Genomic DNA, 114880 nt, shown 5'->3' on the forward strand with positions numbered 1-114880 from the left:
GCAGTTCGGCCAGCGCGCACACCACCAGGAACGCCGCCCACACCGCGAGCACCCCCGTCCGGATCGCGCGCCCCACGCGGACGCGGCTCACCCGCGCACCGGTCTCCCGCACGCGGGCGTCCCGCACGCCGGTCTCCTGCACGCAGCTCGCGGTCACGCGGCCGGCGGATGCGGCGGACTCCCCCGGTACCGCCGCTGCCGTCGCCGGCCGCGCCACGAGCACCCCGACCAGGAGGCAGCACAGCAGGGCCGTCGCCGGCACGGTGAACGAGGTCATCAGCGCCGCCGCCGTACCGAGCAGCGCCGCGAGCGCGCCCGACAGCAGGAGCGCCCGCTCGGCGACCGACGTACGAATCGCCGCGGCCCAGCGGCGGCAGCCCACCATCACGATCGCGATGCTCACCGCCGCCAGCAGCGCCGCCAGCGGCCAGCCGCCCGCCATCCCGGCCTGCATCAGCACGTTGTGCGGCGAGTCCAGCGTGGTCGAGGTGCCCACGCTCGCGTACCACTCGGCGCTCTGGAAGGCGGGCGCCGCATCCACGAACCCACTCGGTCCCACCCCGGTGAACGGCCGGCCCGCCAGGATGGCGAGCGACTCCTGCCAGATCAGCACCCGGTCCGACACCGTCGTCATCGACAGCGGACTCAGGCCGAGCAGCCGGCTTCGCGTCAGCGGCACCGCCAGGGCGACGCCGACCAGCAGCACCAGGCTCCCGGCGGCGATCAGCACGCCGCGCACCAGCCGCCGGCGGTGCGCCACCGCATCCGCGCCCGCTCCACGCGGACGGCGCAGCCCCAGCGAGGTCACCTGCAGGGCGGCCAGCACGAGCACCACCAGCACGGCGCCGAGGAACGCCCCGCGCGAGGCCGACACGGCCACCGTCACGAGCCCGAAGCCCGCCCCGGCCACCAGCAGCAGCGCCCAGGCGATCTGCCGGCGCCTACGGCCGGCCCAGGCATCTCGCACCGCACTCGCCGCCGGCAGCACCAGCACGGCCAGGAAGATCAGGCCCAGGATGCCCTGGTCGGTCGCATTGCCGGCCAGCGAGCCGGGCCGCTCCCAGGGCGTCGGGATCGGATCGATGCCGAACGACTCGAGCACCCCGATCACGCCGAGGGCCGCACTGGCCACGGCCGAAGCCGACCAGAACGTGCGGATGCCCCGGCCTGCGCCGGGCCCGAGCAGTCGCGCTCCCGCCCACACCGCCACGAGGTACGCCGAGAGCCCGACGGCGCCCTCGTATCGCGGCCAGCGCCCCCAGAACGCCGCCCACGGGCTGACCGAGAACGCGACCCCCACGAGCAGCAGCAGGATGCCGGCGGCCATCGCCACGAGCACCCAGCGTGGGAGCCGGCCTCGGGGCAGGGTCAGGCTCGCGGCCACCGCGGCGATCGCGAACAGCGCGTCTTTCGGCAGCAGCCAGCGGGTGAAGGCCTCGGGCAGGAAGACGATGCTCGCGAGCACCGCCAGCCAGATCGCGGCCGTCGCCCCGGAGCGCAGGGCGCGGCCGTTCGCGCTCAGGGCGCGCCTACTCGGAGGCGATCAGCGTCTGCAGGTAGGCGCCGTACCCGCTCTTCACCAGCGGCGCCGCGAGCTTCGCGAGCTGAGCGGTGTCGATCCAGCCGGCACGCCAGGCGATCTCCTCGATGCAGCCGATCTTGAAGCCCTGACGGTCTTCGATCACGCGCACGTACTCGGAGGCCTGCATCATCGACTCGAAGGTTCCGGTGTCCAGCCAGGCCGTGCCGCGGTCGAGCACCTGCACGTGCAGGTCGCCGCGCTCGAGGTAGCGCTCGTTCACGGTCGAGATCTCGAGCTCGCCGCGGGCCGAGGGCTCGATCGACTTGGCGATCTCCACCACCGAGTTGTCGTAGAAGTACAGGCCGGGAACGGCGTAGTTCGACTTGGGCTCGATCGGCTTCTCCTCGATCGACACGGCCACGTTGTTCTCGTCGAACTCGACCACGCCGTAGGCGCGGGGCTCGGCCACGTGGTACGCGAAGATGCGCGCGCCCTCGATCTCGCCGTTGGTGCGCAGCGACGAGCCGAGACCCACACCGTGGAAGATGTTGTCGCCGAGCACCAGCGCCACGCTCTCGTCTCCGATGAACTCCTCACCGATGATGAAGGCCTGCGCCAGCCCGTCGGGCGAGGGCTGCACGGCGTACTCCAGGCGGATGCCGAGGTCGCTGCCGTCGCCCAGCAGGGAGCGGAACTGCTCGTTGTACTCCGGCGTGGTGATGATCAGGATCTCGTTGATCCCCGCCATCATCAGCGTCGACAAGGGGTAGTACACCATCGGCTTGTCGTAGATCGGCATCAGCTGCTTCGAGATGCCCTTGGTGATCGGCCAGAGCCGGGTGCCGGATCCGCCGGCCAGGATGATTCCGCGCATGCTCAGCGGCCTTTCTCGTTGAGGGACGCGTAGAACGCCTTCGCCTGCTCCCAGGTGGGCAGGAGCCCGGATGCGGCGGCCTCGGCCAGCGAGGGCGCCTCGGTGTCTTTCGGCGAGAGCAGCAGGTTGCCGGCCTCGTCGGGGAAGCGCAGCTCGATCTCGGGGTCGAGGGGGTTGATGCCGTGCTCGCGCTCGGCCGCGAAGGTGGAGGTCACCAGATACGACACGGTGGCGTCGTAGGTGAGGGCCACGAAGGCGTGCCCGAGGCCCTCGGCGAGGTAGATGCCGCGGCGGTCGACGTCGTCCAGCAACACCGAGTCCCACTGACCGTAGGTGGGCGAGCCCACCCGGATGTCGATCACGAAGTCGAGCACGGCGCCGTGCGTGGCGGTGACGTACTTGGCCTGCGACGGCGGGATGTCGGCGAAGTGGATGCCGCGCACGACACCCTTCTTCGACACCGAGGTGTTCGCCTGAGCGAGGTCGATGGAGTGGCCGATCTCCGCTTCGAGCTTGTCGAAGCGGTACCACTCGAGGAAGACTCCCCGGTCGTCGCCGAACTGCTTCGGCGTGATCTCGTAGGAGTCGGGGATGCTCAGTTCGCGGAATTGCACGCTGCGAGTCTAACCAAACCGCGGCCCGCCCGTCGGCGGCCGACGCGCCGCGGGCGCACCGCGCATCCCGTCAGCCCCGTCGTAGCACCTTCGTGATCCGCCAAGACCGCGACGATTCGATCGCAGCGATCACCTCACGCAACTGCTCGTCGGACATCCGCAGCACCTTGCTGGCCTTGATCGGCCGGCCCCGCCCGGTGAGCAGGCCTACCGCCCGGATGCCCGCACTGGCTCGCCAGGAACGGGACTCCAGCAGGCTGACCACCCGTAGATGCAGGTCGTCGCGCTCCCGCACGCGGGCGCGGGTGCGCTGCTCCACCTCGGCCTCGACGTCGTGCTCGGGCCGGGCGGGCGGCGGGGCGTCCGCGGCGGCCGAGGCCTGGCGCACGAGCTTGCGGATGGCCCGCGTCTCGCCGGCCGGCAGCAGCACCGGGCGGGCGTCGAGCTTGCGGTCGACGGCGTACTGGTTGAGGATCCACTCGTCGTGCACGTGCTCGGTGATCGACGAGTCCTGCGAGACCCAGCCCCGGTACACGGCCGTCAGCGCTCCGGAGTCGGCCACGCCGACCACCGAGACCGCGCGCAGCAAGTAGTCCCAGTCCTCCGTGGTGGTGAGCGTGTCGTCGTAGCGCATGCCGAGGTCGCGGTGCAGCGCCCGAGGGATGGCCGCCGACATGAACGGCGTGCTGTTCAGCGAGAGGTGCTCCACGAACGAGAACTCCCGCGCGTAGGGCATCGTGATGCCGGAGTGCGCTCGCGTGGCGTCCGCCTCACGTACCCGAACCCGGTCGGCCTGCTGGCGCGCGCACACGCTCCGCAGCACGCGCCCACCGAACTTCAGCTCGAGGTCGGCGAAGGCCTGCACCCAGTGCGCGAACACCAGGTCGTCGTCGTCCAGCGCGGCCACGTAGCGGCCGCAGGCCTCCTCGAGGCCGGTGTTCAGCAGCGTCGCCCGGTTGCCGTGGTCGACGTGCACGATGCGGATCCGCTCGGCGAGCCAGCCGGGCACCCCCTCGACCGCGCCCTCGATGCCCAGCTGCTGCTCCACACTGGTGCGGTGCGCGATCACGATGACCTCGAAATCGGTGCTGCTCTGGCCGGCGAGGCACAGCAGCACCTCCTCGAGCTCGGCGATCCGACGGCCCTGGGTGCGGATGACGACCGTCAGGAACGGGCCGGGCGGCTCGGCTTCGTGCCGCACCGGATTCTGCGGCCCCGCCACACAGGCCCAGACGAACTGGTTCACCCGCCCGCTCGGCTCGGCGTCGTCGCGCATCTCGTTGAGGAACCGGTTGAGGTTCGTGCCGGGCTGGAGCGCGGGATGACCCGCCGGGTAGTGCTGATCGCTCTCGGCGAGCGAGTAGTCGTTGCGCCCGATGGGGTACAGCCCGGCGGCCGCGAAGGCCTCCCGCAGCGACTTCTCGCCGTAGAGCCTCAGGTGCGTGACATCCAGCAGCCCCGTGGGGGTGTACTCCCACGAACCGAGCGCGAGCTTGTAACCCACGTCGCGGTGGGTCACGTTGGGCAGGCTGAACACGCTCACGGCGCCGTGCTCGACGACGATCGCCCGGATGGCGGCGAGCAGCTCGCTCCCGTCGGCGATGTGCTCGAGACCGTCGAGCACGCTCACCGACGCCACCCGCCGGCCCGCGATCACCGCGGTGAGAGCCGCGAGGATGCCGCCCGGCTCGGCGAGGTCGGCCTGGTGCACCTCGAGTCCGCGCTCGTGCACGGCCTTCAGAGCCACGGGGTCGATGTCCACACCCACGTAGTGCAGCCCGAACTCGCCCTCCACCACCTCGCCGATCGCGGAGTACCCGCTGGCGATGTCGAGATGGACGGCACCGTCGCTGCCCTCGGGCAGATGCTGGCCGAGCAGGGAGATCACGTGCCCGTAGAGGTTCTCGATCGAGTAGGCGTTGTCGTACTTCCTCACCGGATCCGCCCTCACCATCGGTGCACCGCGTAGTTCCCGGCGACGAACTCGCCCGTCGTGCCCTCGGGGTCCAGGCGTTCGGGGAGGGCACCCCGCTCCCGCCGGTCGAGATAGCCGGCCACCGCGCGCCGGATGATCTCGTCGGGGAAGCCGCTCATCGACTCCAGCAACCGCTCGAGCACGTCATCGCGCGACCACTTGTGCGCCAGCATCAGGGCACTCTCGGCCGAGAAGTACCGTTCGGTGTCTGAGGCCAGCCACTCGCCGTCGGGGCCGAGCCGCTTGTCGTGGAACACCGCCGCTGCGGGCTGGAAGATCACCTGGAACCCCCGCAGCCGGTACCGCCAGGAGAGATCGACATCGTCTCCGTACATGAAGAACGAGTCGTGATCGAAGCCGCCCAGATCGCGGAACTCCGCGGTGCGGAACATCGAGAACGCGCCCGAGGCCCAGGAGGTGGCCCCCGAGACGCGGTCGTAGTCCTTCGGATGCTCCAGCGGCAGCTGCTTGGCCTCGGCGATCCCGATGGGGGTCTTCGAGCAACGCGGTGAGTGCACCGAGCGCCCGGCGTGAAGGGAGCACATCCGGATTCGCGATGATCAGCCGGTCGGTCACCGTGTCGACCGCGAGCCGGTTCTGCGCCCCGCCGTGGCCGAGGTTCTCGCCGAAGTTCCGATAGGTGATCTCGTTGATGCCGTCGAAGCGGGCGGTGAGCTCGGCCACCTGCGGTGGCGTCAACGAGGGTGAGGGCGAACAGTCTCCGTAGGAGACGTTCACCAGGCCGTGCTCACCGGCACTCTGGCCGAGCTGGGACACGCGGTCCAGGCTCGCCAGCGTGCGTTCAAGCGCAGCGACAGGGGTATGGAACAGCACCGATTGCACGGTGATGCTCGTGAACGTGGTGAACATTCCTACCTATTCCGTCCACCGCATACCCACCCCGACTCGATCCCTGTGATGAGCCCGGCGTTTCCCCACGCACAGTCTACGGGTTCTGAGGAAACTTCATAGACACGTGTGTCAGAGAAGCCTCATCCGGCCGCGATCCCGGGGCCGGCCGTCACGCGGAGTAGGAGCGCACGCCGTCCAGCACGCGCTCGACCTGCGCATCCGTGAGGCCCGCCCAGAGCGGCAGACGCACGAGGCGCCGCGAGAAGTTCTCACTCGCCGGCAGGGCGGCGCCCGGCCGCAGCGAACGCCCGAACCGCAGGCCCGCGGGCGAGGTGTCCAGTGGCACGTAGTGGAAGGCTGCGCGCACGCCGAGACCGCGCAGGTGCTCGAGCAGCCCTTGCTGCTGCTCGTGCGAGGGCATCACCAGATAGTAGAGGTGCGCCGCGTGCTGAAGGGAGGCATCCGCCGACATCAGCCGCACGCCGCGCGGCGCGGCCCACTCGGCGAGACCCGCGGCGTAGGCGTTCCACACCCGGTGCCGCTGCTGCTGGATGGTGTCGAAGGCGGCGAGCTGCGCATCCAGCACCGCCGCGTTCAGCTCCGACAGCAGGTAGCTCGAGCCGGCGTCCTGCCAGGTGTACTTGTCGACCTCCCCGCGCAGGAAGCGCGCCCGGTTGGTGCCCTTCTCGCGGATGATCTCGGCCCGCTCGAGCAGTGCGGCGTCGTTCACCACGAGCGCCCCGCCCTCGCCGCAGTGCACGTTCTTGGTGTCGTGGAAGCTCTGCGTGGCGAGCGCGCCCACCGTACCGAGCCCGGCCGTGCCGAGCCCGTGCGCGTTGTCCTCCACCAGCGCGAGCCCGCGCGGCTGCGTGATGCTCAGGATGGCGTCGAGATCGACGGGCACACCGCCGTAGTGCATGACGGTCACCGCCTTGGTGCGCGCGGTGACGGCATCCGCCACCTGCTGGGCGTCGATGTTGCCGGTGGCCGGGTCGATGTCGACGAACACCGGGGTCGCCCCGCGCAGCACGATCGCCGTGGCGGCCGAGGGGAAGGTGAAGGCGGGCACGATCACCTCGTCGCCCGGCCCGAGATCCAGCAGCAGGGCCGCCATGTCGAGCGCGTGCGTGCACGAGGTGGTGAGCAGGGCGTGCGGGGCGCCCAGGATGCCGGTCAGCCGAGCGGTGGCCGAGGCCGTGAACGGGCCGTCGCCGTGCGCGTGGTCGGAGCGCAGCACCGCATCGAGGTTCTCGAGCTCGCCGGGCGAGCGGTAGGGGCGGCTGAAGACGATCTCATCGGGCACCGGGGGTGGGGTCCGTTCCGTGGGGTGCGACGGTCGGTTCGGGCCGGACTGCCGGGGTGGGTCGGTTGCGTGCCGCGAGCAGGCCCGTCGGCAGGTCGATCGTACCGGTGTCGGGCAGCGCCGTCGGGGTGGGCACGTCGAGGCGTGTCGGGCCGTCCTCCGGCATGATCGTCTCCGGATTGTCGACCACGAGGTACAGCGGCCGCCCCATCGAGACGTTCAGCGAGACGCCGATGTACTCGGCGATGACGCCGAGCGACACCAGGATGGCGCCCGAGCACAGCAACAGCGTGACGATCAGCGAGGCCCAGCCCGCGGCATCCGGATCGGCGCCCACCTGGGGAGTTACGACCACGTAGACCACCACCGCGAGGCCGAGCAGAGCGATCACGCCGCCGAGCACGCTCACAGCCCGCAGGCCCGCCGTGCCGCTGGTGAGCACCATCCGCCAGAAGTAGGCGAACAGGGCGGGCAGCGAGTAGCCGGAGACGCGGCCGTCGGCGCTGCGCAGCACGGTCGGTGCGGTGGCGACCCGGTTGGTGACCCAGGAGAGCGCCACATCGAGGTAGACACCGGCCTGCGCGAACTCGGCGAGCTTGCGGCCCACGTCGCCCCGCACCAGACGGTAGCTCTGGAACTGGCTGGCGTCGGGCAGGTGGAAGGCTGCGCCGAGCATCCGCTTCGACGATTTCGAGGCTGTCGCGCGGAAGAAGCCGTGCGGGCGTTCGTTGGTGAAGCGGGCGTAGACGACGCCGGCGCGTTCGCGGATGGCGGTGTCGAGGAAGGCGCCGATCGAGGCCGGGTCGTGCTGGCCGTCTTCGTCCATGGTGAGGATCCAGCGGCCGGTCGAGGCGGCCATCCCGGCGAGCGTGGCGGCGTGCTGGCCGAAGTTGCGGCTGAGCCACAGGATGCGCACGGCCGGATACTGCTGCTCGAGCGCGCGCATGACGGTGTCGGAGTGGTCGGGCCCGTTGTCGTGCACGAGGATGATCTCGCCGACGCGGAAGGCGACTCCGTCGGGCGTGCGGGCCCCGCGGGTGTAGGGATCGAGCTCGGCGACGACGGCCGCGAGCGTGCGCTCCCCCTGGTAGACCGGCACCACGACCGAGATCGTGTAGATCGGCGCGTCGCGCCCTGCGTCCTCCACGGAACCAGAAGCTATCACGAGCCGAGCCGGATGAACGTGAAGCGACCGTCGGTCGAGGTGAATGCGGAGGATCCGGTGCCGGTCACCGATTCGAGCTGGCCCACGAGAGCCTCGCCGCCGTCGGTGTAGGCGGCGCGGTCGACCACGAAGCCGCAGCCGTCGATGCCCTTCACGGCCATCACCATCGCCGGAACCGGCAGCGAGGCGTACGCGCCGACCTCGTCGACGGGCGCGCGGCCCTTGATGCCGCCGGCCGACCAGCGCAGATCGGTGGAGTGCAGGAACATCCGCATCTCCTCCGAGTCGGTGACCCCGTTCACCGGCGGCGACTCGGGGAAGGCGATGTAGGGCAGCTGGTAGATCAGGCAGCCCTGGTCGACCGTGCCCTCGATCTGCTTCACGAAGGCGTCGTCGGAGTCGTAGCTCGCCACGGTCGCCGCGCGGGCGGCGGGATCGACGGGCGGGATCTGGTCCCAGGCCGCGAGCAGCATCAGCAGCACGGCGAGCGGCACGGCCACCAAATAGCGGCGACCGGGGCGAGCGGATGCGGGCTGCGGCGAGCGCACCTTGGTGACGACCCACCGCACGAACCGGTCCAGGATCAGGCCGATGGCGGCGAGCGAGAGCATCGCGATCAGGATGGCGATGCGGTTCCACGAGCGGATCGGGAAGTCGACGAACGACAGCAGCGTCGAGAGCCCGCCGACGGTGCCGAACAGGAAGGCCACGAAGGTCAGCCCGGCCAGGATGGCGAGCGTGCGCACGTAGCTCTTCGGCGCCCGCCAGCGGGTCTTGCCGGCCACCAGCAGGAAATACACGGCGACGACCATCAGCGACACGAACCCGGCGGCGGCGATCAGGCCGAGCGCGGGCGCCTCGGAGGGCAGCGGATAGTAGGTGTCGTAGAGCTGACGCAGCGTGGCGAACGGCCCGAAGCGATGCCCGGGCACGGGCAGCAGCAGGCTCGAGAGCTTGAACGAGTACAGCTCCGCCTCAGGCGGGCTGCGCACCAGAACGGCCTCGTTCACGCCGTTCGCGAGCCGGTACAGGATGCTCGGGATGAGATTCACGAGCATGGTGCCGGCGATCAGCAGCCCGGCCGCGGCGGCGCCGAAGAAGCGGCGCCAGGCGCGGGTCTGCCAGAGCTTCGCCAGGCCCACGATGGCCAGCACCAGGGCCACGAACACCGAGTAGTAGCTCGAGGCGGTGCCGAGCAGCACGAGCGTGCCGACCGTCGCCGCGTTGCGCCCGCTGATCAGCTTGCGCGACCAGAGCGGCTTCGCGGTCGCCACCCGGAACAGGATGCCCAAGGCCAGCGGAACCACGAAGTAGGCGGCGAGGAAGAGGTGCCCCTGCCCCTTGATGAAGTGGTACGGCGCGATGGCGAAGGCCACGGCGAGCGCCACCGAGAGCACGCGGCTGACGCCGACCTGGCGCAGGAACCACACGGCGGTGATCGCGGCCAGCGGGAAGCCGATCACGAAGTACACGTTCATGGCCACGCCGAAGTCGCTGGTGAACAGCCGCAGCACGTCGGCGGCGATGAAGTGCAGGTTGTCGGCCTGCGGGTAGTCGCTGTAGTACTGGCCGTACGGGGCGCCGAGGTTCGGCTGGTGGGTGAACCAGCCGGTCTCGATGATCGTCTTGAAGTGCGAGGCCACGGCGAGGGCGTCGCCGGAGTAGTACAGCGGCACCTTCCAGTCGAGCTGCCAGAGGTTCAGGCCCCACCAGACGGCGATCAGCGAGAACAGCGCCGCGAGGGCGTAGGGCAGCCAGCGCCAGGAGGCCAGGCGCGCGGCGACGCGGTCCAGCGGGGCATCCGGATGCCGCGGAGGCAGCGTGCCGGGGGCGTTCGACGGCGGGGTCGCGGTGGCGGTCATGCGGCCACCCGCATCCGCGGGGCCGTCACCGTGTAGTAGGCGCGGCGGGCGAGGGCCATCAGCTCGGCGCGACGGTCGCCGAGACGCACGTCGGCCGCGCTGATGGTCTCGGGAGCCTGGCTGCGGCACCAGGCGTGGTAGGCCTTGGCCTGCTCGGCCTGCTGGCCGACGAGGGCCACGCTCCACTGCCCGGAGTTCACCCGGAAGCCGGCCAGCGTGCGGTCGACGGGTAGGTAGTCCCCGCCGCCGAACAGCACCTTCGAGTAGCCGGTCTGGTCGATCAGGTAGGGGAAGCGGGCATCCCAGCCACCCGCCTCCTCGAGGTTCGCGCGGCGCATCGTGACGCATCCGGGTTCGCCGAACACGTTGGTGCCGCGGCGCACCGTCTGGCGCACCACCTCGGCGCCCGGCTGGCGGCGGCGGGCCACTCCCTGCAGGCCGCGATTACGGATGGTGACCTTGCCGCGGGCGTCCATGATGTCGCGGGGGCTCGAGACGAGCACGACGGACGGGTTCTCGTCGAGCGCCTCGGCGTGCGCCTGGAGCGCGCCGGGGTAGAGCACGTCGTCGCCGGGCAGCAGCTTGAGGTATTCGCCGGTCGCGGCCTCGGAGACGCGGCGCCAGTTGGCCTCGGCGCCGCCACCCGCGGGGGTGTGCAGGATGCGCATCCGCCTGTCTGCGGCGAAGGCTTCGAGAACGCCGAGGGTGTCGTCGGTGGAGGCGTGATCGGCCACCACGAGCTCGAAGTCGCCGTGCGACTGGGTGAGCACCGAGCGCACGGTGGCGGCGATGAAGTCGGCGTTGTTGTAGGCCGGGATGACGACGGACAGCTGGGGCATCAGCGTTCGCCCTTCTGTGGGTGGGTCGGGGTCTCAGGGGTCGCGGGGGCCTCGAGGTCGATCTCGGTCGCCGCTTCGGCCTGGCGCCGGAAGGAGAACCCCTTGTGACCGAAGTAGCTGATGAGGGTCGTGATGACGAGGATGGAGAGCTGGGCGAGGATGCGGTTCCAGCCCAGGTTCACCAGGATCGGCAGGATGACGGCGTTGATGCCGATCGACACCAGATACACGCTCTCGAACCGGGCGAGGTCGCGCCACAGGTGCCCCGTCACCTTGAACACGAACTTGCGGTACAGCACGAACGCGAACAGCACGCCGAGCACGTGCGCACAGGCCAGCACGGCGAGCGATCCGACCGTCTCGTTGACGGCGGCATCCACCCACGCCCCGACGGTGAGGTCGAAGGCGATGAACAGCAGGAACCCGACGCCGGTGTTGGTCGCGCCCACGAGCAGGAACGCGACCCGCTGATCCTTGATCACCCGCAGAATGAGTCCCGGGCGTTCCGCAGGCTCGTCGCCGCGCACACCACCCGGCTCTGTCACGCTGCCACTCTAGGTGCTGCCCCCTGCGAGCCCGCCTCACGACACGTCCCCCCTTCGATCCGGCTTCCATGCGCGGCGCACAGGGGGTGGCGGAGGGCTGCGGCTAGAATCGGTGGCGACAACTTTGCGAGGAGACCTCCCCCACCATGAAGATTCTTGTGACCGGCGGCGCCGGGTTCATCGGCTCCAACTTCGTCCGACGCACGCTCGAAGACGCGTACCCGGGTCTGGAGGGCGCCGAGGTCGTCGTGCTCGACGCGCTGACCTACTCGGGCAACCTCGACAACCTGCTCCCGGTGAAGGACTCACCGCGCCTCACCTTCGTGAACGGCGACATCCGCAACGGCCAGCTGCTCGACGACCTCTTCCCGGGTCTGGACGCCGTGGTGCACTTCGCCGCCGAGTCGCACGTCGACCGCTCCGTGCGCGACGCGTCGATCTTCGTCGAGACCAACGTGCTCGGCACCCAGCAGCTGCTCGACGCAGCGCTCCGCAACAACCTCCCCCGCTTCGTGCACGTCTCCACCGACGAGGTCTACGGCTCGATCGCCGAGGGCTCTTGGGCCGAAGACCGCCCGCTCGAGCCGAACTCGCCCTACTCGGCCTCCAAGGCCGGCAGCGACCTGCTCGCCCGCAGCTACCACCGCACGCACGGCATGAACATCTCGATCACGCGCTGCTCGAACAACTACGGCAACTACCACTTCCCCGAGAAGGTCATCCCGCTGTTCGTCACCAACCTGATCGACGACAAGCACGTGCCGCTCTACGGCGAGGGCAACAACATCCGCGACTGGCTGCACGTCGACGACCACACGCGTGGCATCGCCCTGGTGCTCACCAAGGGCCGCGCGGGCGAGATCTACAACATCGGCGGCGGCACCGAGCTCACCAACAAAGAGCTCACCCAGCTTCTCCTCGAAGCGACCGGTAAGGACTGGTCGTACGTCGACCGCGTCGCCGACCGCCTGGGCCACGACCTGCGCTACTCGGTCGACATCTCCAAGATCCAGGCCGAGCTCGGCTACGAGCCCCAGGTGCCGTTCGAACAGGGCCTGGCCGACGTGGTGCAGTGGTACCGCGACAACCGGCAGTGGTGGGAGCCCCTCAAGGCCCGCGCCGCGCTGGCCTGATCGGCTGCGTGCTCTGACGTGACCCGTTACCTCATCACCGGCGCCGCCGGCATGCTCGGCCGCGACCTCCAGGACGCCCTGGAGGGCCGCGACGTTGTCGCCCTCACCCGCGCTCAGCTCGACATCACCGACCCGGCGGCCGTGGCCGCTGCGGTCTCGGGCATCGACGTCGTGTTCAACTGCGCCGCCTACACCGCGGTGGATGCGGCGGAGACCGACGAAGACGCCGCCCGTGTGGTGAACGCGGTCGGCCCCGCCACCCTCGCGGAGGCGACGGCCGCATCCGGAGCGAAGCTGTTCCAGATCTCGACCGACTACGTGTTCCAGGGCGACGCCACCTCGCCGTACCCCGAAGACGAGCCGCGCGATCCGCTGAACGCCTACGGCCGCACCAAGGCGGGCGGCGAGACCGCCGTTCTGGGCCTGAACCCGGCCGGCGGCTACGTCGTACGCACCGCCTGGTTGTACGGCCGGCACGGCGCGAACTTCCCCGCCACCATGCTGCGCCTCGGCCGCGAACGCGACAGCGTCGCGGTCGTCGCCGACCAGGTCGGGCAGCCCACCTGGACCGCCGATCTGGCCCGTCAGCTGGTGCTGCTGGCCGACTCGGATGCCCCGGCCGGCATCTATCACGGCACCAATTCCGGGCAGGCATCCTGGTTCGAGTTCGCCCAGGCAACCTTTCAGGAAGCCGGATTGGACCCTGCTAAAGTCGGTCCAACGGACAGTTCGCAGTTCGTCCGTCCTGCCCCGCGTCCCGCGTACTCCGTACTCGGGCACGACGCGTGGTCCCGAGCAGGATTACCGCCCATGCGCCCCTGGCGCACAGCCCTGCATGAGGCGACCACCTCGGGAGTTTTTGGAGAGTAATGGCCACGCTACGGGTGATCATCGATCAGCTGGTGGCCCCCGTTCCCGGCGGTATCGGGCGCTACACGCTCGAGCTCACGAAGCAACTCGTCGCCACCGCGCCGCGCGGCTGCGACGTGGAGGGCATCCTCTCGGCCGTGCCGCAGGAGAAGGCCGACGAGGTGAGCGCCAAGCTGCCCGGGCTCGCCGGGCTGCACCGCGCCACGCTCCCGCGCCGTGAGCTCTCGGCCGCCTGGCAGCACGGGCTCATCGGCACCTCCGGCGAGGGCATGGTGCACGCCACCAGCCTGCTCGCCCCCGTGCGCAAGCACGACCGGCGATCGGATCTCGGCACGCAGACGGCCGTGACGATCCACGACGTCGTGCCGTGGACGCATCCGTCGACCCTCACGCCCCGCGGCGTCAGCTGGCACAAGGCGATGGCGAAGCGCGCCGCGAAGTACGCCGACGCGATCGTGGTGCCCACGCACGCCGTGGCCGAAGACCTCTCGCGCTACCTCAACTTCGGCGACCGCATCCGGGTCATCGGCGGTGCGGTGAGCGATGAGCTGCGGCTTCCCTCCGATCCCACCGCGCGCGCCCTCGAGCTCGACCTGCCCGAGCGGTACCTGCTGGCCGTGGGCACGCTCGAGCCGCGCAAGGGGCTCGCGGCGCTCATCCAGGCGCTCGCGCATCCGGCCACCGGCGACCTTCCGCTGCTGATCGCCGGCCCCGAAGGCTGGGGCGAGGTCGACGTGGCCTCGGTCGCCGGCGCGGCCGGTGTGGATGCGTCGCGCATCCGCGTGCTCGGCTTCGTGAGCGACTCCGACCTGGCGCTGCTGCTGGAACGCGCGACCGCGTTCGTCTACCCGAGCCTCGCGGAGGGCTTCGGCCTGCCGATCGTCGAGGCCTTCAACTTCGGCACCCCGGTCATCCACGCGGATGTGCCGGCCCTGCTCGAGGTGGCCGCCGGATCCACCTTCGTGGTGGAGCGCACCACGGCCGACGCGTATGCGGGGCAGCTCGCCGAGGCGATCGGCGCGGTGGTGTCCGACGCGAAGTTGCGCCAGCGGCTGTCGATCTCCGGTCTCGACCGGGCGCGGGCGTTTTCGTGGCGCGATTCCGCCGACAAGGTGTGGCAGCTGCACGCTGATCTGTAGGCCGTGGGGTCGGGTTCGTTGGTGGTGTCTGGGTAGACCGCGGTCCTGCTGTGTTTGTTGCCGGTCGCGCCGGGCTTCGCTCGGCGTGACCGGGCTGCGCCGGTCCCTGCCCGGCGCAGCGCGACATGTGAGCGCGCGGTCGAGGGACGCGGCCTGCGGTCGCATCCCTCGGCCACACGCTCACCTTGGGTCGTCGAGTACGGCCTGTTGCGTGCGTGCAGGTACCACCGTGTTTGGCTATTGAGGTGAGTTCGTAGCGTTGGAGAGTACTAGGGCGCTCGAGACCGTGCTTCGGACGAGGTCCCAGTCGGGGGCCTCGGGGTCGATCAGAGGGGGCGTGAGCTCGACGTTGTCGATCGGGAGGTCCTTGGTCTTGAGCGCCAGGTCGAGGAAGTAGGCGAGGGTCGACTGCGGGATGTCGGTCTGCACGACCTGGGTGCCGGCCGAGACGATGTCCTGGAACTTCGAGAGCACGTTCACCGGCTGGAACTGCTTCAGGATGGCCGTCTGCAGTTCGCGCTGGCGCTCCATCCGGTCGTAGTCGCTCGTGGTGTGGCGGGAGCGGGCGTACCAGAGGGCCGTGTAGCCGTCCATGTGCTGCTCGCCGGGCCAGATGATGCCCTCGACCTCGTTGCCCTCTTCGTCACCGCCCATCGGCAGCTCCTCGGTGACGTTGATGTCGACGCCGCCGAGCGCGTCGATGAGGTCGGAGAAGCCCTGCATGTCGATCATCACGTAGTACTGGATGGTGATGCCGAGGGCGCCCTCGATGGCATCCTTCGTCGCCTCGACGCCGGGGTTCGAGCCCTCGGCGTCGGCGTTCGGATACAGGTCCTGGTCGAAGGCCATCACGCGCGGGTAGAGGAAGCTGATCTGGCAGTCGCTGCCGCAGTCGTAGCTGCCGTCGGGGGCGTAGTCGGTGCCGATCAGGGGCGAGTCCGCCGCCAGCGGCACGTCCTGCAGGTCGCGCGGGATGCCCACCATCGTCGCCCGCCCCGTGTCGGCCTCGATGGAGACCACGGTCATGCTGTCGGGCCGCATGCCGTCGCGGTCGGGCCCGGCGTCGCCGCCGAGCAGCAGGATGTTGTAGCGGCCGTCGACCGGGGGCTCGGCCGCGGCCTGCGCGTTGAACACCGAGCTCAGGCCCGACTGCGCCACATTCGCGTAGTACGCCGCTGCCGCCGCGCCTCCCGAGGTGAGCACCAGCAGCACCACCGAGAACGCCGCGAGCGCCGGGCGGGCGCGATCCCCCACGCGCACCAGCCGCACGAGACGCAGGGTGTCCAGCGTGAGCACCACCCAGAGCACCGCGTAGGCGATCAGCACGCCCTGCGCGATGGTGAGCGGAATCGGGTTCGTGGCGATCGAGAAGATCACCTGCGGCCAAATCGTGTAGATGATGAGGCCGAGCACGGCCAGGATCCACAGCGCGAAGGTGAAGTAGAGGCCGAAGCGGCCGAGCTTGCGGTTGCCGGCGAGCACCTGGGCGGATCCCGGGATCAGCAGGTTGAGCACGACGAGCCACCACCCCCTGACCGTCATGGCCTTGGAGGAGGTGACATCCGGATACCGGATCGGGCTCGCTGTGGAGGAGGCGGTTGTCGTCATAGGCGGGTTTGGAGGTCCGTGTTCTTCTGCTCGACGAGCTCGGCGAGCTCGGAACGATAGCGGTCGAGGGCGTCGGCGAGGGCGTCGCCTGCGGCGTCACCCGAGGTGGAGAGGATGCTGACGGCGATCAGCGCGGCGTTCTTGGCGCCGCCGATGGAGACGGTGGCGACCGGGATGCCGGCCGGCATCTGCACGATCGACAGCAGCGAGTCGAGGCCGTCGAGCTTGGCCAGCGGCACCGGCACGCCGACGACCGGGAGGGTGGTGACGGAGGAGAGCATGCCCGGCAGGTGCGCTGCGCCGCCGGCCCCGGCGATGATGACCTTGAGGCCGCGTTCCCGGGCCGACTTGCCGTAGGCGATCATCTTCTCGGGGGTGCGGTGCGCCGAGACGACCTGCACCTCACTGGGAACACCGAAGTCGTTCAGCACCTGCACGGCGTCGCTCATGACCGTGAAGTCGGAGTCCGATCCCATGACGACGCCCACGAGGGGCCGGATGTCGGGTGCATCTGAGGGCATGCCTCTTAGCGTAAGTGTCAGTTCTGGAAGAACGCCGCAGCGGCACGCGCGCGGAACACGACGTCGTCGAGCTCGTCGCCGGCCACGGTGAGGTGCCCGATCTTGCGGCCGGGCCGGGCGGTCTTGCCGTAGAGGTGCAGCTTCGCCGTCGGCTGGTCTTCCAGGGCGGCGCGCGCCGGCCCGTCGAGGTCACCGTCGGAGGGTCCGCCGAGGATGTTGATCATCACGGTCCACGGCTCGCGGAAGCCGGTGGCGCCCAGCGGCAGGTCGAGAACCGCCCGCAGGTGCTGCTCGAACTGGCTGGTGGTCGAGCCGTCGATGGTCCAGTGTCCGGTGTTGTGCGGGCGCATCGCCAGCTCGTTCACCAGGATGCGCTCATCCGTCGTCTCGAACAGCTCGACGGCGAGCACGCCGGTGACACCCAGTTCTTCGGCGATCGTGTGCCCGATGCGGGCTGCCATCTCGGCCACGGCGCCGGCGGCACCGGGAGCCGGGGCGATCACCTCGGCACAGACGCCGTTTTTCTGGATCGACTCGACGACGGGCCACAGCGTGGTCTCGCCGCTAGGCCGCCGGGCGACCAGCTGCGCGAGCTCGCGGCGGAACTCGACCAGTTCTTCTGCCAGCAGGGCGCCTCCGCGGCCGTCTTCGTCGAGCGCCTGGAACCACTCCTCCACCTGAGCGGCGGATTCGACGACCCGCACGCCCTTGCCGTCGTAGCCGCCGCGCGCGGTCTTGACGACCGCCCGGCCGCCGTGGTCGGCGATGAACGCGTCGAGCTGCTCCGGCGTCTCGACCCGGGCCCAGTCGGGCATCGGGATGCCGAGCTCGCCGAGCCGTTCGCGCATCCGCAACTTGTCCTGGGCGAACTGCAGAGCATCCGGGCCCGGATGCACGCGCACGCCCTCCTCGACGAGCGCCCGCAGCACGGCCTGAGGCACGTGCTCGTGGTCGAACGTCACGACGTCGACGTCGCGCGCGAACGCCCGCACGGTCTCGAGATCGGTGTAATCCCCCACCGCTGTCCCCGCGATCGCGGCCGACATCCCCTCGCCCTCAGCGAGCACCCGGATCTCGATCCCCAGCTCGATCGCCGGAGGAACCATCATCCGGGCCAACTGCCCGCCACCCACAACGCCCACAACAAAAGTCACACGTGGAGTTTACCCGCGCTTCTGCCGAGCACTCGAAGTCTCAGGCCCTGCTCGATGACCCAAGGTGAGCGGGTGGCCGGAGGATGCGACCGCAGGCCGCGTTCTCCGACCGCGCGCTCACATGTCGCGCGGCGCCGGGCAGGGACCGGCGCCGCCCCGGGACGCCGAGCGAAGCCCGGCGCCCCGGCAGCTAACACAGCCGGACAGTCTCAGCCGCGAAACCACCGGCGCGCCATCGTCAGGAACAACCACTCACGAGTACGGCAGCGGCGGCACCGGGTGCTCGGTGAGGTCGCCGAGCAGCTCGGCCACCAAGCGCGCCGAGGGCACGTCGTGCAGGACGACCGTGAGGTCGGGGCCGGCGACTACGCGCACGTTGCCGGTGGCGAACGCCGCCTGCAGCGGAGTGCGGCGCACACGGATGTCGGTGACGCGCGCCAGATAGAGGTCTTGGCGGTCGCCCACGAAGAGGCCCCGACGGGCGATGATGCGGCGCGAGGTGATGGTGTAGCGGTGACCCAGCCACGCGATGAAGGGCAGCAGCGTACCGAAGAACACCAGAGCTCCCGCCCCGGCGAGCGCCGTGATGTTCTGCCACTCCTCCGGGAACCGCCCGCCGAACCAGCCGAGGGCCGTCACCGTGGCGAACAGGATGAGCACGGGGATGGTCAGCCGCCGCGCGTGCGGGCGGGTGCGCAGCAGGATGGTCTCGGGCACCGGCTCCACCGCGGTGGTGTAGCCGCCGTAGCCGGGATGGGCGGGTGCGCCGGGCGACGCTGTCGCGCCGGGGCCGGGGCCGGACCCGGGCGCGGCCTGGGCAGCAGGGGCCGCCGCCGCACCCCATCCGAAGCGCTCGGTCGCCGCCTGATCACCCGGATCGGCCCGCGGAGACCGCCCTCGCGTCACGGGCTCGGCACCGTTCAGGAGCGCGGTGAACGAGTCCTCGTCCTCCGTGGGTACATTCCTGCGCCTGGCCATGCTGCCCATTCTTCACTGCTAACCCCGGTATGGGCTGTCGCGCTCCCGGAGATGCGCCACATTCGAGGTCGAGGCCAGGGTTCAGCGGCTGTCGCGGTGCCGCAGGTGCGTCACGTCGCCAGCGGAGACGACCAGCGGATCGGGCGAGTCGTCGAGGTCGACGACAAGCCGCCCGGTCGCGTCCAGCGAGCGGGCGACCCCCGTGCGGAACACCTCCCCCGGCAGCTCGACGCGCACCGGCCGGCCGAGCGTCGCCGAGGCGGCCGTCGCCGCGGCGAGCAGCCCGCTCGCCTCCGGGTCGCCGTCGTGCGCGAGCCACTGCCGGTACACCTCGCCGAGCGAACGCAGGTACGCCGACAGCACCACGTCGGCCGTGACATCCGGAGCCCCCGCCAACGCCAGCGACGTGGCCAGGGGCGTCGGCAGCTCTTGCTCGGTCAGCGACAGGTTCAGCCCCGTGCCCACCACGACCCCGCCCCCGCCCGGGAGCAGCTCGGCCAGGATGCCGCACACCTTGCGGTCGTCGATCAGCACGTCGTTGGGCCACTTGATGCCCACCGACGGCCCCACGGATGCCGGCACCAGCGACCGCACGGCCTGTGCCATCGCGACCCCGACGACCAGCGGGAGCATCCCGAACCGCTCGAGCGGAACCGGCGCACCCGAGGCGCCGACCGGCCGCAGCAGCACCGAGATCGCCAGACAACGACCCGCCGGTGCCTTCCACACCCGGCCGAGGCGGCCCTTGCCCGCGACCTGATCGTCGGTCACCACCACCGACAGATCGGGCCAGTCGGCCGCCGAGGGACCGGACGCCTCGCGCGCCAGCAGTTCGTTGGTCGAGCCCGCCTGATCGAGCCAGTGCAGCGCGGGCGTGAAGGCCGAAGACAGCGGAAGGTCCATGCCGACACGCTACCCAGTCACAAGCTCGGCGTGCGCTTTTGTAGGGTTTCGGCAACCGGATGCCCCAACCCCTGGCCGGTAGAGTGAACGGCGTGAGTGAAGATCTGACGACCGAGCCCGACATGTACACCACGGCGGGCAAGCTGGCCGACCTGAAGAACCGCTATCACGAGGCCGTGACGGCGAGCGGCGAAGCCGCCATCGAGAAGCAGCACAAGCGCGGCAAGAAGACCGCGCGCGAGCGCATCGAGCAGCTGCTCGACCACGGCTCCTTCGTCGAGATCGACGAGTTCGTGCGCCACCGCACGCACGCCTTCGGCATGGACAAGTCGCGCCCCTACGGCGACGCGGTCGTCACGGGAACCGGCACCATCCACGGCCGCCAGGTCGCCGTCTACGCGCAGGACTTCACCATCTTCGGCGGGTCGCTCGGCGAGGTGGCCGGCGAGAAGATCATCAAGGTGATGGATCTGGCCCTGAAGACCGGCGTCCCCATCATCGGCATGCTCGACTCCGGCGGCGCCCGCATCCAGGAGGGTGTCGTGGCGCTCGGCAAGTACGGCGAGATCTTCCGCCGCAACACGGCCGCCTCGGGCGTCATCCCGCAGATCTCGATCATCATGGGCCCGGCGGCCGGCGGCGCGGTGTACTCCCCCGCCCTCACCGACTTCGTGATCATGGTCGACAAGACCTCGCAGATGTTCGTCACCGGCCCGGATGTCATCAAGACGGTCACCGGCGAAGACGTCGGCATGGAGGAGCTCGGTGGAGCACTCACCCACAACAGCGTCTCAGGCGTCTCGCACTACCTGGCCAGCGACGAGGACGACGCGCTCGACTACGCCCGCGCGCTGCTCAGCTTCCTGCCGCAGAACAACCTGGCCGAGCTGCCCGTGTACGACTCCGAGGTGGAGCTCGAGATCACGGATGCCGACCGCAAGCTCAACACGATCATCCCCGACTCGCCGAATCAGCCGTACGACGTGCACACCGTGATCGAGCACCTCGTCGACGGCGGCGAGTTCCTCGAGACGCAGCCGCTGTACGCCCCCAACATCGTGGTGGGCTTCGCGCGCGTCGAGGGGCGTTCGGTGGGCATCGTGGCGAACCAGCCCAGCCAGATGGCCGGCACGCTCAACATCGAGGCCGGCGAGAAGGCCTCCCGCTTCGTGCGGTTCTGCGACGCGTTCTCGATCCCGATCCTCACCCTCGTCGACGTGCCCGGCTACCTGCCCGGCACCGACCAGGAGTGGACGGGCGTCATCCGCCGCGGCGCCAAGCTGCTCTACGCCTACGCCGAGGCGACCGTGCCGCTGGTCACTGTGATCCTCCGCAAGGCCTACGGCGGCGCGTACATCGTGATGGGCTCCAAGCAGCTGGGTGCCGACATCAACCTCGCCTGGCCGACCGCCGAGATCGCGGTGATGGGCGGCCAGGGCGCCGTGAACATCCTCTACCGCGGCGAGATCAAGCGCGCGGAGGAGGCGGGCGAGGACGTCGCGGCCGTGCGCACCAAGCTCGCGAACGAGTACACCTACAACGTGGCGTCGCCGTTCCTGGCGGCGGAGCGCGGCGAGCTCGACGGCGTGATCGAGCCCGCGGCCACCCGCGTCGCGATCACGAAGGCCCTGCGCGCCCTCAAGACCAAGCGCGCGAGCCTGCCCCCCAAGAAGCACGGCAACATCCCGCTGTAGCCTCCTGGCAGAAACCTGCTCGCATCCAAAACGACGGAGTTTCTTCGGGACACACCCAACCCAGCCGGGTTTGGCAGGCGCGTCGCGAAGAAACGCCGTCGTTTTGGATAGGGCGGGCGTCAGCGGGAGGCGAGGGTGCGCACGAGCGCCACCGTCTCCTTGGCCGACATCGAGGGGAGGTAGGCCTTGCCGATGGCGGTGCCGATCGCCGGGAGGCCGAGCGCGTCGGGGTAGACCATGTAGATGGTCGAGTAGGTGGGGTTGAACTTGGCCTTGAACTTGAACAGCGACGAGAAGCCGTAGGCGGGCTCCAGCGTCTTCGCCAGGAACTCCAGCAGGCCCGTCATCACGGTCGGCTCGGGAGCAGGAGCGCCCGGCGCGGCGGGAGCCGTCGCGAGCGGAGCGCCCGACAGCGACAGCACCTCGACGCCCTCCTCCTTCATGTGCAGCGCCGATGAGGCGATCAGGTACTCCATGGTGCCGCCCATCGACTCGTCGGCCCGGCGCATGAAGTCCAGCGTGTAGCCCACGGCCACGCCGTCGCGGTACATCGGCAGCCAGCTGGTGACCGCCGCGATCCGGCCTTCCGAGTCGATCGCGAGCATCAGCTTCACGTCGGGATCCTTGATCTCCTCCAGCGCACCGAGCGTGAAGCCCATCTCGGGCAGTTCCTTCTCCGACACCCAGGCCTCGGAGATGGCGTTGATCTGCGCGATCATCGGGCGCGAGAGCTCGTCGTAGGTGGTCCAGAGCGTCGTCATGCCCTCACGCACCCCGCGGTTGAGCGAGGAGCGCACGTTCTGCCACGACTTGCCGGTCATCTCCAGCGACTGCGGGTGCATCAGCGTCTCCTCCCCCACGGGGATCGACTGCCAGCCGAGCTCGGCGAACACCGGCATCACGTTCTCGTGCACGCTGTAGAACACCGGCACCCAGCTGCGCGAGTCGCAGAACGCCGCGAACGCGCGGATCGTCGCATCCTCGTCGCCCGGCGCACACACCGGATCGGACATCGTGATGGCCACGTCGTTGATCACCCGGTAGGCCACAGCGGCCTGGCCGTCGGCCGAGAACCAGTACACGTTGCCGGGCCAGGTGGTCATCCAGCCCAGCGTTCCGCCTCCGCCGCGGCGGAGCAGCGCTCGGATGCGCTGGTGGTCGCCCACCTGCACCGACTGCTCGGTCGAGGCGATCAACCGGAACGAGCCGAACGTGAACAGCGCCCAGAACACGGGACCGATCCACTGGAACAGGAACAGCGCGACGGGCGCCGAGGGCACCAGCGCCTCACCGGTGACGCCCACCATCGTCACCGGAAGGAAACGCCGCGGAAGGTCGAACACGAGCTCCACCACGGTCGTGCCGGCCGGGCTGAACGAGCCGATCAGGATGCCGCAGGCCACCAGATACACCAGCGACAGCACGGCGTAGGAGGCCACCACGAACACCACGAAGCGGATGAACGCCTCGCGGGGCGCCCGCAGCGCGAAGCGGCGCCGCGCGGCGAACAGCAGGATCGCGACCGCGAGCGGCACGGCGATGGTCGACCCACCCCAGACGATGTACTCGCCGATGTCGATCGGCTGCAGCGCGGCATCCGTCGCCGAGTCGATCTCACCGGCCCCGGCGGCGAACGAGAGCACGAGGCCGAGGAAGACGAAGGCCAGCACGATCATCGCGAGGTTCGTGACGATGCCGAGCCAGAGCGCGAAGCGCCTGCCCTTGCGAAGACCCCACGCCGACACCAGCAGCAGCGCGAGCGGCACGAAGGTGAGCACGATCGGGCCGAGCCCGCCGAGCTGGGAGAGCCGCTCGAAGTCGTCGCACACCGCGGAGGTGGCCGTGGAGCAGAAACTGTCGATGTCGGCGGCGGAGGGGAAGATGTCGCCGTAGAAGCTGCCCGCCAGGCCGAAGGCGCCACTGCCGTCGGGGTTCAGCAGCGACACCAGAGGCCCGACGGCCGTGATCAGCACGATGGCGGCGATGAGCACGCGCACCTCGCCGAACGAACTGCGCAGCAGCACGAGGCCGCGGCCGCGTCGATGGGAGAGGAAGTGGCCGATGACCAGACCGGCGACGCCGGCGATCAGCCGGTAGACCGTGGAGGTGTCACCGTCGTAGAGGGTGAACATGATGAGCAGACCGAACGTGACCAACCGCACCCGGCGCCGCCAGAGCGGCCCCATGAAGGCGCTCGCCACGAGCAGGCTGCCGACGATCGGGGTGAGCGGATCCATCGTGAGGTCGTAGCTCGTGCCGTCGGCCCACCACTCGCCGGCGAGCGAGCCGATCCACTGCACCAGCACGCCGAGCCCCACGCCCACCAGACCGGTGACGAAGAAGACGGGGATCAACCGGCGGCGTCCGAGCAGGCGCTCCGAGACGCCCAGCAGCACGAGGGAGGCCAGGATGCCGGCCACCAGCTGGAACGGATCCCACGGAATGAACAGGGCGGTGACGATCGTCCACCAGTGGCCCATGTCGATCACCGTGGTGACACCCGCGGCCCAGGCGTACTGAGTGGTCTCCGAGGGGGCCCCGAAGAACGTTCCGGCGATCAGCGAGGTGACCAGCACGACCGCGGCGAACGCGATGCTGACCGGCACGGTGGCCAGGTATCTCCCAGCGAAGACGAGCGTGTTCCTCATCCTGTTCCCCCCTGTAGTCGCAGAGTTCTAATGTAGCCTCGTCGATGTGAACGAGACGACCGACCTAGGCCCTGTCGAGCCCTCGATCCGTGTGCTCAGCACCGGTCTCTCGCCCGAGGAGGTGGCCGCCGTGACGGCGGTCATCGAAGCCGCGGTCGAGGAAGAGATCGACGCGCTGCACGACGAGGCGCCCGTCGCACCTTCGGCGTGGGAGCGGAGCCAGCGCGCGCTACGTGAGCCGCTGCATCCGGGGCCCGGTGTGTGGCGTTCGTTCTCGGCCTGACCCCGCGTGCGCCGCATCCGCCGGCTCCTGGGTGCGTGCTGAGCGAAATCTGAGAACGGCGACGAAATTGTCCACCGAAATGCCTACTGTGCTCTTGCGCCGGCGCCGCCAGGATAGTTATCGCTAGGTGTGTCTCTTTGAGTTACATCGCCGGACACGGGTCGACTAGGGTAAGCGGGCTCGTGTTCCGGGGGCGAGTCAGGGCGGTATTCGGGTTATCGTCCTGACTCGAAAGCCTTCCGGGGGTCGATGAGAATCGGCCCCCGGTCTTTTGCGCCCGAAAGCTCTCAGTCGTCGTCCGCCGAGCGCGGAACCTCGAGCCAGAGATCGAGTTCGGCCTCGCCCGCGTGGGAGTCGGCGGTGGCTCCGGATGCGCCCGGGTCGCGAAGGCCCACGATCGTGACGGCGACCTCCTGGTCGTCGTGCACCGTGCGCACCACCATCCGGTCGGCCTTCGTCTCGCCGATCTGCTGCGCGATGACGGCGGTCACCCGGGCGTGCGCGGCGCTGTCGAGGTCGTCGATGCCGCCGTCGTCGAGCAGGGTCACCTCCACCCCGCGGCGGCGCGCCGCCATCACCTCGTGCCGCACCCGGTCGTCCAGCAGGCGCCGGCCGCGGATCTCGTCGCGCATGGCCGCCTCCAGGTGCAGGCACTCCCGGCGCGCGGCGTCGTCGAGTCGGCCGTCGCTCGTGACGATCCGGCGCAGCATCGGCGCCACCCGCCGGTTCATCTGGCCGAGCCGCACCCGCCGCTCATAGAACTCGGCCTCCTCCTGAGCCTGCCATTCGGCCGCGCGGTGCTCGGCCTGCTCGAACAATCGGGCATCGCGGGAGGAGTGCGCGATCGCCGTGGTGGTGGCCTGGGCGACGCCGGCCCAGATCGGGCCGCCGATCGCGCCGAGTGCCGGCAGGGCGAGCGGGTCGCCCGTCCACACCAGCAGGGCCAGCACCATCACGGCGAGCCCGCTCCAGCCGAACCACGGTCGCTGCCGCACCACCGTGATCGTCATCAGCGTGCCGATCGCTCCCACGATCCAGGTGGCGTAGCCGTTTTCGAGAGTCGGATCCAGCTGGGTCAGCACCAGGATCAGGCCCACGGATGCCACGGCGACGTTGACCGCAGCCAGTGGTGCCGGCATCCGGATGCCCGGGTACGGCGCCAGGCTCAGCACGGTCGCAGCGCCGTAGAGCGTCATCGCGACGATCGACGGACCGGGCGAGTACGGCAGGTCCAGCGCCGAGATGCCGAGGACGATGTGCAGGGCCGAGAACAGGGCGGCGAGCCCGACGAGGAGGAACCGCGGGACACCGATCATGCGAAGCGGCCGTCCTGGTCGCCGCCCGGCCACTCCAGCAGCACAGAGGTGCCCGATCCCGGCGCCGAACGGATCTCGGCGATGCCGCCGACCGAGCCGACCCGCTCGCGGATCGAGATCCGCAGCCCCAGCCGGTCGGCGGGCACGGCGTCCGGTTCGAAGCCTGCGCCGTCGTCGGTGACCACCACGCTGAAGCCGGCATCGCCCCAGCCGTGCACCGTCAAGGTGCGGTGGACGGCAGGGCCGGCCTCCCCGTCGCTTTCGCTGTCCCCGTCCCCGTCGCCGTCGCCGTCGCCGGCGTGCCGGATGCTGTTGACCATCGCCTGCACTGTTGCCGAGTAGAAGCCCTCGGCCACGCGCTCCGGAACCAGCGCCCGCAGGTCGCCCTCGGCGGTGAATCGGATGTCGGCCGCGAGCGTGTCGGCGAGCGCCCGGCAGCGCTCCGCCAGCGCGCCGAGAGGCTGCAGCCGGCCGCCGGCGGTCTCGGCGTCGGCACTCTGCAGCGCCACCAGGGCCTGCTCGGCCATCTGCACGGCGAGAGCGCGGTCGGCGTCCGACGCCGCCCGCGAGGCGGCGAGCAGCGTCGAGAGTACCCGGTCGTGGATGACGGTGTCGACCCGGGTGCGCTCCTGCTCGGCGGCGTGCTGCTTCGCCGCCTCGGCGTAGCGGCCGGTGGCGGTGGCCTGGGCGTCGTCGACCCGGCTGGCGGCCGCCCGCAGCGCGGTGACCACGATCACGATGAACGCGCCGAGCACGAGGGCGTAGAACGCGTCGAGCACCGCGATCTCCCACGGGGCCTGCCCGCCGGCCGGCAGGATGCGCAGCACTGCGTAGACCACCGGGACCGTGAGCGTGTAGACCCCGGCCCAGACGATCGGGAAGGAGATACCGGCGGCCGCGATCGCCACGGTGACGATGTACCAGAGCCAGGGCTGGGTGCCGATGGCTGCATCCGTATCCCGCACCGCGAACGGCCAGAGCAGCAGGATGACCACGAACAGCACCGCGAACACTCCCGTGCTCAGGCGGATACCGCGCCCCAGCAGCGAACAGACCGCGGCCACGGCCATCGACCCGAACACCCCGATCGCCACGCACCAGGCCCACTCGGGCTTGAGCGTGTGCACCGAGTCGTTCAGCACGGGGATCGAGAGCACGGCGAAGATCAGGCCGAACAGTCCCTCGAGCCGGGCGAGCGTGAGGTCGATGCGGGTGCGGCTGAGTCGCGGCCTCGCCGGCGGCGCCGGTGCCGTGGCCGGGTTGCTAGCGGACATGCCCGCGGTCGTCGAGGGCGCCCCTGTCGTCGAGGGCGAGGATGCCGTCCTCCACCGCCCGGCGCAGCAGCTCGACCTTGGAGCGGGCGGGGCGGCCGACCTCGACGTACTTGGCGCGGATGCGGTCGAGGTACTCCTTGGCGGTGGAGGCCTTGATGCCGAGCTTCAGGGCCACCTGCGACAGCGGCAGTCCCGAGGCGTAGAGGTGCAGCACGTCGCGCTCGCGCTGGGCCAGCTGCGCCTTGCCGAACTCCCGGTCGGCGTCGATGGCGCTCGCCCACTCCAGATTGTTGAGCACGTCTCCCCGGGCCACCGCCACGATGGCCGCGACGACCGCGCTGGTGGCGGCGGACTTCGGGATGACGCCCGCGGCCCCCGCGGCGAGCGCCTCGCGCACGAGACCCACCCGGTCGGCGATGCTGTGCACGAGCACGGCCGCGCCGAGGCCGAGGGCGTGCTGCACGTTCTCGGTGACGGTGAACCCGTCGCCGAGGCTGAGGTCGAGCACCACCACGTCGCACTGCTGCCCGGCCAGGACGACCCAGAGATCGCTCACCGAGGCGCTGGCGGCCACCACCTCGAGTCCGGCGTCCTGGCAGGCGGCGCGCACGCCGAGCCGAACCGATTCGTGGTCGTCGACGATGGCCACGCGCACGGCGGGTGCCGCCTGTGCCGTCGTCTCGTCCGTGCCGCTCGCGGCGGCGTCATCGTCGTCGTGCACTGCCCACCCCTCGAGAAAGCGTGATTCCATCCTACGACCGCCATCCGCGGAGCCCTCCGAGCCTCGGGGCCCTTCGGGCGGAAAGAGGAGGCGTCAGGCGCGCACGAGCACGCCGATCGTCTCCACGTGGTGGGTGTGCGGAAAGAGGTCGAAGGCGCGCAGCGAGGCCAGCTCGTAGCCCGCCTCGCGGAACAGGGCCACGTCGCGCGCGAACGCCACCGGGTCGCAGGCCACGTAGACGACCTGCGCCACCTTCAGGCGGGTCAGCGAGCCGACCACCTGCTTGCCGGCGCCGGATCGCGGCGGGTCGATCACCATCGTCGCCGCGGCGAGCCGCTGCAGCTCGTGCGCCGAGGACTGCTTCTCGAGGTCGGAGAGGTAGCGGTCGACCCGCGCGGTGACCGCGCGGGCGCCGATCCACTCGGCGAGGTTGGCAGAGGCGTAGTCGGTGGCGGTGGCGTCGCTCTCGACGGTGGTGATGCGGGTGGCGGGGCCGAAGCGGTCGCCGATCGTCGCGGCGAGCAGGCCGACACCGCCGTAGAGGTCGTGGTTGGCGGCCCGCGGATCGAACAGGGCGGAATCCGTCTGCGCCTGAACCGCCGCGCTCAGGGTGCGGGCCGCGTCGCGGTGCACCTGCCAGAAGCCGTTCTCGGCCAGCCGGAACTCGCGCTCGCCCACCCGCTCGGTGATGGTGGCGGGCTTGCGGGCGGCGGCCGCCCCCGAGGTCGGGGCCGAACCCGTGCGGGAGCCGGTTCCGGATGCAGCGCCCGCGCGAGCGCCTCGCCCTCCGGCACCGCGCGCCGATCCCCGCTGGGAGCCCCGCGGATGCCCGCGGCCACCGGTCTTCGACAGCTCCTCGGCCACGCGCGACACCCGCACCTGCCCGTCGGCGGTCTCGACGAACTCCACGGCCACGGCGTCGTCCACGATCCGGGACAGCGCGGCGGACTCCTCGATCGCGGCGGTGGCGAGGGGTAGGTCGTCGACCGGGATGACGGTGTGCGAGCGGGCGGCGTACGGGCCGATCCGGCCGTCGGGGCCGACGTGCAGGCGCAGCCGCGTGCGCCAGCGGGTGCCGGGGGCCGCGGCATCCGGAGCCGTGCCGTCCGGGCCCGGCGCGCCCACCGCATCCGGAGCATCCGGGGCATCCGCCCCGATCGCCTCCACCTCGACCGTGCGCTCGAGGCCTCCACCCATCCGCTTCAGCGCGTCCTGCAGCACCACGGCCTTGAGTGCCCGCTGGCGCGGCAGGGCGATGTGCCCGAACTCGGCTCCGCCGGCGCGCTGCTCGGGAGAACGCTCCACCGAGGCGGCAGCCCAGACGTGCGGCACCCTGTCCTCGGACGCCGTCAGCACCTCGACCGTGTCGGCCCGCCAGAACGACGACTTGGCGTCGTCGACGATGCGCGCCAGCACCCGCTCGCCCGGGATGGCGTCGGCCACGAACACCACACGGCCGTCGAGCCGGCCCACCGTCACGCCGCCGTGGGCTACATTGTCGATGTCCAGCTCTACGAGCCCGTTCCGGTCTGTATTCATCCTCCGAGCATCCCACAGCTCGCTCCTGGAAGGCCCTCCGTGCGCCTGTACCTCGCCTCCACCTCGCCCGCCCGCCTCGCACTGCTGCGGCAGATCGGCATCGAGCCCTTGCTCGTGCCCTCGCACGTCGACGAGGAGGCCGCGGTGGTCGCCGCCGAGCAGGCCCACGGCCCGCTGACTCCGGATGCCATGGTGCAGCTTCTCGCCGAGGCCAAGGCCGAGGCCGTGGTGGGGTCGCTGGTGGACGGCGAGCCGATCGACGGCTTCATCCTGGGCGGCGACTCGGCCTTCGAGCTCGACGGCGTCGCCTACGGCAAGCCGCACCGCCCCGAGGTGGCCCGCGAGCGCTGGCTCGCCCAGCGCGGCAAGAGCGGCATCCTGCACTCCGGCCACTGGCTGATCGACCACCGCGGCGGGCGGCGGCAGAGCGCCTCCGGCCGCACCGACCATGCCGAGCTCACCTTCGCCGACGACATCTCCGATGCCGAGATCGACGCCTACGTGGGCTCGGGCGAGCCGCTGCTGGTGGCGGGCGCCTTCACGATCGACGGTCTGGCCGCGCCTTTCGTCCGCACCATCACGGGCGCCCCCTCGGCGGTGATCGGCATGTCGTTGCCGGTGTTGCGCGATCTGCTGGCCGGGTACGGCGTCTCCTGGACCGACTTCTGGAATCCGGATGCCGTGGCCGGCCCCGGCCTGTGACGCCCGCTTTCCGACACCCGGTTTCCGGGCGGCCGGGCCACCGCATCCGGCGTCGTTGTCTGATTCCGCCAGGGTCGCACGCCCATTTTTGTGAGCACATGCCAAAGGAGGGATGGGCGGCGGCAATAAGCTAGGTGATTATGCCTCGAATCACCAAGGTCCTCATCGCCAACCGGGGCGAGATCGCCGTGCGCGTCATCCGCGCCGCACGGGACAGCGGAATCGCCTCCGTCGCCGTCTACGCCGACCAGGATCGCGACGCCCTGCACGCCCAGCTCGCCGACGAGGCGTACGCGCTGGAGGGCACCACGAGTGCCGAGACGTACCTGGTGATCGACAAGATCCTGTCGGTGGCGCGCCGCTCCGGTGCCGACGCCGTGCACCCGGGCTACGGCTTCCTGGCCGAGAACGCCGACTTCGCGCGTGCGGTGATCGGCGCGGGCCTCACCTGGATCGGCCCCTCCCCCGAGGCCATCGAGAAGCTCGGCGACAAGGTCTCGGCCCGGCACGTGGCCGAGAAGGTGGGCGCGCCTCTCGCCCCCGGCACGATCGACCCCGTCACGGGTGCCGACGAGGTGCTCGACTTCGTGGCGATCCACGGCCTGCCCGTGGCCATCAAGGCGGCCTTCGGCGGCGGCGGCCGCGGCCTCAAGGTCGCCCGCACGGTCGAAGAGGTTCCCGAGATGTTCGACTCGGCCACCCGCGAGGCGATCGCCGCCTTCGGCCGCGGCGAGTGCTTCGTCGAGAAGTACCTCGACCAGCCCCGCCACGTCGAGACCCAGTGCCTGGCGGATGCCTACGGCAACGTCGTGGTCGTCTCCACCCGCGACTGCTCGCTGCAGCGCCGGCACCAGAAGCTGGTCGAGGAGGCTCCGGCCCCTTACCTGTCGAAGGAGCAGAACGACCTGCTCTATTCGGCCTCGAAGGCCATCCTGAAAGAGGTCGGCTACCTCGGCGCCGGCACCTGCGAGTTCCTGATCGGCAAAGACGGCACCGTCTCGTTCCTCGAGGTGAACACGCGACTGCAGGTCGAGCATCCGGTCTCCGAAGAGGTCACCGGCATCGACCTGGTGCGCGAGCAGTTCCGGCTCGCCGAGGGCGGCACGCTCGACTACGCCGACCCGGTGCCGCACGGCCACTCCTTCGAGTTCCGCATCAACGGCGAAGACCCGGGCCGCGGCTTCCTGCCCTCCCCCGGCCCCGTGCACGTGTTCAAGCCCGCCGGCGGTCCCGGTGTGCGCGTCGACTCCGGCGTGCAGGCGGGTGACGTGATCTCCGGGTCGTTCGACTCGCTGCTCGCCAAGCTCATCGTCACCGGCGCCACCCGCGAAGACGCCCTGGAGCGCGCCCGTCGCGCCCTGGACGAGTTCGAGGTCGCCGGCCTCCCGACCGTGCTCCCCTTCCACCGCGACGTGGTGCGCAACGAGGCCTTCGCGCCCTCCGACGGCGAGCCCTTCTCCATCTACACCCGCTGGATCGAGACCGACTACGTCAACCCCGCCGAGCCCTGGAGCGGTTCGCTCGAAGACGCCGCGCCCGCTCCCGAGCGCCGCACGGTGATCGTCGAGGTGGCCGGCAAGCGCGTGGAGGTCGCCCTCCCCGCCCGCCTGGGTGCGGGTTCCGGATCGGGCGCCGCCTCCTCCTCCCGCACGGCCGGCGCCCCGCCGAAGCGCCGCGGTGCCGCAGCCTCCGGTGTCTCCAGTGCCACGGGCGACTCGGTCAAGGCCCCCATGCAGGCCACCGTCGTGAAGATCGCCGTCGCCGACGGCGACCAGGTCGTCAAGGGCGACCTCGTCCTAGTCCTGGAAGCCATGAAGATGGAACAGCCCATCACCGCCCACAAAGACGGCACCATCAGCAACATCCAGGCCGCAGTAGGCAGCACAGTCTCCTCGGGCCACGTGCTCTTGTCTATCGCCTGAGCTCACCGAGAAGTCGCAAATGGCCCCTAACCCGCGGGTTTAGGGGCCATTTGCGACTTCTCGGCGGAGCCTTAGAGCACGATGTGCATGGCTCGGGCGGCATCGGAGATGCTGCCCGAGAGGCTCGGGTAGACCGTGAAGGCGCGGGAGACCTGGTCGACCGTGAGGCGGTGCTCCACCGCCAGGGCGATCGGGAAGATCAGCTCTGAGGCGTTGGGGGCCACCACCACACCGCCGATGACGGTGCCCGAGCCCGTGCGGGCGAACAGCTTCACGAAGCCGTCCTTGATACCCATCATCTTGGCGCGCGGGTTGGAGGAGAGCGGCAGCTTGTAGATGTCGCCCTGGGCGATGCCCTCTTCGATCTGGCGCTGGGTCCAGCCCACGGTCGCGATCTGCGGCTGGGTGAAGATGTTCGAGGCCACATTGCGCAGCTCCGTGGGGTTGACGGCGTCACCCATGGCGTGGAACATCGCCGTGCGCCCCTGCATCGAGGCCACGGAGGCCAGCGGCAGGAACGTGGTGCAGTCGCCGGCGGCGTAGATGTTCGGTGCGCTCGTGCGCGCCACCCGGTTCACCCGAATGTGGCCCGAGTCCGAGAGCTGGATGCCGGCCTCCTCGAGGCCGATGCCCTTCGTGTTCGGAACGGAGCCGACCGCCATCAGGCAGTGCGAGCCCTCGACCCGGGTGCCGTCGGAGAGGATCGCGACCACGCCGTCGGCGGTGCGCTCCACCGAATCGGCCCGCGACTTCGAGAGCACGGTCATGCCGTTGCGCTTGAACACGTTCTCGATCACGGCCGCCGCATCCGCGTCTTCGCCGGGCAGCACCTGGTCGCGCGAGGAGATCAGCGTCACCTTCGAGCCGAGCGCCGTGTAGGCCGAGGCGAACTCGGCGCCGGTGACACCGGATCCCACCACGATCAGGTGCTCGGGCACGGCGGTGAGGCTGTAGAGCTGGGTCCAGGTGAAGATGCGCTCGCCATCGGGCACGGCCGAGGGCAGGATGCGCGGGCTGGCTCCCACGGAGATGACGATGGTGTCGGCGTCGATGTGCTCGAAGTCGGTGCCGCCGTCGCCCGCGCCGGTGGAGACGATCACGGTGTCGGGCCCGTCGAGCCGCCCGTGCCCGTTGAGCACCTTGACGCCGGCGCGGATGAGGCTGGCCCGCATGTCTTCGGACTGCTGCCGGGCGAGACCGAGCAGGCGCTTGTTGACCTGCGCGAGGTTCACGGCAACCTCGGGCCGCACCGGGCGCCCGTTCTTCTCGCTGCGGGAGAAGAACTGCACACCGAGGTCGGCGGCCTCGCCGATGGCGTTGGTGGCCTCGGCCACCGCGATCAGCGTCTTGGAGGGCACCACGTCGGTGATGACGGCCGAGCCGCCCACCCCCACCTGTTCGATCAGGGTGACCTCGGCGCCGAGCTGCGCACCCGCGATCGCGGCTTCGTACCCGCCCGGGCCTCCCCCGACGACGGCGACACGTTGTTTGCGCTCGAACTCATAGGCCATGAGGCCATTGTCCCGCCTGAGAGCGGGCTGGCAAAACCAACGGCGGATGACTTCTGGGCGGGCCCGCCGGATCGGCTAGGGTTTCGGTGTGATCCAGGGGTGTGTGCCGGTGTCCGGTCGAGCGCGGAGGCGGCTGTGAGCGCCGCGGGAACGCCCGGGCGCAAGCGTCCGGTGGCCCGCGTCTTCGTCGCCGCGGTCGTGGCGCTCGTGATCGGGGTGATCGGGATCGCCCTGCTCTCGGTGCATTCCGGCGAGCCGATCTCGCGCTCCTGGCACTTGTGGGTGATGGCCGTGGTGGGCATCCTCGGCGGCCTCTACTTCCTGGTGGCCGCGATCGCTCGAGCGGTGTCCCAGCGGGATCGCTGAGTGACCGACGGTCCGCGTAGTGACCACCGGCCCGAGGAATGACCAACGGCCCGAGGATTGAATAGAGTGGATGGATGTCGATCACCAGCACCAATCCCCTCGATGACCCCGCATCCGACCCCTTCGCGATCGCCCGTGAGGCCGCTGCGCAGATCGCCGAGCTGTCGGGCGTCGCGCATCACGACATCGCCCTGACACTCGGCAGCGGCTGGGGCAAGGCCGCCGATCTGCTCGGCGAGACCGTGGCGAACGTGCCCGCGAGCGACGTCGTCGGTTTCGGGATGCCGGCGGTGCCGGGCCACGTCGGCACGCTGCGCTCGATCCGCCTGGCCGACGGCCGGCACGCATTGGTGATCGGCGCCCGCACGCACTACTACGAGGGCCACGGCGTGCGCCGGGTCGTGCACAGCGTGCGCACCGCCGCCGCGACCGGGGCGAAGACGATGGTGCTCACGAACGGCGCCGGCGGCATCAAGGAGACCTGGACGCCGGGTACCCCGGTGCTGATCAGCGACCACATCAACCTCACCGCCGACTCCCCCCTCGAGGGCGTCACCTTCATCGACCTCACCGACCTGTACTCGGCGCGGCTGCGCGAGGTCGCCCGCACGGTCGACTCCTCGCTCGACGACGGCGTGTACGTGCAGTTCCGCGGCCCACACTACGAGACCCCGGCCGAGGTGCAGATGGCGAAGGCCATCGGCGGCCACATCGTCGGCATGTCGACCGCCCTCGAGGCCATCGCCGCCCGCGAGGCCGGCATGGAGATCATCGGCTTCTCGCTGATCACGAACCTCGCGGCGGGCATCCAGAAGACGCCGCTCAGCCACGCCGAGGTGATCGAGGCCGGCCGCAACGCCGAGGCGAGGATCGGGGCGCTGCTCGCCCGGGTCGTCGAGGCCCTCTAGGCCGCACCGTGACCACAGCGAACAGCGGATCGGGCGCCGCATCCGGCTCGGCGAACGGCTCGACCCCCTCGGCCGACGACGTCCCCAACGACCTCGAGGTGCTCGCCGAGGAGGCGCTCGCCTGGATGGCGCAGGATCCCGACGAGGAGACCCGCACCGAACTCGCGGATCTGCTCGAAGCGGTCGGGCGCAGTGCCGCGGATGCGGCCGACGAGCTGCGCTCCCGCTTCGGCACCCGGCTGGCGTTCGGCACGGCCGGCCTCCGCGGTGAGCTGGCGGCCGGCCCGAACCGGATGAACCGGGTGCTGGTCGGGCAGGCGGCGGCGGGCCTCGCCGCGTTCCTGCTCGAGCGGGCGTCCGGCGGCGCCGACGGCACCACGGGCACGCCCTCGATCGTCATCGGCTACGACGGCCGCAAGAACTCACGGGTCTTCGCCACCGACACGGCCGAGATCATGGCGGGTGCGGGCATCCGGGCCGTCCTGCTGCCGCGTCTGCTGCCCACGCCGCTGGTGGCCTTCGCGGTGCGCGAGCTCGGCGTCTCGGCGGGCGTCATGGTGACCGCCTCGCACAACCCGCCGCGCGACAACGGCTACAAGGTCTACCTCGGCGACGCCGATGAGGGATCGCAGATCGTGTCACCGGTCGACGCGCAGATCGCGGCGCAGATCGACCGCGTCGCCGCCACGGCGAACGTGCTCGAGCTGCCGCGGTCGGAGGCCTACGAGATCGCACCGGAGAGCCTCGTCGAGGCCTACGTCGCGGCGACCGCGGCCATCGCGCTCGAGGATCCGGCACTCACGAGAGCCCGCGCGGCAGCCGGCGCCGCCGCATCCGGAGCACCCTCGCTCACCGTCGTCTACACGGCGATGCACGGCGTGGGCTGGGAGACGGTGGCGCGCGTGCTCGAGGCGGCCGGCTTCCCGGCGCCCGTGCTGGTCGACGCGCAGATCGAGCCCGACCCCGACTTCCCGACCGTGGCCTTCCCCAATCCGGAGGAGCCCGGCGCACTCGACCTCAGCTATGCGAAGGCGCGCGAGGTGTCGGCCGACCTCATCATCGCGAACGATCCGGATGCCGACCGCTTGGCGGTCGCGATCCCGGATGCGTCCTCCGCCGACGGCTACCGCCCACTGACCGGCAACGAAGTGGGGCAGCTGCTCGGCTGGCGCGCCGCCGAGCTGGCGAGCGCCGAGCCGCTGACCACGGAGTCCGGCACCGATTCCGGCGCCTCCCCCACGCTCGCCTGCTCGATCGTCTCCTCGCCCGCGCTCGGGATGGTCGCCGCGGAATACGGCCTCGGCTGGGCCGAGACGCTCACCGGGTTCAAGTGGGTCTCCCGCGCGCCCGGCCTGGTGTTCGGCTACGAGGAGGCGCTCGGCTACCTGGTGAACCCCGGCACCGTGCGCGACAAGGACGGCATCTCGGCCGCCGTCGCCTTCCTCAGCCTCGCCACGGCGCTGGCCGCCTCCGGGCAGAGCATCGCGGATCGCCTGACGGCGTTCGCCGAGCGCTTCGGCCACTACGCCTCGGCGCAGATCTCGCTGCGCGTCACCGATCTCGCGCAGATCGACGTGGTGATGGCGAGGCTGCGCGCCGATCCGCCCACCGAGATCGGCGGCCTCCCGGTCGAACGGATCGACGACCTGGCCGAAGGCTCGGCCGCCCTGCCGGCCAGCGACGTGCTGCGGATCGTCCTGCCGGGTGCGCGCGTCATGGTGCGCCCGAGCGGCACCGAGCCCAAGCTCAAGATCTACCTCGACGCCTGGAGCACCGAGGGCTCGGCCGCCGACCGCCGCGAGGCCGCCGTCGACCTGCTGCAGCGCCTCGAGGGCGGCATGCGCGACCGCATCTCCTGAGGCCCGGGCGATCGCAGGTGGTCGCCGCACCAGGAACGTCGTAGCGTCGGAGTATGACTACCGTCGCAGACACCCTGGTCGAGATCATCGCGGATGCGGGGGTGCCCCGGGTCTACGGCCTGCCGGGCGACTCGCTGAACGGGTTCACGGATGCGATCCGCCGGCATCCGGGGCTCGCCTGGGCGCACGTGCGGCACGAAGAGGCGGCGGCCTTCGCGGCGGCCGCCGACGCCGCCCTCACCGGTGAACTCGCGGTCTGCGCGGGCAGCTGCGGGCCCGGTAACCTGCACCTGATCAACGGCCTCTTCGACGCGAACCGCAGCCGGGTGCCGGTGCTCGCCATCGCGGCTCAGATCCCGGCGAGCGAGATCGGCAGCGGCTACTTCCAGGAGACGCACCCGCAGGAGCTCTTCCGCGAGTGCAGCGTCTACTGCGAGCTGGTGAGCACCCCCGAGCAGCTGCCCCGGGTGCTCGAGATCGCGATGCGCACGGCGATCGAGCGGCGCGGGGTGGCCGTCGTGGTCATCCCGGGCGAGATCTTCCTGGCGTCGTCGGCCGGACGGCCGAAATCCGCGCCGATCCGGGCGACGCATCCGGTGATCCGCCCCGACGACGCCGAACTCGCGCGGGCCGCCGGCATCCTGAACGGCGCGAAGGCGGTCACGATCCTCGGCGGCGCCGGCACCGAGGGCGCGCACGCGCAGGTGCTCGCCCTGGCCGAGAAGCTCAAGGCCCCGCTGGTGCACGCTCTGCGCGGCAAGGAGTTCCTCGAGTACGACAACCCGTACGACGTGGGCATGACGGGCCTGCTCGGCTTCGCCTCGGGCTATCGGGCGATGGAGAGCTGCGACGCCCTGCTGATGCTCGGTACCGACTTCCCGTATCCGCAGTTCTACCCCTCGAAGGCGCAGATCGTGCAGGTCGACATCCGCGGTGAGCAACTGGGCAAGCGCACCCCGATCGACCTGGGGCTGGTGGGCGACGTCGGCGACACGATCGACGCCCTGCTGCCGCTGCTCGAGGAGAAGGCGAACCGCAAGCACCTCGACTCCTCGGTGGCGCACTACGGGAAGTCGAGGAAGGGCCTGGACGCGCTGGCCGACGACGACCGCGGTCGCGAGCCGATCCATCCGCAGTACGTCGCCCGGCTGGTGAGCGAGCTGGCGTCGGACGACGCGGTCTTCATCCCGGATGTCGGCTCCCCCGTGGTGTGGGCCGCTCGCTACCTGACGATGAACGGCCGGCGCCGGCTGATCGGCTCGTTCAGCCACGGCACGATGGCGAACGCGGTGCCGCACGCCATCGGAGCGCAGAGCGCGTTCCCGGATCGGCAGGTGATCGCCCTCTCCGGTGACGGCGGCCTGTCGATGCTGCTCGGTGAGCTGCTCACCCTGAGGCAGAGCAAACTGCCCGTGAAGATCGTGGTGTTCGACAACTCCTCGCTCAACTTCGTCGAGGTGGAGATGAAGGCCGCCGGGTTCGTGAACTTCGGCACCGACCTCGACAACCCCGACTTCGCGGCGGTGGCGAGCGCGATGGGCCTCCACGCGCAGCGGGTCGAGAAGCCGGGCGAGCTGGAGGGGGCCCTGCGCGCCGCGTTCGCGCATCCGGGGCCGGCGCTGGTGAACGTGGTGACCGCGCGGCAGGAGCTGTCGATCCCGCCCACCGTCACGGCCGAGCAGGCGAAGGGGTTCACCCTCTACGCCATCCGCACGATCCTGTCGGGGCGGGGCGACGAACTGGTCGACCTGGCCGACACGAACATCCTGCGGCGGCTGTTCCGCTAGGGTCGGCTCAGCCGACGGCGATCTCGAGCTTCGCGGTGATCTCGTCGAGGTCGAAGTAGTTGGTGATCACGACGATGTCGGCGTTCGTGGCGCCGATCGAGGACACCAGCTCGGGTGAGGTGAGGATGACCTGGGCCCCCGCAGCGGCGACCGCGACACCTGCCACGTCGGAGGCCGCGACCTCGGCCTCGACGTCGAGCCGCTCGAGCGCGCGCAGGGCGTTCACCCGGAGGATCTCCGAGGTTCCGATTCCGGCACCGCACAACGCAACGATCTTCACGGTCTCAGGATAAGCCCGGCTCCGCGGCGCGGCTGAGAAGTCGCCGGATCTCGTCGGCGGAGGCCGCTTCGGCGAGCGCCGGGATGACGCTCGGGTCGTTGAACACGTTGGCCAGTCCGGCGACGGATGCGACGTGCTGGTCGGCCTCGGCGGCGGCGAGCCCGATCACCACCGACACGGGGTCGTTGTGGGCGTGCCCGAACGCGACCGGCTCGGCGAGGGTGACCAGCGCGAGGCCCGGCGCGAGCACGTCGGGGCCGGGCCGGGCGTGGGCGAGGGCGAGCCCGGGGGCGATCACGATGTAGGGACCGAACTGCTCGACCAGGGCGATCATCCGCTCGCCGTAGGGATCCTCGGCCGCTCCGGAGGCGACCAGCGCGTCGGCGACGACCCGGATGGCGGCACGCCAGTCCTCGGCGTGCGCGCCGATCGTGATGGCCTCGTCGGGGAGGGCGCCCAGGGGCGGGAGTTCGTACGTCATCGTGGGACCATCATCTCAGGCGCGGGCGCCCCCATCCGGTGAGCTCGCTGGATGCGCGCTGATCGCCCGTCGCATCCGTTCGGCGATCTCGGCCGCGCGCTCGAGCAGGTCGGGCGGCCCGTGCAGCACGTAGTCGACCCCGGGCGGGATCCAGAGCAGGCGCGAGAGCGTCACCTCGAGGGTGTCGCCGTGGATCGGCCAGCGGGTGGTGTGCTCGTCGATCGCCTCGGCGCCCTCCGAGTACCCGCCGAACGCCTCCTGGAACCGCTCGAGCGGCAGCGCCAGCCGCACCTCCAGCGAGACGGTGCGGCGCATCCCGGCGATCGAGTTCTCGAGGAAGCGGGCGGCGTCGGCCTCGGGCAGCTCGCGGGGCGCCACGTGCAGCCGGGTGCCGAAGAAGTCGCTCATCCGGTCGAGCCGGAAGCTGCGCCAATCCTCCCGCTGCACGTCCCAGCACACCAGGAACCAGCTGCGCAGCGAGGCCACCAGGGCGTGCGGATCGACCGTGCGGGCGCTCTCGGCCCCATCGGCGGCGGTGTACCGGAAGCGGATGCGCTCGTGATCGCGGCAGGCCAGGGCCAGGCGGCCGAGGAGTTCATGCGGCACGGCCGGTGACGGCAGCGGATCCGCCGCCCGGCCGACGCCGTTCCACGAGCGCGGCGCGGTCGGCTGCAGCACCCCGCCGAGCGCGTTCACCCGTTCGCGGAGCGCCGGCGGCAGAACCTGCTCGAACTTCGCCAGCGCGCTGAGGGTGGTCGACTCGCCGTCTACCAGGCCGCGGCCGGCCGTCATCCGCAGGCCGATGGCCGTGGCCACGGCTTCGTCGTCGGTGAGCAGCAGCGGGGGCATCCGGCTGCCCGCTTCGAGCCGGTACCCACCCGAGAGGCCGCGGGTGGCATCCACCTGGTAGCCCAGCTCGCGCAGCCGCTCGATGTCGCGCCGGAGGGTGCGCTCGGTGACGCCGAGTCGCTCGGCGAGTTCGGCCCCCGGCCACTGCCGGTGGGTCTGCAGCAGGCTGAGCAGCGACAGGATGCGCGAGGTCGTTTCGGCCATGCCCTATTCTCGCTCGCCTTCAGGACAGGAAGTGACCTGAATGCTGCGTAGCGTGACTCGCATCGAGCGACAGGCCGCCGGCCGTCGCCGTCCCGAAATTGCGAGAGGACCCATCATGGACTGGAAGATCGAACTCGTCTTCATCCCCGTCACCGACGTCGACCGCGCCAAGTCGTTCTACGTCGATCAGCTCGGCTTCAACGCCGATCACGACTCCTCCCCCACCGACGAGATCCGGTTCGTGCAGTGCACGCCGCCCGGGTCGGCGTGCTCGATCGCCTTCGGCCGCGGCATCAGCGACATGCCTCCGGGATCGCAGAAGGGCGTGCAGGTCGTGGTGCCGAGCGCCGAGGAGGCGCGGGCGCACCTGATCGCGAACGGGGTGGAGTGCTCAGAGATCACCGACGAGGGCTGGGGGCTGTTCGTGTTCTTCGACGACCCCGACGGCAATCACTGGGCCCTGCAGGAGCTGCCCGACTACGCCGCCGCGAAGCAGGCGTAGCCGGGTCGCGCGTCGAAAACACCGGCGAGCGTGCGGCACGCTCACGCCGGCGGGGGACTCAGGCCTCTTCGAAGCCCTCGGAGATCGCGTCCGCCAGGTCTTCGCGGTCTTCGACCGGCAGGAAGGCCGCCGCGGCCGCGTTCAGCTGGAAGACCTCGATGTCGGCGAGGTCGTAGGCGAAGGCATCCGTCAGCAGGGCGAGCTCGCGGCTGAGCGAGGTGTTGCTCATCAGCCGGTTGTCGGTGTTGACGGTCACCTGGAAGCCGAGCTGGTAGAGCAGGTCGAAGGGGTGGTCGACGAGCTCGTCGCCCCACGCCGCGATGGCGCCGGTCTGCAGGTTCGACGAGGGCGAGAGCTCGAGCGCGATCTCGCGGTCTTTGACCCACTGCGAGAGAAGACCGAGCGACACGTAGGTGTTGTCGTCGTCCTGCCGCTCCACCTCGATGTCTTCGGCGATGCGCACGCCGTGGCCCAGCCGCAGTGCGCGCCCGTGGAACAGGGCGCCGCGGATGCTGTCGAGACCGTCGGCCTCGCCGGCGTGCACGGTGACCGGGAAGTAGTTCTGGGCGAGGTAGTCGAACGCCGCGAGATGGTTCGAGGCCGGGAAGCCGAGCTCGGCGCCGGCGATGTCGAAGCCGACCACGCCGCGGTCGCGATGGCGCACGGCCAGCTCGGCGATCTCGAGACCCCGGTCGGCATGCCGCATGGCCGTGACCAGCTGGCCCACCCGGATGCTGTGGCCGGCGCCCCGGGCGTCGTCGGTTCCGAGTTCGATGCCCTCCTGCACGGCCTCCACGACCTCGTCGAGGCTGAGACCGCGCGTGAGGTGCTGCTCGGGCGCCCAGCGCACCTCGCCGTAGATCACGCCGTCGGCCGTGAGGTCGTTCACGAACTCGCGTGCCACCCGGGTGAGGCCCTCGCGGGTCTGCATCACGCCGATGGTGACGTCGAAGGTGGCGAGGTAGCTCGGCAGCGACCCGGAATCGGCGCTGTCCTCGAACCAGTCGGCCAGCTCCTCGTCATCGGTGGAGGGGATCGTGAGGTCGATGGCGTCGGCGAGCTCGATGATCGTCGAGGCGCGCAGCCCACCGTCGAGGTGGTCGTGCAGCGAGATCTTCGGCAGCGAGTTGAAGCTGATGGCGGTTCCGGGGACGAGGTATTCCTCTGGTGCAGCGGTCATGGCTCCAGCCTAGGCTCTGGCGCCCCCGCGAGCGCTAGGGATCTCGCGGCCGGCGGTCATCCGGGAGCGATCAGCCGCATCACGTCCGCGGGATCGCCGTCGCGCACCTCACCGGTGACCCGGCCGTCGACCATGGTCACGATGCGATCGCACACGTCGAGCAGTTCGCCGAGATCGGAGGAGGCGATCACCACCCCCTTGCCGGCGGCCGCGATCGCCCGTATCCCGGCGTGGATCTCCGCACGTCGGGCCGCGTCGAGCCCGCGTCCCGGGTCGCCGAGCAGCAGCACCTGACGCTCGGACTCGGTGAAGGCCGCGACGTAGCCGCGCATCTGCTCGTGGGCCGCCCCGCCCCGGCTGAGACCGCGGACGGCACCGAGCATCCGATCGGCGACGCCGTCGCCCGCCGCCGTGTCGCTGTCGCGATCGATCAGGCCGAGGGAGACCAGCGAGGGCAGGGTCGAGGCGGTCACCGGCACGGCGATTCCGCCGACGAAGCGCACGCGATAGCGGGACGACCCGCTGGTGGCCAGGAAGAGACCCGCCGCGATGGCCTTCTCGACGGTGGAGGTGTCGACCTCCACCCCGCGCACGGCCACGCTGCCGGTGGCCGCCACGCCTTCGGATCGCCCGTACACACTGAGCAGCAGGGCGTCGGCACCCGAGTCGTCCAGCCCGGCGAGACCGAGCACCTCGCCTTCGCGCAGCACGAATCCGGCATTCTCGACCAGATGGCGCTCGGGCTCCAGCGGATCGGCCGCACTCCAGTCCGAGACGCGCAGCAGCTCGGGCCGGCCGTCGTGCGGATCGGAGGAGACCGCCGGATGCCCGGACACGGCGCCGTCGCCGGCACGCCCGATCCGCTCCCCCGGCCCGGCCATCTGCCGCAGAACCGTCTGCCGGAGCACCTCGGTGCCGTCGTCGCCGGCCGCCTCGGTGGCCACTGTGTACCGGCCGGCCAGGGCCCCGTCGCGCAGCACCGCGATCTCGTCGGCGCAGCCGATGGCCAGGGCGGGCTTCTGGGTGAAGATCACCACCGCGCATCCGCGCGATGCCAGGGCGCGCAGCTGCCGCAGGATCCCGCTCGCCTGCCCGGCGTCCAGCCGCGCCGTCGGCTCCTCGAACGCGATCAGCTCCGCACCCCGGGCGATCGCCCGGGCGATCTCCACGAGCAGGCGATCGTCCTCGTCGAGTGATCCGGCCGGCGCGTGAAGCGGAACGGCGCACCCCAGCGAGGTGAGCAGCGCCGCAGCCGACTCGCGCGTGCGCCGCCGGTCGATCCCGCCGCCGAAGAAGCCCTTGCGACGGGTGAGTTCGTGCCCGAGGAAGATGTTCTCGGCCACGTCCAGGCGTGCCGCGAGCGCGCGACGCCGGCCGATCAGGGCCAGCGGCGCCGCCCGGCGATCACCGCGCAGGATGCGTTCCGCGATCTCCCGCCGCACGGTGTCCAGGCCGGAGCCGTTCTCTCCGCACACGGCGAGAACGGCCCCGGGCCGCGCGACCAGGTCGCCGCCGACCGGAAGCGGAAGCCGGATGGCGGCCGGGGCGGCCGTGCCGGCCGTGACGCTCATCGCCCGCCGGAACGCCGCTTGTTGTACACGTCGAACGCCACGGCCAGCAGCAGCACGAGGCCCTTCACGGCCTGCTGCCACTCGATGCCGATGCCCATGATCGACATGCCGTTGTTGAGCACGCCGATGATCAGGCCACCGATGATCGCACCGCCGATGGTGCCGACACCGCCCTGCACGGCGGCGCCGCCGATGAAGGCCGCCGAGATCGCCTCGAGTTCGAAGCCGTCTCCGGCCTTGGGGCCGGCCAGGTTGAGCCGGGCGGTGAAGATGAGGCCGGCGAGCGCCGCCAGCACCCCCATGTTCACGAACAGCCAGAACGTCACGTTCCGGGTCTTGATGCCGGAGAGCTCCGCCGCGTGCAGGTTGCCGCCGATGGCGTAGATGTGCCGGCCGAAGGTGGAGCGGTTCATCACCACGCCGTAGATGAGCACGAGCACGGCGAGCACGATCAGGGTGACCGGGATGCCCTTGTAGGTGGCCAGGGCGAGGGCGAACAGCGCGATGGCCACGACCACCAGAGCCAGCTTGATCAGGAACCAGACGAAGGGCTCCACCTCCTGGCCGTAGCTCTGCCGGGCACGGCGGGTGCGAAACTGCTGCACGATCAGCGCCACGGCGGCGATCGCCGCGATCCCGATGGTGAGCGGATCGATCGGGAACTCACCGAACACATTGGTGAGGAATCCGTTGCCGAGCGCGCGGTACTCCGCCGGGAACGATCCGATGTTCGCGTTGCCGAGAACCACCAGCGCGAGGCCGCGGAAGATGAGCATGCCGGCCAGGGTCACGATGAAGGCCGGTATCCCCACGAAGGCGATCCAGAATCCCTGCCAGACGCCCACGAGCGCGCCCACCAGCAGGGACAGGATGATCGAGAGCCACCACGGCAGCCCCCACTGCACCGCGAACACGCCCGAGATCGCGCCGACGAAGGCGGCCACCGAGCCCACCGACAGGTCGATGTGCCCGGCGATGATCACCATCACCATGCCGATGGCCAGCACGAGGATGTAGCCGTTCTGCACGATCAGATTCGAGATGTTCTGCGGTCTCAGCAGGATTCCGTTGGTCAGGATGCTGAACAGCACCACCACCGCGATCAGCGCGATGAAGATGCCGTTCCGTCCCAGGTCGCTCAGGATGTGGCTGAGTCGTTCGGTGAACCTGTTCTCCACCGGATTGACCTGCGCACCCGCAGCGGTCGAATCGGAGGGCTTGGTCTCCAGGTCGGACATGTCGTTGTCTCCTCTCCGCCAGCGCTCGCGCTAGCGGGGCTTTTCCATGGTCATGAGTTTGAGCAGCGATTCGGGGCTCGCCTCGGCGATCGGCACCTCACCGGTGATGCGGCCCTCGGACAGCGCGTAGATGCGGTCGCAGATGCCGAGGAGTTCGGGCAGCTCCGAGGAGATCACGATGATCCCCTTGCCGGCCGCGGCGAGTTTGTTGATGATGCTGTAGATCTCGTACTTGGCGCCGACGTCGATCCCGCGCGTCGGCTCGTCGAGGATCAGCACCTCCGGGTCGGCGTAGATCCACTTCGAGAGCACGACCTTCTGCTGGTTGCCGCCGGAGAGCTTCCCGGTCCTCGCCAGCACACTGGGCGCCTTGATGTTCATGCTCTTGCGGTATTCGTTGGCGACCGCGAATTCCCGGCCGTCGTCGACGAGCCCGAGCGAGGCCAGCTTGTCGAGGGCGGCCATCGAGATGTTGCGCTTGATGTCGTCGATGAGGTTGAGGCCATAGGTCTTGCGATCCTCGGTGGCGTACGCGAGCCCGGCATCGATCGCCTCGGAGACCGTGCGGGTCTTCACCTCCTTGCCGTCGATGTAGACGCGGCCGGAGATCTTCGACCCGTAGCTGCGGCCGAACAGGCTCATGGCGAACTCGGTGCGACCGGCACCCATCAATCCCGCGATGCCCACGATCTCGCCGCGGCGCACGGTCAGATTGACCGCATCCACCATCACCCGGGACGGGTCCTGCGGATGATGTGCCGTCCAGTCCTCCACGCGCAGCACCTCCTCGCCGATGTGCGGGGTGTGGTCGGGATAGCGGTGCTCCAGGTCGCGGCCCACCATGTCCTTGATGATCCGCTCCTCGGTCACCTCGGTCTTGGCGATCGTCTCGATCGTCTTGCCGTCGCGGATGATCGTCACGGAGTCGGACACCTTCTTGATCTCGTTCAGCTTGTGGCTGATGATGATCGAGGTGATGCCCTGCTCCTTGAGGTGCTGGATGAGGTTCAGCAGGTGATCCGAGTCGTCGTCGTTCAGCGCGGCCGTCGGTTCGTCCAGGATGAGCAGCTTCACCCGCTTGGAGAGCGCCTTGGCGATCTCCACGAGTTGCTGCTTGCCCACGCCGAGCTCGGTGATCTTCGTCGTGGGGTTCTCCCGCAGGCCCACCCGCGCGAGCAGCTTCGCCGCCTCGTGGTTGGTCTTGTTCCAGTCGATCAGCCCGAACGGGCCCTTCAGCTCGTTGTTCAGGAAGATGTTCTCGGCGATCGAGAGATACGGGCTGAGCGCCAGCTCCTGGTGGATGATCACGATCCCCTTCGCCTCCGAGTCGCGGATGTCGCGGAACTCCACGACCTCGTTCTCGAACACGATGTCGCCGTCGTAGGTGCCGAACGGGTACACGCCCGACAGCACCTTCATCAGCGTCGACTTGCCGGCGCCGTTCTCGCCGCAGATGGCGTGCACCTCGCCACGGCGCACGTCGACGGTCACGTTCTGGAGGGCCTTGACGCCGGGGAACGTCTTCGTGATCCCCCGCATCCGGAGGATGTCGGTTCTCGCCTCGGTCTCATCCGTCATGGCGGATTCCTGCTTTCTCGCGGTCGCACGGTTCGGGTGGCCCCCGGGTCTCCCCCGGGAGCGAGGGGCCACCCCGGTCGCGCACGGGCACGACCGGGGTGGCAGGGTGTTCGGGGTGGCTAGCCGTTGATCTCGGCTTCGGTGTAGTAGCCCGAGGTGACCAGGACGTCGTTGATGTTGTCCTTCACCACGATCTGCGACTCGAGCAGGTAGGCCGGAACCACCTTCACGCCGTTGTCGTAGTCGGTGGTGTTGTTGGTCTCCGGCTCGTTGCCCTCCAGCAGGGCCGATGCCATGTCGACGGCCACCTTCGCGAGGTTGCGGGTGTCCTTGAAGATGGTGGCGTACTGCTCGCCCGCCACGATGGCCTTCACCGAGTCGAGCTCGGCATCCTGACCGGAGATGACCGGCCATCCGGCGCCGACGGTGTAGCCGGCGTCGGTGAGTGCCGAGATGATGCCGCGGGAGATGCCGTCGTAGGGCGACAGGATGGCGTTCACCTTCGAGCCGTCCGAGTAGGTCGACGTGAGGATGTTCTCCATGCGCTTCTGTGCGGTCTCGCCGTCCCAGCGCAGCGTGGCCGCCTGCTCGAAAGCGGTCTGGTCGCTCTTGACCACCAGCACGCCCTTGTCGATGTAGGGCTGCAGGGTGTCCATCGCGCCGTTCCAGAAGAACGTGGCGTTGTTGTCGTCGGGCGAACCGGCGAACAGCTCGATGTTGAACGGGCCTGCCGGCGCGCCGGTGATGGCCTTTCCGTCGAGGTCGACGAGGCCGAGGCCGTTCAGAACCGAGTCGGCCTGCTGCACGCCCACCTTGTAGTTGTCGAACGAGGCGTAGTAGTCCACGTTCTCGGTGTCGCGGATCAGGCGGTCGTAGGCGATGACGGGGATGTCGTTGTCCGCTGCCTCCTGGAGCACGCTGGTGAGCGTGGTTCCGTCGATCGAGGCGATGATGAGGGCCTTCGCGCCCTTCGTGATCATGTTCTCGATCTGGGACACCTGGGTGGGGATGTCGTCCTCCGCGTACTGCAGATCGACCGTGTATCCGGCGTCTTCGAGCTGGGACTTGACGGCGTCGCCGTCCTGGATCCAGCGTTCGGACGACTTCGTGGGCATCGCGACGCCGATGAGGCCGCCGTCTCCGGATCCGGCGGCACCGTCGGTGCTGCCGGCGCTGCCTCCGCTCGAGCAGGCGGCGAGGCCGACCAGCAGGGTGCCGGCGGCGACTCCCGCGAGCAGTGTCTTGATCTTCACTGTGTTTCCTTTCCAATGGTGAGGGACTTCGTTGTCAGCTCTCCCAGCTGCCGGGCCAGGTGCGCGACCCGGGCGGCGTGTTCGAGCAGAACGGCGGACTTCACTGCCGCTCGTGCATCCGGACCCGTGGTGTACGGTCCGTGATTCTTCATCAGCACAGCCGTGCCGGCGTGCCGTCGGAGGGACTCGACGAGGACTCGCCCGATCGCGTCGCCGGCCTCGGCACCGCTTCGGCCGTCGACGCGGACGAGGGGGCCGAGGGGGATCTCGCCGCCGAACTCGGCGGCCATGCTCGTCGTGACGCAGGGGATGGGCTCGCCCTGCACCGCCCAGGCGGTGGCGTAGGGGGAATGCGTGTGGGCGATGCCGCCCACCGCAGGAAACGCGCGGTACACGTGAGCGTGCGCCGCGGTGTCGGCGGCGGGCTCGCGGCCGGCTCCGGGGGTGCTGTCCACCACCTCGCCGTCGAGGGTGCAGAGGATCATGTTCTCGGGAGCGAGCTCCGCGAACGCGATGCCGGCGGGCTTGATCACGAACAGGTCGGCTCCGCTGACCCGGCCCGAGACGCTTCCCTCGGTCCAGACGGCCAGCTCATGCTGGGTGAGCTCGGTGTGCAGTCCGGCGACCTCGGCGCGCAGACGGGCGATGCCCACCTCGACCTCGGGGCCGAAACCGCCCTTGACCTCTACCACGCATGACTCCTTTGTCAGTGTGACCGTTCACAATCGCTCGAATGTGAACGGTCACATTGGGGTAATGGTAGTCCCGGACCGGCCGATCGTGTCAAGCCGCAATTGTCTCGTTTCGGTAACCGAGGGGTCGGGCGCTGTCAGAGCGCCGGCCGGGCGGTCGAGCCGCGCACGATGAGCTCGGGGGTCACCGATCGCAATCCGGGGTGGGAACCCTCCCCCTCCGAGCCCGCAGCGGTCTCCGCGGCGGCGGTGCCCACTAACAGGGAGACGGCGCGGCGGCCGAGCTCGGCGAAATCCTGTCGCACCGTCGTGAGCGGCGGCCAGAAGTGCGCGGCCTCGGGGATGTCGTCGAACCCCACGACGCTGATGTCTCCCGGAACGTCGAGACCGGCATCGCGGATGGCGTGGATGAGGCCCAGCGCCATCTGATCGTTCGAGGAGAAGATGGCGGTGAAGTCGCGCACGCGCAATAGCTCCCGCCCGGCGTAGTAGCCGAACTCGGCCGTCCAGTCGCCGAGGATCGGAGCGGTGGTCGGAACGTCCCGGTCGCCCATCTCCAGCAGGAACCCCTCCATCCGCGCCTCGGCCTCGATCCAGTCCTGCGGCCCGGTGAGGTGGTAGATGCCCCGGTGGCCGAGATCGATGAGGTGCCGGGTGGCCAGTCGGGCACCCATCATCTGGTCGACCGAGAGGGAGTGGTCGTTCAACCGCCCGGTCGATTGCAGGGTTACGAAGGGCAGGTCGAGGTCCATGGCCGCGAGCGCGTCGAAGACGCGCACCTGGGGCGCGATCACCACCATCCCCTCCACGGCCTGGTCGAGCAGGTGCGTGATCGCGCGAGCGATCGACTCCTCGTCGTCGCCCACCACGTTCGCCGTGATCACCAGGTAGTCCTCGAGCAGCGCCGCCTCCTCGATGGCCTTGATGCTCGAGGCCGGGCCGTACTCGCTGCGCGAGGAGGTGAGCACCCCGATGGTGCGCGACCGGCTGGTCACCAGCGCGCGCGCCGCCCGGTTCGGCCGGTAGTTCAGGCGCGTCATCACGCTGAGAACGCGCGACCGCGTCTCGTCGCGGATGCTCGGGTGGTCGTTCAGCACCCGGGAGACCGTCTGGTGCGACACCCCGGCCTCGCGCGCGACGTCACGGATGCTGGGCGCGCGTCCCCGCCTGCCCTCCGGTGCCGCTTCAGTCATGGCCTGCTACTCGCGCTCTCTGCCGTGCGCACGTTCACATCGGCGTCCGCGGTACCATTATGCCCGCTGACATGAGCAGTTCCCGGGAGCGGCGAACCGCCTCGAGCATCGCTAGGCGTCCGCGGCGAGCGCCAGCGAGCGGGCGATCTCTCCCGCTGCGGCACCCGCACGCTGCACGACCACCTCGGGCGTGGTGGCACTGAAGCTGGTCGCCACATAGGGCACCGTGAGAGCTGCGACCGCCGAGCCGTCGCCCCGGAGGATGGGGAAGACCACGTCGGTGATGCCCGGCTGGCGCGCATCCGATCGCTCGAGGTAGCCGTCGCGCAGGATCTGCTGCAGCATCTCCTCGATCGGCGAACGGTGAAGGTCGGGGGGTCGCCGCCGATACGAGTCGAGCACCATCCCGGTTGCCGTCTCCGCCACGGGGAACAGGGCCCCCACCCGCACCTGGAAACCGAAGTCACCCGGGCTCTCCACCTGGGCGATCACGCGCACGCGCTCGGCATCGAGCACCGACACGTTGCACGACTGCCGGATGTCGTCGGCCAGGCGCCGCATCACAGGAAGGGCCGCCGCGGTGAGCGAACGCAGCGGCTCCTGCCGGTGCGCCAGGTCGAACAGCCGCAAGGAAAGCCGGTAAAGTCCCGACTGCTTCTCCCGGAACAGGTAACCGCGCCGCTCGAGCGTGGTCAGCACCCGGAAGATCTGGCTGGGCGAGCGGTCGATCGCCTGCGCGATCTCCAGCTGCGTCAGGCCACCGCTCTCATCGGCGAGCAGCTCGAGGATGTCGAGCGCCTTGTCCAAGGCGGGCACCGCGTAATCAGGGCCGGCCTTCTCGCTGGGGGCGGTCTTGTCGGTCGGGGTGCTCTTCTCGCTCGGGGTCGCGGACGCCATCGCCTACTCCTGTCGTGCCGCGCTACTCGGCCGCGTTCAGCGCGGCGAGCATCCGGCGGGCGATCGTGCGGTCGATGTCGTCGGGCACGGGCTGCGCCCCCGCCACGAGACTCGCCGCAGCGGTGGCCACGCGCTCGAGGGAGAGCGTCTGCAACAGGAATCCGAGGTCCATCGACTCGAGGGAGTTGCCCTTGGGCTCGCGCCCGGCGAGGTTGAACATCCGGCCGCCGGCCAGCAGGATGACGTGCCTGCCGTTCGGCAGCTCGATCCGTTCGATCGCCTCGACGATCTCGCGCCGGGCGACCGACGCGGCCCGGAGACCGGCGACGTCGATCTCCCACGGGAAGTGTCCGCAGTTCGCGAGCACGGCGCCGTCACGCATCCGCTCGATCGCTTCGACCGGAAGCACACCCGGATGGCCCGTGGCGGTGATGAACACGTCGCCCCACTCGGCGAAGGCGAGCGCCCCTTCGGCCGAGACGCGGAACCCGTCGAGGGCGGCCTCGAAGGCCTTCAGCTCGTCGACCTCGACGACCGCGACCTTGCCGCCGAGCGCCCGCAGGTAGTGCGCCACCCCGCGGCCGCACCAGCCGTAGCCGAAGACGACGAACCGTCGGCCGGGCACCATCAGGTTGGTGATGCGCATGAAGCTCTCGACCACCGACTGGCCCACGGCGTGCTTGTTCTCGCCGATCGCCTTCAGCAGGCTGTCGTTGATCACGATCATCGGAAAGCCGACCGTGCCCGCCAGCTCGCCGCGCAACCGGTCTCCGCCCGAGGTGGTCTCCTCGGTGCCGCCGATCACCGACGCCGAGTCGCCCCGGGCGATCAGGCCGGCGGCGAGGTCTCCCCCGTTGTCGAGCAGCATGTCGGGCTTCGCGTCGAGTACACGCCCCACGTTCTCGTGGTGCTGCTCGAGGGTGTCGTCGCGCGTGCCGAACAGCGTCATGCCCAGCGTGCCCAGGTAGGCGACCACATCGTCTTGGGTGGAACCGTGGTTGCCCGTGCCCACCACCTCGGCGCCACCGGCGGCCAGCGTCTCCAGCAGCACCGCCGTCTTCGGCTCGAGGTGCAGCGACATGCCGATGCGGTGCCCGGCGAACGGGAGCGTGCGAGCGAATTCGGAGCGCGCAGCCGCCAGCAACGGCATCCGCGATCGGATCCATTCGACGCGGGCGGCGCCTCGAGCGGCGAGATCGGTGCGATCGGTGAGCTGGTCCATGCCGGAAGTATTGCACAGGTGAACGTCGTTTTCATATATGCTTTCCGAACCGGGCAGAACCACCCGGAGAACGACGGGAGCGGCGTGCCTCAGAAGATCATCCTCGACTGCGATCCCGGGCACGACGACGCGATCGCGATCCTGCTCGCGCACGGCAACCCCGAGATCGAGCTGCTGGCCGTCACCACGGTCGTCGGCAACCAGACGCTCGAGAAGGTCACCCGCAACGCCCTCGCGGTGGCCAGGGTCGCCGGCATCACCGGCATCCCGTTCGCTGCCGGCTGTGCCCGGCCGCTGGTGCGCACCGTCGAGGTGGCGCCCGACATCCACGGCGAGTCGGGGCTCGACGGGCCCGCGCTGCCGGAGCCCACGCTCGAACTCGACGGCCGGCACGCCGTCGACCTCATCATCGACACGATCATGGCCCACGAGCCGGGCACGGTCACCCTGGTTCCGACCGGTGGGCTCACCAACATCGCCCTCGCCGCCCGCAAAGAGCCGCGGATCGTGCCGCGCGTCAAAGAGGTCGTGCTGATGGGTGGCGGCTACAACGTGGGCAACTGGAGCGCCACGAGCGAGTTCAACATCATCATCGACCCCGAGGCCGCTCACATCGTGTTCAACGAGTCCTGGCCGCTCACCATGGTGGGGCTCGACCTCACGCATCAGGCGCTCGCCACGCCCGAGGTCGTCGAGCGGATCCGCTCGATCGGCACCGGGCCTTCGCGGTTCGTGGTCGAGCTGCTCGACTTCTTCGCCTCCACCTACCTCGAGGCCCAGGGGTTCGAGCATCCTCCCGTTCACGACCCGTGCGCCGTGGCACTGGTCATCGACCCCGCCGTGATGACGGTGCGTTCCGTGCCGCTCGACGTCGAGCTCTCCGGCACGCTCACGCTCGGCATGACCGTGGCCGACTTCCGCTCCCCCGCCCCGGCCGACTGCACCACCAAGGTCGCCATGGAGCTCGACCACGAGCGTTTCTGGTCCCTGATCGTCGATGCCCTGGAGCGCATCGGCGACCCCGAAGACCCGCCGCTGCACTGACCTGAACTCACCGCCCTGCGGCCGAGCCGCCCACGGCGGGCCGAATGACTGCACGCATTCGGACCGCGGTGCACGGCTCGGCCGCACGAACACGCGAGCGGGAGCGGGAGCGGCCGATCAGCCCCGCACGTCGTGCAGGTGATGCACCGGGTCGTGGATGAAGTACCGCGCGAGCGTGTCGACCGTGAAGGCCGAGCCGTCACCGCGGAACCCGCGTCGCTCCCAGGCGTCGGCCGGCACCTGCTCGAGGGCTCTGGCGAGCACCTCGGCCGCCTCGGTGAGCTCGGCGGAGACCGTCGCCGGATCCTGTTCGTTGTAGCGCTCGACGAGCGCGGTCTCGTCCTGGTCCCAGTTGGGGAAGGCCGGGTCGTCCTGCTCCAGCATCAGCCCGAAGCGCACCCGGAAGATCCGGAACACGTCTCGCACGTGCGCCCCGTACTCCAGGGCCGACCAGGTCGACGGATCGGGCCGCACGGCCACATCCGCTCGCCCGAGCACGGCCGGCCACGCGGCGGCGTTCTCCCGCAGCATCCCGGGCACCGCGGAGGCCGGCGTGGTCGAGGAGTCGAAGCCGCACTCCGGGCACTCGCGCTCGAGCACCCACGTCCAGTTCTTGGTGTCGGGAACGATGCTCATGCCTCAACCCTAGAGACGCGCTGCGCGACCCCTCCACCGCATTCCGGTCACGCTCCCCCCACTTCCTGCCACCCTTCGCGGGTCAGGAGATGCGTTCGGCCACCAGGGGGGCCTGGGCGACGTAGTCGGCGGCAACGCCGATGGCGTAGGCGCCCTCGAGCGACTCGAGCGCGCGCTCGAAGCGCGCGGGCTCGTCGCCCGACAGGGTGAACAGGGGCTGGCCTTCCACCACGGTGTCGCCGGGCTTCGCAAGCAGGTCGATGCCCGCCGCGTGCTGCACGGCGTCGGTCGCACGGGCCCGGCCGGCGCCGAGGCGCCAGGCCGCGATGCCGAAGGCGAGTGCGTCCTGACGCAGCAGCACGCCCGACGAGGGGGCGAGCACCGTATGCGTCTCGCGCGCCACCGGCAGCGCAGCCTCCGGGTCGCCGCCCTGGGCCCGGATGACGCGGTTCCAGCTGTCCATCGCGCGTCCGTCTTTCAGCGCCTCCGCCACATCGGCGTCGGGTTGGCCGGCCAGCCGCAGCATCTCCTGGGCGAGCGCGATCGTCAGTTCGACGACATCCGCCGGCCCACCGCCGGCGAGCACCTCCACCGACTCCCGCACCTCGTTGGCGTTGCCGATCGCGAGTCCCAGAGGCACGTTCATGTTCGTCAGCAGCGCGGTCGTCTGCACGCCGGCGTCGTTGCCGAGGTCGACCATGGTCTGAGCGAGCTCGCGTGAGAGATCGATGTCCTGCATGAAGGCGCCCGAGCCGAATTTCACGTCGAGCACCAGCGAATCGGTGCCCTCGGCGATCTTCTTCGACATGATCGACGAGGCGATCAGCGGGATGGCCTCCACCGTGCCGGTGATGTCGCGCAGGGCGTAAAGCTTCTTGTCGGCCGGCGCGAGGCCCGATCCGGCCGCGCAGATCACCCCGCCCACGGTGCGCAGCTGCTCGAACATCTCCTCGTTCGACAGCGACGCGCGCCAGCCCGGGATCGACTCCAGCTTGTCGAGCGTGCCGCCCGTGTGCCCGAGTCCGCGACCCGAGAGCTGCGGCACGGCCACACCGAACGACGCCACCAGCGGCATCAACGGCAGGGTGATCTTGTCGCCCACCCCGCCGGTGGAGTGCTTGTCGACGGTCGGCTTGCCGAGCCCCGAGAAATCCATCCGTTCGCCCGAGGCGATCATCGCCAGCGTCAGATCGCGGATCTCCTGCCGCGCCATCCCGTTCAGCACGATCGCCATCGCCAGCGCCGACATCTGCTCGTCGGCCACGTACCCGCGCGTGTACGCGTCGATCAGCCAGTCGATCTGCGGAGTCGTCAGCGTGCCCTTGTCGCGCTTGGTGCGGATGAGGTCGATGACGTCGAAGTTCTCGGTGGCCATGCGGGTGGTTCCTAACTGTGTATCCGGTGATCGGGCTATTCGGCGTTCGACGACGCCTTGTACTCCACGAGGGTGCGGGGGCCGAAGGCATCCGGGATCACCTCGTCGATCGTCTTGATGCCCGACACCGTCTCCAGCAGCATCCCCTCGGCGGAGTGCTCGAAGAGCAGCTGCCGGCAGCGCCCGCACGGCATCAGCGCGTTGCCGTGACCGTCGACGCAGGTGAAGGCCACGAGCTTGCCACCCCCGGTCATGTGCAGCGACGACACCAGCGCGCACTCGGCGCACAGCGTCAGCCCGTAGGAGGCGTTCTCGACGTTGCAGCCCGAGATCACCCGCCCGTCGTCGACGATCGCGGCCACGCCCACGGGGAACTTGGAGTACGGCACATAGGCCTTCTCCATCGCCTCGAGGGCGGTGGCGCGCAGGGCGTCCCAATCGATGTCAGAAGAACTCATCAAGACCTCCTAGGCACTGACATACGGTTTACCGGCGGCCGCGGGGCCCCTCACCCGCCCGACGAGTCCGGCGACGGCGAAGATGGTCACGACGTACGGCAGCATCAGCAGGAACTCCGACGGCACCGGCGACCCGATCACACCCAGCACGTACTGCATGTTCGTGGCGAACCCGAACAGCAGCGCGGCGAGCGTGGCCCGGATCGGGTCCCACCGCCCGAAGATCACCGCAGCCAGGGCGATATAACCCGCACCGGCCGTCATCTCCTTCTGGAACGATCCCACCGAGCCGAGCGTGAAGTACGCCCCACCGAGACCGGCGATCGCACCCGCGAGCGACACGTTCCAGAACCGGGTCAGGTTCACTTTGATGCCCACGGTGTCGGCGGCTTGCGGATGCTCGCCCACGGCCCGCACGCGCAGACCCCACTTGGTCTTGAACAGGGCGAAGAACACCACGGCCACCGCGATGTACATCAGGTACACGATCAGCGTCTGCCGGAACAGCGTGGGCCCGATGATCGGGATCTCCGAGAGCAGCGGGATCGGCACCGCCTGGAACCGCGGCGGCGAGTTCAGCAGCGTGGGGTCGGCGGTCAGCACCTGCGAGTACAGGAACGAGGTCAGCCCGGTGACGAGCACGTTCAGCACCACACCGACGATGACCTGGTCGACGAGGTACTTGATCGAGAACGCGGCGAGCACGAACGACACCAGGGTGCCGGCGATGACGGCGCCGACCAGTCCCACATAGGGATTGCCCGTGACGGAGGCGACGACCGCGGAGACGAAGGCGCCGGCGAGCAGCTGCCCCTCGATCGCGACGTTGACCACGCCGACCCGCTCCGAGATCACGCCTCCCAGAGCACCGAAGATCAGCGGCACCGACAGCGAGACCGTGCCGATCAGCAGGCCCGGGATCGGAATCGTCTGACCGGCCGAGGCCCAGGTCAGGAAGCCGATCAGGAAGATCACCGCGAACACGGCCATCACCCACAGCCGCACCTTGCGCGACGAGGCCACGAGCCAGGCCGAGTACACGGCCAGCAGCACGAGCAGGACCGCCACGACGACGCCAGTGGGGCGCGTCGGCAGCACCACGGCGGGCAGCTGGATCAGGTCGACGTCGGTCGACAGCCGGAACGTCGAATCGCCGTCGCGGCCGAACACCACGAACAGGATGATCGACACCAGCGCGAAGATGCCGAACGCGATCGGCGCCTTCCAGCTCTTCACCAGCACCACGGCCGGAGCCGAGGGAGCGGAGTCGGGGTGGTTGTGCTCGGTGGGCGGCACACCGCCACCGGGGGCGAGGTTGCTTCGGGTGGGGACGGACTCGCTCATTTCGCGATCACCGCTTCCTGCGTCGGCGCGATGGGCGTTTTGCGCGCCTTGGGCTTCTTGGGTTTCGACGGATCCGGCAGCCGGAACACGGTGCGGATCAGCGGCGGTGCCGCGATGAACAGCACGATCAGCGACTGCACGACGAGCACGATGTCGATCGGGATGCCCTGCGAGGCCTGCATCGCGAATCCGCCGGCCTTGAACGCGCCGAACAGGATGCCGGCGACGAAGATTCCCCACGGCTTGGACCGGCCGAGCAGCGCCACGGTGATCGCATCGAACCCGATTCCCGCATCCAGCCCCGAGCTGAAGCCCGACGACAGCGGGCCGAGCACCTGCGAGACACCCGCGAGGCCCACCAGGGCGCCGGAGATGACCATGGCGTAGACGTACATGTTCTTCACGTTGATGCCGGCGACCCGGGCCGCGTTGGGGTTGATGCCCACCGCGCGGAACTTGAAGCCCAGGGCGGAGCGGTTCAGCAGCCACCACACGAAGAACGTCGCGGCGATCACCAGGATGAACCCGAAGTTCAGGTTGAACTGCGGCCCCAGGATCTGCGGGAACACGGCCGAGGCGTCCAGCGGCGGCGACTTCGGGTTGTTCGACCCCGGCGCCTGCAGGATGGGCGTGCGCAGCAGGTAGGAGATCAGGTAGAACGCCACGTAGTTGAGCATGATCGTGACGATCACCTCGTGCGCGCCGGTACGGGCCTTCAGCAGACCCGCCAGACCGCCCCAGATACCGCCGCCGATCAGGCCCGCGAGCACGGCGACGACCATGTGCAGACCGGGCGGGAGGTGGAAGGTGAACGCCACCCAGCCGGCGCAGGCCGCGGCGATCAGCATCTGGCCGCGGCCACCGATGTTGAACATGCCCACCCGGAACGCCAGTCCCACACCCAGGCCCGCGGTGATCAGCGGAGTAGCGAAGGTGAGCGTCTCGGTGATCGGCTTGATCTGCTGGATGAAGTCGTCGCGCTTGGGGTTGAAGATCGCCCCCTGGAACAGCGAGACGTAGGCGCCGGAGACGGCCTTCCAGATCTCGGCGAAGGTGTCGCCGGGCCGGGCGAAGAAGTACACCGAGGCCTTCTGCACGTTCTCGTCGGTCACGGCGATCAGGATGCCGCCGACGATCATCGCGAGCACCACGGCGAGGATCGAGATCATCACCGAGCCGCCGATGATCTCGTTGAACGTCTGCCGCCACCGCGACGGCGGCTCCACCGCCGGTGCGGCGGACGGCGCCGGTGATCCGGACGCCCCCGGGGCGGCCGGTGTGATCGTGGTGTCGCTCACGCGATGATTCCTTCCGTGTCGGCGGGGGCGGCCGGATCCGCAGGCAGCACGGCCGGCGGCGGCACCTCCCCGGCCATCATGAGTCCGAGCACGTCGCGGGGCGTGTTGCCCGGCACGATGCCGACGATCGTTCCCCGATACATCACGGCGATCCGGTCGGCGAGCGCGACGACCTCGTCGAGCTCGGTCGACACCACGATCACCGGCACGCCCTCGTCGCGCGTGGCGACGATGCGCTTGTGCACGAACTCGATCGAGCCCACGTCGATACCGCGGGTCGGCTGCGCCGCCACGAACAACCGCAGCGTGCGGCTCAGCTCGCGCGCGAGCACAACTTTCTGCTGGTTACCGCCCGACAGGCGCCCGACCTGGGTCTGGATGCCCTGCGAGCGCACGTCGAACTCCTTCGACTTCTCCTCGGCGAAGGTGTTCAGGTGGGTGAGCTGCAGCGAACCGCGCTTGACGAACGGCTCGCCGTCGGAACGGTCGAGCATCAGGTTCTCGGCGATGGTGAACTCGCCCACCAGGCCGTCCTCCTTGCGGTCTTCGGGCACGAAGCCGACCCCGGCATCCAGCACCTTCCGCACCGACATCCCCCGTAACGAGTGGCCGTCGAGGGTCACCTCGCCGGTGACCCGCTCCTGCAGCCCGAGGAGCGCTTCGGTGAGCTCCGTCTGGCCGTTGCCCTGAACGCCCGCGATCGCGACGATCTCGCCCGCCTTCACGTCGAACGACACGTCGTCGACGACGACCTGGCCGCGCGGATCGATCACCGAGAGGTTCGACACCACCAGAGCGGCCGCCCCCGGGCGAGCCGGCTCCTTCTGCACGGTCAGCTCGACCGCGCGCCCCACCATCAGCGAGGCCAGCTCCGCGTTGGTCGCGGTGGGTGAAGCCTCGCCCACGACCTTACCGAGGCGGATGACGGTGATGCGGTCGGCGACCTCGCGCACCTCCCGCAGTTTGTGCGTGATGAACACGATCGACGTGCCGCTCGCTTTGAGCTGGCGCATGATGCCCATCAGCTCGTCGGTCTCCTGCGGCGTCAGCACCGCGGTCGGCTCGTCGAACACGAGCACCTTCGCATCGCGCGACAGGGCCTTGATGATCTCGACCCGCTGCTGAACACCCACGGGCAGATCTTCGACGAGCGCATCCGGATCGACGTCGAAGCCGAACTGCTCGCTGATCTCGCGCACCCGCTTGCGCGCGGCGCCCAGGTCGAGGCGGCCGGCGAACCCGGTCTGCTCGTGGCCCAGCATCACGTTCTCGGCGACGGTGAACACCGGGATCAGCATGAAGTGCTGGTGCACCATCCCGATTCCCGCGTTCATGGCGTCGCCTGGGCCGGCGAAGTGCTGGACAGCGTCGTCGAGCACGATCTCGCCCTCATCGGCCTGGTAGAGGCCGTACAGCACGTTCATCAGGGTGGACTTGCCGGCGCCGTTCTCGCCCAGAAGGCAGTGGATCTCGCCCGGCTCGACCGTCAGGTCGATGTGGTCGTTCGCGGTGAGGGCACCGAATCGTTTCGTGATGCCCCGGAGTTCGAGCTTCATAGAGTCAATCTACCTACTCCCCGTCATGCTGCCGGTACGTCCGGCAGGGCTGGATACGTCCATTAAGTGAAAGAGGTCGGGGGAACCAGCAGCGCTGGTCCCCCCGACCGATCCGCGTTCCGTGGAACGCGAGGTGTTACGGGGTGCTGGGCGACTCGACCTCGATCGAGCCGTCGATGATGCCGGCCTGGATCTTGTCCAGCTCACCCTGCAGGTCGGGCGAGACCTTCGACTCGAAGTCGTGGAACGGGGCGATGCCCACGCCCTCGTTCTCGAGCGTTCCGACGAACGGGGTCGCGTCGAAGTTGCCCGCGGCGGCGGTGTCGACCACGTCGACCACACCGGCCTTGACGCCCTTCATGACCGAGGTCAGGAAGAGGCTGGACAGGTCGGGAGCGGTCTCGTAGTTGTCCGAGTCGACGCCGATCAGGGCGATCTCCTTGCCGGAGTCCTTGATGGCCTCACCGGCGGAGAGGAAGATCGGTCCACCGACGGGGAGGATGACGTCGGCGCCCTGGTCGATCAGACCCTGGGCCGCGGTCTTGGCCTCGACACCGGCGGCGAAGCCTCCGGTGAACGAACCGGTCTGGCCCGCGACGTCCCAGCCGATGGCCTTGACGTTGGTGCCCTTCTGGGTGTTGTAGTAGTTCACACCGTCGACGTAGCCGTCCATGAAGATGGTGACCGAGGGGATCTGCATGCCGCCGAAGGTGCCGACGGTGCCGGTCTTGGAGTAGCTGGCAGCGGCGTAGCCGGCCAGGAACGCGGCCTGGGCGGTGTCGAAGACGATCGGCTTGACGTTGTCGGCCTCGATCGAGGAGTCGTCGATGATCGAGAACTCGACGTCGGGGTTCGCCTCGGCGGCGGCCTTGGTGGCGTCGGCCAGCAGGAAGCCGACCGAGACGATCAGGTTGCAGTCCTGCGAGATCAGGTTGTCGATGTTCGGGCCGAAGTCGGTGTCGGCCGCCGACTCGACGGTGATGGGCTCGACGCCGAGCTTGTCCGCCGCCTCGGTGAGGCCCTCGAAGCCGGCCTCGTTGAACGACTTGTCATCGAATCCACCGGAGTCCGAGACCATGCAGGGGATGAAGTCGCTCGCGGTGTCGCCGCCGCTGGTGGATGCGGTGTCCGACGGCGCGGATGCGCATCCGGCCAGAAGAGCTGCCACACCCAGGGTGGCGAAGCCGGCCACGCTGGCCCGGCGAAGGTTGATGCTCAAGATGTCCTCCAAGATGCTGCCCTGCAAGGTGCGCAGGGGCTGTGTGGGAGTCCACGTTACCGAATGTGACGCCCCGCGAAAGAGGGGAGGGGGCATAGCGGCGCAAGCGTTACAAAGACGCGATCACGTCGTAATGTGCGCGAAATGTCCACGCCACCCCGGTGAAACGCGCGGGAATCCGCCGCACCCCTTCGCCACGGGCGCCCGGTTGCGGCGCCACCGCACGGATCAGGGTGCGCTCGGCGACTCCACGACGACGGCGCCGGAGACGATCTGCTCCTTCAGCGCATCGATCTCGGCCGACAGCTCGGCCGGAACCGAGGAGGCGAGATCGTGGAAGGGCGCGAGCTCCACGCCGCCGTTCTCGAGGGTGCCGACGAACGGATCGGGCGAGAACGATCCCCCGATGTCGTCGCCGACGATCTGCACCACCGCGTCTCCGGTGTTCTTCATCACGCTCGTCAGCACGATCGGCTGGTACTCGGCCGGCAGCGTCTCGTAGCCGTCGTTGTCGACCCAGATGATCGACACCCCGCCCTTCTCCGCCGCCGCGGAGGCCGCACCCTGGCCCACCTGGCCGGCCACGGGCATGATGATGTCCGCGCCCTGGTCGATGAAGCCCTGGGTCACGGTCTTGCCCTTGTTGATGTCTTCGAAGTCGCCGGTGAACACGCCGTCCTGCGAGGCCTTGTCCCAGCCGAGCACCTGCACGGCGGCGCCGTGAGCCTCGTTGTACTTCGCGACGCCGTCGACGAAGCCGTCCATGAACAGCGTGACGGGCGGCTGGTTGCCGCCGCCGAAGGTGGCCACCTTGCCGGTCTTGGAGACGCCCGCGGCGAGGTACCCCGCGAGGTAGGAGGCCTGGGCGGTGTCGAACAGGATCGGCTTCACGTTCGCAGCGTCGACCGTCTCGTCCACGATCGCGAAGTGCGTGTCGGGATTCTTGCCCGCCTCGTCGAGGGTGGCGTCGGCCAGCTCGTAGCCCACCGTCAGCACGAAACCGCATCCGCTCTGCACGGCCTGCGCCACGTTCGGAGCCAGGTCGGTCTCCCCCGTCGACACGAGCACCTGCGCGTCGATGCCGAACTCCTTCTCGGCCGCCTGCAGCCCCTCCCAGCTGCTTTGGTTGAACGACCGGTCGTCGAGCCCACCCGAGTTCGTCACCATCCGAGCGCAGTAGTCGCTGGCGGAGTCGCTGGCAGCCCCGGTAGACCGCGGCGGCGCGTCAGCGCACCCGCTCAGCGCCACCACCAGTGCAGCAACGACGACCCCGGATGCGACAGCGACACGACTTCTCATAGGAGAAGTCTAGGGACAGGGGTAGTCACGGTGGCGGTTGTTCGTGGGTGACCTGTCCTGCTGTGCTAGCTGCCGGTCGCGCCGGGCTTCGCTCGGCGTGACCGGGCGGCGCCGGTCCCTGCCCGGCGCCGCGCGACATGTGAGCGCGCGGTCGACGGGCGCGGGCTTCGCTCGCACCCGTCGGCCACACGCTCACCTTGGGGCGTCGAGTACGGCCTGAGACTTCGGGGCCTCGACCTCTGTTGCTGCCTGAAGCTGCTGGTGCCTTCGGGTTTAGAGGACGTCGCCGCTACCACCGGCCCGCAGGGCGTCGACGACCGACTTGACGCGCTGGGCGTGCTCGCTGGTGGTCACCAGGAGCGCGTCGGGGGTGTCGACCACGACGATGTCGCGGACGCCGATCAGGCTGATCACGCGCTTGGACTGCGAGACCACGATGCCGCTGGAGGAGTCCGAGAGCACGCGGGCGTTCTGGCCCAGGATGGCGAGCTCGCTGCCCCGTCCCGAGCTGTGCAGCTTGGCGATGGAGGCGAAGTCGCCCACGTCGTCCCAGTCGAAGTCGCCCGGGATGACGGCGAGGATGCCGGCGGCCGCGGCCGGCTCGGCGACCGAGTAGTCGATCGCGATCTTCTTCAGCGTCGGCCAGACGCGGTCGACGACCTCGCCGCGCTTGGGGGTGTCCCAGGCTTCCGCCAGTTCGAGCAGGCCGGCCAGCAGTTCGGGCTCGGTCTTGCCGAGCTGCTCGAGCAGCTTGTCGGCGCGGGTGATGAACATGCCCGCGTTCCAGAGGTACTTGCCCGACTTGAGGTAGCGGCGGGCGGTGGCCAGGTCGGGCTTCTCGACGAAGTTGTCGACCTTCAGGGCGCTGGCGGCATCCTCGATGCCGAGCGGCTTGCTGGTGTGGATGTAGCCGAAGCCCACCGCGGCATCCGTCGGGGTGATTCCGATCGTGGCGATGTAGCCGGCGTCGGCCACCACGACCGCCTGCTTCACGGCGGCGCGGAAGCGGTCGGGGTTGGTGATGACGTGGTCGGCGGCGAACGAGCCGATGATCGCGCCGGGCTCGCGGCGCTCCAGGATGGCGGCGGCCAGCCCGATGGCGGCGGTCGAGTCGCGCGGCTCGCTCTCCAGAACCACGTTGTGATCCTGCAGATCGGGCAGCTGCTCCTCGACGGCGGCGCGGTGAGCACGGCCGGTCACGACCATGATCCGCTGCTCGCCCGCGAGCGGGGCGAGGCGGTCCCAGGTGTCGCGCAGCAGACTCTGGCCCGATCCGCTCAGATCGTGCAGGAACTTCGGCGCATCCGCACGCGACAGCGGCCACAGCCGCGAACCGATCCCCCCGGCGGGGATCACGTTGTAGAGCCGCTCGAGCGGCGAAGAAGTCGAAGTCATGGGCGACAGCCTAACGGGCGCGAAAACGAGACCCTGAGTCCCGAGACGCCGAGCCCGCGCGCGGGGCATCCGCTCGTCGGACGCCGCTCATCCGCCGGTCACCTGCGGGCCACCGTCAGGCCACCCCGCCTTCCTAGCCTGAGGGCGTGGCCGGATGCGGTCAGCCGACGAACACGGAGGCACCTCATGCGAGTAGCCGTTGTCAGCGAGAGTTTTCTTCCCACCGTGAATGGCGTCACGGGCAGTGTCTGCAAGGTGCTCGACCACCTCGCCGACAACGGCCACGAGGCCATCGTGATCGCCCCCGCCGCCGGTTCACCGGCGAGTTACCGGGGGTTTCCCGTCTACCAGGTTCCGGCCGTCGCGTACCGCCAGTTCCCGGTGGGGATCCCGAACGCGCAGGTCGCGCGCCTGCTGGCCCGCTTCCAGCCCGACGTGCTGCACGCCGCCTCCCCCTTCCTGTTGGGAGCGCAGGCGATTGCGGCCGCCAACCGGCTCGGTGTGCCCTCGGTGGCCATCTTCCAGACGGATGTCGCGGGGTACGCCCGCCGCAACCGCCTCGGTTCGGCGTCGAAGTTCGCCTGGCGCTTCGTGCGCTGGATCCACGACGGCGCCGACCTCACGCTCGTGCCCTCCAGCGCCTCGCAGCACGACCTCGAGACCGCCGGCGTGCAGCGGATCGCCCGCTGGGGCCGCGGCGTCGACCTCGAGCGCTACCACCCGAACCACCGCGCCCGGCCCACGGCGCAGGCGCTGCACGCGCTGCTGTCGCAGAACGGCCGCGACGCGGTCGTGGGCTACGTCGGCCGCGTCGCGCCGGAGAAAGGGCTGGAACGCCTGGCCGCACTGCGCGGGATGAGGGGGATGCAGCTCGCGATCGTGGGCGACGGGCCGAGCGACGACAGCATCCGGAACCAGCTGCGCGGCATGCCGGCGACCTTTCTCGGGCGCCTGTCGGGCCGCGAGCTGGCCGATGCCTACGCCGCCTTCGACGTGTTCGTGCACACCGGAACCGAGGAGACCTTCGGCCAGACGCTGCAGGAGGCGCACGCCGCCGGGCTCCCGGTGATCGCCCCCGCAGCCGGCGGCCCGATCGACCTGGTGCGCCACGGCGAGAACGGCTACCTCTTCGACCCGGCCGACGCCGACGACTTCCGGATGCGCGTCGGCTCGCTGGTGGGTGATCCCGCCCTGCGACGGCGGATGGGCGAGGCCGGGCGCCGCACGGTGATCGGAACCTCGTGGGACTCGGTGTGCGAGGAGCTGATGGCCCACTACCGCTCGGTGATCACCCGCCGGCCCGCACGCGCCATGCCTGCAAAGCGCACTCCGGCCGGCTCACACGCCTGAATACAGGAGGGTATTCAGTGGCCGTCTCGCCCTGTTATCACGCGGCATCCGCGCCATCCAGGGCCTGTATACAACTTAGGTAGGCCTTACAAGCCATTCCGCACTTCTCGGCGTAGACTCACAGAGGTCGTCGACCGAGTTCTCGCCATTCGCGCGAGGGCGGGCGCGGCCTCGACTGAAGCCAAGGAGGGTTGTTCATGCCTGAGAATTCGGCAGGGACGATGACGCCGAGGCGGCCAGCAGGCACTCTCTACCGCGGCCGTGAAGGCATGTGGTCGTGGGTGCTGCACCGCATCACGGGCGTAGCGATTTTCTTCTTCCTACTCGTGCACGTGCTCGACAGTTCGATGGTGGCTGTCGCACCGGGCGCGTACAACGCGGTGATCGACACCTACAAGAACCCCCTGATGGGCCTCGGTGAGACCGCGCTGGTCGCCGCCATCGTGTTCCACGCCTTCAACGGCATCCGGATCATCCTGATCGATCTGTGGAGCAAGGGCACCAAGTACCAGCGCGTCATGTTCTACGTGGTGATCGGTCTCTGGGTGGTGGCGATGCTCGGCTTCGCCCCGCGCCACCTGATCAACGTCTTCAGCGAGATGGGGCACTGATGTCGACGACGATCCAGAGCCCTCGCGCCCCGTTCTCCGTTCCCCGCAAGCGCGGCGTGAACTGGGAGAAGTGGGGCTGGATCTACATGCGCGCCTCGGGCGTCGTGCTGATCATCCTCATCTTCGGCCACCTCATCGTGAACCTGCTTCTGGGCGATGGCATCAAGAGCATCGACTTCGCCTTCGTCGCCGGCAAGTGGGCGAGCCCGTTCTGGCAGGTCTGGGACCTGCTGATGCTGTGGCTGGCCTTCATCCACGGCGGCAACGGCATGCGCACCATCGTGAACGACTACGCCACGAAGCCTCTGACGCGCAAGATCCTGCTCGGCGCCATCCTCGTCTCGGTCGTGGCCGAGATCGTGCTCGGCACCGTCGTGATCTTCGCGTTCGACCCGTGCCCCGCGGGCGGCCCGGCAGATCTGCTGCCGTCGTTCTGCCCCGTCAACCAGTAGTTCCCTAGCAACGACGTGAGTGAATCCGTGACCCAGTTCGAAGACGGCGCCGTGATCGACGGCGTGACCTACCACCAGTTCGACATCGTGATCGTGGGCGCCGGCGGCGCAGGGATGCGCGCGGCGATCGAGGCGGGGCCCAAGGCGAAGACCGCGGTCATCTCCAAGCTCTACCCCACCCGCTCGCACACCGGTGCGGCGCAGGGCGGCATGGCGGCGGCGCTCGCCAACGTCGAGGAAGACAACTGGGAGTGGCACACCTTCGACACCGTCAAGGGCGGTGACTACCTGGTCGATCAGGATGCCGCCGAGATCCTGGCGAAAGAGGCCATCGACGCGGTCATCGACCTCGAGAACATGGGTCTGCCGTTCAACCGCACCCCCGAGGGCAAGATCGACCAGCGCCGGTTCGGCGGTCACACCCGCGACCACGGCAAGGCGCCCGTGCGCCGGGCCTGCTACGCGGCCGACCGCACCGGCCACATGATCCTGCAGACGCTGTTCCAGAACTGCGTGCGCCTGGGCATCAACTTCTACAACGAGTTCTACGTGCTCGACCTCGTGATGACGAACGTCGACGGCGTCGACAAGCCGTCCGGCGTGGTGGCCTATGAGCTCGCCACCGGCGCCATCCACGTCTTCCAGGCGAAGGCGGTCATCTTCGCCACCGGCGGCTTCGGCAAGATCTACAAAACCACCTCCAACGCCCACACCCTGACGGGCGACGGCGTCGGCATCATCTGGCGCAAGGGCCTGCCGCTGGAAGACATGGAGTTCTTCCAGTTCCACCCCACGGGCCTGGCCGGCCTCGGCATCCTGCTCACCGAGGGAGCGCGAGGCGAGGGAGCGATCCTTCGCAACGCCTCCGGTGAGCGCTTCATGGAGCGCTACGCCCCCACCATCAAAGACCTGGCACCCCGCGATATCGTCGCCCGCTGCATGGTGCAAGAGGTGCAGGAGGGCCGCGGCGCCGGGCCGCACAAAGACTACGTGCTGCTCGACTGCACGCACCTCGGCGCCGAGGTGCTCGAGACGAAGCTCCCCGACATCACCGAGTTCGCGCGCACGTACCTGGGCGTCGACCCGGTGGTCGAGCCGGTGCCCGTGATGCCCACGGCCCACTACGCGATGGGCGGCATCCCCACGAACATCAAGGCCGAGGTGCTCTCCGACAACGACACCGTGGTGCCGGGCCTCTACGCCGCCGGCGAGTGCGCGTGCGTCTCGGTGCACGGCTCCAACCGTCTCGGCACCAACTCGTTGCTCGACATCAACGTGTTCGGCAAGCGCAGCGGCAACAACGCCGCCGAGTACGTGCAGACGGTCGACTTCACGCCGCTGCCTCCCGACCCGGCCGCTGCGATCATCTCCCTCGTCGCCTCGCTCCGCGACTCCACCGGAACCGAGCGCATCTCGGCCATCCGCAAGGAGCTGCAAGACGAGATGGACAAGAACGCGCAGGTGTTCCGCACCGACGAGTCGCTGGCATCCGTCACCGCCACGATCCACCGGCTGCGCGACCGCTACCGCAACATCCAGGTGCAGGACAAGGGCAAGCGGTTCAACACCGACCTGCTCGAGGCCATCGAGCTGGGCTTCCTGCTCGACCTGGCCGAGGTCGTCGTCTTCTCGGCGCGCAACCGCCAGGAGAGCCGCGGTGGGCACATGCGCGACGACTTCCCCAAGCGCGACGACGACACCTACATGAAGCACACGATGGCGTATCTCTCCGGAGACCCGCATTCCAGCGACGCCGCCGACCACATCCGACTCGATTGGAAGCCCGTGGTCATCACGCGCTACCAGCCGATGGAGAGGAAGTACTGATGACCCTCCTAGCCGACGCCCCCGCTTCCGGTCCCGCCCCCGAGGCGCCGATCGAGGCCTTCACGGTCACGCTCATCATCCGCCGCTTCGACCCCGACGTCGACGACGAGCCGCGCTGGCAGGACTTCGACGTGCAGATGTACGCGACCGACCGCATCCTCGACGCCCTGCACAAGATCAAGTGGGAGCAGGACGGCTCGCTCACGTTCCGCCGCTCGTGCGCGCACGGCATCTGCGGCTCGGATGCGATGCGCATCAACGGCCGCAACCGCCTGGCCTGCAAGACGCTGATCAAAGACCTCGACATCACCAAGCCGATCTACGTGGAGGCCATCAAGGGCCTGCCGCTGGAGAAGGACTTGGTGGTCGACATGGACCCGTTCTTCGAGTCGTTCCGCGAGGTGCAGCCGTTCCTGCAGTCGAACACCGCGCCGCCGAAAGACAAGGAGCGCATCCAGTCGGTCGCCGACCGCGCGCGCTTCGACGACACCACCAAGTGCATCCTCTGCGCCGCGTGCACCTCGTCGTGCCCCGTGTTCTGGACCGACGGGCAGTACTTCGGCCCCGCCGCGATCGTGAACGCGCACCGCTTCATCTTCGATTCGCGCGACGAGGCGGCCCAGACCCGCCTCGACATCCTCAACGACAAAGAAGGCGTGTGGCGCTGCCGCACCACCTTCAACTGCACCGACGCCTGCCCCCGCGGCATCCAGGTCACGCAGGCCATCGCCGAGGTCAAGCAGGCCATCATGCGAGGCAAGCCCTAGCCGTTTCGCTCCTCACGCGCCGTCCGAATGGATGGAGCCTCGTCCCAGGTGCGGACAGAGGCTCCATCCATTCGCGTATACGGGCCGTTTCTCCAGCCATTCGACGCGTGCCGACACGCGACATGGGTTCTGCACAATCTGACGGGCGCAGAAGTTGTGCACAGATGCTGCGGATGGCTCACCCGAGGCCGCCCGCAGGCGCACGCTCGGCACATGAACCATTCGTCTTTGCCCGAAGTCGCTTCCACGGCGATGCTGCGTCGGCTCGGCGTCAGCGCGCCCGAGCTCAGACAGTGGGAACGTGACGGCACGGTGCAGCGGATACGGCGCGGCTACTACGCCAGACCGGATGCGCGCACGCCGGTCGTGCGTGCCGTGCGGCTGGGCGGCCGGCTCACGTCCTACCCGGCGCTCGAGGCCCACGGAGCCTGGTGTCCGCCCGATGATGACCGACTGCACGTCGCCGTCAACGCTCACGCGAGGCTGCTGCGCGATCCGGATACGGCGGAGTTCTTCCGGCCGAGAAGCGATGTGGTTCTGCATTGGAAAGATGTCCCGCCCCCTCGGAGCGGGCAGATCACCGGGCTCTCTCTTCTGCCGACAGCTATCCGTCACCTGCCGGCAGATCTCGACCACGCCCATCTCGTCGCCGTTCTCGATTCTGCGGTGCGCGCCCGCTCGACGACGACCGCCCAGCTCGCTGCCGGCTTCGGGGGCACGCCGCGCCTTCTCCGGGTGATGAGACTGATCGACCCCTCGGCCGAATCCGGCACCGAGTCGATCGCGCGCGTTCGGATGCTCGAAGCAGGCATCGAACCCCGATGCCAGGCGAAGATCGGGCGGTGGCGGGTCGATTTCCTGATCAGCCGACGCGTCGTCGTCGAGGTCGACGGCCGCGAGTTCCACGACGACGAGTCCACCTTCACACGCGATCGTCGTAAAGCGGCCGAACTCACCGCACTCGGCCTCCATGTGCTGCACTTCAGCTACGCCCAAGTGCTCTACGACTGGCCCACCTGCCTCGCCGCCATCCGGCGAGCCCTGCTGCTCTGACCACCCGCCGTGCCGCCGACCCCGACCGAACGGATGGAAGCTATGACCAGACGCGGACTCAGGCTCCATCCGTTGCGCAATGGAGCGGAAGACTCCAGCCGTTCGGGACGACGGCGTGCGAGCGCGGCACCAGCGGTCGTGTCAGGCTTGCCGTATGAGCGAGGAGCGCGGCACACCGCAGAAGAACACGGCGGGCGACCCGGCGGGGGGTACCGCCGTGAAGGACGACAAGGCGACCACGAAGGTGGACTCGGGAAGGCCGGCGGCGGTCGAGATCGAGAAGAAGGACGAGGGTCCCCAGAAGCCCCAGAGCGGCATCGCGAAGCTCATCGCCTGGGTGATGGCCCTGCGGCCGGTGCGGGTCTTCCTGCGGTTCGGAGCGAGCGGCGGCGAGATCATGGCCTCGGGGATGTCGTTCCAGGCGGTGTTCGCCATCTTCGCGGGCATCTGGGTCGGGTTCTCGATCTTCGGCATCGTGCTCGCCGGCAATCCAGACCTGATGGATGCCGTGGTCGCGCAGTTGAGCAACGCGATCCCGGGGCTGATCGGCGAGGGTGGCGCGATCGACCCCGAAGCACTCTCGCAAGCCCGCATCCTCGGCTGGACCGGCGCGATCGCCCTGGTGGGCCTGGTGCTGACCGCGATCGGCTGGCTCGCCTCGACACGCGACTCCATTCGCCGCCTGTTCAAGCTCGACCCGCCCACCACCAATCCGGTGCTGCTGAAGGTCAAGGACTTCGGTCTTGCGCTCGGCTTCGCGGTCGCGATCGTGCTCTCCTCCGCGGTGAGCCTGGTCAGCAATCAGGGACTCGGGATCGTCTTCGATCTGCTCGGCATCGACAACCAGTCGCCGTTCGCGCTGGTCATGGCCTGGCTCCTGGGTGTGCTGGTGGTGTTCGCCTTCGACAGCTTCGTGCTCGGGATCGCGTTCCGGGTGCTCTCCGGCGTCAAGATCCCGAGACGTCGACTGATCGCCGGCGCCGCGATCGGAGGCGCGGCCCTCGGTGTGCTGAAGATCCTCGGCTCCCAGTTGCTCGGCGGTGCCACCTCGAACCCGCTGCTGGCCTCCTTCGCGGTGATCATCGGCATCATGATCTTCCTCAACCTGGTATGCCGCGTCATCCTGATCTCGGCCACCTGGATCGCCGTGGGCATGGACGATGCCGGGATCGACGCCCGCGCCCTGAGTCCCGAGCAGCAGCAGGCCGAGCGAGAGCGTTCCGTCGCGGAGGCACGCGACGTGCTCATCTCCGCGGAACGGCAACGCCTGCAGGAGCAGCTCGCCACGGAGCACGGCCTGCGCCGCCGCCGGGTGCGCAAGCAGCTCGAGAAGCTCGACGAACTCGACGAGGCCGACCAGCTGAAGCTCTCCAAGCGCCGCTGAGCAGAGGCCGCAGGGCCGATGCGGCTGAACGCGGACGGCCACGGCCGGTGTCCGGGGTCGCCGCTACAGTAGAAACATGCCTTCGAAGCCCCTCAGAATCGCCTCCGTGAACGTGAACGGCATCCGCGCCGCCTACCGCAAGGGGATGGGCGACTGGCTCGAGGCACGCGACGTCGACATCCTCGCCATCCAAGAGGTGCGGGCGCAGACCGAAGACGTCGAGGGCCTGCTCGGGCCCGACTGGAACATCCTGCACGACGCCGCCACGGCGAAGGGCCGGGCCGGTGTGGCCCTCGCCAGCCGCGACCGCGCGAGCATCCACCGGGTCTCCTTCGGTGCCGACGACTTCGACAGCGCCGGCCGCTGGCTCGAGGCCGACTACGAGTGGGGCGACAAGATCGTGACCGTGGTCTCCACCTACGTGCACTCCGGTGAAGACGGCACCCCCAAGCAGGTCGAGAAGTACAAGTTCCTCGACGCCATGATCGAGCGTCTGCCCGCGCTCCAGGCGCACAACCCCCTCTCCGTGGTGATGGGCGACCTCAACGTGGGGCACCGCAAGCTCGACATCAAGAACTGGCGCGGCAACCAGAAGAAGGCCGGCTTCCTGCCGCAGGAGCGCGCCTACTTCGACCGCTTCGTGGGCGCCGAAGAAGACCCCGGATACAACACCGGCGCCGGCTTCGGCTGGGTCGACCTCGGCCGCCGCTTCGCCGGCGAGGTCGAAGGGCCCTACACCTGGTGGTCGCAGCGCGGGCGCGCCTTCGACACCGACACCGGCTGGCGCATCGACTACCAGCTCGCCGCACCCGACCTCGCGGCCGCAGCGACGAGCTACACCGTCGACCGCGCCGAGACGCACGACACCCGCTGGAGCGACCACGCTCCCGTCGTCGTCGATTACGACCTTTGAGCTGACCACCAGCACTCCACCGAAACAGGACATCCTCCCCATGAACTCCCCCAAGCCCCGCCTGCTCTCGGGCATGCAGCCCTCCGCCGATTCCCTGCACCTCGGCAACTACATCGGTGCCCTGCTCAGCTGGAAGGCACTGCAGGAGACCCACGACGCCTTCTTCTTCCTGGCCGACCTGCACGCCATCACCGTGCCGCAAGACCCGGCGCAGCTGCGCGCCAACACGCGCCGCACCACGGCGCAGTACATCGCGGCCGGCATCGACCCCTCCCGCTCCACCCTGTTCGTACAGTCGCACGTACCGGCCCACGCCGAGCTCGCCTGGGTGCTCAACACCCTCACCGGCTTCGGCGAGGCGGCGCGGATGACCCAGTTCAAAGACAAGGCGGCCAAGCAGGGCCAGGATGCCGCATCCGTGGGTCTGTTCACCTACCCGATCCTGCAGGCCGGCGACATCCTGCTCTACCAGGCCGTCTACGTACCCGTGGGCGAAGACCAGCGGCAGCACATCGAGCTGACCCGCGACCTGGCCACCCGCTTCAACTCGCGTTTCGGCGAGACTTTCACGGTGCCGAAGCCGTACATCCTGAAGGACACGGCCAAGATCTACGACCTTCAGAACCCGTCGTCGAAGATGTCGAAGTCGGCCGAGTCGCAGGCCGGCCTGATCTGGTTGCTGGACGAGCCCAAGGTCACCGAGAAGAAGATCATGCGGGCGGTCACCGACACCGACGGCGAGATCCGCTTCGATCGCGAGACGAAGCCGGGCCTGGCCAACCTGCTCACCCTGTTCTCCATCCTCGACGGCCGCACGGTCGACGCCGTGGTGGAGGAGTTCGCCGGCGGCGGCTACGGCACGCTCAAGAAGGCGCTGGCGGCGCTGGTCGTCGAGACGATCGACCCGATCCGCACGCGCACCCTCGAGCTGCTCGAAGACCCGGCCGAGCTCGACCGCATCCTCGCGGTCAACGCCGACCGGGCCGAGGAGGTCGCCCAGGCGACGCTCGCCACCGTGTACGACCGCGTCGGCTTCCTCCCCCGCCGGGGCTGAGGCAGGAAGCTCAGGCGTCCGGCGTCGCTCCCACGATCTCCTCGCGCACCCGCCGCAGGTCTTCCAGCAGCGACCCGATCAGGATCCAGTGCGCCGGATCGGGCACGATCGTCTGAAGCGGCGCCGTGAGGGCCGGCTCCTCCACCGGCGCCCGCTCCGACTCTCCCGCCGGCAGCTCCTGATGCTCCATCACGAGCCGCAGGTCGTGGGCGGCCCGCCGCAGCTCTTCGCCGATGGCGGTCGCCGACATCTCCTGGTGCAGTGTGTCGTCGAAGTGGTCGTTCAGCGCACGGGCCATGCCCAGGATGCGGGTCAGCACGATCCCGAGCATCGCCTGCAGCTCGAGATCGGCCGCCAGCTGGTCGCGCAGGTTAGAGCGGCGGGGGTTGAAGCGCAGACTCTCGGTCGCCGCATCCAGAGCCTTCTGCGCTTTGGCCTGCATCGGCCGCAGCAGCCGCGCCTCCACGAGCAGCTTCAGGCGGTACGGTTCGTCGGTCTGCTCGCTCAGGACCACCGCGAGGCCGTCCATCGTCGACGCGATCTCCCGCCCGAGGGCGGCCACGGCCTCGTGCGCCGGCTGCACGGCGAGCGGCGGCACGATCAGCCAGTTGATCGCCACACCGATGACGGCTCCGATGATCGTCTCGATGATGCGCTCCACGGCGTAGCCGGGCGTCTGCGCGCCGATCGAGAGCACCAGCATCGCGCTGATCGGCACCTGCACGGTCGAGGACTGCGGCAGCCGCAGTACCCACCCGATCAGCAGGGACAGCACGATCGCGGCGAGGATCAGCCAGCTCGGCGCCCCGAACACCAGCGACACCAGGTACGCCACGACGACGCCGACGATCACGCCGATCGACCGTTCGATCCCCCGGCTGAGCGACTGGTTGACGCTCGGCTGCACCACGATGATCGCCGCGATCGCACCGAAGACGGGGATCTGGTTCGGGGCGATCAGCGAGCACAGCACCCAGGCGATCACGGCGGCCGCGGCCGTCTTCAGCACCTGCAGCAGCGGTGTGCGTGCCGAGGTCTGGAAGGCGCGGGCGGGGGCCAGCGTCGCGCGGGCCGCCGAGCGCCAGCGCGAAGGCCGACTGTCCTCGCGGCCGGCGTCCGCCGTCTGGTCTGCGCTCACCTCACCACAGTATCCGCACGCCGCCCGGGCGCACCGGAGGCTCAGGACAGCGAGCTGGTCTTGCCCATCGTCTCGACCGAGGCGGCGGATGCGGCGGCCGGCGCCTGTACGCGGTGCTCCCCGAACACCCACACCCGGTACAGCACGAACCGGAACACGGCCCCGAGGACCAGCCCGATCACGTTGCCGGAGATGTTGTCGGCCAGCAGCGAGGTGAAGTGCAGCACGTAGTGCGAGAACCACAGGCAGGCCAGACCGATGCCCATGCCGGCGATGCTGACGGCGAAGAACTCCACGCTCTCGCGGAACACGTCGGTACGGCGGCGCTCCTTGAAGGTCCAGTACCGGTTGCCCAGCCAGTTCACCAGGATGGCGAGCGTGGTGGAGATGAGCTTCGCGATCACGGGCCCGCCGTGCATGTGCCCGGGATCCATGATCGTGGTGCGCAGCAGGTTGAACACGCCGACATCGACGATGAATCCCACTCCGCCGACCAGGCCGAACCGGATGAACTCCGTCGCGAGAATGTGAAGGCGCGACCTCGTGACGGGGGCACTGCTCATGAATGGACTACCGTTTCTGACGTACGAAACTCGTGAAGAGAACTGTTCGTATCTTCCAGGGGAATGCTGAGCGTAACTGGGGAGAATGAACAGAAAGCATCGATACGATTTCCAGCGCTGCCGAACGTGGCTGCGCATGATCGATTGAGGGAACTGTGGCGAACACTGTCGTGGTGATTCCGACTTACAACGAGATCGCATCGATCTCCGGCATCGTCGAGCGGATCTTCGCCGCCGTACCGGAGGCGAATGTCCTGATCGTCGACGACAACTCGCCCGACGGCACCGGAGAACTGGCCGATCAGCTGTCGTCCGACGATTCCCGCGTGCACGTTCTCCACCGTACCGAGAAGAACGGTCTGGGCGCCGCGTACGGTGCGGGATTCCGCTGGGCCCTTGACAAGCCCTACGACTTCATAGTCGAGATGGACGCCGACGGATCGCACCAGCCCGAGGAGCTGCCGCTGTTGATCGCCCTGCTCGAGAGCGGGTCGGACATGGCGATCGGAACCCGATGGATTCCGGGCGGCGTGATCGTGAACTGGCCGGCCTACCGCAAGTTCATCTCCCGGTCGGGAACGGCGTACGCCCGCATCCTGCTGCAGTCGAAGCTGCACGACCTCACCAGCGGATACCGCGGCTTCCGGGCCGATTCCCTCCGCGCGATCGATCTGCAGACCGTCAACTCGCAGGGCTACTGCTTCCAGATCGAGATGGCCTGGCTGTTCGAACGCAGCGGCGCCCGGATCGGCGAGTTCCCCATCACCTTCGTCGAGCGTTCCGAGGGCGTCTCGAAGATGTCGACCGGCATCGTGGTCGAAGCCCTCGCCAAGGTCACCGGCTGGGGGCTGTCGAGCCTGGTGGGCCGCGCGCCCGAGCGTCTCGCCCTTCCTGCTGCAGGCTCCGCCGCCCGCTGACCCGGCTCCCCGCGCGTGACGCGATACGTCGGGAATTCTTCGGCGCTTGCCGCGTTGAGGTATAACTAGATGTAAGCAACGTGCTCCGGGGTCAGTGAGATTCTGAACCGGCGGTTATAGTCCGCGAGCCTCCGATCGATTGTCCGCAATCACCCGGAGGTTGACCTGGTGGAATTCCAGGACCGACGGTTATGGCGACGTCGAAAGACGTCACCTCAGTCCGGATGAGAGGTAGCACGGGCAGGATTCTCGACCTCGAGACCCCGCCGGCGCTTTTCGAGCGCATCCCCGGAGCCACGTCGGAAGACGAGGACGGGATGAGCACAGCCGGAGTCAGCACGACCGGTGAGGTCGGCGCGTCCGACGCCGCCGTCGCGCCGGTGAGCGCCCCCGTCGATTCCGCGACCGCCCCAGCCGAGCAGGCCGCCATGATCCGCGCCCTCGAGCTCGCGCTGCGTGGCCCTCGCCCGGGTGTGAATCCGCAGGTCGGCTGCGTGCTGCTCTCCCCCACCGGCGAGCGCCTGGCCGAAGGCTGGCACCGGGGAGCCGGCACGCGGCACGCCGAGACCGCGGCCCTCGCGGCTCTGGCCGATCCGTCGCTCGCCCGGGGCGCGACCGCCGTGGTGACGCTCGAACCCTGCAACCACCACGGCCGTACCGGCCCGTGCAGCGTCGCGCTGATCGAGGCGGGCGTGGCCCGCGTGGTCTACGCCGTCGCCGATCCGGGCGAGGAATCCCACGGCGGCGGGGAACGGATGCGCGACGCCGGTCTCGAGGTCGAGCAGGGTCTGCTGGCCGGCCAGGTCGAAGACGCCATCCGTCCGTGGCTCACCGCCGTGCGGCTGAAGCGCCCCTTCGTCACGGTGAAGTGGGCCTCGAGCCTGGACGGCCGAGCGGCCGCCGCCGACGGAACCAGCCAGTGGATCACCGGGGCTGCGGCGCGCGCCGATGTGCACCGCCGCCGCGCCGACGCCGACGCGATCGTGGTGGGTACCGGCACCGTGCTCGCCGACGACCCTGCACTCTCCGCTCGGGTGGACGGGGCCGCGCTGTTCGAGCACCAGCCCGCGCCGGTCGTGATCGGCCGGCGCCCGATTCCCGAGGGTGCCCTCGTTCACCGGCACCCGCATCCGGATGCCGTGCGCCGGTTCGAGTCGCACGACCTGGGCGCCGTGCTGCACGAGCTCTACCAGGACGAGATCCGCACCGTGTTCGTCGAGGGCGGCCCGACACTGGCCAGTGCGTTCCTCGCTGCGGGCCTGGCCGACGAGATCGTGGTCTACCTCGCCCCCACCCTGCTCGGCGGCCCCCGCGCCGTCCTCACCGACCTCGGCGTCGCCACCATCGACGATCAGCGCCGTCTCACCGTGACCGAGGTCACACGACTGGGCGACGATCTCGTGATCGTCGCACGACCGGACGCCGCGGCGCCCACGAAGCCCCTGGAGGATTAGCCCGATGTTCACCGGAATCATCGAAGAGCTCGGCGAGGTGCTCGCCCTCGAGCAGACCGCGGATGCGGCCGTCATCACCGTGCGCGCCCCGCTCGCGGTGAGCGACGCCAAGCACGGCGACTCCATCTCGGTCTCGGGCGTGTGCCTCACCGTGATCGCGCAGACCGACGACAGCTTCACCGCCGACGTGATGGCGCAGACCCTGTCGATGTCCACCATCGGCGGCCTCACCGCGGGCAGCCGCGTCAACCTCGAACGCGCCGCGCAGGTGGGCGACCGCCTCGGCGGCCACATCGTGCAGGGGCACATCGACGGCACCTCGACCGTGCTCTCGGTCACCCCCGGCGAAGCCTGGAGCGTACTGCGCTTCACCCTCGGCGACGACCTGGCGCCGCTCGTGGTGGACAAGGGTTCGATCGCCGTCTCCGGCGTCTCGCTGACGGTCTCGAACGTGGGCCGCGACGAAGCCGGCCAGGCCGGCGGCGGTCAGCTCGGTGGCGGCCAGCTCGGTGGCGGTCACTGGTTCGAGGTCTCGCTCATTCCCGAGACGCTCGCCGCCACCACTCTCGGCACCCTCGCCGCCGGCGACCGGGTGAACATCGAGACCGACATCCTGGCCCGGCACGTGGAGCGCCTCGTGACACTCGGTCTCACCTCCCCGCGCTCACCCCAGCAGACCCCTACCCCGAGGAGCGGATCATGACATTCGCCACCATGCCCGAGATCGTCGAAGCGCTGCGGGCCGGTCGTCCCGTGCTCGTCTCCGATGCCGCGGACCGCGAGAACGAGGGCGACGCCATCATGGCGGCCTCGCTCGCCAGCACCGAGTGGATCGCCTGGATGGTGCGCAACACCTCCGGCTACCTCTGCGCTCCCATGCCGGCCGAGCTGGCCGACAAGCTGGCGCTGCCGCCGATGGTCGTGAACAGCGAAGACACCCGGCGCACTGCCTACACGATCACGGTGGATGCCGCATCCGGAGTCACCACCGGCATCAACGCGCACGACCGCGCGCTCACCCTGAACCGCCTGGCCGACCCCGAGTCGACCGCGGCCTCGTTCATCCGCCCCGGCCACGTCGTGCCGCTGCGCGCGGTCGACGGCGGCGTGCGCGAGCGCGCCGGCCACACCGAGGCGGCCGTCGATCTGATGCGCGCCGCGGGCCTGCCCCCGGTGGGCGTGATCGGCGAGATGATCGCCGACGACGGTTCGGCGATGCGGATGGACGAGCTCGACGCCATCGCGGAGCGCGACGGCCTGCTCATCATCACGATCGAGCAGATGATCGACTGGCTCAACGAGCAAGACGGGGGCGTGAACGAGGAGTCGGGGGCCGCCGTGCTGGCCGCCGCGGCTCCGGATGCCGCCACCGCGGCCGCCGAGGCCGACGCCCTGGCAACGGCCGCAGCCCGCCGCCCGTCCGGCACCCCGCGCGTGCACTTCGAGGTGGAGACCTCGGTGCCCACCACGCACGGCACCCTGCGGATGCGCGCCTACCGCGACCTGGAGACCGGCGCCGACCACGTGGCGATCCTCTCCGGCGACCTCGCGGGGGCCACGCCGCTCGTGCGCGTGCACTCGGAGTGCCTCACCGGAGAGGCCTTCGGCTCGCTCAAGTGCGAGTGCGGACCGCAGCTGGACACCGCGCTCGACCTGATCGCCGCAGAGGGCGGCGCCGTGATCTACCTGCGTGGCCACGAGGGCCGCGGCATCGGCCTGATCAACAAGCTGCGCGCCTATCGGCTGCAGGAGGACGGCCTCGACACGCTCGACGCGAACGTGGCCCTCGGCCTGCCCGCCGACGCCCGCGACTACGGCGCGGCCTCGGCCATCCTGCAAGATCTGGGCGCCACCCGTGTTCGCCTGCTCACCAACAATCCCGAGAAGGTGCGCCAGCTCGAAGAGCAGCACATCGCCGTCGCCGAGCAGGTTCCCCTGGTCGTCGGCGCCGGCGAGTTCAACCAGCAGTACCTCGACACCAAACGCGACCGGATGGGGCACCTGCTGCCCTCCGCCGCCCACTGAAAGGACACTCGCCCATGAGCGGTGCAGGAGCCCCCGGCCTCGATCTCGACCTCGACGGAACCGGCCTCAACATCACCATCGTCGCCGGAACCTGGCACACCGAGATCACCGACGGTCTGCTGGAGGGCGCCCGCCGCACCCTCGCGGCCGCGAACGTCACGGTCTCCGAGGTGCGCGTCGCCGGCAGCTTCGAGCTGCCCGTCGTCTCCAAGGCCGCCCTGGAGGCGGGTGCGGATGCCGTGGTCGCCCTCGGCGTGATCATCCGTGGCGGGACGCCCCACTTCGAATACGTCTCGGATGCCGCCACCAGCGGTCTCACCCAGGTCAGCATCCTCACCGGCAAGCCCGTCGGCTTCGGTGTACTCACCCTCGACACCGAGCAGCAGGGCCTGGACCGAGCCGGCCTCCCCGGCTCCAAAGAAGACAAGGGTGCCGAGGCCGCCGAGGCGGCCATAGCCACCGCCCTCACCCTGAAGAAGCTGCGTTAGCTGCCGGGGGCGCCGGGCTTCGCTCGTCGCTCCCGTCGAGTACGGCCTGAGACTCTCAGTGCTCAGCTCGGGTTTCGGGTCGAATACTGGCGCTATGGGAGTTGCGAGCCCTAGGGCTGCGCGCCCACCCACCCCACGCTCGCGGCAGCGGCCGTGGAGGCCGCCTCCATCGCGTCATGGTCTGAGAGGCCGGCCGCGAGGCCTGCCGCCAGGGTGCCGCAGTAGCAGTCACCCGCGCCCGTGGTGTCGACCACATGGGTGACCGTCGCGGCGGGCACCGTGTGCGCCCCCCAGCGGGAGCCGGCCGATCCGAGGGTCACCAGCACCGAACTCGGCGCGAAGCCGTCGGCGGTCAGCTGCGCGTTCTCGTGCTCGTTCACGACCACCGGATCGGCGAGTTCGAGCACGTCGCCGGGCAGGGCCGCATACGGAGCCAGGTTCAGCACCGCGCGGGCGCCCTGCGCCGCTGCGATGCGGGCCGCCTCGGCCATCACGTCGAGGTCGACCTCGAGCGAGCCGAGCAGCACGTCGCCCGGCTGCAGCGAGCGCAGCGGTGCGAGATCGCCCACCGTGAGCCGCCCGTTGGCGCCCGGCGACACGATGATCGTGTTCTCACCGTGCGCATCGACCGCGATGGCCGCATGACCGGTGGCGACACCCGTGGTGCGCGCGATCCGCCCTGTGTCGATGCCGTACGAGGCCAGGCGGTGCAGGTACGCGTCGCCGTCGGCGTCGTCGCCCACCCGGCCGATCATCGAGACCCGCGCGCCGGCCCGGGCCGCCGCGATGGCCTGGTTCGCGCCCTTGCCGCCGAAGTGCTTGACGAGGTCACCGCCCAGCAGCGTCTCGCCGGGCTGGGGATGCCGGGCCACCTCGACCGTCGAATCGATGTTCAGCGAACCCACCACGACCACGATGCCCATGCACAACTCCTTGTTCGAACGTCCCCCAGCATCCTAGAGGGGCGTAAACTGGGCGATTGCGAGCGATCCTCGCCCCCGCCAGCGTCGGTGCCCCGTGGAGCCCGATCGGCGCCGCTCATCGTGGGGCACCTCCTCTCCGCCCATCCGAAAGCCCCCGCATGTCCTCCTCCGTTCTCGACGCGCCCTCCTCCGGGCCCGCTACCGCCCCCGTCAACTCGCGCGGTCGCGTCATCCTCGCCAGCCTCATCGGCACGTCGATCGAGTTCTACGACTTCTACGTCTACGCCACCGCCGCCGTGCTGGTGTTCCCGACGCTGTTCTTCGCGAACTCCGACCCCACCATCTCGCTGCTGGCCTCCTTCGCCGTGTTCGGGGTGGCCTTCGTCGCCCGCCCGGTCGGCTCGATCGTGTTCGGTCACTTCGGCGACCGCATCGGGCGCAAGCGCACCCTCGTCGCGTCGCTGTTGACGATGGGCGTGGCGACCGTGCTGATCGGCGCCCTGCCCACGGGCCAGACGCCCGGCTGGGAGATCCTCGCGCCGGCGCTGCTGGTGCTCTTCCGCTTCTGCCAGGGCCTCGGCCTCGGCGGCGAGTGGTCGGGTGCGGCCCTGCTGGCCACCGAGAACGCCCCGAAGGGCAAGCGCGCCATCTACGGCACCTTCCCGCAGCTGGGTGCTCCGATCGGCTTCATCATCGCCAACGTGGTGTTCCTCATCCTCAGCACCACGCTCGACCCCGAGGCATTCCTGGCCTGGGGCTGGCGCGTGCCGTTCCTGGCCTCCGCCGTGCTCGTCATCATCGGCCTGTACGTGCGGTTCAAGCTGGTCGAGACGCCCGCCTTCACCAAGGTGGTCGACGCCGGCGAGGTGGCAAAGCTCCCTCTGGCCCGCGTGTTCAAGACCAGCTGGCGCCCGCTCATCCTCGGCACGTTCATCATGCTGGCCACCTACGTGCTGTTCTACCTGATGACCACGTTCACGCTCACCTTCGGCACCACGGCCTCCTCGGCCGCCAACGCGCAGGCCGCCGCCGAGGCCGCGGGCAAGCCGTTCAACGCCGCGGCCTTCGTGCCCGGGCTCGGCTACAGCCGCAACGACTTCTTGATCATGCTCGTGATCGGCTGCGTGTTCTTCGGCATCTTCACGCTCGTCTCCGGCCCGCTGGCCGACCGCTTCGGCCGCCGCAACACCCTGTTCTGGACGACGGTCGGCATCGCCGGCTTCGGCCTGCTGTTCGTGCCGCTGTTCGCGGGCGGTTTCGTGGGCGTGATGTCGCTGCTGATCATCGGCTTCACCCTGATGGGCCTCACCTTCGGCCCGATGGGATCGACGCTGCCCGAGCTGTTCCCGGCGAACGTGCGCTACACCGGATCGGCCATCAGCTACAACGTCGCCTCCATCCTCGGCGCCGCCGTGGCTCCGTTCATCGCGGTCGCGCTGTGGCAGGCGGCCGGCGGATCCCCCGCGCTGGTCGGCAATTACCTCTCGCTGATGGCGCTGATCACCCTCGGCGCGCTGTACCTCAGCAAGGAGACGAAAGACGTCGACTTCGACAACACCCTGAGCTGAGCGAGCCGGTCGCTCCCCCGCTTGCCCGGTGTCCGGATGCCGCCCTCGAGCGCGCATCCGGACACCGATGCCCTCGGCGAACACGAAGCGGGGCCCTGAGAGAATGAGACCATGAGCACCTCCCCGGCCGGCGCCGATCGACCTCCCCGTTCGCGCAGTCCGTTCGCCCGGGGCCGCAAGCCCGACGACGGGCCGCGCGCCTCGTTCAAACAGCTGATGCCCTTCCTGCTCGAGCACAAGAAGGTGCTCGCCGTCGTCATCGCGCTGAGCATCGTGGGCGCCGCGGCGAGCCTGGCCCAGCCTCTGCTGGTCAGCCAGGTCATCACGGTCGTGCAGAACGGCCAGCCGCTGGACATGCTGGTGTGGGCTCTGGTCATCCTCGTCGTCGTCTCGGGCATCATCAGCGGCTTCCAGCACTACCTGCTGCAGCGCACCGGAACCAGCGTGGTGCTCTCGGCCCGCCGTCGCCTCGTGCAGCGGATGCTCCGCCTGCCGATCAGCCAGTTCGACACCCGGCGCACCGGCGACCTGGTGTCGCGGGTCGGCTCCGACACCACCCTGCTCTACGCCGTCATCACGCAGGGCCTCGTGGATGCGATCGGCGGCTCCCTGGTGTTCATCGGCGCTCTGATCGCGATGCTCATCATCGACCCCGTGCTGCTCGGCCTCACCGTGCTCGTGATCGGCGTCTCGGTGGTCACCGTCGTGCTCATCTCCAGCCGGGTGCGCACGGCCAGCCGCAAACAGCAGGAGAAGGTCGGCGACCTCGCCGCCGCCGTGGAGCGATCGATCAGCGCCATCCGCACCGTGCGCGCCTCCAACGCCACCGAGCGCGAGATCGCGGGCGTCGAGAAGGATGCCCAGGGCGCCTGGGAGATGGGTGTCAAGGTCGCGAAGATCTCGGCCCTGGTCGTTCCGATCGCCGGCATCGCCCTGCAGGTGTCGCTCTTGGTCGTGCTCGGTGTGGGCGGCTTCCGCGTGGCATCCGGAGCCATCACGATCGCCAGCCTGGTGTCGTTCATCCTGTTCCTGTTCATGATGATCATGCCGCTGGGCCAGGCCTTCGGCGCGCTCAACTCCGTGAATCAGGCGCTCGGCGCGCTCGGGCGCATCCAGGAGATCATCGACCTGCCCATCGAGGGGCAGGACGACCGCAAGCTCGCCGCCCTCGCCGCGGCGGGCTCGGGCTCGGCGTCGGCCGACGCCCCCGCGATCGAGTTCGACGGCGTGCACTTCGCCTACGACGAGGTGCGCAAGACGGGCGACTCCGACGACCAGGATGCCGCCGAGCTCGACGAGACCACGGGCGTGCTGCACGGGGTGAGCTTCACCGCCGCGCGCGGCAAGCGCACCGCGATCGTCGGCCCGTCCGGGGCCGGCAAGAGCACCATCCTCGCGCTGATCGAGCGCTTCTACGACCCGACCGCGGGTGTCGTGCGCTTCGGTGGCGTCGATGTGCGTCAGCTGGATCGCGTCGAGCTGCGCTCGCAGATCGGCTACGTCGAGCAAGACGCCCCGGTGCTGGCCGGCAGCATCCGCCAGAACCTGCTGCTGGCGGCTCCGGGTGCCACCGACGAAGCCTGCGTGCGGGTGCTCGAGGCCGTGAACCTCGGTGAGGTGCTCGATCGCTCGGAGGAAGGGCTGGATGCGGCCGTCGGCGAAGACGGCGTGATGCTCTCCGGCGGCGAGCGCCAGCGTCTCGCGATCGCCCGTGCCCTGCTCGCGGCTCCCCCGGTGCTTCTGCTGGACGAGTCGACCTCGTCGCTCGACGGCCTGAACGAGCAGATGCTGCGCGGCGCGATCGACGCGGTGGCCGAGAACCGCTCGCTGATCGTGATCGCGCACCGGCTGTCGACCGTGGTCGACTCCGACCAGATCGTGGTTGTCGACCACGGCCGCGTCGTGGGCGTCGGCACGCACTCCGAACTGGTGGTCTCGACGCCCCTCTACCGGGAGCTCGCGAAGCACCAGTTGCTCGTCTGAGAGCCGCCTGCGGTTCAGACATGCAGAAATAACGGGGAGCGGGGTCGTATACGGCGTCGCTCCCCGTTATTTCTGCAAGTCTGAACCGATCAGGGCGCGCAGTCGTAGAGGTCGGTCGTCGTCAGGTCGGGCGAGGTCACGCTGCTGCAGTTCTGCGACACCCAGGTGCGGATGTCGGCGACCGCGGTGCTGTCGTCGGTGGCGGTGGCGCCGCCGGAGGTCTGCGCGGGCGTTCCGGCACCGCCGCCGGGGGCGGCCGTGAAGCCACCCTGGCTCGCCATCAGCACGAAGCGGAGCTCGCCCGAGGCGACGAGTTCCGTGAACCGGCCGAACGTGGGAGCCGGGTCCTCCCCGCTGAAGCCTCCGATCGGCATCACGGATTCGCCGTTCGTCGCCGTGATGTAGGTCGCGGCCTCCGAGGCGCCGAACGTGGCGAAGAGGTAGTTCGCCGAGCCGCGGTTCGCCTCCAGGTACGCGATCAGGCTCTGGTCGACCGCGCTGCCGCCACGCCCCCCGGGTGCCCCTCCCTGCCCGCCGTCCGCGCCATCCGGAGTCGTCGGCCCCGAACCTCGCCCTCCGCCACCGAAGCCGCCCGCCCCGAAGCCGCCGCCGATGCCCGACGACTCCCCCGCGATCGGGTTGATCGAGCTCGGGTGGTTCATCGCATCCACGGCCCAGGCCGCGGGCGTCAGCATCAGGGCCACGGCGGCGAGCGCCGACACCCACGGGCTTCCCGCCCGCAGAACCCCGTTCGTGCGCCGGCGGCCGAGCACCAGAAGCAGCGCGAACACGACGGTCGAGACCGCCTGCACCACCGCCACGCCGTAGAGGTAGCCGGGGTTGTACAGTGCGATCCCGAGAGCGGTCACGGCCGTGACACCCACGAGCGCCAGCTGCGCCCACAGCACCCCGCCGGCCCGCGCCTTCGCGAACGCGAGCCCCACCAGCAGCCCGAGCGGCAACGCGAGCGCGGCGGTATAGAACTGATGCATCCCGGCCACCACCGAGAACATCGCCAGGAACGTCACCAGCCACCCGCCGAGGAACACCACGAGCGGCCTCGGCACGCGCAGCACCCACAGCACCGCGATCGCGAGCAGCCCCGCCGGAATCAGCCAGGCGACCTGGCCTGCCACCTCCGCGTTGAACAGCCGCAGCACCCCGGGGTCGCCCGAGAACGGCGGGGTGAACGAGCGGTACGCCGACGACTCCGTGGTGGCCCCGAACCGCCCCAGACCGTTGTACCCGAACACCATCTCGAACGGGTTGTTCGAGTACGTGCCGCCGACGTACGGGCGAGCGGATGCCGGCACCAGCCACACCACGAAGATCCAGACCAGCGAGAGGGCGAGGCTGAGCATCCCGGCCAGCACGACGTCGCGGATCTTCTGCAGCCACGGCTTCTTCACGCACAGGTAGGCCACGGCGAGCGCCGGCCACACCGCCCAGGCCTCGAGCATGTACATCTGGAAGGCGAGGGCGACGAAGGCAGCCGCGACCAGCAGCCACCTCAGCGACCGGCCCTGCAGGGCCTTCGTGGCCGCCCAGGCCACCAGCGCCAGCGCCAGCACGAAGAACGACTCGGGCTGGTTCGAGCGAGCGACGGCCGCGACGATCGGCGTGGTCGCCACCACCGCTCCGGCGATGAGCCCCGCGGTGGGGTTGAGCAGTCGTTTCGCGGTGACGGCGACGAGCACGACGGCCATCACCGTCGCGATCGCGTTCGGTGCGTTCACAGACCAGGTCGAGAAGCCGAAGAGCCGCACGAAGACGGCCGGCACCCAGTACGAGCCGGGGATCTTGTCGAGCGTCACCGTGCCCGCCGGGTCGACGGCGCCGAAGAAGAGGTTCGAGAGGTTCTGGCTCATCGACAGGGCGATCGAGGCGTAGTACTCCGAACGCTCGCCCAGCTGCAGACCCCAGAGCGTGATGAATGCCGAGACGGCGGCCAGCACTGCGAGCCCGCTGTGCCATCGGCTCCACGCAGGACGACGGCTCCGCCACCGCGCGGGAGTGCGGGTGGCGGAGCCGCCGGGGAGGGCTGCGGAGGGATCTCCGGTCACGATGCTCACGGGAGAAGCCTAGGGACGCATTCTGAGCCCCGCCCCCACCGCACCTCTGCGTCGGCGATGAGCATCCGATGCCCGGCATCTTGTTGGGGATTAAGCGACGGATCCGCCACGGTGAGGTGGCGGATCCGGTGATGCGAGGCGAGGCGCTACGAGTTCGGGATGAGCGTGTATTTGGTCGAGAGGTACTCGTGGATGCCCTCGGCGCCGCCCTCGCGGCCGATGCCGGACTGCTTGACGCCGCCGAAGGGGGCGGCGGCGTTGGAGAGCACGCCGACGTTCAGGCCCATCATGCCGGTGTCGAGCGCGTCGATCATCCGGTTGCCGCGGCTGAGCGACTCGGTGAAGACGTAGGAGACCAGCCCGTACTCGGTGTCGTTGGCCAGGCGCACGGCCTCGGCCTCGTCGGTGAACTCGATGATCGACACGACCGGACCGAAGATCTCCTCGCGCAGGATCTCGGCCTCGGCCGGCACGTTCGTCACGACGGTCGGCTGGTAGAAGCTGCCGGGGCCCTCGACGCGCTGCCCGCCGGCCACCAGGGTCGCGCCGCGGCTGAGGGCATCCTGCACCAGCTCGTCGGCCTTGTCGACGGCCTTGTCGTTGATCAGCGGGCCGATGGTGACGCCGTCCTCGGTGCCACGGCCGATGCGCATCTCGGCCACTCGGGTGGCCAGGCGCTCGGCGAACTCGGCGGCGACGGCCGAGTGCACGATGAAGCGGTTCGCCGCGGTGCAGGCCTGCCCGATGTTGCGGAACTTCGCCAGCAGCGCCCCTTCCACGGCCTTGTCGAGGTCGGCGTCGTCGAACACCACGAACGGGGCGTTGCCGCCGAGCTCCATCGAGGTGCGCAGCACGTTCTCGGAGGCTTGCTTGATGAGCGTGCGACCCACCGGCGTCGACCCCGTGAACGACAGCTTGCGCAGCCGCGGGTCGGCGATGATCGGGTCGGAGACGGCGCTCGTGGTGGAGGTGGTGATCACGTTCAGCACACCCTTGGGCAGGCCGGCCTCTTCGAGCAGCCCGGCGATGAACAGCGTGGTGAGCGGCGTGAGGGCGGCGGGCTTCACGACCGCGGTGCAGCCGGCGGCGAGGGCGGGCGCGATCTTTCGGGTGGCCATCGCCAGCGGGAAGTTCCACGGCGTGATGAGGTAGCTCGGTCCGACCGGGCGCTGCGATACGACCATACGGCCGGTGCCCTCGGGGTTGTCGCCGAAGCGGCCGGAGATGCGCACGGCCTCTTCGCTGAACCAGCGCAGGAATTCGCCGCCGTAGGCGACCTCGCCGCGCGCCTCGGCGAGCGGCTTGCCCATCTCGAGCGTCATCAGCAGCGCCGCATCCTCCTTGCGCTCCTGCAGCAGATCGAAGGCCTTGCGCAGGATCTCACCGCGCACCCGCGGTGCGGTCTTCGCCCACGACTCCTGAGCCTCGACGGCGGCGTCGAGCGCTCGCATGCCGTCGGCCGGGCTCGCGTCGGCGATCTCCACGAGCACGTCGCCGGTGGCGGGGTCGTAGACCTTGAGGGTCTTCTCGTTCTCGGCGCTCACCCAGTCTCCCCCGATGAAGAGGCGGTTCGGGATGCGGGCGAGAAGCGCGGTCTCAGCGGCAGCGTTCATGGGGATTCCTTTCGGGACGTGCTTCGACGGTAGTGGGAGCAGGCCAGGGCGATGGTGCCGATCTGGCTACCAGGGGCAGAAGGAGTGCCGCACTGGCATCCGCTCGGCCCCGAGCCGGCGAGGTCTCAGCGGTCGACGAGATCCGAGGTCACGAGGTCGGCGCCGGCCGCGGCCAGTTCGGCGATCGCTGCCCGGGAGGCCTGCGGATCGACACCCGCCACCAGGTCGGTGATGATGCGCACGTGCCGGCCGTGCTCGAGGGCGTCGAGCGCCGAGGCCCTCACGCAGTAGTCGGTGGCGAGGCCCGCCACGTCGACCTGGGTGACGCCGTTCGCGTCGAGCAGGTCGTGCACCGTGCCGCCCTCTTCGGTGACGCCCTCGTAGATGGAGTAGGCGGGCTGGCCCTGCCCCTTCCGCACGTGATGGTCGATGGCCCGGGTGGTGAGCTCGTCGTGGTACTCGGCGCCGTAGGTTCCGGCCACGCAGTGCACCGGCCAGGTCGACTCGAAGTCGGGCTCGGCGTCACCGGCGAAGTGCCCGCCGTTGTCGTTGTCGGCATCGTGCCAGTCGCGGGAGGCGATCACGAAGTCGTAGGTGTCCGGATGCTGCGAGAGCAGTTTCGAGATGCCGTTCGCAACCGCCGTCCCACCCTGCACGCCGAGGGCGCCGCCCTCGATGAAGTCGTTCTGCACGTCGATGATGAAGAGCGCTTTGGCCATGCTCCCAGTCTAGGCAGGCAGGCCCACGGGCCAGGCCGGGCCGGGCACGGCCCCGGATCGCGCGCTCAGTTGTTGGAGAGGTTCGACCCGCACTCGTAGACGGCGGTGGTGAGCGCGTCGATCGCCGTCTTGGCGCTGTCGCCCACGTCGTCGAGCGCGAAGAAGGCGAAGGTGAGCACCGATCCGTCGGCCGCGTCGATGATGCCCGAGAGGGTGTACCCGGTGTCGATCCAGCCAGTCTTCGCGATCACGCTGCCCGCGGCCGGCGAGTCGGTGAAGCGGCCGGCGAGGGTGCCGCTCTGCCCGCCCACCGGCAGCCCGTCGGCGATCACCGCGAGGTTGCCCTCCCGGTTCTGGATCTTGATGAACAGGCTCGTCAGGAAGTTGGGTGACACGCCGTTGTCGTCGCTGAGGCCCGATCCGTCGACGATCGTCAGCCCCGCCGTGTCGAGTCCGTAGGTGGCGAGGGCCTGCGGGATGGCGGTGGCCAGGGCGCCGAAGTCCCCGCCGACGCCGAGCTTCACGGCCACCAGCCGGGCCAGCATCTCGGCCTCGGTGTTGTCGGAGCGGAGCAGGGCATCCGGGATCATCGTCGACACCGGTGCCGAGAGCACCTGGCCGAGCTGAGCGGATCCGGCGGTCGCCACCCCCTCGGCCAGCCCGGCGTTCGGGGCACCCAGCGCGAGCGCGAACGCCTGGCCGGCGCGCAGCACGGCGTTCTCGCTGCGGGCGGAGACGTTCGCGCCCGGCTCGGCGCGGTCGCCGTCCACCTGCAGCGCGGTGACCTCGGAGGAGTAGCCGTCGTAGAGCTCTTTGCGGTTCCAGGAGGGCTGCCAGCGGTCGCCGGAGAAGGCGGAGGCATCCAGCACGATCGAGGTGATGGGCGTGCCCGCGGTCGACGGATCGGCCGCCCAGGCCGCGTTCACCTGCGCCGCCAGATCGAGCATGCTGGCCGAGTCGGTGTAGATGTTGGAGGCACCGCTGGCGAGCGTGATGTCGCCGCCGCCGACGAGCACCACCTGGCCGGGTTCGGCGCCCTTCACGACCGTGGTCGGCACCTGGTAGTCGGGGCCGAGCACCGCGAGGGCAGCGGCGCTCGTGAGCACCTTCATCACGCTGGCGGTGCGGGCGTAGGTGGTGGCGCCGCGGTCGAACAGCACCGAACCGGTGGAGGCGTCGCGCACGCTGCCGAGGAAGGTGCCGAGCCGGGAGTCGGTGGCGAGACCGGCGACCGAGCAGGTGCGCACGGCGGCCGGCGCCGCGGCGGCCTGCGGCTGAGCGCGCGGGTCTGGGGTGGGCGTCGGCGTGGGAGTGGCGCTCGGCTGCGGTGTCTCGGTCACGAGAGCGACGGATGCTGTGGCGGCGTCGGGTGCTCCCGCGCCCATCGCGGCACCGGCGGCGAACGCTCCGCCGCCGAGCACGACCACTGCGACAGCGGCCGCTGCAGCAGCCCAGACCCGCGGATGCTGCCGCACCCGTGCTACGAAACCGCCTGCCCCGTCACCTGCCGCCGGAACGGCCGGGGCGGCGGTGGCTTCCGCCGCGCGCGCCTCGCGGCGGGACTGGGGGTGCTGTGGCTCCGACATCCCAGCCATGGTACCCGCGGCGTCCGCGACCCGCCCAGCGCCCGCCCGCACGCCCGCCCGCCCGGCGCAGAACGCGAGAACCCCCGCCGGAGGACCGGACGGGGGTTCTGCTGCACGAAGCACTGGGGCCGCCTCCGGGAATCGAACCCGGGACCTATTCATTACGAGTGAATCGCTCTGCCGACTGAGCTAAGGCGGCCTGGCCGGCGCACGTGGCGCTCGGCACAGCTACAAAGCATAGCCGATCCGGGAGGCCGGTACGAACGCGACGGGACGACACCGCCGACGACCCGGAACACGGCCTGGACTACACGCGCGCGGGCACGCCCACCACATCGCGCAGGTGCCGGTACGAGCGGCTGAGCGACTCGGCCAGGGATACCGCATCCGGATGCTCGGCCCACGACAGCCAGGCGGCGCGCGCCAGCGTGAGCGCGAGCAGCGACACGAGCCGCGCCTTCTCGACACTCTCGGTCGCGTCGATCGGCTCGTCGCGCGCGGCCGCGTCGGCGCGCAGGCGACGGTCGACGGAGGCCGCCACCTCGGCCTCGAACTCGCGCATGCGGTCGATCTTGAGGGCGAAGATCTGCGGATGCTCGGCCATCACCGCGCGTCGCAGGGCGAGCAGCTCGGGGTCGAGCCCGCCGTCTTCCCGCGCCTGCTCGGCCATGATCTCGACCAGGTCGCCCAGCGGATCGCCCTCGGCATGCGGCTGCTCGAACGCCTGCGACACCGATTCCGTGAACACGAAGGGTGCATCGCCGGCGAGCGAGTCCTCTTTCGAGGGGAAGTAGTTGAAGAAGGTGCGCGGCGAGACACCGGCGTCGCGGCTGATGTCTTCGATCGTCACCTGGTCGAGGCCGTGCTCGGCCGTGAGGCGCAGCACGGCGAGCTGGATGCGCCGGCGGGTGGCCCTCCGTTTGCGCTCACGGAGACCGAGTTCTTCGGGTGCTGCGGTCATGCCCACCATGATCCCACGTCAGCTCGTGCAGTCGGGGTCGGCGGCGGGAACCGTTCCGTCGAGGAAGTACGCGTCGACCGTGCTCGCCACGCAGCTCGAGGAGTTGTAGGCGGTGTGCCCCTCGCCCTCGAAGGTGACCAGGTGGCCGTTCTCCAGCTGGCCGGCCAGTGCCTGCGCCCACTTGTACGGAGTGGCCGGGTCGCCCGTCGTGCCCACCACGAGGATGGGGCCGGATCCGGCGGCCGTCACCGCGGCCGGCACGCGCTTGGACGGGTACACCCACTGCGAGCAGGTGATGTCGCCGTAGGTCCAGTACGGGCCCACCGTCGGCGAGGCCGCGATGAGGTCGGAGTTCTGCTGCGCGATCACGGCCGGATCGGTCTGCGCCGGGTAGTCGGCGCACGAGATGGCGTTGAACGACTCGATCAGGTTGTCGGCGTAGGTGCCGTCCTCGTTGCGGCTGTTGTAGGCATCCGCCAGCGAGAAGGCGTAGTCGGCCTGACCGTCTTGCACCGAACTGAACAGGGAGTCGAGGTACGGCCAGCTGCTCTCGTTGTAGAGCGGATAGAACACCGCGGTGAGCAGGTTGGTGGCGTTCAGCTCGCGGCCGTCGCTGGAGCGGATCGGGCTCGCATCGACCTCGGCCAGCATCTTCTGGATCGTGGTCAGCGCCTGGTCGGCGGTGCCGTCGAACCAGCAGTCGGATCGGCCGGCGCAGTCGGTGAGGTAGTTCTTGAGGGCGTTCTCGAAGCCCTCGGCCTGCGAGATCGACACGTCGAAGCCGCTCGAGCTCGGGTCTTCGGCACCGTCGAGCACCATCCGGCCGACCTTGTCGGGGAAGTTCTCGGCGTACTCGGCGCCGAGCAGCGTGCCGTAGGAGTAACCGAGGTAGTTGAGCTTGGGGTCGCCCACGAGGGCGCGCAGCATGTCGAGGTCGCGGGTGGTGCTGTCGGTGTCGATGAACTCAAGCAGCGGGCCGGTGTTGACCGCGCACTTCTCGGCGAAGTCCTTGGCTGCCGCGGTGTAGGCCGCGATCCACTCGTCGGAGCCGCGTTCGCCCGGGATGATGTCGTAGAGGTAGGCGTCGCGCTCGGCGTCGGTGAGGCAGTGCACGGCGTCCGAGTGCCCGGTGCCCCGGGGGTCGTAGCCGATCAGGTCATAGCCCTGCTGCAGCGTAGGGTGGGCGGCGTAGTCGGCCGACTGTTCGACGAAGTCGTAAGCCGATCCACCGGGGCCGCCGGGGTTCACGAACAGGGTGCCGAGCGGCGCACCGCCGGAGCTGGGCTTCTTGATCATCGCGAGCGAGACTGTGTCGCCGGTGGGATTCGCCCAGTCGAGCGGGGCGGTCGCGGTGGCGCACTGGAACGAGCCGCTGCAGGAGGTCCAGTTCAGCACCTGGCCGTAGAACGGCTGCAGCTCGGCCGGCACGTCTTCGGCGGTCGGCGTGGAGGTGGCGACCGGAGCACCGGTGCCGCCGGTCGAGGGGTCGCCGAGCGAGGCCGTGTACCAGGTGGCGCAGCCCGAGAGCACGAGCACGGCCGAGGCGACGACGGCGACCGCCGCGAGGGTGCGGCGAACGGCGGTGGACCGCGGGGCGCGGGGGTTTCGGCTCACGGGTGGACCTTTCGTGGTGCGGACCGGTTCGCTTCGGCGACCGTGATGAGCAGCGCCTCGAGGGTGAGGGCGGGCGCGACGTTCGCCGCTATCCTCCGCCGGGCGACGGCGATGGCATCCATCGCCGCGAGTGTCGATGACGAATCGTTATCGTCGGCGATCGCTCGGATGCGGGGCGAGATGGCCTCGTTCACCAGCTCGACCGAGGAGCCGAGCTGCACCAGCACCACGTCGCGATAGAGCGAGAGCAGGTCGGTGAGGATGCGGTCGATGCCGTCGCGCAGGCTCCGGGTGGCGCGGCGCTTCTGGTCGTCTTCGAGGTTCTTGATCTGCGAGCGCAGGGCCGGCGGGATGGCCTGACCGGGCTCGACGCCCAGCGAGCGGAGGGCCGCCGCCCGTTCTTCGGCGTCACGCTCCTCGGTGATGGCCTGGGCGTCGGCGCCCGCGATCTCGAGCAGCCGGGCCGCGCCGCGCACCGCGTCTCCGACGGTCGACACCGTGAGTGCGAGCTCGAGGGTCTCGGCACGGCGGGTGCGGGCCTCTTCGTTGGTGGCCAGGCGGTGCGCCATGCCGATGTGGCTCTGCGACTCGCGCGCGGCCCGCAACGCGAGCTCGGCGTCGACACCGTCGCGCTTCACGATCAGCGCCGCCACGTCGTCGGTGCTGGGCACGCGCAGACGCACGGAGCGCACGCGCGAGCGGATGGTCGGCAGCAGATCGGCCTCGCTGGGGGCGCACAGGATCCACACCGTGCGCTCCGGCGGCTCTTCGAGCGCCTTCAGCAGCACGTTCGAGGTGCGCTCCGCCATGCGGTCGGCGTCTTCGATCACGACCACGCGGTAGCGGGCGACGGACGGGGAGAACTGCGAGGCCGAGACCAGGCGGCGCACCTCCTCGATCGAGATGATGACGCGCTCGGTGGCCAGGATGGCGAGGTCGGGATGCGTGCGCGCGGCGACCTGGGTGCAGTCGGGGCACACCCCGCAGCCGCCGTTGCGGCAGAGCAGTGCGGAGGCGAAGGCGTAGGCGAGGTTGGAGCGGCCGGAGCCGGGCGGGCCCGTGATGAGCCAGGAGTGCGTCATCGAGTCGGGGGCGGTATCGGCGGGCCCGGTCGCGCCGGAGGCGCCCGGGCGCACGTCGGCACTGGCGGCGGCCGCGCGGAACACCTCGATGGCGGCCGCCTGGCCGGTGAGGTCATCCCAAACGGTCATGCGTCCCAATCTATCGGCACCCCCTGACAAGCTCCCCGACGGGGGCCGGGCGAGGAGGGTCAGGCGAGGAGGGACTCGACTCGGGTGCGGATCGCCGACGCGATCTCGGCCACGGGCCGGGACGCGTCGACCACGAGGAAGCGGGCCGGCTCCGCCGCGGCGAGGGCGAGGAACGCCTCTCGGACGCGGCGGTGGAAGTCGCTCTTCTCGGCCTCGAGGCGGTCGAAGCGCTTGTTGGCGCTGTCGAGGCGGGCGCGGGCGGCGTCTTCGTCGAGGTCGAGCAGCACCGTGAGGTCGGGGAGCAGCCCCTCCGCCGCCCAGAGCGAGAGGTTGCGGATCTCGACCCCGTCGAGCACACGGCCGGCCCCCTGGTAGGCGACCGAGGAGTCGAGGTAGCGGTCCTGGATCACCACCTCGTCGCGCTCGAGGGCCGGACGCACCTTCGTGGCGATGTGCTGAGCTCGATCGGCCGCGTAGAGCAGCGCCTCGGCCCGAGGAGTGATGTGGCCCCTGCTGTGCAGCACGATCTCGCGCACCTCGGTGCCGAAATCGGTGCCGCCGGGCTCGCGGGTGCGCACGACGGTGCGTCCGGATGCCGTCAGCCAGTCTTCGAGAAGAGCCGCCTGGGTCGACTTGCCGGAACCGTCGCCGCCTTCCAGCGTGACGAACAGGCCCGTCACTTCTTCGGTGCGGCCTTGCGTGCGGGCGCCTTGCGGGCCGCGGGCTTCTTGGCCGCCGTCTTGGTGGCGGTCTTCGCCTTCGGCTTCGCCGGCCCCTTGGCACGCTTGTCGGCCAGCAGCTGCACGGCTCGCTCGAAGTCGACCTCCTCGACCGTCTCGCCGCGCGGGATGGTCGCGTTGGTGACGCCGTCGGTGACGTAGGGCCCGAATCGGCCGTCCTTCACGCGGATCGGCTTGCCGCTCTCGGGGTCGGCCTCGAACTCCTTCAGCGCCGACGACGCCCGGCGGGCACCGTACTTGGGCTGGGCGAAGAGCTCGAGGGCACCCGGGAGGTCGATCTCGAAGATGAGGTCTTCGTTCTCGAGCGAACGGGTATCGGCGCCCTTCTTGAGGTACGGGCCGAACTTGCCGCCCTGAGCGGTGATCGGCTCACTCGACTCCGGGTCTTCGCCCACCACGCGAGGCAGGTCGAGCAGCCGGAGAGCGGTGTCGAGGTCGATGGTCGCGAGGTCCATCGACTTGAACAGGGACGCCGTACGCGGCTTGACGGCCGCGGCGGCCTTCTTGGCCGCCGGCTTCTTGGCGGGCGCCTTCTTGGCCGCGGTGCCGGCCGCGGCATCCGGAGCCACGGCGGCAGCAGCGGCCTCGGCTGCAGCATCCGGAGCCGTCTCGGGAACCACCGGCTCGAGCTCGGTGACGTACGGACCGAATCGGCCGTCTTTCGCCACGATCTCCTTGCCGTTCTCGGGGTTCACACCGATGACGCGGTCGGTCACGACCGGGGCGTCGACGAGCTCGCGCGCCTTCTCCGGAGTGAGCTCGTCGGGGGCGAGATCCTGTGGCAGATTCACGCGGCGCGGCGGAGCTTCGAGGTCGCCCGAGGGGTCGACCACTTCGAGGTAGGGGCCGTACTTGCCGATGCGCAGGGTGATGTCGTCGTCGATGGTGACGGAGTTGACCGCACGGGCGTCGATCTCGCCCATGTTGTCGATCACGTTGCGGAGGCCGGGGTGGCCTTCGCTGCCGAAGTAGAAACCGTTCAGCCAGTCGATGCGGTCTTCTTCGCCGCCGGCGATCTTGTCGAGGTCGGCCTCGAGGGTGGCCGTGAAGTCGTAGTCGACCAGCTCGGCGAAGAAGTCTTCGAGCAGGCGCACCACCGAGAAGGCCGTCCAGCTGGGCACGAGCGCCTGGCCGCGCGGGGTCACGTAGCCGCGGTCGATGATGGTGGAGATGATGCTCGCGTAGGTCGACGGGCGGCCGATGCCGAGTTCGTCGAGCGCCTTCACCAGGCTCGCCTCGGTGTAGCGCGGCGGAGGCGTGGTGTCGTGCCCGGCGGCGTTGAGCTCGATGGCCGCGAGGGCCTGGCCCTCCTTCAGCACCGGGAGCTTCGCCTCCGCGGGCGAGGCCTCGGCATTGCGCTCTTCGTCACGGCTCTCTTCGTAGGCGTGCAGGAAGCCGCGGAAGGTGATGACCGTCCCCGAGGCCGAGAACTCGGCGGTGGTGGCCCCACCCAGTTCGGCGACGGTCACGGGGCCGGCCGTGATGGTGACGGATGCTGTGGAGCCCTTGGCGTCGGCCATCTGCGAAGCGACGGTGCGCTTCCAGATCAGGTCGTAGAGCTTGAAGTCGTTGCCGCGGAGCACCGAGGAGACCTCGTCGGGCGTCTTGAAGACCTCACCGGCGGGGCGGATCGCCTCGTGGGCCTCCTGCGCGTTCTTGCCCTTGCCCGAGTAGAGGCGGGGCTTGTCGGGGATCGTGTCCGCGCCGTAGAGGGCGGTGGCCTGGTTGCGCGCCGCCGTGATCGCCTGCTGCGAGAGCGAGGGCGAGTCGGTACGCATATAGGTGATGTACCCGTTCTCATACAGCGACTGGGCCACGCTCATGGTCTGGCGGGCCGAGAAGCGGAGCTTCCGGGCGGCCTCCTGCTGAAGCGTCGAGGTGGTGAACGGCGCGGCCGGACGGCGGGTGTACGGCTTGGTCTCCAGCCCCGAGACGGCGATGGCGACGCCGTCGGCGGCGAGAGCCGTCTTGAGGGCGTTCGCCGCGGCCTCTCCGAGCGGGACGGCCTTGCTCTTCAGCACGCCGGACTCGTCGTAATCGCGGCCGGTGGCCACGCGCTCGCCGTTCAGGCGGGCGAGCCGTGCTTCGAAGCGGTCGACCTCGGGCTTCGCGGCATCCGGAGCGAGCTGCGCGGTGAGGTCCCAGTAGTTCGCACTGGTGAACGCCAGGCGCTCCCGCTCGCGGTCGACGACGAGGCGGGTGGCGGCGGACTGCACGCGGCCCGCCGAGAGGCCGGGGCCGACCTTGCGCCAGAGCACCGGCGACACCTCGTAACCGTAGAGACGGTCGAGGATGCGGCGGGTCTCTTGCGCGTCGACGAGGGCGTCGTCGATCTGGCGGGTGTTGTCGCGGGCGGCCTCGATGGCCTCGCGGGTGATCTCGTGGAAGACCATGCGGTGCACGGGCACCTTGGGCTTCAGCACCTGCAACAGGTGCCAGGCGATGGCCTCGCCCTCGCGGTCTTCATCTGTCGCGAGGTAGAGCTCGTCGGCTGAGGCGAGGGCCTTCTTGAGTTCGGCGACCGTCTTCTTCTTCGCGTCGGACACGACGTAGTACGGCTCGAAGCCGTTCTCGACGTCGACGGAGAACTTGCCGAGCGAGCCCTTCTTCAGCTCCGGAGGGAGGTTCTTGGGCTCGACGAGGTCGCGGATGTGCCCCACCGAGGCGAGCACGTCGAAGCCGTCGCCGAGGTACTGGGCGATCGACTTGACCTTCGTCGGTGACTCGACGATGACGAGCTTTCTCGGGGTTGACAACGTTTCTCCTTATATATGCGACACCGCATGAAGTGTCAGGCACACCATACACACTTCATCCCGGTCGAAGCCTAATCAGGGTCGTATGCCCCACCCGGCACCTGTTCGACCACACCCGTTGCGCATGCGGGTCACGGGTGGACAATGGATGTGACCACTTCGAGGAAGAAGGGCTGGACACATGTCACCGGTCGAAAAAGGAAGCTACACCGCCAAGTTCACCGACGGTCCGCTGGAGGGCAAGACCATCCGCACCGACTTCACGTCGGCGGGCGAACCCCAGGCGCGACTCACCATTCCCGCTGCGGCCAGCAGCAAGCAGTACCTCTACCGGCGTTCGTCGGGACTGGAATACGGCGACTCCGATCGACCGAGCGCGGTCGACTACCGCTACGTCGAGGCCATCGTCGGCTGAGGCGACCGGCCGGGCCCTCCCCTTCCTCACGGAGGCACCGCAGGCGGCCCGGCCCGGGAGCTCGCCGTGATGGGTATCGCGAACACCTCGCCCCCTACGGTCACCGTCGCGAGGCCGTCGGTCACCGCACAGCTCACCAGCGATACCGCGAGTGAAGCCGCGACCGCACCGGCCGCTTCGCAGGAGAAGCCCGGCACTCGCCCGGAGGCGGTGTCCGCGGCGGCCAGGGCGGCGGAGTCGGCAGCTCCTTGCACGCGCTGATGGGCGGCCAGCGAGGCGCCGAGAGGCGCCACCGTGCAGATCATGATCGCAAGGCCGAGCACGAGCCCGACGCCGAGGATGCTGCCGCCTCCGCTGTCGTCTGAGCACACGGCTCGCAGACTGCGCCCGCTCACGTGCTGCCTCCGCCGTACCGGTCGTCGAGCGCGCATCCGCGGCCGGACAGATCGAACAGCGCGCCCAGCGTGCCCAGCGACACCGACGCGGTGGCGGTGATGCAGACGAGCGATCCCGACTCGGCGACCGTCATCGACGCGCCTGGTTCCGCCGCGGCGATCCGGGCCGCCGCCTCGCCCGGGGAGACGCCCCGACCGATCATGCGGGCCGCGTCGGCCGCGGCGTCCGTCAGGCTCACCTGGATCGTGCCGAGATGCGCGACCCCCAGACCGAGGGCGAGCATCAGAACGACGGCCGGAAGCACCAGGGCGAATTCGGCGGTCACCGATCCCTCCTCGCCCGCCGCACGATCACCCGCCGGCGGACAGCGCACGATGAATCAGATCGACGAGCATGCCCTTGACGTCGTCGCCGCGGAGCACGACGACCAACAGACCGGCGAGGCCCACCGCAGCCAAGGTCGCGATGGCGTATTCGGCCGTGGCCGCGCCCGCCTCGTCTTCGAGTGCGCTCCGCGCTCGCCCGAGCAGACCGCGATGTCGTGCGCGGCCGGGCAGAGCCACGGGTGCAGGTGGGGTGAAGAGCGATGTCATGGGGAGAGTCTCTTTTCATGTGTCGGAAATGCAGCGATGAGCCCGGTGCCGGTGGCGTCGGAACTGCAGAAGGAAGGAGAGGTGCGGGTAAGGGATGCAAGGAGAGGTCTGCGACGAGCAACGGAGAGACAGGCCGGTGTGCTCACCCCGCATCAATGAGCGACGTCGAACGGAGTACGCCGAGCAACACCGGTGCGACCGAGAGCAGCAGGAACGCGGGCAGCACGCACAGACCGAGCGGCAGCATCAGCTGCACGCCGAGCGACGCGGCCCGTTCGGACGCCGCTCCGATCGCATCCCGGCGCAGCCGCACCGCCTCGGCCCGCAGCAACTGCGCCGGAGGAGCCCCGGCGAGCGCCGCCAGCGACAGCACCGACGCGATCTGCCGCTGTTCCTGGTCGGCTTCCGCTCTCCTGGGCGCCCGTGCAGCGGTGCCGCGCTGACGCACCGGCGAGTAGCGCCGGAGCGCCTCCTCCACGAGAACCACGGCCGCATCGGCGGATCCCCCTCCGGCTACGGCGACGGCCACCAGGTCGAGCGCCAGGCCCGGCGCGTGATCGCGACGGCTCCCGCGCCGGAGCAGCCATCGGCTCCACGCCCGGCCGAGCAGCACGAGCACCGCACCTGCACCCGCGCAGAACCAGCCGGCAGGGCTGGCGACGAGCACCTGGACGGTGTCCAGCCCCAGCAGCATGCCGGAGCCGAGCGAGACGAACGGAAGGGCGAGCACGAGACGCGTCGTCGCCCGCGGCCCGGCGAGTGCCGCCGACACCTCGCGCTCCACCGCGCCGAGATCACGCAGCGCGCCGGAGATGTCGACCAGACAGCGGGCGAGGGAGGCCCCGGCTTCGGTGGCGACGAACCACGCCGCAGACAGCATCGACCACGCCGCCTGTTCATCCGCCCCCGCCGCACCACCTGCAGCTGCTGATGCCGACTCGGCTGCCGACTCCACGATCGCCTTCGCCACCGGCGTACCCCGGCCGGTGCGATCGGCAACGGACTGAGCGAACCCTCCGTCGCTCGCCCCGATCACCTGCCACGCCGAGGCGGGAGAGACTCCGGCGGAGATGAGCACGGCCAGCTTCTCGGCGATCGACCCGATCTCCTCCACGGCCGGTCTCCGGGGCCGCCCCGGCCGCGTCCGCCCTGCCGGCGCGCGTGCACCGGACCCGGATCGCGTAGCCTCACGCATCGCGCACCGAACCCACGTCGATGGCGCTGATCGCAAGCCGATCGCGTTCGTCGACCTGAAAGCGCCCGAACGCCTCGATCAGCCGGCCCTTCTCGGTGCGCCGCAGGTGGCAGACCAGCCCGATCGCGCTGACCGCCTGCCGCGCCACTGCCGTGGCATCCATTCCCGCGAGGGCGCCGAGCGCCTCCAACCGTGCCGGGACGTCGGCGAGCGCGTTGGCGTGCAGGGTTCCCGCTCCACCGTCGTGTCCGGTGTTCAGGGCGCCGAGCAATTCACGGATCTCGGCCCCGCGGCACTCGCCGAGCACCAGTCGGTCGGGCCGCATCCTGAGCGATTGGCGGAGGAGTTCGGCGAGCCCGATACCACCCGCGCCTTCGAGATTGGGCTGCCGGGCCTCGAGGGCCACCACGTGCGGATGCTCTATCCGCAGCTCGGTCACGTCTTCGATCACGACGATCCGCTCGCTCGGCTCGGCGGAGGCCAGCATCGCCGACAGGAAGGTGGTCTTGCCGCTGCCTCCCGCGCCGGTGACGAGCACGTTGAGCCGGTCGCGCACCGCCGACTCGGCGATCGCCCGCCGGGCACGGCCCGGTTGCCCGGCACCGAAGAGACCACGCTGGTCGAGGTCGTGCAGGCTCGGCCAGCGTCGTTGCGGAACCCGGATCGACACCAGGGTTCCCCCGGGCGCCAAGGGAGGGAGCACCACGTGCACGCGCAGACCCGCGACCCGCACATCCACACACGGCGTGGCCTCATCGATGTGTCTCCCGCCTTGAGCCACGAGCCGCACCGCGAACTCGCGCAGCCGCTCCTCGTTCGGGCAGCTCCAGGCCGGGTCGGCGATCGCGCCGCGCCCGCGATCGACCCAGAGCGAGCGATGGCCGTTCACGAACACATCGGTGACGGCCGGATCGGCGAGAACACGCGCCAAGGGCCCGAAGCGCTCGAACCGGTCACCGACGGGAGGAGAGAGAAGAGGAGGCGGAGGAGGCGGAGGCGGAGGGTCGCGATCCGGGTCGGCGACGGTGCGGCGAGATGTCATGCCCCGACGCTACGGAGCAGCATCCGGAGCATGACGGCCCACGCCCGATCTGTGGAGAGAACCCGGCCGCACCGAACCTGTGCAGAACTCCCCGAGCCCCCGTGAACGACGAATGGCCCGCCCTCGGAAGGAGGAGCGGGCCATCGCGAGAAAAAGAAGGGGCGGCACCCAATGGGGGGAAAGGGTGCCGCCGCAGCAACGCTGGATTGGGGGGAATCACTGTTGCGTTGCATCCGAACACGAGGTTCGGTAGTGACGAGTTTACCCGTTGGAAACATTGGGTCAAACCACTCCAGCGAACTCTCAGCGTGCCTCGCTGCCGACACTCAGGTACGCGACCGGCACGAGGCCCGCCGCCGCCAGGGCGCAACAGGATGCAACGCCGCCTCACGTCGCCCCGAGCGCCCGGGGAGTATCGTCGAACTGGTTCGCGACGCCCTCGTTCCCGCAAGGGACGCCGTCGCGGCAGCACGACTCGCGAAGGAGCGACATCGACCATGACTGCCCACGACATCGACAACCTGATGCACGAATCGCGTCGTTTCGCCCCGAGTGCCGACTTCGTGGCCGGCTCGGTGGCAAGCGCCGACCTCTACGAGAAGGCGGCCGAGAACCGCGAAGAATTCTGGGCCACACAGTCCCGAGAGCTGCTGCACTGGCACAAGCCCTTCACCCGCACCCTCGACTGGTCGAACCCGCCGTTCGCGAAGTGGTTCGACGACGGCGAGATCAACGTCGCGTACAACTGCCTCGATCGCCACGTCGAGCAGGGCGACGGCGACCGCGTCGCGCTGCACTGGGAGGGCGAGCCCGGCGACTCGAAGGACTTCACCTATGCCGAGCTCACGAACGAGGTCAAGAAGGCCGCGAACCTGCTGACCAGCCTCGGCATCCGCCAAGGCGACCGGGTGGCCATCTACCTCCCCCTCATCCCCGAGGCGGTCATCTCGATGCTCGCGGTGGCCCGCATCGGCGCCGTGCACTCGGTGGTGTTCGGCGGGTTCAGCGCCGAGAGCCTGCGTGCCCGCATCGACGACGCGAGCGCCAAGCTCGTCATCACCGCGGACGGCGGCTACCGCAAGGGCAAGGTCTTCCCGTTGAAGCCGACGGTGGATGCCGCCCTGGCACTCGAGACCGGAGACACCGACGCCCACGCCAGCACGGTGAACCACGTGCTCGTGGTCCAGCGCGGCGGCAACGAGATCGACTGGACCCACGGCCGCGACCTGTGGTGGCACGACGAAATCGCCCAGGTCGACGCCGAGCACGTCGCCAAGCCGTTCCCCGCCGAGAACCCGCTCTTCATCCTCTACACCAGCGGCACCACCGGAAAGCCGAAGGGCATCCTGCACACCAGCGGCGGCTACCTCACGCAGGTCGCGTTCACCCACAAGAACGTCTTCGACCTCAGACCCGAAACGGACGTCTACTGGTCGACCGCCGACGTCGGCTGGATCACCGGCCACTCCTACGTCGTCTACGGCCCGCTCGCGAACGGCGCCACCCAGGTGATCTACGAGGGCACGCCCGACACGCCGCACCCCGGCCGCTGGTGGGAGATCATCCAGAAGCACAAGGTCACCATCCTCTACGCCGCCCCCACAGCCATCCGCACCTTCATGAAGCTCGGCCGCCAGATCCCCGCCGAGTACGACCTGACGAGCCTGCGCCTGCTCGGCAGCGTGGGCGAGCCGATCAACCCCGAGGCCTGGGTCTGGTACCGCGACGTGATCGGCGGCGGCACCACCCCGGTGGTCGACACCTGGTGGCAGACCGAGACCGGCGCCATCATGATCTCCGCGCTGCCCGGCGTCACCACCCTGAAGCCAGGGAGCGCGCAGGTGCCGATCCCGGGCGTCTCGATCGACATCGTGACGGATGACGGCACCCCGGTCGGCGCCGACGAGGGCGGCCTGCTCGTGGTCACCGAACCCTGGCCGAGCATGCTCCGCGGCATCTGGGGCGACCCCGACCGCTTCAAGGAGACCTACTGGGAGAAGTTCGGCAGCACGTACTTCGCCGGCGACGGCGCGCGCTACGACAAGGAGGGCGACATCTGGCTGCTCGGCCGGGTCGACGACGTGATGAACGTCTCGGGTCACCGCCTCAGCACCGCCGAGATCGAGTCGAGCCTGGTGTCGCACCCGATGGTCGCGGAGGCGGCCGTGGTGGGTGCCGCCGACGAGACCACGGGTCAGGCCGTCGTCGCCTTCGTGATCACCCGGGCCAGCCAAGCGGATGCCGCGGGCCGAGACGACGCCTCGGCCGTGCTGCGGGCGCACGTCGCGCAGCAGATCGGCGCGATAGCCCGCCCCCGCGACGTGTTCATCGTCTCGGAGCTCCCCAAGACCCGCTCGGGCAAGATCATGCGCCGTCTGCTCCGCGACGTGGCCGAGGGCCGCGAGGTCGGAGACACCACGACCCTCGCCGACACGTCGGTGATGAAAATCATCACCGAGACCATGCGATAAGGGCTACGCGAACTCCACGATCATCTCGACCTCGACGGGAGAGTCGAGGGGGAGCACGGCGACGCCGACGGCGGAGCGGGCGTGGATGCCGGCGTCACCGAAGACGTCGACCAGGAACTCCGACGCGCCGTTGATGACGCCCGGCTGACCGCTGAACGAGGGGTCGGACGACACGAAGCCGGTGACTTTCACGATGCGCACGATCCGGTCGAGCGACCCGAGCACGCTCTGCACGGCGGCGAGCGCGTTCAGGGCGGAGATCTGGGCCAGAGCCTTGGCCTCGGACGGTGACACCAGCCCGGCGCCCTCGCCGACCTTGCCCGTGACCGACAGCGCACCGCCGACGAACGGGAGCTGGCCGGCCGTGTAGACGAGATCGCCGGAGATCACGGCGGGAACGTACGCCCCGGCCGGAGCCGAGACGGTGGGAACCGTGATGCCCAGATCGGCCAGACGCGCGGTGACCTGCGACATCGGCGTCACGCCCCCGATCCGGATGCGGAGCCGCCCACGGGCCGCTTGAGGTAGGCCACGAGACCGCCCTCGGGACCGGTGACGATCTGCACGAGCTCCCAGCCCTCAGAACCCCAGGTGTTCAGAATTCCGGTCGTGTTGTGGATCATGAGCGGTGTCGTCACATATTCCCAGGTAGGCACTAGCACCCTTTCGAGGCGGTTTTAGAGGTTTGTCGCTTACCCTTGATCCTATGTCTGCCCCGAAAGCCACGGCTAGCGGTGTGGTCGGAGCCATTCTGGGCATCGTGGGTATGAGCGCAATCGCGGGCATCCTCGTCACAGCCATGGTCACGCCCGCACTCGCTGTCACTGGCATTGCCGCGAACAACTCCATCGGAATGTTCGAGAACCTCCCCAGCTACATCAAGCCGGATGCTCTCGCCGAGAAGACCAACATCTACGCCACGAAGAGCGACGGCACCCAGGTGCTGCTGGCATCCGTGTTCGAGCAGAACCGCGAAGAGGTGGGCTGGGACCAGATCTCCCCCTACGTCAAAGACGCGGTCATCGCCACCGAAGACCCGCGCTTCTACACCCACGGCGGCGTCGACATCGCGTCGACCCTGCGTGCGGCCGCGGGCAACGCCCTCGAGACCTCCGCCTCCGGTGCGTCGACCATCTCGATGCAGTACGTGCGCAACATCCAGGTGCAGAAGGCCGAGGCCATTCAAGACGAGGCGGAGCGCGACGCCGCCTACGCCGAGGCCACGAAGACCACGGTCGACCGCAAGCTGAAGGAGATCAAGCTCGCGATCGGCCTCGAGAAGGAGTTCTCGAAAGACGACATCCTGCTCGGCTACCTCAACATCGCGCCGTTCGGAGGCCGGGTCTACGGCATCCAGTCGGCGGCCCAGTACTACTTCGGCGTGAACGCCTCCGACCTCTCCATCGCGCAGGCCGCCAGCCTGATCGCCACCGTGAACGAGCCCAACGGCCTCCGGATCGACCAGGAAGAGAACATCGCCGACAACCAGGCGCGTCGCGACAAGGACGTGCTGCCGGCCATGCTCAAGGAGCACAAGATCACGCAGGCCCAGTACGACGAGGCGATCGCCACCCCGGTGACCCCCAACATCGTGCAGCCCTCGACCGGATGCCAGACGGCGAACGAGATCGCGGCCGGCTTCTTCTGCGACTACGTGACGCACATCGTGAAGAACGACCCGGCGTTCGGAGCGGATGAGGACACCCGCTGGACGAACTTCAAGACCGGCGGCTACCAGATCTACACCACGCTCGACGTCGACCTGCAGAACGCGGCGATGAGCGCGATGAACGCGTACGTGCCGAAGACGGCCGACTTCGACCTGGGCTCCTCGCTGGTCACCGTGCAGCCGGGCACCGGCAAGGTGCTCGCCATGGTGCAGAACAAGGACTTCAGCGACGATCCGGAGGTGACGGCCGTCAACGCCGGAGCCTCCGCCATCAACTACAGCACCGACTACACGTATGGCGGATCGACCGGCTTCCAGGTCGGTTCGACCTACAAGATCTTCACGCTCGCCGAGTGGCTCAAGACCGGCCACTCGCTGGGCGACATCATCAACGGAAACCCGGGAACGCTGAATCTGGCACAGTTCGCCGACAGCTGCACGGGTGGCAACGGCGGCACGTACTCCGTGAAGAACGACGGCGGTTCGGCCCCCGGCAACGTGTCGGTGATGAAGGCGACGGCCGACTCGGTGAACCTCGCGTTCCTGCGCATGGCACAGAAACTCGACCAGTGCGAAATCCGCAAGACGGCCGAGGCCTTCGGTGTGCACCGCGCCGACGGCAATGCACTCGGCGAGAACCCCGCCGACGTGCTGGGCACCAACGAGATCGCGCCGCTCACGATGGCCGCGGCCTTCGCCGCGGTCGCCAACGAGGGCACCTACTGCAGCCCGATCGCCATCGAGAAGATCCTCGACTCGCAGGGCAACGAGCTGCCGCCCCCCACCTCGACCTGCAGCCAGGCTGTGGAGCCGAACATCGCCGCCGCCATGATCACCGCCCTCCAGGGCGTCATCAACGGCGGGACGGGCGGCCAGTCGAACCCCAACGACGGCATCCCGCACTTCGGTAAGACCGGTACCACCGACTCGGAGAAGGACACCTGGTTCGTCGGAGCCTCGACGGAACTCGCTACCGCTGTGTGGGTCGGCAATGTGGTCGGAACGGTCTCCATCCGCAACACCTCCATCCTCGGTCAGGGCGGCGGTAACGTGCGCCACTCCGTCTGGAAGCAGTACATGACCGATGCCGACGGCAAGTACGGGGGCAACGCGTTCCCCGAGGCCGACAGCACGCTCCGCAACGGCGTGCAGGTTCAGATTCCGAACGTCGCCGGCCTGTCGGTCGACGCAGCCCGGTCTGCGCTGACGACGGCCGGGTTCGACTTCCAGGACGGCGGCACGGTCGATTCCACCCAGGCCTCCGGTCTGGTAGACAGCAGCTCGCCCAGTGGCACCGCATCGAAGGGGTCCACCATCACGGTGTTCACGTCGAACGGGCAGCTGCGCTCGGTGCCGAACGTGGTGGGCATGTCTCCGGAAGCGGCCCGCTCGGCCATCACGGGCGCCGGCATCGCCGGTGACCAGATCGTCTTCGACGGCCCCTCCTCGGGGAACGGCGTCAAGGTCACAGCCACCAACCCCGGAGCAGGCAACCCGATCCGCTACGGCACGGACAAGCTCAGGGTCACCACGAAGGCCGGTTGAGAGTGATCCACCGGTGACCCCCGCGACCCGGGCCGCCACGACCGCCGTCTCGGTGGCCGTGGCGGCCGGCGCCGCTGCCTTCGCCTACGGAACCTTCGTGGAGCGCAAGCAGTACACCCTGCGCACCGCCACGATCGACGTGCTCCCCCGCGGAGCCGCCGACATCCGCGTGCTGCATCTCAGCGATCTGCACATGGCACCGTGGCAGCACGACAAACAGCTCTGGGTGCACGATCTCGCCCGCCTCGAGCCGCACCTCGTGGTCGACACCGGCGACAACCTCGGTCATCGCGACGGGATCGACGGCATCCGCGCCGCCCTCACCGCGTTCGACGGCGTGCCCGGCGTGTACGTGAACGGGTCGAACGACTACTTCGGACCCTCGTTCAAGAACCCGATGCGCTACTTCATGGGCCCGTCCAAGCACACCGGCAAGGTCGAACGCCTCGACACGGATGCTCTGGAGGGCTTCTTCGACGGCCTCGGCTGGAAGAACCTCAACAACCGCGCCGCCACCGTCGAGGTGAACGGCACGATCATCGACTTCTTCGGCGTCGACGACCCGCACCGCCACTTCGACCGGCTCGACCGCATTCCCGGCGCGCTGGACGAGTTGCGGGAGGAGGACGACCGGGGGCCCCGGATCACCATCGGCGTGGCGCATGCGCCCTACCAGTACGTGCTGAACTCCTTCGTCACGCACGGTGCCCAGGTGATCTTTGCCGGCCATACGCATGGAGGGCAGGTGTGCATCCCGGGCTACGGCGCCGTGGTGACCAACTGCGACATCCCGCGCGCCCAGGTCAAAGGGCTGAGTCTGTGGCGCCACGGCTTCCATTCGGCGTTCCTGAACGTCTCGGCGGGCCTCGGCACATCGATCTACGCGCCGTTCCGATTCGCCTGCCGCCCCGAGGCCACGCTCCTCACGCTGCGCGCCGTCGGCTGACCGGCGAGGTGCTCCCGGGCGCGGTCGAAGGCGGCGGGAATATCGGCTATCCTTATTGAGGCCTCAGCCGCGCTGGTCGCGGTGAACCACTTCGGGGTGTGGCGCAGCTTGGTAGCGCGCCTCGTTCGGGACGAGGAGGTCGTGGGTTCGAATCCCGCCACCCCGACAGAAGAAGAACCGGCTGGAGAGAGATCTCCAGCCGGTTCTTTCTGTCTGAGCTGTCGCACGGGCGCTCGGTGCGACCCCGGCCTCAGGGCAGGTCGTCCAGATCGAAACGATCGATCTCCCCCGCGGTCACGGCCGCGGCCCGCGGAAGATCAAGCAGTCGCGTGCGGCGCTCCAGCCGGTCGAGCACGCCGTCGTCGACAGGGTCGGCGAACCTCGACACGACGGGCTGGGAGATGAACTGGCTGGCGGGGCCCACCACCAGCTGAACGGAGGTGAGATGCCCGTCGCTCTCGACCACGGGGATTTCGACGGTCTCGGCGCGCTCGTTCTGCCCCAACGCGGCCGCCAAGCTCAGGAGCGCGTCGGCGATCGCGTCGGCGGTCTGGAAGGTCAGACCCGCATAAGAGACACTCTTCATGCCTCCAACCATGCCCCCGGGCACCTCGACCAGCAACCCCCGTGCGGCTCGGTCACAGGCGGCGTCCACCGACGGTCGGCTCAGCTGCGGCCGAGTTCTCCGTGGGACTCCTCGAGGTAGCAGGCGCCGCACAGCGACTCATAGGTGACGTCTTGACCGTCGATGGCGACCTGCGCGCCATCGAAGACGTACCGGCCATCGATCCTCCGAGCGTTGAAGATCGCCTTGCGGCCGCAGCGGCAGATGGTCTTCAGCTCTTCGAGGCTGTGAGCCACCTCCAGCAGACGGATGCTGCCCGGGAACCCGGCGGTGAGGAAGTCGCTCCGGATGCCGTAGGCGAGCACCGGGACGCCGTCGAGGATGGCGATCCGCAGCAGGTCGTCGACCTGGGCCGGCGAGAGGAACTGCGCCTCGTCGACGAGGAGGCAGCTGACGTCGGACGCGGTGCGGGCGCGCACGGCCTCGCGCCGGATGCCGAACTCCTCGCGCACGGAGGTCTCAGGGGCGATCAAGAAGTCGGCGTCGCGCGTGACGCCGAGGCGCGAGACGATCTGCAGTTCGCCCTTGGTGTCGACGGCGGGCTTGGCGATCAGCACCTGCTGGTCGCGCTCCTCGTAGTTGTAGGCGGCCTGCAGCATCGCGGTGCTCTTGCCGCTGTTCATCGCCCCGAACCGGAAATACAGTTTCGCCATCCGAATACCCTATTTGCTCCGCGCCGCAGCGCTGCACCTCGCCCGAACGGGCCGGCTCTCAGAACAGCATCGGCTGCGCATCGCCCGCCGGCCCGAAGCTCGGCCGGGCGGGCATCGGCACCGGAGCCCCCTCGTTCCTCGGGGAGACGGCCGCCGCCCCGGCCCGGAACCCGCGGCTGGGCTCCCCCACTCCCCCGGTGGCCGCGGAGACCTGGCCCTTGTGCAGTCCGTGCTTGCGGATCAGCGGCCGGATGCGCGCCGACAGCCACTGACGGTACTCCTTGGGCGCATAGCTGCCCTCGGCATACAGCCGCCCGTACACCGCCAGCAGCTCCGGATGCTCGCGCGCGAGCCAGCCGAGGAACCAGGTCTTCACACCCGGCCGCAGATGCAACGCCGAGTACACCACGCTCGAGGCTCCGGCCGCCGCCGCGAGCCCGAGCGCGTGATCGAGGTGCTCGGCTGTGTCGGTGAGCAGCGGCAGGATCGGCATCAGGAACACCTGGCACTCCAGCCCCCGTTCCCGCACCGCGCTGACGGTCGCCAGGCGCGCTTTCGTGCTCGGCGTGCCCGGCTCGACCGACTGCTGCAGCTCGTCGTCGTAGACGGCGATCGACATGGCGAGGGTCACCGGCACCTCGGTGGCCGCTTCGGCGATCAGATCGAGGTCGCGCCTCATCAGCGAGCCCTTGGTGAGGATGGAGAACGGCGTGCCCGAGGCCGCCAGCGCGCGGATCACCGAAGGCATCAACGCGTACCGCCCTTCGGCGCGCTGATACGGGTCGGTGTTGGTGCCCAGCGCGACCGGATGCCGCTGCCAGGACGGCTTGGCCAGTTCGCGCTCGAGCACCTCGCCCACGTTCACCTTCACGATGATCTGCTGGTCGAAGTCGGCTCCCTCATCGAGCTCGAGGTAGCGGTGGGTCGGCCGGGCGAAGCAGTACACGCAGGCGTGCGAGCATCCGCGGTACGGATTGATCGTCCACGAGTAGGGCATGGCCGTGCTGCTGCCGGGAACGTGGTTGAGCGCGCTCTTGGCGAGCACTTCGTGGAAGGTCATCCCCGCGAACTCAGGCGTCTGCACGCTGCGCACGAGATTGCTCAGCCGCGCGAGCCCGGGCAACGCGGCATCACTCTCCGAGCCGAGCGCCTGTCCATTCCATCGCATGCCCACATTCGAACATATCTTCGAACGGATTACAAGCGCGGCTCAGGCCTCGTAGAGCTCGAGGGGCAGGTCGTCCGGGTCGAAGAAGAACAGCATCTGCTTGCCGGTGTGCGGGTCGATCCGCAGCTCCTCGCAGCGCACCCCCTTGGCCACCAGTTCGGCCCGGGCATCCGGAACCGAGTCGACCTCGAAGGCCAGGTGGCGCAGGCCCGTCGCCTCGGGCCCGCTCGCCCGCGCCGGCGGCGAGGGGAACGAGAACAGCTCGATCAGGTATTCGCCGTTCAGCGCCAGATCGCCCATCCACGAGTCGCGCTCGGCCCGATACACCTCGCTCACGAGGGTGCAGCCGAGCACGTCGAGGTAGAACGCCTTCGAGCGCTCGTAGTCGCTCGCGATGACGGCGATGTGGTGCACACGATTCAGCTTCACACCGTTGATTCAAGCACGGCCTGCAGGGCTGAGCGCTCGGCCTTTAACTGTTTAGCGGGATGAGAGGACCCGATACTCTCATCCCGCAAGGAGACACCTGCCGGCCTGTCATGATGTGCCGTTACCCTTACGGCCATGATCCAGGCCCGCGTCCGGCGTCCCCGTTGGCCTCACATTACACCGTCCCGGCTGAGGCAGAGGTGGGTTGACGGGAATGTCTCGCCCAGGTTCGGGGTGCGCGACGCAAAACTTCTTCTGCCCGTAACATCCTGGATCCGGTGGCGCAGGGGCGCCGTCGGCGAGCGCGGGTCAGGGTCGCAGGTAGAGGCGCGCGCGGTGTAGCACGCAGGCGAGCAGGATCCAGAACAGCAGCACGGCGGACGACCAGGTGAGCTGCACCTGACCTCCGATCGCGATAGACCGGGCGAGCTCGTCGGCCACCGAGGTCTCGATCACCACCTCGGCCCCATCCGGCCCCGCGCCCGCCGCCACGACCTCGATCGGGCGATGCAGCACGCTCATCAGCACGTGCGAACCGAAGTAGACCAGCAGACTGTTGCGCCCGAGCGCGATCAGCGGGTACGACGCCCCGCGGATGATCCGATCGATGCGGTTCTGCGAGCGGCGATCCAGCAGGAGATGCCCGATCAGCAGGGCCAGTGCCACCGGGGCCACCAGCCGCAGGGCGAACGGCGGCGTCCAGAGCCGCTTCATCACGAGCACCTCGGCCCCGCCGATCCACTCGGGCAGCCACACGCACAGCTGGGCCAGCAGCAGCGCACCGGCCGCGCAGGCGAGCAACGGAAGCACGGCCCGCGTCACCCCGTCGTGATGCCGCGGCGGGAAGGCGGCCTCGAGCCCACCCGTCGGCCCTTCACCGCCCGTCGGCCGCCGGTCGCGCACGGAGACGAGCAGATGCCCCATGGTCGCCCCGGCCGATGCGCTCACGAGCGCACCCCAGGCCGCCATCAGCCCCACCGGGTCGTAGCCCCACTCGGCGTGGTGGTAGATGTGGGCCGCCCCGAACACCGCCGGGTCGACGACACCCGAGGGATTGCAGGTCTCGGTCAGCCCGGCGTCGCCGCATCCGGCTGCCCAGACTGCCAGCACCACGGTGTAGCCGGCCGCCAGCACGACCGTGACGATCAGCCAGCCGAGCCAGGATCGCGTCAGGAGGTGCAGCAGCCCGAGCACCAGCACGACGAGGGCGTAGAGCTGCAGCACGCCGGTGAACGTCCAGACATCCGGATCCCAGACGTTCTGCGTGAGCGCGTTGTAGAGCAGCCCCGCCAGCACGAGCACCAGCACACGGCGCACCAGCGGCCACGGCTTCACCCGCCGGTGCATCGCGAACGCCAGGCCGCATCCCGACAGGGTGACGAACACCGGAAAGATCCAGTCGAGCAGGTGCACCCCGTCCCAGCGGGCGTGGTCGAACCACGGTGGCGTGGTGAGCAGGGAGTTGGCGACGACGCTGGCGATGAGCATCCAGCCCCGAACCCAGTCGAGACTGACGATGCGATTCATTCGTCGATTATTACTCAGCTTTACGAGGCCGCCCCCGTCGCGGCATCCGATGCTCAGGGATTCGTCAGTCGCAGCGCCGACGGCTGCGGATGCTCAGCGCCCGTCGAGCGAGCGGCGCGCGATCTCCTCGTGCGTGTAGGCCCCCTTGGGGTTCCAGCCGAAGCGGTCGCGCGCCGCGGCCACCAGAACGTGCCGCAGGTGCGCCGCTTTGCCGGCCCTCAGGATGCGACCGCGCATCGTGTAGGCGTCGAGGTAGGCGAGCCGCGGAGCCCAGATCGGCCGGCGGCGGCGGTTCACGATGCCGGCCGCGGCGGTGAGGTGCAAGAAGGCCTGCGTGGTGCCGATGGCGCTGGCGAGGTCGACCCCGGGCGAGATGGAGGGCAGCGAGACGCGGGAGCCGTCGGGCGCCTCGGTGGTCATCGCCACGAGGCCGCGCAGGTCGCTGTAGGGAGGGATGTACGGGAGGAAGCGGGAGTAGTCGACCTCCGAGGCCGCGATCTCGTCCAGCGGCGCCGTCTCGGACAGGCCCATGAAGCGCTCGAAGGTGAACCGGCTCCGCGGATGGAAGGCCGTCACCTGAGCGGCGAACCCTACGTTCACCACCAGGATGTCGGGGATGCCCAGGGCGCGGGCGGTGCGGGCGATGGTGGTGCCGATCTCCGGATGCGTGGTCTCGGATTCGTCGAAGACGATGGTGGCGCCGGCCAGGAACTCGCCCACGTTCTCGACCGTCACCCCGTCGCGGTAGACGTGCACCACGGCGGCCGGGTTGATCTCGCGCACCTGCTCGCGGAACACCTCGGCCTTGGACCGCCCGTAGGTGGCCGTGGTGGCGCCGGGAACGCGATTGGCGTTCTGCGGCTCGAAGTCTTCCGGATCGGCGATGCTGAAGCTGGAGACGCCCATCCGGGCGAGCTTCGTGCCCACCTGGAAGCCGACCCCGCCGACTCCGGCGATTGCGACCCGGGAGTCCACCAGCGCCTGCTGCTCGGCCTCGCTCCAGAACCCGTAGTTGCGGGAGAACTCGGGCGAGCCGACGGAGGTCATCCGCCTTCGACCGTGACGGGTTCGGCGCTCTCGGGGTCGGCGGCGGATTCGGCGGCGACCGCGGGCTCGGCCTTGTCGGCCGACTCGGATGCCCCGGCCGCGGCCTCGCGCTGGGCGCGCGAGATGCGCCCGAAGTACTCCAGGGCCCCGTCGGCCGCGATGAGCTGGCCGAGGATGGTGGCGTTGCGCTCGTTGATGCGGGCGGCCGATCCGGCGAGGTCGAACTCGACCGGCAGGTTGTAGTCGAGGTAGTGCTCGATGTAGCGCGGCTCACCGATGCGCGAGATGGCGAGCACGCCGGCCAGGTGACGTTCGAGCCAGGGCTCGATGATGGCGAAGGTGCGCCCCACGTCGTGCGAGGAGAAGTAGGAGGACATCAGGGCGAACAGGTGCCACTGCACGAGCTCCTGCATGGCGACGCGCTCGTGCCGGGCGATCACCCGGGAGACCTCCACGCTGCCCGCATCCAGAGGGTCGTCGGCGAAGAGCTCGGGGCAGAACTCCTCCACCGGCAGCGGCCGGTCTTCGCCGTCGGCGCCCTTGATGATGGTGCGGGCCACGCCCACGATGCGCACGCCCTCCGGGGCGTTCTCGAGCACGGCGAAGGTGACCGATCGCGAGTCGTCGACATCGCGGTCGAGCCCGTCGTCGGAGAGATCGGAGGGGTCGAGCTGGCCCGTCTGCTCCACGTAGACGAGGCGGCGGAACTCGAAGTGCTGACGGTAGGCGTCTTCGAAGCCAGGACGGGCCACGCCGTTGACGCCGATGATGCCGGTCGCCAGGCGCGCTTCTGGGTCTAGCTGGAAGGCCGGCGAATGCGCGATGACCGGGATGACCGCCGCATTGCTGACGGATCGATCAATCCGCGACACCGGGTGTCTCTCGCGTCGGAGTCCGCTCAACAGTCATCATCCGGAGCACTTCGAATCCTCCGTTTTCAAGGGGTGGATGGCCGTCCGGCGAACTCGCGCGAAGCACGCTGCCGTAGTCCCGAGCATAGAAGTGCGTCAAGTGGTTTGCAACTTGGGACATAATGTCTCAAAATGGTGCTGAGAGGGGCAACCATGTCTGAGAACAGCTGGACGAAAACCGCAACCGGCCGCACGCGCACACCCAAAGACGAGGTGCGTTCGAAGCTGCTGGACACGGCCCTCACCCTGGTGCAGACGAACGGCCTCACGGTGGGTTTCGAGCACCTCTTGATGGATGACTTGATCAAAGAGGCGGGCGTGCCGCGCAGTTCGGTCTACCGCATCTGGGAATCGAAGGAGGCCTTCTTCGAGGAACTCCTCGGCGAGGTCGCCAACCAGGTCTCCCCCGGCCGTGCCGACGAAGAGTCCCTGGTGGCCACGTGGGAATACCTCGGCTTCCGTGCCGACGAACTCCGCACCCCCGAGGGCCGCCGCCGCATCCTGGTCGACGTCACCGGCCTCGCCGCCGAGCAGAACTTCGAGTCGGTCACCTCGTCGATGCAGTGGCGCACCTACGTCGCGCTCTCCTCGACGGCCCCCTCCTACCCCGACGCCCGCGTGCGCGACCTCATCATCGAGGCACTGCGCAACTCCGAACTGGCCTTCCTCGACCAGATGGAGGTGTTCTACCGCAACATCATCCCCGCGGTGGGCTACCGCCTGCGCCCCGACCTCAACGACGACTACCGCCCTCTGGCCGTGGCGGCCGCCGCCATCATCGAGGGCCTCGGCATCGCGCGAACCACGATCCCCGACCTCGTCGAGAGCCGCTACCTCGTCGACAACGAGGGCCGCCCCGCCGAGGTCTCCCTCGCCGCGATCTCCTACCACGCCATGATCATGGCGTTCATCGTTCCCGACCCCAACTACGACGCCGACGCCGCCATCGCCCGTCTCTCCGGCGGCATCGACGAGATGCCCCTGGTGCAGCCGCGCAGCCGCGACCTCGACGGGCACGACGGAATCGACGACTGAGCGCCGGCTGGGCGATCCGGCTCCGGGCAGCGGTTAGGGTTTCAGAACCGACCGCCACCTAGGAGGCCTCCTGCACCGCTCTGCGTTCATCCGGCCCATCGCGGCCATCCTGCTCGGCCTCTACTCGTTCGGAGTGGCCTTCGTCGTGCTGTGGCCCTCTCCGGTCGACACGGATTCCCGCGGACTGCTGAACCGGATCCTGCGCGAGCTGCACGAGCGCGGCGTGCCGAGCTTCGTGGACTACTCGTTCGTGGAGTTCGCAGCGAACATCGCGATGTTCGTCCCGCTGGGGTTTCTGCTGGCAGTCGTCCTCGGACCTC

Annotated in this window: 103 protein-coding genes and 2 tRNA genes (1 of these 105 cut by a window edge); 36 read left to right on the forward strand and 69 right to left on the reverse strand. The window is 69.5% G+C overall.

Going from position 1 to position 114880, the window contains the following annotated elements; all coding sequences use genetic code 11:
• The 10 genes from Q0D75_RS00005 to Q0D75_RS00050 all read right to left on the reverse strand — a co-directional run.
• Nucleotides 1–1465, reverse strand: a 1465-nt coding sequence (locus Q0D75_RS00005; RefSeq protein WP_291047873.1) for an O-antigen ligase family protein, incomplete at its 3' end; no start/stop codon positions are given.
• A gap of 64 nt (nucleotides 1466–1529) precedes the next feature.
• The gene (gene rfbA / locus Q0D75_RS00010) at nucleotides 1530–2396 is read right to left on the reverse strand and encodes a glucose-1-phosphate thymidylyltransferase RfbA (protein ID WP_291047875.1); all 867 of its coding nucleotides are present in this window, start codon (nucleotides 2394–2396) and stop codon (nucleotides 1530–1532) included.
• 2 nt (nucleotides 2397–2398) lie between these two features.
• Nucleotides 2399–3010, reverse strand: coding sequence for a dTDP-4-dehydrorhamnose 3,5-epimerase (gene rfbC / locus Q0D75_RS00015; protein WP_291047877.1), 612 nt, complete (start codon nucleotides 3008–3010; stop codon nucleotides 2399–2401).
• A 70-nt stretch (nucleotides 3011–3080) separates the two neighbouring features.
• Nucleotides 3081–4946, reverse strand: a complete 1866-nt coding sequence (locus tag Q0D75_RS00020; RefSeq protein ID WP_291047878.1) for a methyltransferase domain-containing protein — start codon at nucleotides 4944–4946, stop codon at nucleotides 3081–3083.
• Between the two features lie 11 nt (nucleotides 4947–4957).
• On the reverse strand, nucleotides 4958–5530 hold the full coding sequence (locus Q0D75_RS00025; protein WP_291047880.1) for a glycosyltransferase: 573 nt from the start codon (nucleotides 5528–5530) through the stop codon (nucleotides 4958–4960).
• A 476-nt stretch (nucleotides 5531–6006) separates the two neighbouring features.
• Entirely contained in the window at nucleotides 6007–7140 is a 1134-nt protein-coding gene (gene rffA / locus Q0D75_RS00030) for a dTDP-4-amino-4,6-dideoxygalactose transaminase (protein ID WP_291047882.1), read from the reverse strand.
• On the reverse strand, nucleotides 7130–8287 hold the full coding sequence (locus tag Q0D75_RS00035; protein ID WP_291047884.1) for a glycosyltransferase: 1158 nt from the start codon (nucleotides 8285–8287) through the stop codon (nucleotides 7130–7132). The genes rffA and Q0D75_RS00035 overlap by 11 nt, the downstream gene beginning before the upstream one ends.
• Nucleotides 8288–8301: 14 nt before the next feature.
• Entirely contained in the window at nucleotides 8302–10167 is a 1866-nt protein-coding gene (locus Q0D75_RS00040; protein ID WP_291047886.1) for a hypothetical protein, read from the reverse strand.
• Nucleotides 10164–11006, reverse strand: coding sequence for a glycosyltransferase family A protein (locus Q0D75_RS00045; protein ID WP_291047888.1), 843 nt, complete (start codon nucleotides 11004–11006; stop codon nucleotides 10164–10166). The genes Q0D75_RS00040 and Q0D75_RS00045 overlap by 4 nt, the downstream gene beginning before the upstream one ends.
• Entirely contained in the window at nucleotides 11006–11551 is a 546-nt protein-coding gene (locus tag Q0D75_RS00050; protein ID WP_291047891.1) for a GtrA family protein, read from the reverse strand. The genes Q0D75_RS00045 and Q0D75_RS00050 overlap by 1 nt, the downstream gene beginning before the upstream one ends.
• Nucleotides 11552–11697: 146 nt before the next feature.
• On the opposite strand from Q0D75_RS00050, the gene rfbB reads away from it, so the two are divergent.
• Genes rfbB through Q0D75_RS00065 form a run of 3 tightly spaced genes read left to right on the forward strand, consistent with a single transcriptional unit; the run spans nucleotide 11698 to nucleotide 14693 of the window.
• Complete coding sequence (rfbB, locus tag Q0D75_RS00055) at nucleotides 11698–12684, forward strand: dTDP-glucose 4,6-dehydratase (protein WP_291047893.1); 987 nt, start codon at nucleotides 11698–11700, stop codon at nucleotides 12682–12684.
• 18 nt (nucleotides 12685–12702) lie between these two features.
• On the forward strand, nucleotides 12703–13554 hold the full coding sequence (gene rfbD, locus Q0D75_RS00060) for a dTDP-4-dehydrorhamnose reductase (RefSeq protein ID WP_291047895.1): 852 nt from the start codon (nucleotides 12703–12705) through the stop codon (nucleotides 13552–13554).
• Nucleotides 13554–14693: a glycosyltransferase family 1 protein gene (locus Q0D75_RS00065; RefSeq protein WP_291047897.1), complete on the forward strand. Its 1140-nt coding sequence runs from the start codon at nucleotides 13554–13556 to the stop codon at nucleotides 14691–14693. Before rfbD ends, Q0D75_RS00065 begins: the two co-directional genes overlap by 1 nt.
• Nucleotides 14694–14930: 237 nt before the next feature.
• Here Q0D75_RS00065 and Q0D75_RS00070 read toward each other — a convergent pair whose 3' ends face one another.
• From Q0D75_RS00070 to Q0D75_RS00090, 5 genes are all read right to left on the reverse strand, one after another.
• Entirely contained in the window at nucleotides 14931–16301 is a 1371-nt protein-coding gene (locus tag Q0D75_RS00070) for an LCP family protein (protein WP_291047900.1), read from the reverse strand.
• Complete coding sequence (gene purE / locus Q0D75_RS00075; RefSeq protein ID WP_291047903.1) at nucleotides 16298–16822, reverse strand: 5-(carboxyamino)imidazole ribonucleotide mutase; 525 nt, start codon at nucleotides 16820–16822, stop codon at nucleotides 16298–16300. Before purE ends, Q0D75_RS00070 begins: the two co-directional genes overlap by 4 nt.
• A gap of 17 nt (nucleotides 16823–16839) precedes the next feature.
• Entirely contained in the window at nucleotides 16840–17976 is a 1137-nt protein-coding gene (locus Q0D75_RS00080; protein ID WP_291047906.1) for a 5-(carboxyamino)imidazole ribonucleotide synthase, read from the reverse strand.
• A 252-nt stretch (nucleotides 17977–18228) separates the two neighbouring features.
• Nucleotides 18229–18954, reverse strand: coding sequence for a PH domain-containing protein (locus Q0D75_RS00085; RefSeq protein WP_291047908.1), 726 nt, complete (start codon nucleotides 18952–18954; stop codon nucleotides 18229–18231).
• A gap of 81 nt (nucleotides 18955–19035) precedes the next feature.
• Nucleotides 19036–19857, reverse strand: a complete 822-nt coding sequence (locus Q0D75_RS00090; protein ID WP_291047910.1) for a biotin--[acetyl-CoA-carboxylase] ligase — start codon at nucleotides 19855–19857, stop codon at nucleotides 19036–19038.
• A 59-nt stretch (nucleotides 19858–19916) separates the two neighbouring features.
• Here Q0D75_RS00090 and Q0D75_RS00095 point away from each other — a divergent pair, with 59 nt between their 5' ends.
• Entirely contained in the window at nucleotides 19917–21551 is a 1635-nt protein-coding gene (locus tag Q0D75_RS00095; RefSeq protein WP_291047912.1) for an acyl-CoA carboxylase subunit beta, read from the forward strand.
• Nucleotides 21552–21670: 119 nt separating this feature from the next.
• Here the strand turns inward: Q0D75_RS00095 and Q0D75_RS00100 are convergent, their stop codons facing one another.
• Nucleotides 21671–24199 carry a phosphatidylglycerol lysyltransferase domain-containing protein gene (locus Q0D75_RS00100; RefSeq protein WP_291047915.1) on the reverse strand — a complete coding sequence of 843 codons (2529 nt, stop codon included), beginning with the start codon at nucleotides 24197–24199 and terminating at the stop codon, nucleotides 21671–21673.
• Between the two features lie 46 nt (nucleotides 24200–24245).
• Between Q0D75_RS00100 and Q0D75_RS00105 the strand changes: the two genes are divergently transcribed.
• Nucleotides 24246–24482 carry an acyl-CoA carboxylase subunit epsilon gene (locus tag Q0D75_RS00105; RefSeq protein WP_291047918.1) on the forward strand — a complete coding sequence of 79 codons (237 nt, stop codon included), beginning with the start codon at nucleotides 24246–24248 and terminating at the stop codon, nucleotides 24480–24482.
• A gap of 287 nt (nucleotides 24483–24769) precedes the next feature.
• Here the strand turns inward: Q0D75_RS00105 and Q0D75_RS00110 are convergent, their stop codons facing one another.
• The 4 genes from Q0D75_RS00110 to Q0D75_RS00125 all read right to left on the reverse strand — a co-directional run bounded on the left by Q0D75_RS00110 (nucleotide 24770) and on the right by Q0D75_RS00125 (nucleotide 29332).
• Entirely contained in the window at nucleotides 24770–25798 is a 1029-nt protein-coding gene (locus Q0D75_RS00110; protein WP_291047921.1) for a hypothetical protein, read from the reverse strand.
• On the reverse strand, nucleotides 25795–27072 hold the full coding sequence (locus Q0D75_RS00115) for an ATP-binding protein (RefSeq protein ID WP_291047923.1): 1278 nt from the start codon (nucleotides 27070–27072) through the stop codon (nucleotides 25795–25797). Before Q0D75_RS00115 ends, Q0D75_RS00110 begins: the two co-directional genes overlap by 4 nt.
• Nucleotides 27062–27727 carry a response regulator transcription factor gene (locus tag Q0D75_RS00120; protein WP_291048301.1) on the reverse strand — a complete coding sequence of 222 codons (666 nt, stop codon included), beginning with the start codon at nucleotides 27725–27727 and terminating at the stop codon, nucleotides 27062–27064. Before Q0D75_RS00120 ends, Q0D75_RS00115 begins: the two co-directional genes overlap by 11 nt.
• 159 nt (nucleotides 27728–27886) lie before the next feature.
• Nucleotides 27887–29332 carry a class I SAM-dependent RNA methyltransferase gene (locus Q0D75_RS00125; RefSeq protein ID WP_291047925.1) on the reverse strand — a complete coding sequence of 482 codons (1446 nt, stop codon included), beginning with the start codon at nucleotides 29330–29332 and terminating at the stop codon, nucleotides 27887–27889.
• A 39-nt stretch (nucleotides 29333–29371) separates the two neighbouring features.
• Here Q0D75_RS00125 and Q0D75_RS00130 point away from each other — a divergent pair, with 39 nt between their 5' ends.
• Both Q0D75_RS00130 and Q0D75_RS00135 read left to right on the forward strand, forming a co-directional pair.
• Nucleotides 29372–30034, forward strand: a complete 663-nt coding sequence (locus Q0D75_RS00130; RefSeq protein WP_291047927.1) for a nucleoside triphosphate pyrophosphatase — start codon at nucleotides 29372–29374, stop codon at nucleotides 30032–30034.
• A gap of 140 nt (nucleotides 30035–30174) precedes the next feature.
• On the forward strand, nucleotides 30175–31956 hold the full coding sequence (locus Q0D75_RS00135; protein WP_291047930.1) for a biotin carboxylase N-terminal domain-containing protein: 1782 nt from the start codon (nucleotides 30175–30177) through the stop codon (nucleotides 31954–31956).
• Nucleotides 31957–32027: 71 nt separating this feature from the next.
• Here the strand turns inward: Q0D75_RS00135 and Q0D75_RS00140 are convergent, their stop codons facing one another.
• Nucleotides 32028–33467 carry an NAD(P)H-quinone dehydrogenase gene (locus tag Q0D75_RS00140; protein ID WP_291047933.1) on the reverse strand — a complete coding sequence of 480 codons (1440 nt, stop codon included), beginning with the start codon at nucleotides 33465–33467 and terminating at the stop codon, nucleotides 32028–32030.
• A gap of 135 nt (nucleotides 33468–33602) precedes the next feature.
• On the opposite strand from Q0D75_RS00140, the gene Q0D75_RS00145 reads away from it, so the two are divergent.
• From Q0D75_RS00145 to poxB, 4 genes are all read left to right on the forward strand, one after another.
• Nucleotides 33603–33833: a hypothetical protein gene (locus tag Q0D75_RS00145; protein WP_291047935.1), complete on the forward strand. Its 231-nt coding sequence runs from the start codon at nucleotides 33603–33605 to the stop codon at nucleotides 33831–33833.
• Nucleotides 33834–33907: 74 nt separating this feature from the next.
• Nucleotides 33908–34741 (forward strand): purine-nucleoside phosphorylase, encoded by an 834-nt coding sequence (locus Q0D75_RS00150; protein WP_291047936.1) that lies wholly within the window; start codon nucleotides 33908–33910, stop codon nucleotides 34739–34741.
• 125 nt (nucleotides 34742–34866) lie between these two features.
• Nucleotides 34867–36600, forward strand: coding sequence for a phospho-sugar mutase (locus Q0D75_RS00155; RefSeq protein ID WP_291048304.1), 1734 nt, complete (start codon nucleotides 34867–34869; stop codon nucleotides 36598–36600).
• Nucleotides 36601–36653: 53 nt separating this feature from the next.
• Entirely contained in the window at nucleotides 36654–38387 is a 1734-nt protein-coding gene (gene poxB, locus Q0D75_RS00160; RefSeq protein ID WP_291047938.1) for a ubiquinone-dependent pyruvate dehydrogenase, read from the forward strand.
• Nucleotides 38388–38394: 7 nt separating this feature from the next.
• On the opposite strand, the gene Q0D75_RS00165 is transcribed toward poxB, so the two are convergent.
• From Q0D75_RS00165 to Q0D75_RS00175, 3 genes are read right to left on the reverse strand one after another with little or no spacing between them, the layout of a single operon-like run.
• On the reverse strand, nucleotides 38395–38667 hold the full coding sequence (locus Q0D75_RS00165; RefSeq protein WP_291047940.1) for a PTS ascorbate transporter subunit IIB: 273 nt from the start codon (nucleotides 38665–38667) through the stop codon (nucleotides 38395–38397).
• A gap of 4 nt (nucleotides 38668–38671) precedes the next feature.
• Nucleotides 38672–39148, reverse strand: a complete 477-nt coding sequence (locus tag Q0D75_RS00170) for a PTS sugar transporter subunit IIA (RefSeq protein WP_291047943.1) — start codon at nucleotides 39146–39148, stop codon at nucleotides 38672–38674.
• Between the two features lie 15 nt (nucleotides 39149–39163).
• A complete protein-coding gene (locus Q0D75_RS00175) occupies nucleotides 39164–40201 on the reverse strand; it encodes a YafY family protein (protein ID WP_291047945.1) in 1038 nt (345 codons plus the stop codon).
• Nucleotides 40202–40316: 115 nt separating this feature from the next.
• Between Q0D75_RS00175 and Q0D75_RS00180 the strand changes: the two genes are divergently transcribed.
• On the forward strand, nucleotides 40317–40703 hold the full coding sequence (locus Q0D75_RS00180) for a VOC family protein (RefSeq protein ID WP_291047948.1): 387 nt from the start codon (nucleotides 40317–40319) through the stop codon (nucleotides 40701–40703).
• Nucleotides 40704–40761: 58 nt separating this feature from the next.
• On the opposite strand, the gene Q0D75_RS00185 is transcribed toward Q0D75_RS00180, so the two are convergent.
• The 9 genes from Q0D75_RS00185 to Q0D75_RS00225 all read right to left on the reverse strand — a co-directional run bounded on the left by Q0D75_RS00185 (nucleotide 40762) and on the right by Q0D75_RS00225 (nucleotide 51527).
• Nucleotides 40762–41883, reverse strand: a complete 1122-nt coding sequence (locus tag Q0D75_RS00185) for an adenosine deaminase (RefSeq protein WP_291047949.1) — start codon at nucleotides 41881–41883, stop codon at nucleotides 40762–40764.
• A 56-nt stretch (nucleotides 41884–41939) separates the two neighbouring features.
• The gene (locus tag Q0D75_RS00190; protein WP_291047953.1) at nucleotides 41940–43454 is read right to left on the reverse strand and encodes a hypothetical protein; all 1515 of its coding nucleotides are present in this window, start codon (nucleotides 43452–43454) and stop codon (nucleotides 41940–41942) included.
• On the reverse strand, nucleotides 43451–44692 hold the full coding sequence (gene mmsB / locus Q0D75_RS00195; RefSeq protein ID WP_291047956.1) for a multiple monosaccharide ABC transporter permease: 1242 nt from the start codon (nucleotides 44690–44692) through the stop codon (nucleotides 43451–43453). The genes Q0D75_RS00190 and mmsB overlap by 4 nt, the downstream gene beginning before the upstream one ends.
• A gap of 30 nt (nucleotides 44693–44722) precedes the next feature.
• Nucleotides 44723–46270 (reverse strand): multiple monosaccharide ABC transporter ATP-binding protein, encoded by a 1548-nt coding sequence (gene mmsA / locus Q0D75_RS00200; RefSeq protein WP_291047959.1) that lies wholly within the window; start codon nucleotides 46268–46270, stop codon nucleotides 44723–44725.
• A gap of 119 nt (nucleotides 46271–46389) precedes the next feature.
• Nucleotides 46390–47523, reverse strand: a complete 1134-nt coding sequence (gene chvE, locus Q0D75_RS00205; RefSeq protein ID WP_291047961.1) for a multiple monosaccharide ABC transporter substrate-binding protein — start codon at nucleotides 47521–47523, stop codon at nucleotides 46390–46392.
• Entirely contained in the window at nucleotides 47520–48215 is a 696-nt protein-coding gene (locus Q0D75_RS00210) for a class II aldolase/adducin family protein (RefSeq protein WP_291047963.1), read from the reverse strand. Before Q0D75_RS00210 ends, chvE begins: the two co-directional genes overlap by 4 nt.
• A 137-nt stretch (nucleotides 48216–48352) precedes the next feature.
• On the reverse strand, nucleotides 48353–49408 hold the full coding sequence (locus Q0D75_RS00215) for a LacI family DNA-binding transcriptional regulator (RefSeq protein ID WP_291047965.1): 1056 nt from the start codon (nucleotides 49406–49408) through the stop codon (nucleotides 48353–48355).
• A 111-nt stretch (nucleotides 49409–49519) separates the two neighbouring features.
• On the reverse strand, nucleotides 49520–50305 hold the full coding sequence (locus Q0D75_RS00220; RefSeq protein WP_291047967.1) for a helix-turn-helix domain-containing protein: 786 nt from the start codon (nucleotides 50303–50305) through the stop codon (nucleotides 49520–49522).
• Between the two features lie 22 nt (nucleotides 50306–50327).
• A complete protein-coding gene (locus Q0D75_RS00225; RefSeq protein ID WP_291047969.1) occupies nucleotides 50328–51527 on the reverse strand; it encodes an adenosylhomocysteinase in 1200 nt (399 codons plus the stop codon).
• An 84-nt stretch (nucleotides 51528–51611) separates the two neighbouring features.
• On the opposite strand from Q0D75_RS00225, the gene Q0D75_RS00230 reads away from it, so the two are divergent.
• Nucleotides 51612–52571 carry a nucleoside hydrolase gene (locus tag Q0D75_RS00230; RefSeq protein ID WP_291047971.1) on the forward strand — a complete coding sequence of 320 codons (960 nt, stop codon included), beginning with the start codon at nucleotides 51612–51614 and terminating at the stop codon, nucleotides 52569–52571.
• 117 nt (nucleotides 52572–52688) lie between these two features.
• Here Q0D75_RS00230 and Q0D75_RS00235 read toward each other — a convergent pair whose 3' ends face one another.
• The 9 genes from Q0D75_RS00235 to Q0D75_RS00275 form a co-directional block, all read right to left on the reverse strand.
• Nucleotides 52689–53207, reverse strand: coding sequence for a DinB family protein (locus tag Q0D75_RS00235; protein WP_291047973.1), 519 nt, complete (start codon nucleotides 53205–53207; stop codon nucleotides 52689–52691).
• An 82-nt stretch (nucleotides 53208–53289) separates the two neighbouring features.
• Complete coding sequence (locus Q0D75_RS00240; RefSeq protein WP_291047975.1) at nucleotides 53290–54582, reverse strand: thymidine phosphorylase; 1293 nt, start codon at nucleotides 54580–54582, stop codon at nucleotides 53290–53292.
• Nucleotides 54583–54617: 35 nt separating this feature from the next.
• The gene (locus Q0D75_RS00245; RefSeq protein ID WP_291047977.1) at nucleotides 54618–55040 is read right to left on the reverse strand and encodes a cytidine deaminase; all 423 of its coding nucleotides are present in this window, start codon (nucleotides 55038–55040) and stop codon (nucleotides 54618–54620) included.
• A 9-nt stretch (nucleotides 55041–55049) separates the two neighbouring features.
• Nucleotides 55050–56384, reverse strand: a complete 1335-nt coding sequence (locus Q0D75_RS00250; protein WP_291047979.1) for an ABC transporter permease — start codon at nucleotides 56382–56384, stop codon at nucleotides 55050–55052.
• A complete protein-coding gene (locus Q0D75_RS00255; protein WP_291047981.1) occupies nucleotides 56381–57682 on the reverse strand; it encodes an ABC transporter permease in 1302 nt (433 codons plus the stop codon). The genes Q0D75_RS00250 and Q0D75_RS00255 overlap by 4 nt, the downstream gene beginning before the upstream one ends.
• Complete coding sequence (locus Q0D75_RS00260; RefSeq protein WP_291047983.1) at nucleotides 57679–59238, reverse strand: ABC transporter ATP-binding protein; 1560 nt, start codon at nucleotides 59236–59238, stop codon at nucleotides 57679–57681. The genes Q0D75_RS00255 and Q0D75_RS00260 overlap by 4 nt, the downstream gene beginning before the upstream one ends.
• A 136-nt stretch (nucleotides 59239–59374) precedes the next feature.
• Entirely contained in the window at nucleotides 59375–60457 is a 1083-nt protein-coding gene (locus Q0D75_RS00265; protein WP_291047985.1) for a BMP family ABC transporter substrate-binding protein, read from the reverse strand.
• Between the two features lie 228 nt (nucleotides 60458–60685).
• Nucleotides 60686–61756, reverse strand: coding sequence for a BMP family ABC transporter substrate-binding protein (locus Q0D75_RS00270; protein WP_291047987.1), 1071 nt, complete (start codon nucleotides 61754–61756; stop codon nucleotides 60686–60688).
• A 273-nt stretch (nucleotides 61757–62029) separates the two neighbouring features.
• On the reverse strand, nucleotides 62030–63151 hold the full coding sequence (locus Q0D75_RS00275; protein WP_291047990.1) for a mannose-1-phosphate guanylyltransferase: 1122 nt from the start codon (nucleotides 63149–63151) through the stop codon (nucleotides 62030–62032).
• Between the two features lie 186 nt (nucleotides 63152–63337).
• Here Q0D75_RS00275 and Q0D75_RS00280 point away from each other — a divergent pair, with 186 nt between their 5' ends.
• From Q0D75_RS00280 to trpS, 9 genes are all read left to right on the forward strand, one after another.
• Nucleotides 63338–64501 carry a glycosyltransferase family 1 protein gene (locus Q0D75_RS00280; RefSeq protein WP_291047992.1) on the forward strand — a complete coding sequence of 388 codons (1164 nt, stop codon included), beginning with the start codon at nucleotides 63338–63340 and terminating at the stop codon, nucleotides 64499–64501.
• Nucleotides 64502–64698: 197 nt separating this feature from the next.
• The gene (gene sdhC, locus Q0D75_RS00285; RefSeq protein ID WP_291047995.1) at nucleotides 64699–65112 is read left to right on the forward strand and encodes a succinate dehydrogenase, cytochrome b556 subunit; all 414 of its coding nucleotides are present in this window, start codon (nucleotides 64699–64701) and stop codon (nucleotides 65110–65112) included.
• Complete coding sequence (locus tag Q0D75_RS00290) at nucleotides 65112–65564, forward strand: succinate dehydrogenase hydrophobic membrane anchor subunit (RefSeq protein WP_291047997.1); 453 nt, start codon at nucleotides 65112–65114, stop codon at nucleotides 65562–65564. The genes sdhC and Q0D75_RS00290 overlap by 1 nt, the downstream gene beginning before the upstream one ends.
• Before the next feature lie 15 nt (nucleotides 65565–65579).
• Nucleotides 65580–67391 (forward strand): succinate dehydrogenase flavoprotein subunit, encoded by a 1812-nt coding sequence (gene sdhA / locus Q0D75_RS00295; protein ID WP_291047999.1) that lies wholly within the window; start codon nucleotides 65580–65582, stop codon nucleotides 67389–67391.
• Entirely contained in the window at nucleotides 67391–68158 is a 768-nt protein-coding gene (locus Q0D75_RS00300; protein WP_291048001.1) for a succinate dehydrogenase iron-sulfur subunit, read from the forward strand. The genes sdhA and Q0D75_RS00300 overlap by 1 nt, the downstream gene beginning before the upstream one ends.
• A 48-nt stretch (nucleotides 68159–68206) precedes the next feature.
• Entirely contained in the window at nucleotides 68207–69211 is a 1005-nt protein-coding gene (locus Q0D75_RS00305; protein WP_291048003.1) for a type IV toxin-antitoxin system AbiEi family antitoxin domain-containing protein, read from the forward strand.
• 154 nt (nucleotides 69212–69365) lie between these two features.
• Entirely contained in the window at nucleotides 69366–70595 is a 1230-nt protein-coding gene (locus tag Q0D75_RS00310) for a YhjD/YihY/BrkB family envelope integrity protein (RefSeq protein WP_291048005.1), read from the forward strand.
• Nucleotides 70596–70671: 76 nt separating this feature from the next.
• On the forward strand, nucleotides 70672–71508 hold the full coding sequence (locus Q0D75_RS00315) for an exodeoxyribonuclease III (protein ID WP_291048008.1): 837 nt from the start codon (nucleotides 70672–70674) through the stop codon (nucleotides 71506–71508).
• A gap of 40 nt (nucleotides 71509–71548) precedes the next feature.
• Nucleotides 71549–72562: a tryptophan--tRNA ligase gene (gene trpS, locus Q0D75_RS00320; RefSeq protein WP_291048010.1), complete on the forward strand. Its 1014-nt coding sequence runs from the start codon at nucleotides 71549–71551 to the stop codon at nucleotides 72560–72562.
• Between the two features lie 10 nt (nucleotides 72563–72572).
• Here trpS and Q0D75_RS00325 read toward each other — a convergent pair whose 3' ends face one another.
• Both Q0D75_RS00325 and Q0D75_RS00330 read right to left on the reverse strand, forming a co-directional pair.
• A complete protein-coding gene (locus Q0D75_RS00325; RefSeq protein WP_291048013.1) occupies nucleotides 72573–73700 on the reverse strand; it encodes an FUSC family protein in 1128 nt (375 codons plus the stop codon).
• 41 nt (nucleotides 73701–73741) lie between these two features.
• Complete coding sequence (locus Q0D75_RS00330) at nucleotides 73742–74263, reverse strand: GtrA family protein (RefSeq protein ID WP_291048015.1); 522 nt, start codon at nucleotides 74261–74263, stop codon at nucleotides 73742–73744.
• A gap of 173 nt (nucleotides 74264–74436) precedes the next feature.
• Here Q0D75_RS00330 and Q0D75_RS00335 point away from each other — a divergent pair, with 173 nt between their 5' ends.
• From Q0D75_RS00335 to ribH, 5 genes are all read left to right on the forward strand, one after another.
• Nucleotides 74437–75180 carry a polyprenol monophosphomannose synthase gene (locus tag Q0D75_RS00335; protein WP_291048018.1) on the forward strand — a complete coding sequence of 248 codons (744 nt, stop codon included), beginning with the start codon at nucleotides 74437–74439 and terminating at the stop codon, nucleotides 75178–75180.
• 428 nt (nucleotides 75181–75608) lie between these two features.
• Nucleotides 75609–76634 carry a bifunctional diaminohydroxyphosphoribosylaminopyrimidine deaminase/5-amino-6-(5-phosphoribosylamino)uracil reductase RibD gene (ribD, locus tag Q0D75_RS00340; RefSeq protein ID WP_291048306.1) on the forward strand — a complete coding sequence of 342 codons (1026 nt, stop codon included), beginning with the start codon at nucleotides 75609–75611 and terminating at the stop codon, nucleotides 76632–76634.
• 4 nt (nucleotides 76635–76638) lie between these two features.
• A complete protein-coding gene (locus tag Q0D75_RS00345) occupies nucleotides 76639–77337 on the forward strand; it encodes a riboflavin synthase (RefSeq protein WP_291048021.1) in 699 nt (232 codons plus the stop codon).
• On the forward strand, nucleotides 77334–78659 hold the full coding sequence (ribA, locus tag Q0D75_RS00350) for a GTP cyclohydrolase II (RefSeq protein ID WP_291048023.1): 1326 nt from the start codon (nucleotides 77334–77336) through the stop codon (nucleotides 78657–78659). The genes Q0D75_RS00345 and ribA overlap by 4 nt, the downstream gene beginning before the upstream one ends.
• A 14-nt stretch (nucleotides 78660–78673) precedes the next feature.
• The gene (gene ribH / locus Q0D75_RS00355; protein ID WP_291048026.1) at nucleotides 78674–79147 is read left to right on the forward strand and encodes a 6,7-dimethyl-8-ribityllumazine synthase; all 474 of its coding nucleotides are present in this window, start codon (nucleotides 78674–78676) and stop codon (nucleotides 79145–79147) included.
• 110 nt (nucleotides 79148–79257) lie between these two features.
• Here ribH and Q0D75_RS00360 read toward each other — a convergent pair whose 3' ends face one another.
• Entirely contained in the window at nucleotides 79258–80070 is an 813-nt protein-coding gene (locus Q0D75_RS00360) for a ribokinase (protein ID WP_291048029.1), read from the reverse strand.
• Nucleotides 80071–80228: 158 nt separating this feature from the next.
• Between Q0D75_RS00360 and Q0D75_RS00365 the strand changes: the two genes are divergently transcribed.
• Nucleotides 80229–81638 (forward strand): MFS transporter, encoded by a 1410-nt coding sequence (locus tag Q0D75_RS00365; protein WP_291048031.1) that lies wholly within the window; start codon nucleotides 80229–80231, stop codon nucleotides 81636–81638.
• A 111-nt stretch (nucleotides 81639–81749) separates the two neighbouring features.
• Nucleotides 81750–83621: an ABC transporter ATP-binding protein gene (locus Q0D75_RS00370; protein WP_291048035.1), complete on the forward strand. Its 1872-nt coding sequence runs from the start codon at nucleotides 81750–81752 to the stop codon at nucleotides 83619–83621.
• A gap of 89 nt (nucleotides 83622–83710) precedes the next feature.
• Here Q0D75_RS00370 and Q0D75_RS00375 read toward each other — a convergent pair whose 3' ends face one another.
• From Q0D75_RS00375 to topA, 10 genes are all read right to left on the reverse strand, one after another.
• A complete protein-coding gene (locus tag Q0D75_RS00375) occupies nucleotides 83711–85693 on the reverse strand; it encodes a glycosyltransferase family 39 protein (protein ID WP_291048037.1) in 1983 nt (660 codons plus the stop codon).
• Between the two features lie 146 nt (nucleotides 85694–85839).
• Nucleotides 85840–87306 carry an NAD-dependent succinate-semialdehyde dehydrogenase gene (locus Q0D75_RS00380; RefSeq protein WP_291048039.1) on the reverse strand — a complete coding sequence of 489 codons (1467 nt, stop codon included), beginning with the start codon at nucleotides 87304–87306 and terminating at the stop codon, nucleotides 85840–85842.
• 125 nt (nucleotides 87307–87431) lie between these two features.
• Nucleotides 87432–88025 carry an isochorismatase family protein gene (locus tag Q0D75_RS00385; RefSeq protein ID WP_291048041.1) on the reverse strand — a complete coding sequence of 198 codons (594 nt, stop codon included), beginning with the start codon at nucleotides 88023–88025 and terminating at the stop codon, nucleotides 87432–87434.
• Nucleotides 88026–88090: 65 nt separating this feature from the next.
• Nucleotides 88091–89611 (reverse strand): D-alanyl-D-alanine carboxypeptidase/D-alanyl-D-alanine-endopeptidase, encoded by a 1521-nt coding sequence (gene dacB / locus Q0D75_RS00390; RefSeq protein ID WP_291048042.1) that lies wholly within the window; start codon nucleotides 89609–89611, stop codon nucleotides 88091–88093.
• Between the two features lie 123 nt (nucleotides 89612–89734).
• Nucleotides 89735–89810, reverse strand: a tRNA-Thr gene (locus tag Q0D75_RS00395).
• A gap of 108 nt (nucleotides 89811–89918) precedes the next feature.
• The gene (locus Q0D75_RS00400) at nucleotides 89919–90572 is read right to left on the reverse strand and encodes a TetR/AcrR family transcriptional regulator (RefSeq protein ID WP_291048044.1); all 654 of its coding nucleotides are present in this window, start codon (nucleotides 90570–90572) and stop codon (nucleotides 89919–89921) included.
• Nucleotides 90573–90590: 18 nt separating this feature from the next.
• The gene (locus Q0D75_RS00405) at nucleotides 90591–92186 is read right to left on the reverse strand and encodes an alpha/beta hydrolase (RefSeq protein WP_291048045.1); all 1596 of its coding nucleotides are present in this window, start codon (nucleotides 92184–92186) and stop codon (nucleotides 90591–90593) included.
• Nucleotides 92183–93397 carry a DNA polymerase III subunit delta' gene (locus Q0D75_RS00410; RefSeq protein WP_291048047.1) on the reverse strand — a complete coding sequence of 405 codons (1215 nt, stop codon included), beginning with the start codon at nucleotides 93395–93397 and terminating at the stop codon, nucleotides 92183–92185. Before Q0D75_RS00410 ends, Q0D75_RS00405 begins: the two co-directional genes overlap by 4 nt.
• A gap of 59 nt (nucleotides 93398–93456) precedes the next feature.
• Entirely contained in the window at nucleotides 93457–94077 is a 621-nt protein-coding gene (gene tmk, locus Q0D75_RS00415; RefSeq protein ID WP_291048049.1) for a dTMP kinase, read from the reverse strand.
• Complete coding sequence (topA, locus tag Q0D75_RS00420; RefSeq protein WP_291048052.1) at nucleotides 94074–96893, reverse strand: type I DNA topoisomerase; 2820 nt, start codon at nucleotides 96891–96893, stop codon at nucleotides 94074–94076. Before topA ends, tmk begins: the two co-directional genes overlap by 4 nt.
• A 181-nt stretch (nucleotides 96894–97074) precedes the next feature.
• On the opposite strand from topA, the gene Q0D75_RS00425 reads away from it, so the two are divergent.
• Complete coding sequence (locus Q0D75_RS00425; protein WP_291048054.1) at nucleotides 97075–97308, forward strand: hypothetical protein; 234 nt, start codon at nucleotides 97075–97077, stop codon at nucleotides 97306–97308.
• A gap of 26 nt (nucleotides 97309–97334) precedes the next feature.
• On the opposite strand, the gene Q0D75_RS00430 is transcribed toward Q0D75_RS00425, so the two are convergent.
• The 5 genes from Q0D75_RS00430 to Q0D75_RS00450 all read right to left on the reverse strand — a co-directional run bounded on the left by Q0D75_RS00430 (nucleotide 97335) and on the right by Q0D75_RS00450 (nucleotide 100534).
• Nucleotides 97335–97679 (reverse strand): Rv3654c family TadE-like protein, encoded by a 345-nt coding sequence (locus Q0D75_RS00430; RefSeq protein WP_291048057.1) that lies wholly within the window; start codon nucleotides 97677–97679, stop codon nucleotides 97335–97337.
• Between the two features lie 20 nt (nucleotides 97680–97699).
• On the reverse strand, nucleotides 97700–98029 hold the full coding sequence (locus Q0D75_RS00435) for a TadE family protein (RefSeq protein WP_291048059.1): 330 nt from the start codon (nucleotides 98027–98029) through the stop codon (nucleotides 97700–97702).
• A 25-nt stretch (nucleotides 98030–98054) separates the two neighbouring features.
• The gene (locus Q0D75_RS00440; protein ID WP_291048061.1) at nucleotides 98055–98297 is read right to left on the reverse strand and encodes a DUF4244 domain-containing protein; all 243 of its coding nucleotides are present in this window, start codon (nucleotides 98295–98297) and stop codon (nucleotides 98055–98057) included.
• A 142-nt stretch (nucleotides 98298–98439) separates the two neighbouring features.
• Nucleotides 98440–99411, reverse strand: coding sequence for a hypothetical protein (locus Q0D75_RS00445; RefSeq protein ID WP_291048064.1), 972 nt, complete (start codon nucleotides 99409–99411; stop codon nucleotides 98440–98442).
• Nucleotides 99412–99484: 73 nt separating this feature from the next.
• Nucleotides 99485–100534: a TadA family conjugal transfer-associated ATPase gene (locus tag Q0D75_RS00450; protein ID WP_291048066.1), complete on the reverse strand. Its 1050-nt coding sequence runs from the start codon at nucleotides 100532–100534 to the stop codon at nucleotides 99485–99487.
• Between the two features lie 497 nt (nucleotides 100535–101031).
• On the opposite strand from Q0D75_RS00450, the gene acs reads away from it, so the two are divergent.
• Nucleotides 101032–103005, forward strand: coding sequence for an acetate--CoA ligase (acs, locus tag Q0D75_RS00455; RefSeq protein WP_291048067.1), 1974 nt, complete (start codon nucleotides 101032–101034; stop codon nucleotides 103003–103005).
• A 3-nt stretch (nucleotides 103006–103008) separates the two neighbouring features.
• On the opposite strand, the gene Q0D75_RS00460 is transcribed toward acs, so the two are convergent.
• Together Q0D75_RS00460 and Q0D75_RS00465 are read right to left on the reverse strand one after the other, a co-directional pair.
• A complete protein-coding gene (locus tag Q0D75_RS00460; RefSeq protein ID WP_291048309.1) occupies nucleotides 103009–103479 on the reverse strand; it encodes a RidA family protein in 471 nt (156 codons plus the stop codon).
• Between the two features lie 5 nt (nucleotides 103480–103484).
• A complete protein-coding gene (locus tag Q0D75_RS00465; RefSeq protein WP_291048068.1) occupies nucleotides 103485–103628 on the reverse strand; it encodes a hypothetical protein in 144 nt (47 codons plus the stop codon).
• An 83-nt stretch (nucleotides 103629–103711) separates the two neighbouring features.
• On the opposite strand from Q0D75_RS00465, the gene Q0D75_RS00470 reads away from it, so the two are divergent.
• The 3 genes from Q0D75_RS00470 to Q0D75_RS00480 all read left to right on the forward strand — a co-directional run bounded on the left by Q0D75_RS00470 (nucleotide 103712) and on the right by Q0D75_RS00480 (nucleotide 107331).
• The gene (locus Q0D75_RS00470) at nucleotides 103712–106219 is read left to right on the forward strand and encodes a transglycosylase domain-containing protein (protein ID WP_291048069.1); all 2508 of its coding nucleotides are present in this window, start codon (nucleotides 103712–103714) and stop codon (nucleotides 106217–106219) included.
• 13 nt (nucleotides 106220–106232) lie between these two features.
• Nucleotides 106233–107165, forward strand: a complete 933-nt coding sequence (locus Q0D75_RS00475; RefSeq protein WP_291048071.1) for a metallophosphoesterase — start codon at nucleotides 106233–106235, stop codon at nucleotides 107163–107165.
• Nucleotides 107166–107257: 92 nt separating this feature from the next.
• A tRNA-Pro gene (locus tag Q0D75_RS00480) sits at nucleotides 107258–107331 on the forward strand.
• An 84-nt stretch (nucleotides 107332–107415) separates the two neighbouring features.
• Here Q0D75_RS00480 and Q0D75_RS00485 read toward each other — a convergent pair.
• The 7 genes from Q0D75_RS00485 to Q0D75_RS00515 form a co-directional block, all read right to left on the reverse strand.
• Complete coding sequence (locus Q0D75_RS00485; protein ID WP_291048073.1) at nucleotides 107416–107751, reverse strand: hypothetical protein; 336 nt, start codon at nucleotides 107749–107751, stop codon at nucleotides 107416–107418.
• A gap of 80 nt (nucleotides 107752–107831) precedes the next feature.
• A complete protein-coding gene (locus Q0D75_RS00490; RefSeq protein ID WP_291048076.1) occupies nucleotides 107832–108443 on the reverse strand; it encodes a thymidine kinase in 612 nt (203 codons plus the stop codon).
• A 58-nt stretch (nucleotides 108444–108501) separates the two neighbouring features.
• Nucleotides 108502–109611, reverse strand: coding sequence for an Rv2578c family radical SAM protein (locus tag Q0D75_RS00495; protein WP_291048078.1), 1110 nt, complete (start codon nucleotides 109609–109611; stop codon nucleotides 108502–108504).
• A gap of 42 nt (nucleotides 109612–109653) precedes the next feature.
• Complete coding sequence (locus Q0D75_RS00500) at nucleotides 109654–110040, reverse strand: VOC family protein (protein WP_291048080.1); 387 nt, start codon at nucleotides 110038–110040, stop codon at nucleotides 109654–109656.
• Nucleotides 110041–110349: 309 nt separating this feature from the next.
• Nucleotides 110350–111567, reverse strand: a complete 1218-nt coding sequence (locus Q0D75_RS00505) for a heparan-alpha-glucosaminide N-acetyltransferase domain-containing protein (protein WP_291048082.1) — start codon at nucleotides 111565–111567, stop codon at nucleotides 110350–110352.
• 93 nt (nucleotides 111568–111660) lie between these two features.
• Nucleotides 111661–112614: a ThiF family adenylyltransferase gene (locus Q0D75_RS00510; RefSeq protein WP_291048084.1), complete on the reverse strand. Its 954-nt coding sequence runs from the start codon at nucleotides 112612–112614 to the stop codon at nucleotides 111661–111663.
• Entirely contained in the window at nucleotides 112611–113486 is an 876-nt protein-coding gene (locus Q0D75_RS00515; protein ID WP_291048087.1) for a hypothetical protein, read from the reverse strand. The genes Q0D75_RS00510 and Q0D75_RS00515 overlap by 4 nt, the downstream gene beginning before the upstream one ends.
• A 192-nt stretch (nucleotides 113487–113678) precedes the next feature.
• On the opposite strand from Q0D75_RS00515, the gene Q0D75_RS00520 reads away from it, so the two are divergent.
• Together Q0D75_RS00520 and Q0D75_RS00525 are read left to right on the forward strand one after the other, a co-directional pair.
• Entirely contained in the window at nucleotides 113679–114560 is an 882-nt protein-coding gene (locus tag Q0D75_RS00520; protein WP_291048089.1) for a TetR/AcrR family transcriptional regulator, read from the forward strand.
• 109 nt (nucleotides 114561–114669) lie between these two features.
• Nucleotides 114670–114880: the 5' end (the start) of a VanZ family protein gene (locus tag Q0D75_RS00525; RefSeq protein ID WP_291048311.1), read on the forward strand. Its footprint extends 239 nt past the window's final position; 211 of the gene's 450 nt are visible here — the first part of the coding sequence; the start codon lies at nucleotides 114670–114672; the stop codon falls past the right edge of the window.

The organism is Herbiconiux sp., from assembly GCF_023264855.1.
GTDB lineage: Bacteria > Actinomycetota > Actinomycetes > Actinomycetales > Microbacteriaceae > Herbiconiux.

Bases quoted from the DNA above. Each gene is read 5' to 3' on its own strand.
- rfbA (WP_291047875.1), bottom strand. From the start codon at position 2,396: ATGCGCGGAATCATCCTGGCCGGCGGATCCGGCACCCGGCTCTGGCCG.
- Q0D75_RS00025 (WP_291047880.1), bottom strand. From the start codon at position 5,530: ATGTGCTCCCTTCACGCCGGGCGCTCGGTGCACTCACCGCGTTGCTCG.
- Q0D75_RS00040 (WP_291047886.1), bottom strand. From the start codon at position 10,167: ATGACCGCCACCGCGACCCCGCCGTCGAACGCCCCCGGCACGCTGCCT.
- Q0D75_RS00045 (WP_291047888.1), bottom strand. From the start codon at position 11,006: ATGCCCCAGCTGTCCGTCGTCATCCCGGCCTACAACAACGCCGACTTC.
- rfbB (WP_291047893.1), top strand. From the start codon at position 11,698: ATGAAGATTCTTGTGACCGGCGGCGCCGGGTTCATCGGCTCCAACTTC.
- Q0D75_RS00065 (WP_291047897.1), top strand. From the start codon at position 13,554: ATGGCCACGCTACGGGTGATCATCGATCAGCTGGTGGCCCCCGTTCCC.
- Q0D75_RS00070 (WP_291047900.1), bottom strand. From the start codon at position 16,301: ATGACGACAACCGCCTCCTCCACAGCGAGCCCGATCCGGTATCCGGAT.
- purE (WP_291047903.1), bottom strand. From the start codon at position 16,822: ATGCCCTCAGATGCACCCGACATCCGGCCCCTCGTGGGCGTCGTCATG.
- Q0D75_RS00085 (WP_291047908.1), bottom strand. From the start codon at position 18,954: ATGGCCAGGCGCAGGAATGTACCCACGGAGGACGAGGACTCGTTCACC.
- Q0D75_RS00090 (WP_291047910.1), bottom strand. From the start codon at position 19,857: ATGGACCTTCCGCTGTCTTCGGCCTTCACGCCCGCGCTGCACTGGCTC.
- Q0D75_RS00095 (WP_291047912.1), top strand. From the start codon at position 19,917: ATGCCCCAACCCCTGGCCGGTAGAGTGAACGGCGTGAGTGAAGATCTG.
- Q0D75_RS00100 (WP_291047915.1), bottom strand. From the start codon at position 24,199: ATGAGGAACACGCTCGTCTTCGCTGGGAGATACCTGGCCACCGTGCCG.
- Q0D75_RS00110 (WP_291047921.1), bottom strand. From the start codon at position 25,798: ATGATCGGTGTCCCGCGGTTCCTCCTCGTCGGGCTCGCCGCCCTGTTC.
- Q0D75_RS00115 (WP_291047923.1), bottom strand. From the start codon at position 27,072: ATGTCCGCTAGCAACCCGGCCACGGCACCGGCGCCGCCGGCGAGGCCG.
- Q0D75_RS00125 (WP_291047925.1), bottom strand. From the start codon at position 29,332: ATGAATACAGACCGGAACGGGCTCGTAGAGCTGGACATCGACAATGTA.
- Q0D75_RS00135 (WP_291047930.1), top strand. From the start codon at position 30,175: ATGCCTCGAATCACCAAGGTCCTCATCGCCAACCGGGGCGAGATCGCC.
- Q0D75_RS00140 (WP_291047933.1), bottom strand. From the start codon at position 33,467: ATGGCCTATGAGTTCGAGCGCAAACAACGTGTCGCCGTCGTCGGGGGA.
- Q0D75_RS00150 (WP_291047936.1), top strand. From the start codon at position 33,908: ATGTCGATCACCAGCACCAATCCCCTCGATGACCCCGCATCCGACCCC.
- Q0D75_RS00155 (WP_291048304.1), top strand. From the start codon at position 34,867: ATGGCGCAGGATCCCGACGAGGAGACCCGCACCGAACTCGCGGATCTG.
- poxB (WP_291047938.1), top strand. From the start codon at position 36,654: ATGACTACCGTCGCAGACACCCTGGTCGAGATCATCGCGGATGCGGGG.
- Q0D75_RS00170 (WP_291047943.1), bottom strand. From the start codon at position 39,148: ATGACGTACGAACTCCCGCCCCTGGGCGCCCTCCCCGACGAGGCCATC.
- Q0D75_RS00175 (WP_291047945.1), bottom strand. From the start codon at position 40,201: ATGGCCGAAACGACCTCGCGCATCCTGTCGCTGCTCAGCCTGCTGCAG.
- Q0D75_RS00180 (WP_291047948.1), top strand. From the start codon at position 40,317: ATGGACTGGAAGATCGAACTCGTCTTCATCCCCGTCACCGACGTCGAC.
- Q0D75_RS00185 (WP_291047949.1), bottom strand. From the start codon at position 41,883: ATGACCGCTGCACCAGAGGAATACCTCGTCCCCGGAACCGCCATCAGC.
- Q0D75_RS00190 (WP_291047953.1), bottom strand. From the start codon at position 43,454: ATGAGCGTCACGGCCGGCACGGCCGCCCCGGCCGCCATCCGGCTTCCG.
- mmsB (WP_291047956.1), bottom strand. From the start codon at position 44,692: ATGTCCGACCTGGAGACCAAGCCCTCCGATTCGACCGCTGCGGGTGCG.
- mmsA (WP_291047959.1), bottom strand. From the start codon at position 46,270: ATGACGGATGAGACCGAGGCGAGAACCGACATCCTCCGGATGCGGGGG.
- Q0D75_RS00215 (WP_291047965.1), bottom strand. From the start codon at position 49,408: ATGACTGAAGCGGCACCGGAGGGCAGGCGGGGACGCGCGCCCAGCATC.
- Q0D75_RS00220 (WP_291047967.1), bottom strand. From the start codon at position 50,305: ATGGCGTCCGCGACCCCGAGCGAGAAGAGCACCCCGACCGACAAGACC.
- Q0D75_RS00225 (WP_291047969.1), bottom strand. From the start codon at position 51,527: ATGGACCAGCTCACCGATCGCACCGATCTCGCCGCTCGAGGCGCCGCC.
- Q0D75_RS00235 (WP_291047973.1), bottom strand. From the start codon at position 53,207: ATGAGCATCGTTCCCGACACCAAGAACTGGACGTGGGTGCTCGAGCGC.
- Q0D75_RS00240 (WP_291047975.1), bottom strand. From the start codon at position 54,582: ATGGCCACCGAGAACTTCGACGTCATCGACCTCATCCGCACCAAGCGC.
- Q0D75_RS00245 (WP_291047977.1), bottom strand. From the start codon at position 55,040: ATGAGTTCTTCTGACATCGATTGGGACGCCCTGCGCGCCACCGCCCTC.
- Q0D75_RS00250 (WP_291047979.1), bottom strand. From the start codon at position 56,384: ATGAGCGAGTCCGTCCCCACCCGAAGCAACCTCGCCCCCGGTGGCGGT.
- Q0D75_RS00260 (WP_291047983.1), bottom strand. From the start codon at position 59,238: ATGAAGCTCGAACTCCGGGGCATCACGAAACGATTCGGTGCCCTCACC.
- Q0D75_RS00270 (WP_291047987.1), bottom strand. From the start codon at position 61,756: ATGAGAAGTCGTGTCGCTGTCGCATCCGGGGTCGTCGTTGCTGCACTG.
- Q0D75_RS00275 (WP_291047990.1), bottom strand. From the start codon at position 63,151: ATGACTTCGACTTCTTCGCCGCTCGAGCGGCTCTACAACGTGATCCCC.
- Q0D75_RS00280 (WP_291047992.1), top strand. From the start codon at position 63,338: ATGCGAGTAGCCGTTGTCAGCGAGAGTTTTCTTCCCACCGTGAATGGC.
- sdhC (WP_291047995.1), top strand. From the start codon at position 64,699: ATGCCTGAGAATTCGGCAGGGACGATGACGCCGAGGCGGCCAGCAGGC.
- Q0D75_RS00290 (WP_291047997.1), top strand. From the start codon at position 65,112: ATGTCGACGACGATCCAGAGCCCTCGCGCCCCGTTCTCCGTTCCCCGC.
- Q0D75_RS00300 (WP_291048001.1), top strand. From the start codon at position 67,391: ATGACCCTCCTAGCCGACGCCCCCGCTTCCGGTCCCGCCCCCGAGGCG.
- Q0D75_RS00310 (WP_291048005.1), top strand. From the start codon at position 69,366: ATGAGCGAGGAGCGCGGCACACCGCAGAAGAACACGGCGGGCGACCCG.
- Q0D75_RS00315 (WP_291048008.1), top strand. From the start codon at position 70,672: ATGCCTTCGAAGCCCCTCAGAATCGCCTCCGTGAACGTGAACGGCATC.
- trpS (WP_291048010.1), top strand. From the start codon at position 71,549: ATGAACTCCCCCAAGCCCCGCCTGCTCTCGGGCATGCAGCCCTCCGCC.
- Q0D75_RS00330 (WP_291048015.1), bottom strand. From the start codon at position 74,263: ATGAGCAGTGCCCCCGTCACGAGGTCGCGCCTTCACATTCTCGCGACG.
- ribD (WP_291048306.1), top strand. From the start codon at position 75,609: ATGATCCGCGCCCTCGAGCTCGCGCTGCGTGGCCCTCGCCCGGGTGTG.
- Q0D75_RS00345 (WP_291048021.1), top strand. From the start codon at position 76,639: ATGTTCACCGGAATCATCGAAGAGCTCGGCGAGGTGCTCGCCCTCGAG.
- ribA (WP_291048023.1), top strand. From the start codon at position 77,334: ATGACATTCGCCACCATGCCCGAGATCGTCGAAGCGCTGCGGGCCGGT.
- ribH (WP_291048026.1), top strand. From the start codon at position 78,674: ATGAGCGGTGCAGGAGCCCCCGGCCTCGATCTCGACCTCGACGGAACC.
- Q0D75_RS00360 (WP_291048029.1), bottom strand. From the start codon at position 80,070: ATGGGCATCGTGGTCGTGGTGGGTTCGCTGAACATCGATTCGACGGTC.
- Q0D75_RS00365 (WP_291048031.1), top strand. From the start codon at position 80,229: ATGTCCTCCTCCGTTCTCGACGCGCCCTCCTCCGGGCCCGCTACCGCC.
- Q0D75_RS00370 (WP_291048035.1), top strand. From the start codon at position 81,750: ATGAGCACCTCCCCGGCCGGCGCCGATCGACCTCCCCGTTCGCGCAGT.
- Q0D75_RS00380 (WP_291048039.1), bottom strand. From the start codon at position 87,306: ATGAACGCTGCCGCTGAGACCGCGCTTCTCGCCCGCATCCCGAACCGC.
- Q0D75_RS00385 (WP_291048041.1), bottom strand. From the start codon at position 88,025: ATGGCCAAAGCGCTCTTCATCATCGACGTGCAGAACGACTTCATCGAG.
- dacB (WP_291048042.1), bottom strand. From the start codon at position 89,611: ATGTCGGAGCCACAGCACCCCCAGTCCCGCCGCGAGGCGCGCGCGGCG.
- Q0D75_RS00400 (WP_291048044.1), bottom strand. From the start codon at position 90,572: ATGACCGCAGCACCCGAAGAACTCGGTCTCCGTGAGCGCAAACGGAGG.
- Q0D75_RS00410 (WP_291048047.1), bottom strand. From the start codon at position 93,397: ATGACCGTTTGGGATGACCTCACCGGCCAGGCGGCCGCCATCGAGGTG.
- Q0D75_RS00425 (WP_291048054.1), top strand. From the start codon at position 97,075: ATGTCACCGGTCGAAAAAGGAAGCTACACCGCCAAGTTCACCGACGGT.
- Q0D75_RS00440 (WP_291048061.1), bottom strand. From the start codon at position 98,297: ATGACATCGCTCTTCACCCCACCTGCACCCGTGGCTCTGCCCGGCCGC.
- Q0D75_RS00450 (WP_291048066.1), bottom strand. From the start codon at position 100,534: ATGACATCTCGCCGCACCGTCGCCGACCCGGATCGCGACCCTCCGCCT.
- acs (WP_291048067.1), top strand. From the start codon at position 101,032: ATGACTGCCCACGACATCGACAACCTGATGCACGAATCGCGTCGTTTC.
- Q0D75_RS00460 (WP_291048309.1), bottom strand. From the start codon at position 103,479: ATGTCGCAGGTCACCGCGCGTCTGGCCGATCTGGGCATCACGGTTCCC.
- Q0D75_RS00465 (WP_291048068.1), bottom strand. From the start codon at position 103,628: ATGATCCACAACACGACCGGAATTCTGAACACCTGGGGTTCTGAGGGC.
- Q0D75_RS00470 (WP_291048069.1), top strand. From the start codon at position 103,712: ATGTCTGCCCCGAAAGCCACGGCTAGCGGTGTGGTCGGAGCCATTCTG.
- Q0D75_RS00485 (WP_291048073.1), bottom strand. From the start codon at position 107,751: ATGAAGAGTGTCTCTTATGCGGGTCTGACCTTCCAGACCGCCGACGCG.
- Q0D75_RS00490 (WP_291048076.1), bottom strand. From the start codon at position 108,443: ATGGCGAAACTGTATTTCCGGTTCGGGGCGATGAACAGCGGCAAGAGC.
- Q0D75_RS00495 (WP_291048078.1), bottom strand. From the start codon at position 109,611: ATGCGATGGAATGGACAGGCGCTCGGCTCGGAGAGTGATGCCGCGTTG.
- Q0D75_RS00505 (WP_291048082.1), bottom strand. From the start codon at position 111,567: ATGAATCGCATCGTCAGTCTCGACTGGGTTCGGGGCTGGATGCTCATC.
- Q0D75_RS00510 (WP_291048084.1), bottom strand. From the start codon at position 112,614: ATGACCTCCGTCGGCTCGCCCGAGTTCTCCCGCAACTACGGGTTCTGG.
- Q0D75_RS00520 (WP_291048089.1), top strand. From the start codon at position 113,679: ATGTCTGAGAACAGCTGGACGAAAACCGCAACCGGCCGCACGCGCACA.